Below are 115,343 nucleotides of genomic sequence, written 5' to 3'. Positions count from 1 at the left end.
ATTATTCATTAACGCAGGTGGCAAAATTTTTCTTACATATCATCAACTTCCTTTATTGAAAAATTCAGAAAAATGTTGTATAATTATTAGTAGACTTTGGTAAAACATATGACAGATTCAGGAATTAGTATAACTTTTGACCCAAAAACTTCACATAACCTTACTAAGTTAGCTGAAATCACCAAGGAATCCGTTCAAGAACTAGCAAAAAGGTTAGTCATCGAAGGAATCGAGTGCGAAGTAGAAGATATTGCGTTATATAAAACTATTAAGGAATGTGAGGATGTAGACTGGAATACAGTACTATCTGAAAGGGAGAGGACATAAACTGAAATACGATATTGTCTACTCAAAAAACTTTACTGAAAGAGATTTTCTAAATCTTCCAAAAACAATAAGATCAAGGATTACAAAAGCGATAAACGAGCGGCTTACAACTGATCCAATTAAATTTGGTAAACCATTACGTGGCAGGCTAAAAGGGTATAGAAGAATAAGGGTTAGTGATTATCGAATTATTTATACTGTAAATATTGCAAAACATAAGGTATTTGTTGCTACAGCAGGACATAGAGACACCATTTATGAGAAGGCTACTTGATAAACATTAAATATATTTTTATACAGCCCTCCTTCCTTCCTTTATTGAAAAATTAAAAAAAATGTTGTAAAATAGCTATAGTAGTAGACTTTGGTAAAACTGATGGTAAATTCAAAAGTTAGTGTAACTTTCAACCCAGAAACTTCGCAGCATCTTGTTGAACTAGCTAGAGCCACCAAGCAGTCTGTTCAAAAATTAACAGAAAAGCTAGTCAAGGAAGCAATCGAACTTGAAGCGGAAGATATTGCATTTTCCAAAATTATTAGGGAGTTAAATTCTGATGATGCAGAAGAAGTAGAGGATAGTGAAGACATCTGGAAATAAGCAATACACCATTAAATATCTAAAGCATGTTCTTAAAAGAAATTTGCCTTCCTTGCCGGAAGATGTAAAGCCAAGTATTAAAGATGCAATAAAAGAGTATCTTGAGACTGATCCTATTGGTAACGGTGTGTTGCTACGCAAGAGATTAAAGGAACATAGAAGAATAAAAGTTGCTGATGATTATCGTATTGTCTACCGTGTAAATACTGTAAAACGTATAGTAATTATTGTTTCAATAGGACACAGGGACAATATTTACAAGCAGGCAATATTGGACCTACTGAAACATTAAATATATTTTTATACACCACTCCTTTCTTTATTGAAAAATTAAAAAAAATGTTGTATAATTATTAGTGGACTTTGGTAAAACATATGGCAAATTCAGGCATTAACATAGCTCTTAGCGAAGAAACTTTAAAGCATCTTGCTGAATTATCTGAATTTACTAAACAGCCCGTTCAAGAATTAGCAGGAAAACTATTTAGAGAAGCAGTTGAGCTTGAAATGGAGGATTTTTTAGTATCTAAAATTTCTGATGAGCGTGATGTTGAAGGTGCAGAAACAGTTGATTTTGAAGATATTAAGTGGGATTAGAGCGTTACAAGGTTAAGTCTCTAAAGAGTGTTGTTGAAAAAGATTTACCAAACCTTCCAAAGATAATAAGGCTAAGAGTTCAAAAGGCTATAAAAGAACGTCTTACAGTTGACCCAATAAATTTTGGTGAACCACTACATCATAACTTAAAAGGATGTAGAAGGCTAAGAGTTGGTGACTATCGTGTAATTTACAGAGTAAATCAATTAGATCATATAGTAACTATCACAGAGATAGGACATAGAGATGATATTTATAAGAAATAAATATCAACATTAATATATATTATACACCCCTCCTTCCTTGTCCATTCTCTACTTTAGGTGGCTTTGCGCAGCTCAAAAAATGAAGTTTTTTTTGGTTCAGCAAAAACAACATTTTGAGTTTGAAAAGGCTAAATACTTGTCTTTTATATAACTTTCGTGTAATAGATATGTATGCATCCAATCATATATCTACTCAATACGTTACTTGATCTTTATAGCTTCATTCTAATATGTTGGGTTGTCCTAAACTGGCTGGTTAAACTTAATATGGTGAACATATATAATGAAACTGTCAGTAGCATAATGCACATCTTGAACCAATTGACATATCCACCACTAAAGATTATTAGAAGATATATACCACCGTTCAACGGATTAGATTTATCTATAATGATATTGCTAATAACAATTCACTTTGTAAAATATACAGTAGCTTACTACTTTAGGTAGATGTTAAAAAAATATCTAAAATCAGCAATATATCTATCCCTTTTAATATATATATATATATCAGTTTTTAGCTATAACTATAAAGATCCTTCCTTAAACACAGCTACAAATGAGGAAGTGACAAATTTAGGTGGAATAGTAAGTTCATATTTAGCTGATATATTGGTTCAATTTCTTGGATTAACTAGTGTTACAATAGCTACAACCATAGTTTACTTGTTGATCTTCAGGCCATCAAAAAGGCTGCTAAAAATTCTCTATTTAATATTAATCAATTTAGGGATATGTGCTATACTACCACAACTTTCGCTAGGCATCACTGCAAGGTACAGACACAGTGGAATAATAGGGAATGCACTAATTAATAACTGCCCGTTTTATATATTTGTGATAGTAACATCAATAGGTCTTGTAGGATCTGTTGGTTGGAAGAGAACAATTTACTCTCTATTCTTCTTATGTAAAAAAATAGCTTGCTTATTTGTAAATGTTCCATTCTTCAGATCACATAAAACTACTGAGTATTCAATTGCACCATTAGTAGTAGAAGAAAAACATAGAACTAAAATCACTACTAAACAACAACCAAAAGAAAGACAGAAAAAAGCTACCGAGGAGGTTTTAAGTGAGTTTAAGTTTCCAAGTATCCATTTACTTTCTAAAGCAGAAGAGTCTTTGCAGAGAAAACAGCTAAATGAAATGGAGAGCAATAAAAATTTATCTCTGCTGGAACAAGTCCTGAGTGATTTTGGCGTGCAAGGAAAAATTATCAGTGTATGCTATGGGCCGGTTGTGACTTTGTACAAACTTGAACCACAAGCTGGCACGAAATCTGCAAGAGTAATTGGCCTTGCAGATGACATTGCACGTTCGATGAGTGCACTCTCTGCACGTATTTCAATAATTCGTGGGCAAAATGCTATGGGAATAGAGTTGCCGAACAAGGAACGGGAAATTGTAATGCTGCGTGATTTGCTTGAATCCCCAGAATACCAAAATGCAAACTTAAATCTCCCAATTGCGCTTGGCAAAGAAATAAGTGGAAAACCAGTTATTGCAGATCTAACTAAAATGCCCCACTTGCTCGTTGCTGGAACCACAGGGTCTGGTAAATCAGTTGCGATTAACACTATGATTCTTTCACTCGTTTATCGATTAAGTCCTGATGAATGTAAGATGATAATGATCGACCCAAAAATGCTTGAGCTTTCAATATATGATGCAATACCGCATCTAATAACGCCAGTGGTAACAGAGCCAAAAAAGGCTGTAGTCGCTCTTAAGTGGATAGTGAAAGAAATGGAAAATCGCTATCGCATGATGTCCTATTTAAATGTGCGCAATGTAATAAACTATAACCAAAGAATCACAGAAGCGATGAATAGTGGAATAGAATTGGAGCGCGTTGTGCAGATTGGCTTTAACTCAACAACAGGCAAACCTCTGTTTGAAAAAATACCAATCAAGATGGAAACATTTCCGTATATTGTAGTGATCGTGGATGAAATGGCAGATTTGATGCTTGTTGCCGGCAAAGAAATAGAGTGCTCTATTCAACGCTTAGCTCAGATGGCTCGTGCTGCAGGAATACACATCATAATGGCAACACAACGCCCATCTGTGGATGTGATCACAGGTGTGATAAAGGCGAACTTTCCAACGAGAATCAGTTTTGCTGTTACTTCTAAGATAGATAGCCGTACAATACTTGGCGAACAAGGGGCTGAACAATTGCTCGGCATGGGTGACATGCTCTATATGGCCTCTGGTGGTAAGATCATTCGAGTTCACGGCCCATTTGTAAGTGATAATGAGGTGCAAGATATAGTTGATCATCTGAAAATGCAAGGTGAGCCAAACTACATGGAGGAAATCACTAAAGAAGATGAAAATTCTTCTACAGAGTCACACGATGAAACGGAGGATGAAGAAAATGACCTCTATAACCAAGCAGTGGCCATCATTCAAAGAGATCAAAAAGTTTCAACCAGTTACATTCAAAGGCAGCTTAGAATAGGCTATAACAGAGCAGCAAACATCGTTGAAAGAATGGAAAAGGAAGGTATTGTCAGCGCTCCAAATTACTCAGGGAAAAGAGAGATATTGGTTGAATAACAATCTTGTAATACCTTAATTTAAGTTTTCGCACTTTCAAAAAGCAAGTCAAACGAAATTATTAAAAGATCAATACATAATGACAATTGATTTAATAATAATTTAAACATTTGGAATGTAAAATTATAATATATTAATTAACTAGGGGGTTAAAAATGGGTATAACTAAATGGGTACTTGGCTTTGATGAGTCAGATATAACAGCATTGCAGGAAAGTCAACAAATTGATGCTGAGCAGTTTGAAAAAGTTTTTGGTGCATTAAAAGAATGGCAAGAAGCTCAAAAGATAGATGCTAAACAGTTTGAAGAGGTATTTAGTGCATTAAAAGAATGGCAAGAAGCTCAAAAGATAGATGTTGAGCAGTTTGAAAAAGTTTTTAGTGCATTAGAAGACAAGATTGGTACTAAGCAGTTTCAAGCTATGCAAGAGCACTTAAACGGCCTGCAAGAAAAAGTGGAAACACTTGCAGAGGCAGTAGCAGATCAACAAAAAATAATGGCAATTTGTATCATAGTCAGTGCTGTTGCCGCAATAGCAATAACTAGTTTTGTTGCATTCTGTATCTATCAGGGAGTTAAGCTTGATAAAGAGAAAAAAAACGACTTATCTAAAGATACGCCAGACGCAAAACTTAATAATGTAGATACTACCGATGGTACTGAAAAACTACAGAATAACTTAAAAGTTGCAAACATATAGCTGCATAACACTTTTCTTGAAAAGGTGTTACGCAACTTGTAACACCTTACTCTTCTCTTAGTCTGCGTAGGTTTTTTTGATAGCAAACATATCACTTTTTAGAAAAATATTTGTATTGTAAAGTTAGTAAAGATTCTGGTTTACTTAAAGTTTGTTAATTGCTATCTTTTAAAATACGATATTTACTATAGCACCATATGCTTAGGGTTTTTTCTAAAATTTTATTTATATTAATGTTTTTGGTTTCTAGCTTTTTTACTGTGCATAGTGCTGAAGCTAAATCTAAGCTCAGTAAGAGATACATACCTCCTGGTAACCCTGGTGGTGCAAACTTTCATACAGATGAGGATTTTGCTGAGTCATATAAACTGTATGAGAAGCGTAGGGAATTGCTCAAGAAAAAAAAATTACAAGATCGAGCTATAAATAAAGAAGATCTAATCAAAAAATTAAAAGAGAAAAAAATTGCTAGTCTTGATAATGAGCCAAATGACATGGAAGCTTGCATAGTCGACGATGAGGAGAGCACTATGATAAATCAGCATGGTATTAATATCGCACGTTTAAGGGGTGCTGTATTTATAGATCAAGAGTCAGTTTTCCAGTATGAAAATAAGCAGCATGAAAGTGAACAACAAGAAGAGAAGAAAGTTACTTCAACACGAGAAAAGAAAGTTTCTCCTATAAATGTCACTATAAAAGAAACTCCATCAAGAAGAACGTGCTCACATGATTCTATTGCTAATTTGGATAACGTAGATGCTTATAGTTTGAATGGTTCAAGTTCATTTGGCAGTGTAGCTGACACAGTAAAATAGTATCACAATATTGGCCATTAATAATATGCTAGATAAAGACCTGATATTGAATGATAATACATATGAATTATCGCAGATTTCCAGGCACAAAACTCATGTTGTAGAAGTTGGAAAAGTAAAGATAGGCGGAAATAATCCTGTAGTTGTACAATCTATGGCGCTTGGCGTGCATATAGATGCTGATAATATAAAAAGTAGCGCAAAACATTATGCAAAAGAGATAACAGAACTAGCGCGTACAGGTTCAGAATTGGTGCGAATTGCCTTGAACTCAGAGGAGGTAGCAAGAGCAATACCTTATATAGTAGAAGAGATAAATAAAGAAGGTTTTGACGGTAAAATATTGGTAGGCTGCGGTCAATATGAGCTAGATAAATTAGTTCAAGATTATCCAGACAACATCAAAATGCTGGGTAAAATTAGAATCAATCCAGGCAATATAGGCTTTGGCGACAAACGTGATGAGAAGTTTGAAAGGGTGATAGAGTATGCAATAATGCACGATCTTCCGGTTAGAATTGGGGTAAATTGGGGTAGTCTTGATAAATACCTTTTGCAAAAATTGATGGATGAAAACTCTTCGCTTAGTAATTCAAGGCCTTCTGATGTTATACTGCGCAAAGCACTTGTAATGTCTGCTCTTGATAGTGCAAAAAAAGCTGAAGAAATTGGTCTAAATTCAAACAAAATAATCATTTCATGTAAAGTTAGCAAAGTACAAGATTTAATTTTAGTTTATATGGCACTTGCAAAATCTTCCAATTATGCGCTGCATTTGGGTTTAACTGAGGCTGGTATGGGCAATAAAGGTGTGGTAAATACCGCAGCAGGGCTTACTTATTTATTGCAAAATGGCATTGGAGATACAATACGGGCTTCTTTGACTCAACGTCCTGGTGAATCGCGTACTAATGAAGTGGTGGTGTGTCAGGAAATATTGCAGTCTATAGGCTTGCGACACTTTAACCCTCAGGTTAATTCATGTCCTGGTTGTGGGCGCACGAGTAGCGATCGTTTTCGTATATTAACTGAAGAGGTGAATGGCTATATAAAAACTCATATGCCGATGTGGAAGAAAAAAAATCCAGGTGTAGAGCATATGAACATTGCTGTTATGGGATGCATAGTAAATGGTCCTGGAGAAAGCAAACACGCAAATTTGGGAATCAGCTTACCTGGATATGGAGAAAAACCTGTTTCAGCAGTCTACAAAAACGGCAAATATTTCAAAACTTTACAAGGTGATAATGTCTCTGAAGAATTTAAGGCAATTATTGATAATTATGTGAAGAAGCATTACACGTAACCTTTCACGGTTAATTAATAGATAAATCGCAAATAAAAAAGAAAATTAAACCTTGTTTTTCTTTTTTCGTTGGGAATGTTCAAAAAAGTGTGTCAAACCGAAAAAAAAGTAATAAATTGATATAAAAAAAATGGAGGTTTGACTGACCTTACCCAGAAAAAGTGGAGAGAAAGTTTGGAATGTTTTTCACAAAGAGAATGATGAATCAAAATGCTCAGGAATGCAATAGTTAATAGTGACGTTGTTTGTTATAAAAAATTTCTATATATTCAAATATAGCAGTTTTGATATGCTGTTTAGAGTGCCGAGAGGTGTCTATTGGTAACTCCCTTTTTAGAGAACTGAAGAAGCTTTCCACAACAGAATTGTCGTAACAACAACCTTTATAACTCATCTATGTTTTTTATGGATAAGAGATATTGATAACCTTGCGAAGTATATTGTGAACCTTGATCACTATGTAATAGTAGATTTTTGGCAGGTTTACGCTTGTTAACGGCCATTAATAAAGAGTCCATAACCAATTGTTTATTTATTGAACTGCTCATTAACTACCATGCGTGAATATAGATCGATTATTGTTGCCAAATATAGCCATCCTTCTTTGGTTTTTATATAAGTAATCCCATACTTTATTTGGTTGATCGACAATAAAGTTTTGGTCTAATATATTGGGAGCTACTGTCCGTTTGTTGTTTCTTAATTTTAAATTTTCTTCTCAATATAGCCTGAATACCATTTTTCTGCATAATACTTTGCACTGTTTTTAAGTTGCAACTTTTACCCAAAGCCTTTAATTCAGCATGAATTTTAGGAGCTCCATATCTACATTTAGAAGCTTGATATATTTTTTGAATATCTGCTAATAACTCTTTATTTGCTGATTCTCTACTGCTTATTTTCCTTGTAGTCCACTTATAGTAGCCACTAGCAGAAAACCCTACATAATTCCTGCACTTTATAGTGTTTACTATGCTCTTTTATGAAAAAATATTTTACTCTTTTTGACTGGCCAGGGCTTTTTTTTAAATGTCTCTTTCCCTTGTTACTCTTGCTTTGTAAATCAAACCTCTCTTTGTCGTAAGGAGCCATGTTACCTCTACCTGGAAATGCATCTGCTGCCGACTTTTTTTCGTTGTGTTTCTTTATCCATTTTCCTAATAAACCACCCTTTATTCCTAAATCCTTTGCTATTTTTGTAATTGTTTGACCTGCCTTTCTTTGTTCATTTGCCAGTTTAACAGCTTCCAATTTGAATTCTGCCGTATATTCTCTTGCCATTTCTAATCCTCCAAAATTTTATTTTACCCGAAAAAACTCCTTTCTTTCTCTCCACTTTTTCTGGGTAAGGTCACTTGGCAACAGTTGCTCTACTTTCTCCTTCATCCAATGCTTCCTTTGCTTTTTTCCTTAAGTCGTAACTATACGCTTCTGGCATACAAACCCCTCTACCATAAATCCATTCTTACCTTATTGGGATTATTATGAGAAGAGCTATAACTCTATGGGAGGGAAGCAAAATCTGGGATTCGGCCTTAATGGCATTAGCGTTGCATCAGCTTCACCCTCCCTGTGAGGTATTTTAGCTCTAATGCCTCACATCATAAAGATACAAGTGTCAAGCTACTTGGATGACAGGAGAAGGTAGTGGGATGACACCCTGACAACCGTCATCCCGCTGCTTGTTAGCGGGATCTAGAGATACCGCGAATGAATCGCGGCATGACGTAGGACTGCTTTCATTCCAGTGCTTGACACTGGAATCCAGCCTTTCTGCAATCTCATCGAAAACGTTGTAACCACTTTCTATGCTAGTTTGCTTGTGAGCAACCTGGATTCCAGTGTCAAGCACTGGAATGACACCGTTATAAAGGAACCAGTGTCAGCTACTTGAATGACACAGTCTTTGCTTAAACCCGTAATGTTCGTACATTTTGCTAAAAGTTCAAATATCAACATCATGCACATTAAGTGCATTGCTATTAATAAAATCACGGCGTGGTTCAACTATATCACCCATTAATATTGAAAATATGGAATCAGCTTCTTCACAATCTTTTATTTCAACCTTTAATAAAGTTCTAGCCTCAGGATTTAACGTAGTATCCCATAGCTGATCAGCATTCATTTCACCAAGACCTTTAAATCTCTGCAGAGTTAAACCTTTTTTACCATAGTCCATTATTATTTTTGCAAGCGTACTTGGAGAAGTGATTCTTATTTCAGTTTCTTGTGACTTTAAAAATGAATCACCATTAAATAAATTACTTATACCATCAAGCAAACTTAATATGTTTCGCATATCTTTGCCTTCAAGCATACTAAGTGCAAATATATATTTGTCTGCCAATCCTTGAAACAATTTAGAGATATGAATTTCTTTTTCTTCATCTTTTATTTCCACTTCCCAAGTGTATTCGCTGTACATTAACTTCAAATACTTTAATATCTCATCAGCCGATGATAGAGCATTCTTTTTACTTAAAATTAGCAATGACTCTAAGAGATTTTGTGGTATTTCTCTATCATAATTTTTGCTAATATTAGAAGTGCTAACGCATTTATTCAAAATAAGGCGCAAGTTGTTAAATTCTGTAGCTGTACCACTTAGTGTTAATCTTTTAACTGCTGAGTTTATTATATACTCTTCAAAAGTTTCGTCATCTTTAATATAAGTGTCTTTGGCATTCTTTGTAACTTTATAGAGGGGTGGCTGTGCTATGTATAAGTAACCTTTTTCAATAACTTCACGCATATGTCTAAAAAAGAAAGTTAGAATCAAAGTTCTTATATGTGAACCATCAACATCTGCATCTGTCATGATGATAATTTTATGATATCTAGCTTTTTCAATATCGAAGTGTTCACTCCCTATTCCAGCACCAATTGCAGTAATTAAAGAGCCTATTTCTGCAGATGAAAAAATACGATCTAAACTTACACGTTCTACGTTTAGAATTTTTCCTCTTAAGGCAAGCACTGCTTGTGTTTTACGATTACGCCCCTGCTTTGCAGTACCACCTGCTGAATTACCCTCTACTATAAATAATTCCGATAACTCAGGAGCTTTTTCCTGACAATCAGCAAGCTTTCCTGGCAGAGTTGCAATATCAATATTGTTTTTGCTTTTAACTAGCTCGCGCGCTTTTCTTGCAGCTTCTCTTCCTTTTGCTGACCTGATTGCTCTTTCTACTATGCTTGCTGCCAATTTGGGATCAGTTTCAAGGATTGTGCTCAATTTATCAGAAACTATACTTTCTACAACTGCACGTGCTTCAGAACTAACTAGTTTATCTTTTGTTTGTGAAGAAAACTTAGGATCAGGCATCTTAAGAGATAAAACACAAGTTAAACCTTCTCTAACGTCCTCTCCAGTTAAATTTACTTTTGCTTTCTTTAAAAACCCTTCATTAGTTGCATAGGTATTGATACATCTAGTTAGTGCAGATCTAAATCCTGCCAAATGCGTACCACCATCTCGTTGCCGTATATTATTAGTGAAACACAACATATTCTCATAGTAGGAATCATTCCATTCCATCGATATTTCCAAGCTGATGCCAAGATCTTCTGCATCTCCTTTCATACTGGCAATTTTAGTTACATGTGTCTTATTCTTATCTAAATACTGCACAAAATTTGCTGTACCAAAATTGTCTTTAGATTGATTGCTCTGATTGAAATGAGATTCTGTATATGGTTCATTGCGCAGATCACGTAAAGTAATGTCGATATTTGAATTTAAAAATGCTAATTCTCTTATACGACTTTCAAGCGTTGAGTAACTGAAATTAATGCCATTAAAAGTCTCTGTTGATGGCATGAACGTGACTTTAGTTCCTCTTTTGTTTGTATTTTCGTTGACTACCTTTAAAGGTTCAATAGACTCACCATCTTCAAAACGCATAAAGTGTTCTTTCTTATTGCGCCAAATAATTAATTCCAACCAGCTTGATAATGCATTCACAACTGAGATTCCAACACCATGTAATCCCCCAGAAACTTTATAGGTATTGCTGTCAAATTTACCACCAGCATGGAGTTGAGTCATTATTACCTCTGCTGCTGATATTCCTTCTTCTTCATGAATGTCAGTTGGAATGCCACGACCATTGTCGGTTACTGATACTGAACCATCTTTATTTATGCTAACTTCAATTTTATCACAATACCCAGCTAAAGATTCATCTATTGCGTTATCAACAACCTCATATACCATGTGGTGCAAGCCAGATCCATCGTCAGTGTCACCAATGTACATACCTGGACGTTTCCTTACAGCATCAAGACCCCTTAAGATTTTTATTGCATCGGCATTATAACTATTTTCCATGGTATTGCTTCGTTTATGAATGTTAATTAATATTACATTCATATATGCTGATTAGCAACATTTTTAAACTGATAACCCATATTAAAAGCACAACTTTACGAATGTTTATTTTTGAAGACAGCAAATAGTGTCATTCCAATGTGTCTTCCATAACTGTACGAACATTCATTTTTGAAGGTAAATTGCACAACAGATGATGTCATTCCAGTGCTTGACACTGGAATGGCTTTGTTGCATCGCTAGCTATGATGGATTAAAGATAAAAAAGATGGAGAATATCAGTAGCTTATTATTCTGGTATTTATAACAAGAACGGTCAGTGAATACCTAAATTTGAGTAAAAGAAATTTCACTACCACTCACTAATCCGGCTAAAATTCAAGAATTTCAATGCTTTAGCTATTTTCAATAGAATTAAATTTATTAATGTAAATAATAAATTACTATTCTTAAATTTGATCAGATTGATTGCAAAAAAACAAGATTTTCAATGGGTTACTTATAATCCTAACTATAGTTAGCCTTTCATAAGTAGCGATGCAACAAAGCCCACTGGAATCCAGAAATTTTGCTTATAACTGAGCTGATGAGCTAAAGGTAGTTGTCTTACGCTAAAACAAACGTTTTTAATTAAGTTGCATAGAAGCTGGATCCCAGTGTCTGGGCACTGGGATGACACCCCACTGGTGGGAATTGCTCCCAAACTACAACGTTCGTACAGTTGTGTGTGTCTTCCCATGGAGATTGCTCTCAAATCATAATGCTCATGCAGTTGCATGCTCGACTAATTAACAGAAAAATCTATAATTCAGTTTACGTATTTTCTTATCTCAGCCAAAATCTTATCAGATTGACTTTCGTCTGAATTTAAATCAGCTGCAAAGTGTGTAACATATTTTCCTCCAGGGCCAATAAGGTACATTATTGAAGAATGGTTGATTTCTTCTTCTCCACCAACTTTGCTAGCATATACTTTATACTTTGCAATTACTTCGTCTATTTTTTCTCTTTCACCAGTTAACATTTGTATTCTGTGGTCAAATTGCTGCTGAAATTCTTTAAGTCTTTCCGTGCTATCGCGCTCAGGATCGACTGTGATGAAGAATGTTTGTAGCTTGTTGTTAGTTTTCTCATCTAACTTTGCAAGTGTTTCTGAAATTATTCCAAGGTTCATAGGGCAAATTCTTTTGCATGAGGAAAACCCAAAGAAAATCATCATGTATTTATCTTTAAAATCACTACTGCGCAAGATCTGTCCGTCCTGATTAATTAAAGAAAAATCTCCGCCTATCTTAACTTCTGCGTTGTGAATCGCTGCTGGGGCAAATATGCCTTTTTTAGTGAAATAACAATAACCTAAAAAAACAACTGCTAATGCTGCTAGCACATTAGAAAATAATCTTATAAACCTTACCATTAGAATGCTCTCAGTAAAATTGAATTGTATCTTTATTGGTTAACCTATTCAATATATTTATTCCAAAGTGTATTGTTAATTTTGTCTAACAGTTTCTTATGTTCATCAATTTCTTCACTATTTGGTAAATGTTCTCTGGGAGTTAGATTACGTACTTTATGCTGAACGAATGTGGAGTTACTGTCCTGATTGCATTCATTATCAAACAGAAAGGTTTGTAACCCTCCTGTAAGTTCAACATATACCTTTGCAAGCAATTGAGCATCAACTAGTGCTCCGTGCAATTCTCTATTCTCTAGCGATATATCAAAACGCTTACATAATGCATTCAAAGAAGCAGGTGATCCTGCGAATTTTTTCCTCGCAAGAGGTAATGTATCTAGCACTCTGTCTGAGGAAATTAACCTAGCATTCAGCTTGCTTAACTCCATGTTAAAGAACTTAACATCGAATTCAGCGTTGTGAATTACCAAAATATCATTAGATATAAAGTCAAGAAATTCAAGTGCAACATCTGAAAATAATGGTTTATCTTCTAAAAATTCTTCACTAATACCGTGAATCTTAAACGAGTGATAAGGTATATCTCTTTCTGGGTTAAGGTACCGATGGAATACTTTACCTGTTGGAATGCGGTTAATTAATTCCACACACCCTATTTCAATAATTCGATGACCAGATTCAGTGTCAAGACCTGTCGTTTCAGTGTCAAGTACTATTTCGCGTAGCTTGCTTTCCATTTCAAATAAAACTCATCTTACTTATCATTTGTCTTATCGTTACTTGTCTTTTTATAGTGAATAGAAACAAGCAACCAGCTTGGGTCTGATGAATTAACATTTTTTTTGAATTGCCATACATCCTCAACTTTATTAATAGTGGATGTACTACCTGATATTATATCTCCTTCATTGTTCTTAACGAAGTTAATTTGCTCTGAAAGGAAATATACTGCAATAAACACTGCGTTTTTTACTAGCTTTATTTCTAAAATCTTTTGTGAAACGATAGAAACAATTATAGACTCGTGCACCTCTTTACGATGTTTAATCTTCTCTGCAAAATTATCATATAAGTCTTTATCGAGAAGTGGTTTTAACTGAGACAAATTTCCTTGATTGAAACATTTTATTATTAATTCAAAAGCTATGCTTGAACCTTCTATAAAGTGGGAAATAGAAAAATCTTTGTTTTTTTTTAATATTTGTTTATAAGTAACTTTTATTGAATTTTCATCATTGCTATCAATGTAACCCTCAATGTTTTCTACTACATCTTCTCTACTTCGGCTTACATCCAATACATTAGTTAGCTTTTTTAGGTTGAGGTTGGCTGACCTTCCTAAAGAATTATACAAACGTGAAAAAATGAACGCCGCTAATAAAGCATATATTACAAGCTCTATCATAGTAACTCAACTCCTTGGCATATAAAGTATCCGAACATTATTAATTATTAATGAAAATATGTTTTTCATATCAACTTATAATCAGGTTTGCTATTCGTTTGTAAATGAATATATTATATAAGAAAGTATTAAATATCTCAACTTAATTAAAGGAGACGTAAGAAATGCCACAACAAAAAATGAGAATTCACGGTCAATATGTTAAAGATCTATCATTTGAGAATCCGAATTCGCCATTCCTTTCTTCTAGTAAAGCTCCAGATATTAATGTAATGGTTAATATCAATTCAGCAAAATTAGAAGGGACGAAAAACAAAGAAGAAGTGAATGAAGAAAAATCTTTTCATGAAATTACTTTGCATATAGAAGTCAAAGCAACGGTAAAAGATGAAGGCATAAAAGATGGTGTAGCTTTCATTTGTGAGACGAAATATTGTGGCATTTTTTCAATAGAAAATTTAAAAGAGTTGAGTGAGGAAGAGGTAAGACAAGCTTTGTTTATTGGCGGACCTACTTTTCTTTTCCCTTTTGCAAGAGAAATAATTGCAAGAGTTACAAGTAGTGGTGGATTTCCCCCACTGATGCTAGATCCTATAGATTTTGAAACTATGTATGAGCAGCAAGGTCAACAACAAAAAAGTAACGGTAGTAATTCCAATTTTAACTAATATAGTGTGATAGGATGAACAATTCTTTAAATGCAAAAACGACTTTAAACATTGACGGGAAGTCATACAACTATTTTAGCCTAAGTAGTGCTAGTGAATTTTTAGGAATAGATGTGACTAAATTGCCTTGCTCACTTAAGGTTCTGCTTGAAAGTTTATTGCGCAATGAAGATGGAGTAAACGTAAAGCTAGATGACATAAGAGTACTAGCAGACTGCGTTAATAAACACACTAATCACGAAATTAGCTATAAACCAGCAAGGGTGTTGATGCAAGATTTTACAGGGGTTCCTGCTGTTGTTGATCTAGCTTCAATGCGGGACTATGTTAAGAAAAATGGAGGAAACCCAAGCAATATAAATCCGTCTGTACCGGTTGATCTTGTGATTGACCATTCTGTTCAAGTAGATAGTTATGGAAGTGTTTCCGCATTCAGTAAGAATGTTGAGTTAGAAGTAAAAAGAAATTTGGAGAGATATCAATTTTTAAAGTGGGGAGAATCGTCCTTCACAAATTTTAGAGTAGTGCCGCCTGGCACAGGGATTTGCCACCAAGTGAACCTTGAATATTTAGCGCAAGTTGTGTGTAATAATGATGGAGTCATATATCCTGATACTTTAGTTGGTACTGACAGCCATACTACAATGGTTAACGGGTTATCAGTTCTTGGTTGGGGTGTTGGAGGCATAGAAGCTGAGTCTGTGATGCTTGGTCAACCAATTAGTATGGTGATTCCAGAAGTAGTTGGATTTAAATTAATTGGCAGACTGCCGGAAGGAGTAACTGCGACTGATTTAGTGCTGACGGTTACCAATATCCTAAGAACAAAAGGCGTTGTTGGTAAGTTTGTAGAATTTTATGGTGATGGTTTAGATTATTTATCTTTGGCAGATAGAGCCACTATAGCAAACATGGCCCCAGAGTATGGTGCAACTTGTGGGTTTTTTCCAATTGATCAGAAAACACTCGATTATTTACATTTAACAGGGCGACCAGAAAAGCTGATTAAGTTAGTTGAGGCTTATGCGAAAGAGCAAGGATTGTGGCGTGGCAATAATGAGTTAGCATTTTTTGACGCACTAGAACTTGATTTATCGAGCGTGAAGCCAGTAATGGCTGGTCCTAAAAGACCACAAGATAAGGTTTTTCTTTCACAAGTGGCAGAGTCTTTTTCTAAATCATTTTCAGTTAATGAGTCAAAGGAAAGCGATAAACTCCAAGATGGAAGTGTAGTTATTGCAGCAATAACAAGCTGCACTAATACTTCAAATCCAAGTGTGATGATTGCTGCAGGTCTTGTAGCTCGTAATGCAATTAAACTTGGATTAAAATCAAAGCCTTGGGTTAAAACTTCTCTTGCTCCAGGGTCACAAGTTGTAACAGAATATTTAGAAAAGTCTGGATTGCAGGTAGATCTAAATGCTTTGGGTTTTAATCTAGTTGGATATGGTTGCACAACTTGCATTGGGAATTCTGGTCCACTTAATAAAGATATAGAAGATGGCATTAAAAACAAAAACTTAACCGTTGCTGCAGTTTTATCTGGCAATCGTAACTTTGAAGGAAGAATTCATCCGTTAGTCAAAGCTAATTACTTGGCATCTCCGCCACTTGTTGTTGCATATGCACTTGCTGGTACTGTGCAAATTGATCTGACAAAAGATTCAATATGCAAAGATAAGAATGGAAATGATGTCTATCTCAAAGATATATGGCCAACAAACAATGAAATCGAAGATTGTGTTAAAAGTGTGGTAACACGTGAGATGTTTATACAAAAGTATAAGGATGTTTTTTCTGGTGATGAACATTGGCGGAAGATAAAGTGTGAAAAAAGTGAAATCTATAATTGGGATGCAAACAGTACTTACATACAAAATCCGCCTTATTTTGATAACTTATCACCTAAAAATAATAAAATCGATATAAAGGGTGCACAAATATTAGCAATGTTTGGCGATAGCATAACTACTGATCATATTTCCCCTGCGGGAAATATTGCCTCGAGTAGTCCTGCCGGTCTATATTTAAAAGGGCTTGGAATTGAACCACGGGATTTCAATTCATACGGGTCTCGCCGTGGTAATCACAATGTAATGATGCGTGGGACTTTTGCTAACATTAGAATAAAAAATGAAATGGTTAGCACCGAAGGTGGATATACAAAATATATTCCTTCTCAAGAAACTATGCCAATTTTTGATGCGGCGATGCGCTACAAGGAAGCTCTCATCATTGTGGCAGGAAAGGAGTATGGCACAGGTTCAAGTAGGGATTGGGCAGCAAAGGGTACTTTATTGTTGGGGATTAAAGTTGTAATTGCAGAAAGCTTTGAGCGTATACATAGGTCCAACTTAGTTGGTATGGGTGTTCTTCCACTTATATTCCAAAATGGAATAACCAGAAAGATATTTGATGGTAGTAAGGTAATAAGCATAAAAGGTGAAATAGTGCCAGGTGGAAATCTAGAATGTATCATCAAAGGAAAGGATAATTCTGAACAATCAATTCAACTCAAATGCTGTGTACAAACCGCAACTGAGACTAAATACTTGATGTGTGGTGGAGTGTTGAGCTACATACTTGCACAATCTTTTTGATTTAGTGAAGTTATTGCATGGACTTCTTTTAGCCAGCCCTGATCCCTTTGTAAATAGCAATTTGCTCTGCGCAAAGTTATGATATAATTTCACCATACATATGGTGTCGGAGTATTTTTTGGAGATAATTATATATGATAAGCTCTATACAAGAACCTAATGAACTCAGAAAACGTTTACAAGGATTTTATCGTACTGATGAAAAGAGTTATATACGTTATCTTGTAGAAAAAGAAGAGCTTTCGGCTGATTCAAAAAATAGAATTTATAATATTGCAAAACAAGTTATTGAAAAAATCAAACACAATAAATTAAGTATTGTAGATTCCTTTATGCAGCAATACTCGCTTTCCAATGATGAAGGAATAGCATTGATGTGCCTTGCTGAATCACTACTTAGAATACCAGATGATTATACAATAGACGAAATAATCAAAGATAAAATTGCCAATCAGGAATGGAATAAATATTTAGGGCACTCTTCTTCGTTGTTTGTCAATGCTTCCACATGGAGCTTGATGATAGGTAGCAGTATATTGAGAGATAATGAAGGCGATTCGAAGTTCTATTACGCAATTTCTAAGTTACTTAAGAATTTAGGAGAACCGATCATTCGCAAAGCAGTAAAACAAGCAATGTCTATGCTTGGTAATCATTTTGTTGTTGGAGAAACCATAGAAGAAGCTTTAAGGTATGCAAAACTAGATGACAATAGTAAGTTTTTATACTCTTTTGATATGCTTGGCGAAACTGCTCACACAGCTGAAGATGCAGAAGAGTATTTTAATTCATACATGCACTCAATAAAAGCTATAGGTGAATCCACTGAAATAAATGATTGTTTTAAATCGCATGGAGTTTCAATCAAATTGTCTGCGTTACATCCACGTTATGAATTTGGTCAATTCGATAATATAGCTGAAGAGTTGAGAGCTAAACTGCTAGAGCTTTGTCATGAAGCAAAAAAATACAACATTTCATTATGCATAGATGCAGAAGAAACAGAAAGGCTTGAAATGTCCTTAATCTTGTTTGAACAATTACGGCTTGATGAATCACTTTCTGAGTGGGAAGGGCTTGGCTTGGCTGTGCAAGCATATCAAAAGCGCGCTTTATCTGTTCTTGACTTTGTTGAAGATGTTGCTATCCGATCAAAGCACAAAATTATGGTGAGGCTTGTAAAAGGTGCATATTGGGATTCAGAAATCAAGCGTACGCAAGAATTGGGATTAAATGATTACTCAGTATTTACAAGAAAAAGCTATACTGACGTATCTTACTTCGTGTGCGCACAGAAACTTTTGAGTAAACCAAACAGCTTTTACCCATGCTTTGGAACTCATAACGTCTATACTTTTGCTTCTATCATGGAACTTGCTGATAAAAACCACCCTGGATTTGAATTTCAACGCTTACATGGAATGGCAAAAGACTTATATGATTATGCAATGTCAGAGCTTGCAACAAATGTTAGCTGTCGTGTCTACGCACCCGTTGGGGAACATAGTGACTTGTTGCCTTATCTTATAAGACGCCTTCTTGAAAATGGAGCTAATAGTTCGTTTGTTAATCAAATAAGTGATCCTAACGTTAAAATCGATGAGTTAATTTCAGATCCACTGGAAAAAGCTATAAATTTTAATTATGAACCTCATCCAGGCATTCCATTACCACAAGATATTTTGGGACCAGAAAGAAAAAATTCCTTGGGGATGGATATTAGTGATTCTGTGATAGTCTCACAATTTGCAGATGATATAAAGGGTTTTAGTGAAAAAAAGTGGCAAATTGGACCAATAATTGATGGAAAAGCACTATTTGATAATGCTGAATTTATCGAAGTAGTGAATCCTGCACATTTGGAAAATGTAATTGGAGAAGTGTCAAGTGCAACAAGCGATCAAGCTTTAAACGCTCTTGAAATAGCACACAGTGCTTTTGCTAAGTGGCAGAATGTTTCAGCAGAAGAGCGCGCTAAATGCCTTGAAAAAGCTGCAGATTTGCTTGAGGAAAGGATGAAAGAGTTAATTTACATTCTGATTGTGGAAGCAGGAAAAATTTTATCCGATGCAATAGCAGAAGTAAGAGAGGCAATCGACTTTCTGCGTTATTATGCAATGATAGCAAAAAATGAACTGAGCGACTGGAAAAAATTGCCGGGCCCAACAGGTGAAGATAACTTCATCTTTTTTGAAGGCAGAGGAGTTTTCTTATGCATATCACCGTGGAATTTTCCGCTCGCTATCTTCATTGGGCAGGTCTCAGCTGCACTTGCAGCAGGTAATGCAGTGCTGGCAAAACCGGCAGAGCAAACGCCGATTATTGCCTACGAAGCTGTTAAGATACTACATGAAGCTGGGATACCAAAGAATGTGTTACACCTCATTCCTGGGGATGGTGGATATTTAGGCAAAATATTAGTTCCAGACAATAGAATTGCCGGAGTAGCTTTTACTGGCTCAACACAAACTGCTCAAATAATCAATAAAATGCTTGCAAATAGGGATGGTCCTATTGTGCCACTTATTGCTGAAACAGGAGGGCTCAATGCTATGATAGTTGATAGCTCTGCTCTTTTAGAGCAAGTGGCTATGGATGCTTTGCTTTCTGCGTTTCGTAGCAGTGGTCAACGCTGTTCTGCACTTAGAGTGCTGTTTATTCAAGAGGACATAGCAGAGAAGCAGATAAAAATGATATGCGGTGCAGCGCAAGAACTCAAGATTGGTGACCCAATACAACTTAGTACTGATATTGGTCCAATAATTGACAAAGCATCTATCGATATGCTAACTCAACATACGCAAAAAATGTCAGAGGACGAAGATTCAAATCTGTTATTTAAAGTACCCATGGATACAAATTCTCATAATGGTTATTTCTTTCCTCCATATATTTATGAGATACAAAAAATTTCGCAATTAAAGCAAGAAGTATTTGGTCCTATTTTACATATCATACGTTTTAACAAGTCACAATTAAATGAAGTTATAAGTGATATAAATAGTACTGGATATGGGCTTACGTTTTCTTTGCAGAGTCGTATACAAAGTCAAATTGACACTATAAGTAAAAAAATATCAGTTGGAAATGTCTACATCAACCGTAACCAGATAGGTGCAGCAGTTGGGATACAACCATTTGGTGGTAGAGGACTATCTGGCACTGGGCCAAAAGCTGGTGGTCCTCATTATTTACAGCGTTTTTCTACAGAAAAAGTTGTAAGTGTTAACACTACAGCATTTGGTGGTAACACTACACTTATGTGTTTGGATTAATTTGCGGGCCCTAATTTTTCTTACCCCTAAACTAGACGTTCGTGCAGTTATGTACACAGCGCTAAAACCCGAAAAGGACCAGCTCATGCACTGAAATAAATCGTATCCGTTCAGCCAATGGCGTCAACTTAAGAACTTTCATTAGCAAACTCTCCTAAAGACATGATGGCGTTTAGGCTTATCTACTTTATTGCGGCTGTCCCGGTCGGATTTTAACTTTAGCGCGTATACTTAAAAAGGGCTTGAAAGTTTTTTGGCGCAATAAGTACCTGATAGAGTTTCTGTCTCATTACACTAAATAAAACTGAAAAATTTAAACGATACTCAGTAATTTGATATGGGTTCCAAGGCCCTTGTGCATCACATATATGAAGCGATAATATATTGCACATGACCAAGTTTGCCCAAAATTCTTGTAATACAGCCTCTCCAGAAAAATTCTCTAACTCTGCTCCTACTTTGAGTCGTTTATAGCACTCCTCTATGTGCCACCTTAACACATAAGCTTTGCTCCAAAGTCTCGGTCAAAAACTCTGTTTCTCAGTTGGCTAATGTCAGCACTATAACTCTTACTTTCTGTCCTTTCATTTTATTTTTTAGCTTTTCATTTTCTAATATAAAATCAAAATCTAATTCGCCAGCGTTCCCATAGCTTACTATAATTTCTTTTTTGCAAGCGAAAAATAAAATCTACTTCCAAATTATAATGCTGCTGAATGAATTTTACTGAAGACGATCATAGATAAATAATAATTTCTCTTGATTTAATAAACGCATTTGAGTGATAACTTCGGGTAATTGCTCTGCCGCCAACGTTTGTTCACCTATATTCCAAGCTGCAAGACGAGCACTGCAAATCAGCGAAGTACACAAATCAACAAACAAATTGCCAATGGTGCCTGTTGTTCCATTTGGTTCAAACTCGGATACAATTTCCCCAGAGCTGGGTAATCTCATACCAGAACCATCTGCTGCAATAAGTCTATAGCCTCTCCAACTCAGGTTCATCCTGATAGGCTGTTTGGATGCTTAAATTCTTGAAAGCCTGTATGGCAAATCTTATATCTTGCTTTAGAAAAAGCTTGCTTTGAGGGTACATGTCAATGGCTCCATAAGTTCACATTCTATTCCCAAACTTTTTTTAACTAACTTTAAAATCATAGAAAATACTGTCGAAAAAGGAAGTTTTCTTGTTCGTGTAAAACTCAACACAATGGATTTTCTGAAAAGTTTTCGAGTATATTATATTTTTAATTTGTAGAATAAGGTTTTTTCCTTTTTGCATATTTCACCTAAAAAGGACACATTTTAGACTTCTTTGTTGAAATAAAACAGAAACAAAAGTGCTGTCCCTTGCACTCTTTGGATAATTTAATGATAAAAAATTTGGAGAGAAATTTTATACACAATCTCTGACATTTTTCCTTAAGTTGACGCCATTGTGTGAACGGTTACGGTTTCCCGTCTTCACCATGCTATATAGAAAAAAGTCTGGATTCCAATTTGCATGACAATATGGAGTATCTGCTTCTTTCATCCCAGTGGGATCTTTTATTCCATTTTATCAACAGTTTGTTTTGCAGTATCAAACAATTTTAATCCTATAATCCCGAATGTAACTAAAATAAAGCATATTACTTCGAATAAATTAACTGGTTCATCAAATAGGTAAACTTCAAGTATCGAAGCTCCTATAGCGCCCACTCCAGTCCAAATTGCATAGCATACTCCGATAGGTATAGAACGTGTAGCGAGCGAAAGTAAATATGTACTAAGAGCCATGGAGAGTATGCTAATTATTGATGGTACGAGATGAGTAAATCCATAACTATGCTTAAGTGTTATGACCCAGAACACTTCAATTAGTGACGATAAGAGTAAATATATCCAATTCATGCATAAATTTTTAGGTTTAAATAGAGAGCTTTAGCCCTATGCTTCCTATTACAATTAAAACGATACATAAAACTTGAGATAAATTAATATTCTCTGTGAAAGTGGTTGCACCAATTATAGTTATTCCAATTGTGCATATTCCAGAGGAAACTGCATAGCATACCCTAATAGGTAGAAAGCATGCTGCAAGAGATAAAAAGTAAATGCTAATGATCATAATTACCAATGTTGCAATCGAAGGCACAACTTTAGTAAAACTGTTACTAAACTTTAGCGTTACAGCCCACAGTATCTCTAGGATACTAGACAGCAACAAATACAACCAGCACATTTTCGTAACATTTCAATCTTGTATTGTAACAGAAATTGTTAGTTAAAACTACACTAAAGTGCAATAGATCTCTCTTTCGGAATTGCTTTAATATCAAACTTAAAACAACATCCTAAAAAACTTTTCTACGAAATTCAATTCCTGCACGTCATTTGCTGCATAAAGTGGTGTAGTTTGTTGCTCAATACCTGGTATTTCTACAAAAACTTTGCCCACTTCTTGACCTTTTTTAATGGGTGCAGGTATCATATCTTTATATTCAATACGCACCTTAATTTGGTCATGCAATTTGCGGTTGTAAGTTATGGTAACATCGTTTGCAACTGTAATAGGCACTTTTCTATCTTTTCCATAGAGAACATTTACTTCCTCAACTACGCTGTCTTTAACGAATATTTTCTTAGTGTTAAAATGATTTAAGGAGTATTGTATCAATCTTTTTGCTTCTTCTATTCGCTCTTTCTCAGTGTTTAAACCATTTACGACAGCAAAAATTCTCCTATCATTTCGTTTTGCAGATGCTACAATGCCGTAACCACCAGCATTTGTATAACCGGTTTTTAAGCCATCAACCCCAATATCGTGAAAAAGTAGAAGATTTTTATTCTTTTGTACAATTTCATTATATGTCAAATATTGTTCGGAAAATAAATCATAATATTCAGGAAAATCGGTGAAAATCCTTTTTGCCAGCATTACCAAGTCTTTTGCGTTCATAAAATGATCTTCATCTGGCCACCCGCTTGAGTTGACAAAATGACTGTCATTCAGATTCAAATTTTGTGCAACTTCATTCATTTCAGCCACAAAATTCTCTTCTGATCCTGCAATGCCCTCGGCTAGTGTTATGCAGGCATCATTGCCTGAGACTATTGTAATTCCTTCAAGTAATTCCCTCACCGTAACGGATTGACCTTCTTTCAAAAACATAGAAGAGCCTCTCCTTTCCCACGCTTTTCTACTTACTCGAAATTTATCCTCCATGTGTATTATTCCAGCTTTTAGATAATCGAAGGCTATATATAAAGTCATTAGCTTGCTCATTGAAGATGGGGCCATTTTTTCATCAGAATTATGGTCAAAAATGAATGAGTCTGAAGCTAAATCTAAGACTACTGCTTGCTTTGCTTTGGTTCTAAACTGGTATGAGTATGAAGAAAAAGGAAGTATAAAAACTAATAGCAAAATTACCAATCTGCTTAACATATCTATAATTTTAAATTTATAGTGTACTAATTAATAGTATAATTTTACAGGGGCATTTCAATAGATCTCTTGCATAAAAATTCCTTGACAAACCTCGCCAGCCCCCTTATCATGAAACTGAAGCTATTTATTTATCTTCTCTGTACAGATTAAATGACAAAAAAACTCAACGTATTTGGCGTCTCATGTTTAATTTTTTGCACTATGTGCACCTTATGTCTTTATCAAATTTCTAGCTATACAAGCTAAAATGCGCTTATAAAGCATTTAAAACATCAAAAAACGCCAACTTAAAAAATGGATAGTGAGTAATTAGCTACCCTAGGTTTTCTTTGCCTTTTTTTCTGTTTAGTAAATTTCTTAATGTTTATAATTTAGATTAGTTGCGGCTTAAAAGCAGATGAATCGCGGTTATTAAACGTTTAGAATAAAAAAACGCCATACTTGAAAGTATAATGTAAGTAACTAGCCAACCACGGGGCTTCTTTTGCCTTTTTTTTCGTTTGGTAAATTTCTTAAACATTTATGGCTAAACGACAATCGTCATCCCGCTACTTGTTAGCGGGATCTCTTGTTAGCGGCTGAGATACCGCGAATGAATCGCGGTATGACGGTTCGTGACGGTATGACGGTTCGCGGTGACATGACGATAACCTCGTCATCCCGCTACGTGTTAGCGGGATCTATGTTAAGGTATGGCGGTTAAATAAGGGATCTATGTTAAGAGATACCGCGAATGAATCGCGGTATGACGGTTCGCGGCGGGATTCCAGTGTCTGGGCACTGGGATGACAGGAAAAGGGGCTACTTGGATTACAGCAGATCACCTCTTCACAAAGATTTTATCAGTAATACGCATATCAATAATACTCCAATCGCTGAAAGTAAAATCAGTTGTATTGTGTAAGTGGTTTAAATAGTCCCATGCACTATAAGGGTTATCTTCAGGCAGTTTTACTGTGGAATCGTTATCAAGTATGATATTCCATCTTCTATTCCCTATATAAGCAAAAGAAGAAATGTGGTCACTTAATTGAGTTTTACTCTCTAACACATCTTTAACAAATTCTAGGTTTGATAATGAGTTTTGTCCTGTAATTACAACAAGATCATCTACTAGATAGTCATCTACGATCACTTTACCTTCAAAATCAATTACCGAGGTTTTGTTATTATCTTTCCAGAGAGCAAACGGTTTATGCTCATCTATATTAATGTGTAGAGTATTGGGCAAAATTCTGTGAACTCTTACGTGTTTTATCCATCTGCTTACGGATTGTATGTTACCGGCAAGTTTTGAAAGTGATATATACAGGATAGGTTGCGTTCTATCTGTCAAACTTAGAATATCCTTTTTGTTTGTAAATTTATTGCCGCTCACGACTACTTCGTCGATTGAAAATCCACTACTGAGTAATAAACTAGATAGGCAGTCATTGTACCAAGTAGAGTAGTAATTAAATCGATTTATTATTTTATCAAGTGAGCTGTAAAGTATTAGCGTAAGAAAAAGTGCTGTGATAACAACCAAGGCACACTTACGCAAAAAACTCCTTTGGCTTCTAGTAATACTGCTCAACATGACTTAAATCCCTAATATTTTTGTGCTGCAAACTATCTTCAATAATAATTTTAACTAATTCATTAAAATTGATTCCTTTTGCCAATTTTGCAATTTCTGGCACTAACGATAACTCAGTAAAGCCAGGATGTGTATTAATCTCAAGCATTTTTAAAGTGTTATTTTTGGGATTATAACGGAAATCTGAGCGGGAAATAGTTTTGCATCCTAAAAATTGATGTATTTTCAGTGCGTGTTCCAAGGTCATTTTATATATATTGTCAGGAATTTTAGCAGGAAATATATGTTCTGCAAATCCATCTGTATACTTTGCTTCATAATCATAGAATTTATTTTTTGGTCGTACTTCTATAGTGCCAATTGCTTCATCCAGCAATACAGCAGTATGTAACTCTATGCCCGGTATGTATTCTTCTACGATCATCTTTTCCATTATAGTAGAACTATTATTTTTCAGTTCTAAGTAATCCTCGTGCGAGAAAATTATGTACACTCCAATACTTGAACCTTCATTAATTGGTTTTAAGACGTACGGATAATCGATTTTAATATTATTTTTTAGTACATCTTCTCGGCTAATTACATAACCTTTTGGAGTGTCGATATTAAGGGATCGAAATATATGCTTTGACATCACTTTATTTATAGCAACGGCAGAAGCCATAACTCCTGAGTGTGTATATTTTATACCTAAGATTTCCAATAAACCTTGAATGCAGCCATCTTCACCATAAGGTCCATGCAGAGCGATAAAAGCAAGGCCCGGATTAATTTTTTTAAGCTTTTCAGCAATATTGCTGTCAACATCTATTTCTATTGCATTATATGAAAGGCTATCGAGCGCCTTCTTCACTGCTTTTCCGCTCATAAGCGATATTTCTCTCTCACAAGAAAATCCACCACTTAAAATTGCTATAGTTGGAATCATAAGCATTCTATGTTTTGCTATATAGCATACATAATGGTTACATTAAGCTTATTAAATACCTACTTTGGCTAACTATAAACTTTCTTCAAGCACTTTTTTTATCCACTTCAAATAGCGTGCTCTGCAACGGTAGTGGCGTGTTTGCTGCACCTTTATACTGTTCACAGATAAGCTTTTCTAAATCCTCAGCAGATTGTTCTTTTGCTTCTTCTTTTTTCACTACTCCACTAGTTACTAAATCAATTAAGGCTGTAGTGTGTATTATCATTCGATTATTTAGCTCAAATATCTTTTTTGTATCAAGTGAAGAGTTTCTAATTAAGGCAGATAGTGCATGCATATATTTGTCTATATCAGAAAGACTTTTGCTTATATCATAGTTGCTAACTAACATATATTCCTTCAAACGCTCAATTTCTTCTGGAGTAAACTTGTAAACTTCATCAAGTTTCCTTATTAAAGATATAGTAAGTATTCTACTTAGAACTCTCAATTCTCTAATAAATTGTACTCCTTCTCCTTCAGGATAAGACATTTCTTCTTTTTTATATTTCTTAAATAATTCTTGATCATAAGACTTTCTGAGATCTGACGTCATTGCCAATGCTAACTCTTTTGAACCTAGCTTAAAAACTTCGTTGAAGCTGCTTGCGTTGGCATCTTGTGCACTGCCTGCAGTAATTCCACAACTCCAAGAAATCTTTTCAAACAAGCTATGATACTCTTTTATCATCTCTTCCAGCAATATTTTAATATCATCTTCGGTTAACTCTACTGTTGATAATAGATCACATGCTTTTTCAAGATTACCGTTCGCTTAAAAAAGTAACCCTTCAATCTTTTTAATGGTTTCTCTTTTATTTATACTCATAACTTACCCCCAAGATTTAATGCTAACAGCTAGTTTTATAATCAAATATTTCAAAAGTCAATAAGCCTTTTTCCTTAATCCTTAAATTAATCGATACTAATTTATCAGCATAACAACTTAGATAACGCAACTATTTTCAGCAACCAAAAACAACAACCCTGAAATACAAAAAGTTTCTTTTCCTTCAGTAGCATTATTCTAAATTTTCATCAAAATAAGCTGTTTTATCCTTTTTTTCCTTATACTCTTCTGCAGTATAGAGGGGTTGCTTTTTAGCTGTGATATTTGGCCACTTTTGTGAGTATTCTACATTTATATCGTAAAATAACTTGAAAGTTTTTTGTTCGCTGCTCAGCAACTCTTCATCTAGTTCTAAAATATCTTTTATGGAATCATCAGTTACAATTGCATCTACTGGACACTCAGGTATGCACACTCCGCAATCAATACATTCATCTGGGTTAATCACGAGCATGTTTTTGCCTTCATAGAAGCAGTCAACGGGACATACTTCCACGCAGTCTGTATATTTACATTTTATGCATTTATCTGTAACAAAATGCGTCATAAAACACTGTATATTTGCATTATCTTGGGTACACTAAATTGATAAGAAATTCAAGCTTTTTATGAAGATAAATAAATTGAACAACAAAGAATTAGAAGTATGGTTAAGCCTGGCTAGAACCATAGGACCAATAAAGTTTTTTAGTATACTAAGAACACACGGATCGCTAGATGAGGTGCTAAAATATCTCAATAGGGTGGCTAATGATAAGGTGTATGGCATTCAAGATGCACGAGAAGAAATCAATAATGCAGAAAGAATTGGAGCTAAAATTATACCCGCATGTGACCCAGATTACCCTGATCTTTTAAGAAATATCCCTAGTTGTCCTCCTGTAATAACTGCGCTTGGTGATATATCATTATTAAGCCGTGAGATAATTGCAATAATCGGTGGGCGTAACTCTTCAATGAATGGAAGAAATTTTGCCAATAAGTTGGCACTTGATTTAAGCGAAGCTGGTTTTATTATCGTTTCTGGACTTGCAAGAGGAATTGATACTGCAGCAAACAGTGTAATATACAAAAATCATCCCACTATTGCTGTTACAGCAAGCGGAATTGATGTGGTGTATCCAAAAGAGAATTTTGATCTATACAAAAAAATCACTGGGAACGGTGGGTTAGTAATTACTGAGCTTCCATTTGCTACTAAACCAAAGCCTCAGTATTTTCCTCAAAGGAATCGAATTATCTCTGGCCTATCGCTAGGTGTTGCAGTGATTGAAGCATCGAAACGTTCTGGCTCTCTAATAACAGCAGATTTTGCTTTAAATCAAGGGAGAGAGGTGTTTGCAGTTTCTGGTTTCCCTTTAGATTCACGCTGTAGTGGTAGTAATTATTTAATTAAAAACGGTGCTAAGCTTATCGAATCCGCTGATGACATAATAGAGAGTATTAGGTTTAGTTTACCTCCGCAGCAAAAAAACCTATTTGATGTTGAGCACCATTTTGTTAACCAAAAACAAGAAAAATTACAACAGGCAAAATCTGTTATAGTTGATCATATTAACTCTGTACCTGTTGATATAGATGAACTTATATTAGCAAGCGGACTTTCTACCAACATAGCTCTAATGGCTCTTTTAGAACTAGAGTTGGAAAACAAAATAGAGCGTTCACCGGGGAATAAAATATCGTTAATTTTCTAGATTACTTTAGCTATACTAGATGCTCGTACAGACATATGCTTGACACTGAAATGATGCCATTTGTTATAGGATTCTTAGTTGCTGATTTTAGAATTGATAAGAGAAAACTTTTTTTCAACTTGTTGTATAATTTTATAAAAGTGATCGAAATCTAAGCTTGCACTGCCAATTAAAACTCCTGATAAATTTGAGATACTGAGCAAATTTTCTATATTTTCTGAACTGACTGAACCACCATATATAATGTGTTTTTTACTAGTACACAATTTTATTACCTCTATCACCTTAGCAATTGCATCATTATTTGGCACATGACCTGTGCCTATTGCCCATATTGGCTCATATGCTACGGTATATTCACCGTGTGTTGGCAAACGGTTTTTGCATTGATATTCTATTACTTCTTTTGTTTTTTCATTCTTATAATCTTCTGAATTTTCACCCACACAGATAATTGGGTGTAAGCCTGATTCTATTGCTATTTCCGACTTAAGTTTTATTTCACTATCTTTTTCATTAGCCCTTTCAGAATGCCCAAGTATTACGTAAGTACACCCTAGTTCTTTTAACATTTCTGCACTAATTTCACCTGTGTAAGAACCGAACTTTTTATGATGGCAATTCTGTGCTCCTATATTAATATTATTGTTCAACTCTATACTGCTTGGAAATGACGTAAAAGGAGGGCAAATCACTAGCTTAGAGGTAATTTCGTTGCTCTTGTTGTTAAGTTTGCCTATAAAGTCAACAAATGAAGAACGCATTCCATTCATTTTCCAATTTGCTACTATTAAAAAGGACATCAACTTTACTTATATGGGCGAGAGTGCCGGCTGTCGGACTTGAACTGACAACCTACTGATTACAAGTCAGTTGCTCTACCAATTGAGCTAAGCCGGCGTTAAACACATTAATAATATACAATTATCAATGAATTTTCGTCAACTAATTTTTAAAATACTGTATAATGAAAATAATATGAAAAAATTTTTACTGAAGCCAAAAAAGAGTCTAGGGCAAAATTTTATTTTATCGAGTGAGATAACAAAAAAAATCGTCGCTTTAGCTGGTAGTCTGGAAAATTTTAATGTCATTGAAATTGGTCCTGGATATGGTGCATTAACAAGAGAAATATTGGTGCATAATCCAAAGTCTCTACTTTCTATAGAAAAAGATAGAGATTTAGTAAAACACCATGACCAACTGCTAAATGAGCATCAAGGAAAGTATAGAATTATAGAAGCGGATGCACTGCATATTATAGAAGAAGAGCTGATAGAGCGCCCAGTTAAAGTTATTGCTAACTTGCCTTACAATATCTCGGTAGCGTTATTTTTAAAGTGGTTAGATAGTATAAAATTTTTTACGAGTTTGACATTAATGTTTCAAAAAGAGGTAGCAGATCGCATTACAGCAAGACCCAATTCTAAAGATTATGGTCCTCTATCAGTGCTAAGCCAGTTACTATGCGATATAAAAAAGGAATTTGATATTGAACCTAAAGAGTTTTTTCCAAGACCAAAAATACATTCTTCAGTAATTACAGTAAATCCTTTGCCTACCCCAAAGTTTGTAGTAAACTTGGAAACCTTAATAAAATCAATACGTGCTGTTTTTGCTCAAAGAAGAAAGATGCTGAGAAATAGCTTGCAAAATATAACGAACCACGCTGAAACTGTCCTTGAAAACGCTAAATTGAGTGGAAATGAACGTCCAGAAAACTTAACTATTGAGCAGTTCTGTTTGCTGGCAAATAATGTAGAATGCTTATTGTGCAATAAAATGTATTAGCAACTATATAGCTTTTCTATCTCCTAAAAACAGTTAGAGCTATACAATTAAAGGCTCCTAGCTAATTTTGCCTATTGCAATTTAATTAATTGGCGTATAAGCTTTAAATAAAGCCTATGAAAAAAATGGAAGCTTGTTATTCGTTTGACGATATACTTCTTTTGCCAGCCTATTCTAATATATTGCCTTGCGATGCAGATACAAAAACTTATCTAACAAATAGTATAGAACTAAATATCCCTCTCATATCCTCTGCAATGGATACTGTTACTGAATCGGGCTTTGCAATAGCTATTGCCCAACATGGAGGGATAGGTTGCATACATAAGAATTTATCAATAGATGAACAAGTTTTAGAAGTGAGAAGGGTGAAAAAATATGAAAGTTGGATCGTGTATAACCCAATTACGATTTCACCGGATAAAACAGTTGCGGAAGCAATTTCATTAATGAGAGAGCACAATTATTCTGGCATTCCTGTAGTCGATCAACGCAAGTTAGTTGGAATTTTAACTAACCGAGATGTGAGATTTATTGAAGACCAGAACATGAATGTAAAAGTTTCCGAAGTGATGACAAAAGATAAGTTAGTGACAGTGCGGGAGCAGGGAGTGAATAGTGCCTCAGCAATGAAATTGTTGCATGAAAATAGAATAGAAAAGCTTTTGGTCGTAGATGAAAATTCTTGTTGTATAGGTTTAATTACGGTTAAAGACATTGAAAAATACAATAGATACCCAAATTCATGTAAAGACAGTAAAGGGCGTCTCAGAGTTGCCGCTGCAATTGGCACTGGTAAAAAAGATGGTATAGACAGATGTGAAGCTTTGATCGGAGAAGAAGTTGATGTAGTTGTTGTGGATACTGCTCACGGTCATTCCGAAAACGTTATCAATACCATTAGGGAAATAAAAAAGATGTATCCTAATACGCAATTAATTGGCGGAAACATTGCAACAAAGGAGGCTGCTGAAGCGTTGATTGATGCGGGTGTTGATGCAGTGAAGGTTGGAATAGGACCAGGATCAATCTGTACAACCAGAATAGTTACAGGTGTTGGTGTGCCACAATTCTCTGCAATCAAGAATGTTGCAGAGGCGTGTAGAGCAAGAAACGTCAGACTAATTGCTGATGGTGGGGTAAAATACTCAGGAGATGTTGCAAAAGCTATTGCAGCTGGTGCTGACTCTGTGATGATTGGTTCGATTTTTGCTGGCACTGACGAAAGCCCAGGTGAGATTATTATGTATAAGGGCAGAGCATATAAAGGCTATCGAGGAATGGGATCTATTAGTGCAATGAAACGAGGTTCAGCTAGCCGTTATTTTCAAGATAAAGATTCAAAACTCAAATTAGTTCCACAAGGAGTGGAAGGAAGAGTTCCATTCAAAGGTCCAGCTTCAGGAGTAATCCATCAATTGATTGGCGGATTGCAAGCTGCAATGGGGTATACTGGTAATAGGAATATAGAAGAGATGAAAAAAAATTGTAAATTTGTTACTATTACTGCATCAGGATTAAGAGAGAGTCACGCTCATGATATAGTCATTACACAAGAAGCTCCAAATTATGCTTATCAAACGTCCAATTTGTCAACCGATTCGGAGTAGTCCAGAAAAAGTAGAGAGAAAGTTAAGACGTTTTTGGAGTAAAATAAAACGTTTTTTCAAAATATGACAAATAGAAGAGAATATACAGCAGAATTCAAATTAGAAGCTGTTAAGCTGGTTAAAGAAACAGGTCAAGCAAGTACAAAAATAGCAAAAGATCTAGGTATAGATGGTAGTATGTTAAGTAAGAAAATATGATGGAAAAATGTCTGTAGCATACGCATTTCCAGGCAAAGGCTCCTTATGACAAAGAAAGATTTGATCTAAAAAAAGAGCTAATAAGAGAAAGAGACATCTTAAAAAAAGCCCTGGGCAAAGAAAAAGAGTAAAGTATTCTTTTATATAGAAATTGCTATAAAACACAGGAACTATGTAGGGTTTTATACTGGTGGTATGGGTTGCTAAGGAAAAAAGCAGTAAAGAATTAGCAAAAGAAGGGCTTCTAGCAGATATTCAAAAAATACATCAAGCTTCTAAATGCAGATATGGAGCCCCTAAAATTCACGCTGAATTAAAAGCTTTAGGCAAAAATTAAAACAGTACAAAGTGTTATGCAAGAAAATGGCATTAAAGCCAAGTTTAGACGAAGGTTCAAAAATAAAAAACAGCAAATAAGCAACCGAGTTGTGGCTCCGAACACATTGGATCAAAATTTTACTACTGATCAGCCAAATAAAGTTTGGGATTACCTACATAAAAACTAAAGAAGGTTGTTGGCGGCAATAATTGACCTATATTCACGCATGGTGGTTAATGAGTAACATGATAATTAGTTATAGATTCTTTATTGATGGCCGTTGATAAACGCAAACCCGATAAAAATCTGCTGTTACATAGCGATCAAGGGTCACAGTATACCTCTCAAAATTACCAATTTCTATTGAATACAAAAAACATCATTTCCAGCATGAGCCATAAGGGCTGTTGTTACGATAACTCTGTTGCAGAAAAGTTCACTTAAAAGGGAGCTGCTTATTGATACTTCTCGCTCAACAAACCAGAACTGCCATATTTGAATACATAGAAATCTTTTATAACAAATAACGTAGACATTCTACTATTAACTATTGCATTCCTGCACAATTTATTCTCATGATAAAAACGTCTTAACTTTCTCTCTACTTTTTCTGGGTAAGGTCAAATAGAGAATTTTACAAAAATCTATTTTTAACTTACAATCAATTATTACAATTTTAAACCTACAACTTATGTATAACAGACTTATAGTCAAATCTTTTTCAGTATTATGCATCTGTTTATTTGCTTTATACATAACACTGCCAAATTTCTTTGATAATAAGCTTTTTATTTCGAAAAAAAGAATAAACTTAGGCCTTGACCTGAAAGGAGGGGCATCTTTGCTTTTAAACATAGACTTAGACTTCTATTTTAAGGAAAAGCTAAGCATGCTAGCTAACGAAATAAAAGAGACATTGCTAACAAAAAATATTGAATCTAACGTACAAAATAGCGTTATAACTTTAAATAGTATTGATGATTATAAAAAAGCATCTGTGTTGATTAATGCGATAAATCCAAATTTAGAGCTAAATAGAAAAGATTCTTCGATTCTCATTTCGTATAAACCACATTATAAAAATTCTTTGATCAGTGAAGTAGCTGCAGAATCAATAAACAATGTCCAGCGCCGTTTGGACAAACTTGGCACAAAGGAAGTCAGCGTTCAAAAACAAGGGCAGAATAAAATATTAGTGCAGGTGCCTGGAGTAGAAGATACCAAGCAGATAAAATCTCTGCTTGGCAAAACTGCTAAGCTAGCTTTTCATTTGGCAAACACTAACATAGCCAAGGTGCAGGATATAGACCATGAAACCACTGTCATGCTCAAGGATTCTTTAGGTAATTCTTATCCAATATTCCGCAAAACTGAAATAGGTGGTGATTCGCTGGTTAACGCATCAGTTAGATTCGGCAATTTAGGTAAACCGACAGTGCATTTTAAATTTGACAGTATAGCGAGTAAAAGATTCGCGAAAATCACTAAAGAAAATGTAGGAAAGCCTTTTGCAATTGTTCTGGATAACACAGTTTTAACAGTACCTACAATACGTGAGCCAATTTTAAATGGAGAGGGAGAAATTAGCGGTAATTTCACTGAAAAACAAGCAAGCGAACTTGCAATACTTTTAAAATCTGGAGCACTGCCAGCACCACTTAAAATAATTGAAGAAAAAAACATTGGCCCAAGTCTTGGAGAAGAATCAATAAAGGCAGGGGAAATGGCAGCAACAATCTCTATTATAGCCGTGGCTTTATTTATAATCATCACTTACGGCAAATTAGGTGTATTGGCCTCTGTTGCACTTTTTTCTAATGTAGTTCTTATATTATCAATTCTCACTCTGCTTGAAGCAACTCTAACTTTACCTGGAATTGCCGGTATTGCACTTACTGTTGGTATGGCGGTGGATGCAAATGTTTTAATATTTGAGCGAATTCGTGAGGAAATCAAATCTGGCAAGAGAGTGGAACGTGCTATTGAAGAAGGGTTTAAAAACGCTATAAAGACAATACTGGATTCAAATATCACTACATTAATTGCTGCAGGAATAATGTTCATTATTGGCAGTGGAGCAATAAGAGGCTTTTCTGTCACTCTATCAATAGGAATTTTATGTTCGATGTTTTCTGCAATCACAGTCACAAAACTCCTGATAGAGTTGTGTATGAACCCGAAGGAACTAGCGCTTTGAATTAAGGATTTAGATCTCAGTCAACCACCTTCATTCCCACAACGTTATATCCTGAATCAACGTGCAAAATTTCTCCAGTAGTGCCACTACTTAAGTCGCTTAATAAGTATAACGCTGCCTTGCCAACATCCTCTATTGTAACATTGCGTCTGAGCGGAGAGTTATTTCTATTCCATTCTGATATGGAGTGAAAATCGCTTATTCCAGAAGATGCTAAAGTTCTGATTGGACCAGCGGAAATTGCATTTACTCTGATATTTTGTGGCCCGAGATCACATGCTATATATTTTACACTTGCTTCAAGTGCCGCTTTACATAAACCCATAACGTTATAATTTGGCATAACTTTTTCAGCGCCATAATAAGATAAAGTCAGTAAACTACCACCATTTGACATCATTTTTTCAGCCCTTTGCGCTAAAGCAGTAAAAGAATAGCACGATATATGCATTGCATTGAGGAAGTTATCCAGTGAAGTATTGACATATTTACCATCTAACTCATTTTTATCGGAGAATGCTATTGCATGCACCAAAAAGTCAAGAGTACCCCATTTTTTCTCTATTATTTCGAAAGCGTTATCTATGATTTTTTCATTTGAAACGTCGCAGTGTAATATTAGCTCCACATTTAGTTCATCTGCTATTGGTGATAGTTTTTCTTTTATTATTTCATTCTGGTAGGTGATTGCAAGTTCTGCCCCGTGCTCTGAGAGAGTTTTTGCTATACCGTATGCTATTGATCTCTTATTTATTATTCCGGTTATTAATCCCTTTTTGCCTTGTAATAGACTTGTCGTCATAGAACTATCTGTTTTTTTATAATTTGGAATATTAACTAGGTAAAGTCAAGATATCACTATGTTTTAAAATATTTTTTGCAGTAACTTGAAGTCTATAAACAGTAATCTTGATTCTTCTACAACAAAGCCATTCCATATGACATTCTGCCTATGCCCAATTAAGCATATTAATAAGTAAGTAAATCTTAATATAATCTTATTATACTTATAAATACGCTGTATAGAATGAAAGTATGGATGATTTCATAACTGCAAGAAGAAAAGATGATGCTGTGGTATCTGTTTGTCAGGATAATAAGAAAAAAAACGTGTTAATTTTAGGGCTCAATCAAGTTGCAAGGGATTTGTTAAAATATGAAGAGAAGAATTTGCTTAATAAGCCATTAATTAATATCTTAAGCACAAGAGCAGCTGACAACGTGAAGAATTATTTAGAGTATACCGAAAATGGACACGATTTACTTGATATACTACCTAAAGTGATAGATTTTTCCTTAATTGATGCTAAGGGAGAAGATATCAGGACAAAAGTAAAAGTTTTCCGCACTGCACAATTTGCCAGTAATCAAATAAATTATGAGCTATTAATACGTGATATCAGTTTGTCCCATAAACTAGGAATCTTTAGAGATAAATATCTAATGGGTAAAAAATATAAAAACCATGACTTATTCGATATACCGGGCAATGAGTCCACTATTCTAGAGTTATACGTTATATTAAATTTTGCCTTTCAACATCAAATTAATGCAGCTATAGGAGTGATTGGCTTAAATAGTAGCTGTAGTGAGACAAATAATGCACTGAAAGTTACCATAGAACATTTTTATAAAAATTGCCGTAGTGATGATTTTCTAGGGTATATTGATGAGAATAAAGTGCTTTTTGTTTTGATTAACTGCGATGTAAAAAGTATATCTAAAATAATTAATCGTATACATTCTGCCATTAATAAGCAGTTATTAAAGCGAAAATTACCAAGTGTATCAATAATTTATGGGAATATAGCTCAAAAACAGGCAGCAAAATCTACCAGCGGTGCCTTCTGAAAAGTTGTTTTTTATTTATATTGAGTTTAAACTTAAATTTTTATAAAGATTTAAGTTTATTTATGAAGTTAAAGTACTACCTGGTAGCACTGCTTTCATCATTGTTTTTGCAGAATAGTGCTAGCTCTAAAACAATTTTGGATAAGGAAATATTTTATGCAGAACTAGACGGAAAAATAGATTTGAGATTCGGCTACGCCTTCAACAGAGATTCTTTCAATGCTAAGCCTAAGGATAAAACTTCAAGTTATTCATACTTGCGCTTTCTTTATTTACAGCAAGTTTATCCAAATACTCAAATGGGGGTTAATGTTAAGGCAGGGGTTTCTGGTATTGCAAACCTAAAAGCGTTAGACATAGAAAAGTTAGACATGGAGGAATGGTATTTTATCATAAAAAACCAGGAACTTGGATCAATTGAATATGGTAAAAGAAGTTTAGTTGGTCAGAGCATGTTAATTAACACTTCAAAAATTTATGCAGCTGCTGGAGGAGTAAATGGTCATTGGACAAACTATGCAAATTTGCGCGGTGATCATAAAAAAGATGGTGACCCTGGATATAATCAAGACAAGGTGTTCTGGGTCAAGCCCAATATTTATAGCGATTATAATGAACTCGAACTAGGGTTAAAACAATCATCAATTAACTACATCTCCCCTGAAATCTATAACTTTCAACTCGGATTCAGTTATGTTCCAGGAAAAAATAACTTACAGTACAGCAATTTAATTGCTGCTGGCCTTTCCTATAAAAACAGCTTGTCAAATGATATAGGTTTTACTACTGCTTTGACTGGTGAATTTGCAAGAGAAAATTTAACTGGTTGCTCAGATGGAACTTCTAAAAATTATGAATGTCGCAATCAATTACTGCACTGGAATTTTGGTTTGAAGCTAAAATTGTTCGATCTTGATTGCATTTTTTCGTATGGTAATGGTGGTGAATCTGGTGAGAGGCGTAATCCTGAAATAAATAATACGTATTATATGAATGCAGGTATCGCTTACCATTCTGATTCTTACAAATCAAGCTTAACATATTTTAGTAGTGGTAGGGATATTGCAGGCGAAGGTACAAACGAGTTAACATCATATGCTTTAAGCCTTGAAAATTCTCTTTTTTTAGGTACTTCATACTATTTCGATATTGTAAAATTTAGTACCAAAGAACCTAAAATAGAAAATAACAACTCTGGTTATGTGCTCTTGGCTGGACTGAAATTAAGTTTTTAATATTGCCTCCTTCCAACACTCTTTTCTGTCATCCAAGGTAACCGTTCACACTTAATTTTTCAATCTCACTCATGGAGAGGCCAGTAAACTGACCTTACCCAGAAAAAGTGGAGAGAAAGAAAAGAGTTTTTTTGGGTAAAATAAAATTTTGGAGGATTAGAAATGGTAAGAGAATATACAGCAGAATTCAAATTGGAAGCTGTTAAACTGGCAAATGAACAAAGAAAGGCAGGTCAAACAATTACAAAAACAGCAAAGGATTTAGGAATAAAGGGTGGTTTATTAGGAAAATGGATAAAGAAACACAACGAAAAAAAGTCGGCAGCAGATGCATTTCCAGGTAGAGGTAACATGGCTCCTTACGACAAAGAGAGGTTTGATTTACAAAGCAAGAGTAACAAGGGAAAGAGACATTTAAAAAAAAGCCCTGGCCAGTCAAAAAGAGTAAAATATTTTTTTATATAGTAACTGCTATAAAGTACAGGAATTATGTAGGATTTTCTGCTAGTGGCTACTATAAGTGGACCACAAGAAAAATAAGCAGTAGAGAATCAGCAAATAAAGAGCTACTCGCAGCTATTCAAAAAATATATCAAGTTTCTAAATGTAGATATGGAGCTCCTAAAATTCATGCTGAATTGAAGGCTTTGGGTAAAAGTTGCAATTTGAAAACGGTGCAAAGTATTATGCAGAAAAATGACATCAGGGCTATACTGAGAAGAAAGTTTAAAATTAAAAAACAACAAACAGATAATAGAGCTGTAGCTCCCAATATACTAGATCAAAACTTTATTGTTGATCAACCAAATAAAGTATGGGATTACTTACATCAAAACCAAGGAGGGATGGCTATATTTGGCAGCAATAATTCTCACGTATGGTAGTTAATGAGTAGTGCAATAAATAAACAATTGGTTATGAACTCTTTATTAATGGCCATTAATAGGCGTAAACCTGTTAAAAATCTACTGCTGCACAGTGACCAAGGTTCATAATATACTGCGCAAGGGTATCAATATCTCTTAGCTGTAAAGAATATAGATGAGTAATAAAGGCTGTTGTTACGACAATTCTGTTGCAGAAAGCTTCTTTAGCTCATTGAAAAGAGAAATACTTATTGATACTTCACAACACTCTGCTCAACAAACTAGAACTGCAATATTTGAATACATAGAAATTTTTTATAACAAACAACGTCACTATTAACTATTGCATTCCAGAACAATTTGATGCATCATTCTTTTTGTAAAAAACATTCCACACTTTCTCTCCACTTTTTCTGGGTAAGGTCAATTTTCATTGCACCCTATATTGTCCATTCCATTAGCTTTACTACGCTCGTTACCTCACGCAGCATAATGGTCTGTTCTAGGCTGTTGGCTAGACTTTGCCTAAGTTGGATTTTCACCAACTGTATTCTAAACGCTTACTTGGCGCACCCATAACAAAAATGCCTGAAAAACGTTAATAATTATATACTATTATTAATAATTATTCAACCATATTTTAAGCTTACAATTTTGAGCTTAACTGACGCTTATGGATAGGGGCAACTCTATCACCCTGTGTTATGTTTATTTTCTAATGGACGCTGATTTTTGTATCGTAATTTCTTGCTATAAATTGGTTATATAAGAGCTGGCTTCTAAAATTTTATAACCCTAATTTGAATTAACAGACAGTAGAATCGAAAGATTATTACAAGGAGAAATCTACACAGATCGACCCTTTTGTGAATCTGCGTTTCTGCTTTCTTCAACTTGTTTTGCAAAAGATGTTTCCGGTTTCTGAAGTGGCTTAGCAATTTCACGCACAACGGCAATAACTGCTGTTAAAAACGTTTTTAACAATGCACCTAAAGCTCCACCAACTGCTTCCCTGCCATATATATGAGCTTGCTTTTCGTTACCGTCAGCAGTTTCCCCTGCCCTCCTTCTTGGATCCATCCTATGAGCAATCACCGAAAACAACACTCCCCTGATTGAAGACTTCACTTTTTCCTTTGCTTCGTGGACATCCCCATCTTTTGCTGTTTCATGTCCATGACTTAAGTGTTTAGCGTTCATTAGCTCCTTTTGTTGCTGGGCAAACATGCTACTTAATACTTCTTCTATCACTTGCTTTCTTCTCTTCTCTCTAACTCTTTTCATAGATTCTGATTTATCGCGAGTGTGTTTGGTAGTTTCAAATTCTGCATCAATATCTTCGGACGCAGCCTGACTATATAAAGTCTCTATGAGCCTGTCTATGCTTCGCTTTATTTGCATAGTCCTTTCGTAACTATCCGAATTATCAATTCCTTCGTCGATCTGATTTAGAATATCCTCAAAAACTTTCAAATAGTCTTGAATATACTGTATTATGTATTGCTTATCTTCCTCTTTGTGTTGTTCTTCTTGATTTTGCTGATTTTCATTTTCTAAACTTCTCTCTCTTTTATCATCGTTATTTTCTTCAATATTATCACCGTCTTCCTCGAAAAGGTTTTCGTCATTCATGATTTTTTTTAATTTAGTTAAAATTCTCACCAGTTATTATTGTATATGAAAAAATTAAATTAACATTAATGAAAAGCGTTTACAACTTCAGCACTATTTAAAACTACAGTAAAGCTGTCAAAAGTAACAGGATCATAATACCTCTCATACAATTCAACTGAACACCTAAGCCTTATCTTTTCCTTAGCATTAAAACTAATTTCATAATCATTATTAGAGTTTAGCATAGCAGAATTACGTAATAATTCATCAGCTAATACAGAGTCTAAAATTCCATTAATTTTTATCGTAATGTGTCTGCTTCCAGCACAATCGAGCACTTTCCTCCAGCCAAAAGAAGAAATATCTTTCACCTATTCTCTGTTATTACGCAAAGTAAACCTTAGGTTTCTTATATTATTTAACACAATAAAATTATTGTCATGATCTTTAATTTTTAGCTGTAATTTGCTCATTATCACCTCCTTTTATTAAAATATCAAAATTAATTGTTGAATGTAAAATTTCATCGTGCTGATCCATAGCACAATTACTTTCTAAAATGGCCTCATTATTAAAACCTTCAATGCTCTTAAGTATCAAGTTAATATGCCTTATAATGGCAAACATACTGTCTATATGATAAGTATATATGTCGCATGAAAATCTTGCCTTTGTAGCAAAATTGGACAGCATATGCAGGTTATTATAATTCACTACACACAATCTCAGGTAAGGAATGGTGACCTGTTTAGGTAAGTAGTCATAAATGTTAGTAACATATTTCCTTAAATCAGAGTTTGCTTTTAGTGCTTCATAAATGCTACTGTACAACTCGTTTATAGCTTGAATTTTTTTCATAATTAACCCTCGAAAGATATATAGAAACTCGTCATCCCGCTGCTTGTTAGCGGGATCTATGTTAAGAGATACCGCGAATGAATCGCGGTATGACGATAAGGTTTATACCTCGTCATCCCGCTACTTGTTAGCGGGATCTATCCGTAACGGTATGACGTAGTAGCCCAGTTTGAATGACCAGAAAGAGCTACAAAACAACCTTTGGTTCGCGAAATGGAGAATATACCTTCTTCACTTCAGATAAATGGCTACTTACCTCCGATTCACGATTTTTGTAAAGAGCAGAAACATGCCGCATAATACCTAGTTTTATCTGCTCAGGAACATTGTCATAACCAGCTTCGTATACAACATCAACTCTTATTGCATTCAAACAATTGAAAAACTCAACATAGCCCCCTACATCACTAAAATAATACTTAAGTGTACTCTTCTCTTGATTTTTAGACATCATTGCAGTAGCCAATACTATCTTACTCACAGGGCCATAGCTTAAATAGATCCTACGAGGTACATAATCTTCATATGAAACTTGCCATGTTTGTTTCACCAGTGACTTTTCCATATGCCATTCAGCGTAATCAGTTGCCATAAAAATTAGATCTGAAATCAACTTATCATCCTGGTCGTTCTCAATGCGTAAAAAAGATTTAACCTCTTCTAAAGTAACTGGAAAAGATTCAGGCTTAGATTTACGTTGCACAGATATTCTTGGTGAAGTAGATCTTATTGACATAATAACCCTCCTTTTTGATATAGCTAGAATAAGTAAGGTTTACCTCGTGACAGCGTGGGGCAAATCTTACTTACTTTAGCTATGCAGCTTGCATGCAACATTAAGTTAAATTGGCGCAGCAACAACTCTGAGTGCTTTATCGTATGAATATATTAAGAAGAGAACGTATTAAAGCTGTTTCTCCTTTTTTGTTGATAAAATTTGAACTTATAGCATATTCAACTAGGCTGGATTTTAGTAGATTGACATTTTGAGAATGAATATTATTGAAGGTGGAGTTTAACTCTTTAGCAAGCAGACTGCGAAATTTTTGCACACTGTCATATGCGATATTTTCAAGTTCATGTGCAAATTTATCTTGAGCTATAGTTGTTATATCTTCAATTTCCTTATTAAACTCCTCTAGCTTTTTTTCGTTATTTTTAAAATTTTTCGTAAAAGTTTTCATATCAATTAAACTCAACTATTATTATGATTATAATGACAATGAAAAACTACCGAAGTAAAAAATTCACACTACTGTGTAACTTACAAATACTTTTTACTACATTCCAGCGTCACGCGCTGGAATCTATAGCAAGTGTACAAATTAAATTTTACAAACACCGTTGTGCTGAATCTTGAATATTCACTTCTTTCAATTCAGTGGTAGGTTTTGGTTCAGCGATGGGTTTTGATATTGTGTATGTAATGCCACCAGCTATCAGTGCAGATACCACAGAAGCTGCAACTATTAATAGAGCAGACAATCCGGAAGCAATACTAAGAGCAGCACCTACTGCTAACATAGCTGCAAGGCTCGCATAGGCAACTTTTGGGGAAAATTGTCTTTTTCCTACTTTTTCTAGTGACACTTCATTTGTTTTAGTTTTGCCCAGTTCACCATCAAGTGGTGTGTTTTCATTCTCCAGACTTCTTATTTTTTGTGTTAGTGATTCATTCTCTTTATTGAATTCTTTCAACTTAGTCTCATGTCCAACTATGCAACTTTTTGATTCTGCTAGTTCCTTTTGCGCTTTTTCTAACAACACTTTTGTTTTAGAATGCTTATTTTCGTTTTCTTCTAATTCGCTATTAAGCGTTGTGTTTTTACTTTCTAGATCTTGTATTTTTTGTTTTAGCAATTCATTCTTTTTCTGCTCATCCTTTAGCTGAGTACGTAATTCTTTTAACTTAGCTTTACGTTTTTCAACCTTTTCTGCTTTTTCTGGAGTTTCCGTTGCGTTGTGTGTTTTGGAATGAGAAAAGGTACTAGGTACAACCTCAGATGGCTGATCACACATACTGTTTAGTCTATCTATTAGGTCTTCATCCTTTATCAATGAGCGATCTGCTCCATGCTTTATCAAAAGCTTTGCTAATTTTTTATTGTCATTTGCAAGAGCATAATATAAGGGAGTATGCTCAACTTTATCTTGTGCATTAACATTTGCTCCACCTTCTACTAGATATTCTGCAATCTCTACACAACCATATGCAGCAGCATAATGTAAAGGGGTCAGTCCATCTTTATCCTGTACATCAACTTTTGCTCCACATTTTACCAAAAGTTCCACTGATTCTTTATTGTTATCTGCAATAGCCCAATGTAAATGGGTCACGCCATCTTTATCTTGTGCATTAATATCTTCTCCATTTTCTAATATAGATTGGCCTAAAGCTTCAGATTCATCTGCATCAAAATATATTCCACTATCGCCACTATTACTTTTATTTAAAAAGGTCTGTTCCCCATTATATGTAGTATACTGCTCTGGATGTTGACTGTGCAAGTCATTATGTTCTATGCGCTTCTGATTATTGGCAAGTCTTTGTTCTGCCTCTTGCAACTTTTGCGCCATAGCATCTCTTTCTCTTATAGCCTGTTCTTTTTCTAATGTATCATCTACTTTGTCTGTATTGTTTTCATTAACGATTGAGTTTGAAGAAGTCTGTTCATCCTCATCTTGTACATAGACTTTTTTGTTGTTTGGTGTAATTCTACTATTCTCTTCCTGATGTTTTGCACCCCATGCTTGTACTGCAGCAGTTACGTTATTTCCGTTCAAAGCTAAATTTCCTGGAGTTTTATTATTAGGCTGCAGTAAAGTGCCTTGTCTATAAGGTTGTCTTCTCGTAGCTCTTGTCTCAGCATAACGTTGTTCTCCTTCCTCTAACATTTTTATTATAGCCTTTTTACCTTCTACATCGCCGACAATATCCCTTGGAGTTCGGCCTTGACTATCTTTTAGTAAAGGATTTGCGTCATTATTCAATAAAAGCTGAACTATCTCTTGATGACCATGCAAAGCAGCAATGTGCAAAGCAGTTAGCTTAGACTTAGCTTCATCAAGTTCATATATTGGTTCATTAACTTTTGCTTCCTTTGCTAGTAGGAGTTTTACTATTGGTACACTGTTACATTCCACAGCAAGATGTACCAACATATAATTTACAATTTTGTCTGAATCTAATATACTGAACATCTTATCTATCTTCAAATTGTTATAAGTGCTATATACTATTGAGTCTGCATCTTTTAGCTTATTCCCTATTCTTTCAAGTAAATTATTCTCATTTAAACCTTCACTCTTGCTTACCTCATTTATTATTTCAAAAAACTTTTTCTTTTCCATTGCCGTAACCTTTCCTCTCAATTTATTTATTATTGCTGAACCATCTCACAAAAAAGTTAAGTTTGTCGAAATTCCATGTTTGATCTAAAAATTAGTCATAAACATTTTCTATGCAAGTAGCTGACACTGGTTCATTCTATAATGGTGTCACAGCAGTCCTACATCATGCCACCGCGAACCGTCATACCACGATTCATTCGCGGTATCTCATCCGCTAACTGTTCTCCCTCATCATACCGTCACGGTATCTCCAGATCCCGCTAACAAGTAGCGGGATGACGATTGTCAGGGTGTCATCCCAGCGCCCCTATGATGTCATCCGAGTAGCCGACACTGGTTCCTTTATGATGGCAGTGCCCCTATGGTGTCATTCCAGTGCTTGACACTGGAATCCAGCCTTTCCATAATCATCAAAACATTGTATTTTAACGTAAAACAGCTATTTTTATGCTCACCAACTTAATAAAATTCCTGGATCCCAGTGTCAAGCACTGGGATGACAAGATATAAACCTTATCGTCATGCCGTCGCGAACCGTCATACCGCCGCGGTATCTCCAGATCCCGCTGGGATGACGATTGTCGTTTAGCTATAAATATTTAAGAAATTTACCAAACGAAAAAAAAAGGCAAAAGAAGCCCTGGGGTTATTATCCGCTTTAAAATATTGGCGTTTTTTATGTTTTAAACGCTTGACAAGCAAGATTAAGCTGCTTTTAATTGCAACTAACCTATGCTGCAAATGTTTAAGAAATTTACTAAGCAGAAAAAAAGACAAAGGACCCCCGAGTTAGCTAGTCTTTTACTATCTCTGTCGAGTATTGGCATTTTTTGATGTCTTGTAACGCTTTATAAGCGCGTTCAGCTTATTTAGATAAAAATCTAGATGTAGATGAAGTTTTGTAAAGACATACAGTATCTATATACTGCAAAAAATTGAACATAAGACGCCGATACATTAAGTAATCCTTACCTTTTAATCTGCAGATTGGCGAAAGCAAATACAATAGCTTCAGTTTCATGATAAGGGGGCTGGCGAGGTTTGTCAAGCAAGTTTTTTGTTTCTGCGGACTACCTAGATTAATATTATATAGAAGGTTTGCTGCCAATAAAGCCTAAACTTACCAAATACATTTCTGTAGATTCAGATCTACTTGACTTTGGTTTAAAGTATTTTACTGTTTTAAACATTTTTTTTAGCTCGTTACAAAAATCTTTGTCAGATTCTCCTTGGAAAATTTTTACTACAAACGTGCCACCATGACTCAAGAAATGCTTTGCAAAATTGAGCGCTGCTTCGCATAAAAGCATAATTCTGATATGATCCAACGATTTTAAACCACAAGATTCGGGCGCCATGTCAGATAAAATTACATCAAATTTTTGATCCTTGAATTTTTCTCTTAAAATTTCAAACTCATTGATAATATCACATTGTATAAACTCTACTCCATTAATTGCGTTCATTGGTTTTATGTCAAGAGCAACCACATTTGCACCTTTCTGAGATGCAACTTGTGACCATCCACCAGGAGAAGCACCAAGATCAATAATTTTTTGCCCTTCTTGGAATAATTTAAATTTGTTATCCATTTCTACCAGCTTATATGCTGAGCGTGACCTATAACCATCCTTGCTAGTTTTTTGCACATACTGATCATTCAAATGACGATGTAGCCACCTTGTTGAAGATAGTTTTCTGCCTCTAGCCGTCTTTACTCTAGTTTTTATTGCTAATACCCTACTTATTATTGATTATATCTTTAAGCTCTTTTTCAACTACTTCTTTTACCAGTGCATGTAGATATTTATTCAGCCATTCTGAGAGCTGAGGTTTTAAAAGAGATGTAACTAATTCTTCAACAGTAAGGTTCGCTTTTTTTTGTTGTTTATGCTGTAATTCGTTTTGCATTTTTCCAAGCAACGCTTTGATCTCTTCCATATTCTCTTTTAAAATTAGATGATCGTTATTTTGCGCTTGTAAGCCGCTATTACTCGCTTTGTTATTACTCATTTGGATATTATCGTACAAATAAATATCTTTTTTTTCTTCTGAATTGTAGCTATGGCCATTAAATTGGTTATTGTTGCAAGCCATTTCCTCACTTTGGTCATCATTATCAATGTCCTCTTTTTCATTATTTTCTTTTTTGCCATCTTCTTCTATTTCTTCTGGATACTCTTCCTCAAGGTATAGCACATCATCATTTTCATCCTTTATTTCTGCTTTATCGTTACTCGCGTTTTTACCCGATATAGCTTTTTTTATATCTTCTAGGATATCTTTTACAGATTGATTACCTTGTTCATCATGCATAGTGCTAATACCATTAAATTTAGAGGTTTATACTATTTATCATAAAAAGCAAGTTGTAAACACTAATCACATAATTGCTTTTTGCTTCAACTAAGTCTGAACGTGCTTTAAATAATGCATCTTCAGTGTCCAAAAGGTCAGATGTACTCTTTAAATTTAAGTTTACTTCTTGCTCAACTCCTTCCAATGCTAGAGCTGCTGCTTTTTCCGCTTCTTGACTTGCTTTGATAATGGCCTTTGCTGTCAACACATTATTCCAAGCATTTACAACTGCTTGTTCTATATTTTTTACCGTTTCATAATAATCGTAGGTAGATTTTTTTGCATCCATTTTAGCTTTACTGACACCAAAAGCATTAACTCCTCTCTTAAAGATTGGAACATCAAGAGTAAAAACTACATGAACATTTTCTAATAGTTTGTCTACCTTCATACCATCCTCCCCAAAATTTTTGCTTGCACTTAGATTTAAAGAAGGAAGCCACTTGGAGCTTTCAGCAATCACTTCCATTCCGGCTGCTCTTTTTTGATAAACTGCTGCTTTTAGAGATAAATTATTGGTTTTTGCTAACTGTAAACATTCATTTAGCTCTGGAACAGAAGGTAGTTTATCATTAGCTTCAGAAAGGTCATCAGCATCTTCGCCAATCAAATGATAATAAGCAATATTTACCAACTTTAATTTACCTTCAGCATCAACTCTTTCGGATATAGAAGACGAAAATTTTGCTTTTGCTAACAAAACTTCAGCATTGGTTACCTCTCCAAGGGAAAAGCGTTTTTTCATAGCTGACAAATGTTCCAAAGAAACGCGTTCTTTATGTTCTCTGAGCTTTAATATTTCTGTCTTTTGTAAAACATTAACATATGCTTTCACAGCATTAAGTGCAAGCTCTTGTTTTAATTGCTGAAATCGCATCTTTTCTGCTTTGAGAAGATGGCTTGATCGACTGAATGTGGCAAAGGTACCACCGCCATCGATTAATTTCTGGCGCAATGTAAGTTTTTTTTCAGATGTATCAAGATTAAAGTTACTATCGAAATTGTATTGCAAATTAATGTCAGGTAAAAATCCAGCTAACCCAGAAGATTTATAGTGTTTTTCTGCGCTTTTATATTGGTAAAATTGAGACTTTATTTTTGAGCTATTTTTGATGGCTTTGCTTATCACTTCTCCCACATCGGTTGCATAGCAACTTATAGTATTAAAAATGATCGCAAGTGTGATAATCAATCGAAACATTCTAATTCCTATGCATATTGGTTGCGCAGCTCAATTACTAACATAAATTACTTTAATAATCAATAACTAATATTGTTGACACTATTGAGAAATTAAGTATATCATAGCTTACTATTGTTGGATCAAATAATGAAGACTTTTTTCTTAAAGGAGAAACAAATCAATAAAAAGTGGTTTGTCATAGATGCAGAAGGATTAGTGGTAGGGAGGCTTGCAGCATTTGTAGCGACACTATTACGTGGAAAGCATAAACCTGAGTATACACCTCATATGGATTGTGGCGATAATGTAATTATTATCAACGCAGAAAAGGTGCATTTCACCGGAAAGAAGCTTAAAGATAAAATTTACTATAAGCATACAGGTTATTCTGGTGGTTTGAAGAAAACTACTCCAGATAATATTTTAAATGGCAAATTTCCTGAGCGTGTAATAGAAATGGCAGTGAAAAGGATGCTTGATGATGGGCCTATGGCACGTAGACGCTTTGAAAATTTGTATGTTTATTCTGGTTCAGAGCATAAGCATCAAGGACAGCAACCTGAAAAGATAGATTTTGCCTCTTTGAATCGTAAAAATAAAAAGTAATGGAGTAAAAATGAAGAGTTCTACAATAAATAACAATGATTGGTCAGAAAAGACAATTAAATCAGCAGTTGATTCGCTTGGTCGTTTATATGCTACAGGCCGAAGAAAAGAATCTGTAGCAAGAGTATGGATAAAGCCGGGGAGTGGAAAATTTAGTGTTAACAAAAAAGGCGATCTAATTTCTTATTTTAAAAGAGAGTCAGTGTGCCAAATAGTAAAAATGCCATTTGTTGCAACTTCCACATTGGATAAATACGATGTATTTGCAACTGTAAAAGGTGGAGGGCTATCTGGTCAAGCAGGTGCTCTAGCTCATGGAATAAGCAGAGCTTTAAGTAGTGTAAGCCAAGATTTGCATTCTATACTACGTAATGGTGAGTTCTTAACTAGAGATTCACGTGTTGTTGAACGTAAGAAATATGGTCAACATAAAGCTCGGAAAAAGTGTCAATTTTCTAAGAGATAGTTATTTTATAGGGGTGTTTTTTTGTAAGTATTATACAAATATTTGCAAAAATGTATGATATCCTCTATTTTTGTGATGAATTTAGTTGACTATCGGTGTCAACATAATATGCTATTTATGTGATTTTTTCAATATTAAGGTAATTTATGAGTAAAGAAGATATAATAAAACAATTAAAGGAAGATTGTTCTAGTCAGAATATAGATATAACAAAATCTGATTTGAGCAAGATTCATGATGCGTTTATTAAAATAATAAAGAATGAGCTGCATGGGAAAGGTGAAATACGTTTGCATGGAATAGGAACATTTTCTACTGCTATCAGTCAGGAAAAACAATGTCGTAACCCCCAAAGTGGTCAGATCATGACTGTTCCTAAAAAGACAAGGGTAAAATTTAAAGCAAGCCAAACTCTTTTAAGTATTTTAAATGAGAAGGAAAAAGCAGCATTTAGTTAGACATTGTCATTTTCATTGTTTTTACTACGCTGTGTAAGCCGTAAAATACAGCTTCGCTAATTAAATAGTGGCCTATGTTAAGAGCTGAGATGTGAGGTATTCTTGTCATCTTCTTAGCGTGTTTATAAGTTATGCCATGTCCTGCGTGGCATTCTATTCCTAATTTATTGACGTACTCTGCAGCATTAGTAATTAACTGTAACTTTTTTTCTGATGGATTATCACAGTAATCCCCTGTGTGAATTTCTATTATGTCAGGTTTTGTCCCTAGCTTTTCAAGATATTTTAGTTGATCAATATTTGGATCGATAAACAGTGAGACTTTTATGCTAGAGCTATGCATTTCCTCTATTATACTAGAAAGTTTACTGTGCATATTCACGATATCCAGGCCACCTTCGGTTGTTAATTCTTCTCTTTTTTCTGGTACTATACTAATCGAATAGGGTTTTACCTTTTTTGCTATTTCAAGCATTTCTTCCGTGGCTGCAATTTCAAGATTTAGCTCAGTGCTAATGCTTTTTTTTAGGTTAAATACGTCTTCATCTCTAATATGCCTTCTATCTTCTCGTAAGTGTACAGTAATAAAGTCTGCTCCAGCGTCAATGGCTATTTCTGCTGCTTTCAATGGATCTGGATAAGAAGTTCCACGTGCGTTGCGGAGGGTTGCAACGTGATCGATATTAACACCTAGTTTCACAATCTACCTCAGAAATTATTTATAGATTATACATGTTATTAGGTTTTTTGCATAGTCATTGTTTGACCTTATCCAGAAAAAGTGGAGAGAAAGAAAAGAGTTTTTTTGGGTAAAATAAAATTTTGGAGGATTAGAAATGGCAAGAGAATATACGGCAGAGTTCAAATTGGAAGCTGTTAAGCTGGCAAATGAACAAAGAAAGGTAGGTCAAACAATTACAAAAACAGCAAAGGATTTAGGAATAAAGGGTGGTTTATTAGGAAAATGGATAAAGAAACACAACGAAAAAAAGTCGGCAGCAGATGCATTTCCAGGTAGAGGTAACATGGCTCCTTACGACAAAGAGAGGTTTGATTTACAAAGCAAGAGTAACAAGGGAAAGAGACATTTAAAAAAAAGCCCTGGCCAGTCAAAAAGAGTAAAATATTTTTTCATAAAAGAGCATAGTAAACACTATAAAGTGCAGGAATTATGTAGGGTTTTCTGCTAGTGGCTACTATAAGTGGACTACAAGGAAAATAAGCAGTAGAGAATCAGCAAATAAAGAGTTATTAGCAGATATTCAAAAAATATATCAAGCTTCTAAATGTAGATATGGAGCTCCTAAAATTCATGCTGAATTGAAGGCTTTGGGTAAAAGTTGCAACTTAAAAACAGTGCAAAGTATTATGCAGAAAAATGGTATTCAGGCTATATTGAGAAGAAAATTTAAAATTAAGAAACAACAAACGGACAGTAGCTCCCAATATATTAGACCAAAACTTTATTGTCGATCAACCAAATAAAGTATGGGATTACTTATATAAAAACCAAAGAAGGATGGCTATATTTGGCAACAATAATCGATCTATATTCACGCATGGTAGTTAATGAGCAGTTCAATAAATAAACAATTGGTTATGAACTCTTTATTAATGGCCATTAATAGGCGTAAACCTGTTAAAAATCTACTGCTGCACAGTGACCAAGGTTCACAATATACTGCGCAAGGGTATCAATATCTCTTAGCTGTAAAGAATATAGATGAGTAATAAAGGCTGTTGTTACGACAATTCTGTTGCAGAAAGCTTCTTTAGCTCATTGAAAAGAGAAATACTTATTGATACTTCACAACACTCTGCTCAACAAACTAGAACTGCAATATTTGAATACATAGAAATTTTTTATAACAAACAACGTCACTATTAACTATTGCATTCCAGAACAATTTGATGCATCATTCTTTTTGTAAAAAACATTCCACACTTTCTCTCCACTTTTTCTGGGTAAGGTCATTTTTGCCTTGACCAAGAAAAAATTCAGCTATTGCCTTACTTTCTCTTGCAACAACTTCTTCCTTAACAATTTTTCCTTTCTCATCAACGATACTTATAAAAGTTTCTTTTAGTGAGATCGCTATAATATTCCATGAGACTGCTCCTACTAATAAAAGTTTAAATTATTTTTGAAGAACTTATTCTACTGAATTCGTTACTTCGTGCTAAAATAATGGACTCCATCATTCAACAGCAATTACAGTATGTTTACCCTTTTTCTTGTTATTTTTCTAATCTATAGCTAGCGTTCAAAACCATATTCGAAAATACGTTTTCGGATTTTTTTTAATGCTGTTTATTTCATCCTCAACATCGTCTCTACCTTTATGAACTAAGTAGCAGCATTAAAAATTATAACGTACCCCTATCTCTAGAGTTGCATCTGGTATTTGTTTTGCTTTTATACCACTTAGTTGCCCACCCATGGTCATACCAACTGCACCAATTATCTGCGGAGTAATTTCATAATCAACACCTAACTTTAGTTTATAGGAAATAGAACTCAGTATTTTATCTACTACAGATGAACCAGCAGCTTCACCACCTGATTCTGGAGCACCTTGTGTTTCTTCTTCCTTTTCTTTTTCTTCTTGTGAACTATTGCCATCACCATCAACTGTATCACTAACACCAAAGCCAAAAGGTGTTATTTGGAGATATCCTCCTAAACCTCCGCTGACATATAGTTTAACGGGACCAATATCAAGGTCAGGATAGAAGCGGTAGTTTGCCAATAAGCTAGCTCCTATGCTCTTTAATGACTTAATATTACTGAGAACCTCAAGTTCAAATTTAGAGTTTTGGTCATAATGGTAACCAAGAACAACACCAGGTTTCATTTTAAAGCCACCACCCCAACCAGCACCAAAGTTTAAACCTGCATAGTACTTATCTTCTGACTTACTTCCACTATTACTAGCTGCACCTGCTAGAGATGAAGTAAGCAACACAGCCAAAACGCACAATCTCTTTATTTTCATATAACTCCTCATACAAAAAAATATATAATGCATAAGTATATATCCTTTATATTAAAAAAGATATAACTACATGTCAAAAAAAGTATAGCCATAAAATCAGATTATATAAAACGTACTACTCAGGTCTTTTATATAACTATATTTACTATCTTATTTGGTACAGCATATACAGTGCGAACTTTGCTTTGATCGATCTTACTGGACACAGAGTCTATCGCTATTTTCTTCAATTCTTCTTGAGGTAAGTTAATTGCCACCTTGATTGTTGTACGTAATTTTCCATTGATTTGCACTGCTATAGTTACCGTATCGTCAACTAATAATGATTCATCAGCTTTTGGCCAAGGTTGACCTCCTATTTCTTGCCATAGGCTTTCAGCTAGATGTGGTATGAATGGTTCGATTACTCTGATTAATATACATATACCTTCATCAATAAGAGATTTTCCAGTTTTTACGTCTATTTCAGCTATTAAATTCGTCATCTCACGAAATTTTGCCACTACACAGTTTAATCTGCAGTTTTCCAAGTCATCTGTAAGTCCGTGTAAGAGTTTATGAATTTTTTTTCTGTACTCTAGAAGTCCACCCGTAACATTTTCATTATCATAGTGTATATTTACAGGTCTTAGCTGCATGACCATACGCCACAATTTATTTACATAACGAGAACAACCTTCCACGCCATCATCGGACCATTCCATATCTTTCTCCGGAGGAGTGTCGGACAACACAAACAAGCGAGCAGTATCAGCACCATACTTTTCTATGATAAAGTTTGGGTCAACTGTATTCTTTTTCGATTTGCTCATTTTTTCAACTTTGCCCACTTGAACTTTTGCACCTCGCGCTATTAATTCTTTTGCTTCTGCGGGAAATAGCCACTTACCATTTTCGTCTTTATAAGTTGCATGGCAGACCATTCCTTGAGTGATTAAAGTAGAGAAAGGCTCTTTAATATCAAAATAGCCACATTTGGTTAAAGCACGGCAGAAAAATCTTGAATAAAGCAAATGCAGAATTGCATGTTCTATCCCACCTATATAATAATCAACAGGCATAAAACGATTACATGCATCTTTGTCTATTGATTTATCTTCACTACAGAATGCAGCAAAATACCAGGAAGATTCAAAAAAGGTGTCGAATGTATCAGTTTCACGCTCTGCTTGCTTTCCGCACTTTGGACAATCAACAAATTTCCAAGTTGGGTGCTTATCCAGCGGATTGCCACCACTTGTAAATTCTACATCTATTGGTAGAACTACAGGAAGGTCTTTTTCTGGCACTGGAACAGTTCCGCAATCTTTGCAATATATGATAGGTATAGGGCATCCCCAATAACGCTGCCTTGAAACTCCCCAATCGTGCAAACGATAGTTTATTGTTTTTTTGCCTATTTTTTTTTCTTCAAATTTTTTAACTATGGCTTCCTTTGCTTCACTAACCATTAACCCGTTTAAGAATTCGGAGTTAAACATTGTCCCGTCTCCAGTATACGCCTCCTTTGTCATCTGAGTAGCTTGACACTGGGATCCATTGTAAGAATTCTGGTCACGCGCTGGAATGACACCTAAGTGGGCTGAAGAAATAACGGGAATTATCGGCAAATTATATTTCTGTGCAAATTCAAAGTCACGCTGATCATGTGCAGGGCAACCAAAAATCGCGCCTTCCCCATATTCCATCAACACAAAATTCGCTATGTAAAGCGGCAATTCCTTATCAAGAAATGGATGTTTGACGTTTAATCCGGTGTAAACTCCTATTTTTTCATCGTTCTCTCTTTTTGATTTTATTTCCTGGATCCCAGTGTCAAGCACTGGGATGACAACAGAAGAACCATTCTTTAAATCCTGCACAATAGGATGCTCTGCTGCCACTGCACAAAAAGAAGCCCCAAACAAAGTATGAGGATAAGTTGTAAAAACTTTTAATTTCTTATTCAGGCCAACTACTTCAAACTCTATAGTTGCTCCTTCAGATTTTCCTATCCAACGCTCCTGCATTGTTTTGACTTTTTCTGGCCAATTTTTCAAACTTTGCAGGCACTTGAGTAAATCTTCAGCGAAATCAGTAATCTTTAAAAACCATTGGGACAACTTACGTTTTTCAACAACTGCACCTGATCGCCATCCTTTTCCATCAACCACCTGTTCATTTGCAAGCACTGTTTGGTCCACTGGATCCCAGTTAACCCATGACTCTTTTCGATAGGCAAGCCCATGCTTTAAAAAATCCAGGAAAAATTTTTGTTCGTGTTTATAATAGTCAGGTTCACATGTGGAGAGTTCACGCTCCCAATTATAAGAAAGACCTATAGATTTCAACTGTGTACGCATATTATCTATATTCTCTTTTGTCCATGTTTCGGGGCTAATATTGTTATCCCTTGCTGCATTCTCAGCTGGTAATCCAAACGCATCCCAGCCAATTGGATGCAAAACCTCAAATCCATTAGCTCTCTTGTAACGCGCTATCACATCCCCTATTGCATAGTTACGTAAGTGTCCCATATGAATTTTACCAGATGGATATGGAAACATTTCCAACACGTAACACTTTTCTTGTTTACCACTCTTGCTTACAGAAAAATCCCATTTATCTTGATAAAATTTTTCAACACTTTTAAAATCATATTTCATATAAATCCAAATTCAATTACAGTTCATATGCATCAAAGGATCAACCGCTTGGCCATTATGTCGTATTGTGAAACACATCTGTGGATCTTTATCTTGTGTGCTTGATTTACCTGCAGATCCAATTACTTGACCTTGCTTTACTTTATCGCCAATTTCAACATGTATGTTTTTTAAATAGGAGTACACAGTCATGTAATTATCTTTGTGTTCCACTATAATTAAATTCCCATACCATCTCAGCCCTTTGCCTACATATATCACTTTGCCTGGTGCAGAGGAAACTACGTTCGTTCCATTTTGAGCAGCAATTTTTATGCCATCCTTACACATTTCATCAGAAGAGGTAGCTGAACCTTTAACTGGCATTACAAATTTACAATTTACCCCCACATTTTGTGTATTATTGTTATCTTTGTATATCCTATTTATGATGGCTTTTCTACTTTCTTTTTGCACTGAAGGCTCCCTAATTAAATGGTACTCTCTTGTATATTCCAGATCTCTTTTTCCGTAAAATTCTTCGCCTTTAAGCAGCACAGGTGCAGGTTTTTGCAGGCCACAGCCTATTAATATTGCTAATAACATAAGAAATGAGGCTATATGCCACATTTTAAACTCTCACAAAACTCCAAAATTTTAGCGAGACGTAGTGTTTCACGCCTGCTTGTTACTTTCCTCGTTATTTATTTTACTAGTTAAATAGTCCCTCAAATCGGTGAGTTCTTGCAACAAATTCTTTGTGACTTTTATATCATTACCAAATTCTTTTTGCACTCCTTTTATTGTATATCCTTTATCATATAGCATGTATTTTACTTTCTTTATGGCCTCTATACACTTGCGATCATATAGCCTTCTTCCTTTACGCTTTGTAGGCTTAATTTGATGAAATTGACCTTCCCAAAATCTCAAAACATGCTGTTCCAAATGTAGCTCTTCAGCTACTTCCCCAATCGTATAAAATAATTTTTCCTTGTTCATTAATTATTGATTGATTTTTTTATAATTTTTGAAGGCCTAAAAGAAACTGAATTTCTTGCCTGAATCATCACTTTCTCCGATGTATTTGGTATATTTCCTGGTCTTTCCTTCTTTTTCTTAACCAAGAATGTTCCAAATGACGATATTTTTACTATTCCATCCTTTACCAAGCTTGTCTTTATTTCGTCCAATATATCATCTATTATCGAAACAGAGTCTTCCTTTGATAATCCTATTTCTTGGTTTATATCTCCAGCTATCGTTGCCTTAGTTACTGTTGTGTCTTTTGTTGTAACGTGATCCATTATTGATAAATATTACAATACGTAAATATAATATAGCAATCGACTCGAGATTCAGCTACTTTATTTTTTAGAGTATGTCTCTTTTGTTGCATAATTTAAAATACCGGCAACTATCAATATCGCAAATATTGCAAAAAGTTCCATTTTATGATCTGTAAAAAGTGCTAACATTGACACTATAACTCCACTGCCAATAAACATAAATCCATTGATAATGGATGATGATGTGCTGATGTATTTTCGTTTCACAATCTCGCTGCCGACAGTAAAATTAAGCATATGTCCTCCCGCAAAAAACCCGAACATTAACATACAAAAGTACACAACGTGGACTGTTAAATGGCTGTATAGTAAAATAATAATTGAGACGCCTTGCAATAAAGCAAAAGCAGAAATTACATGTTTCCTATTTTTAAATAAGTTTGAGATTCGATCTGCAATTGGAGCACCAACTGCAAGACCAAGCCATAGTATTGCAGTTGCTATACCTGACTCCATTGCATTGAGTTCTGAGTTGCCCAGTAACCTTGGAGCCCACAAGGTATTAAGTGCTAAAAATGTTCCAAAAGTAATAGCACCCACCACTGAAGTTATCCAGATATCTCTTAATTTTAGCACTGTTAATATAGAGCACATTACTGTCTTCATAGAGCTTTTTATTGTGCGCTTTTCTGAGCTGCTTTCTGGAAGTGTGTTTGGACAAAAAAGCGTAAGTACAAATATCAACACACCAAATAGTATTATGCATACAATCAGATTTTTCCAATATGCATCTTCGGCAAGCAAGTTAGAGAACAGTATTTGAATTACCAAAGCAGAAAGGCTTGAAATTGTCTGCAATAGTGAAAACATTAGTCCAAATTGGGCAGCGGAAAAACATATGCTACTTGTGTGAGCAGCACCAATAAAACCAAATGATGCTCCAGTTGCAACCAACACTTGAGACAAAATCAAATGGGAGAAATTGTCACTATTAATAAGGACAAAAAACCCCAAGATCATAGTTGATAACGAGAAAAAATAAATTTTTTTACTGGAAAAAACATTAAACGTTGCTCCACTAAAAAATTGTAAGATGGCGAAAGTCCAAGTATATGCTGAATTAGCCAGTGCAACTTGCGCGATTGTAAGTCCAAGTTCCTTTTCGAGATTTACACTTATAAAGGTATAAATTATCTGCATGTTGCTGAATATAACAACCAAGTTACTAATCAGCCAAATGAACCAAGCCTTAGCTCTGCTTTCCATAAGATTTATTTTTATAAGTAATCTATTAGAAATTTAACACTAAGTCTCTTTTTAAGCTATTGTTTCCTGACTACTGTTATAGCTAACCCAAAAAACGGTTTCCCTACGTCATACCGCGATTCATTCGCGGTATCTCAGCCGCTAACAAGTAGCGGGATGACGGTTGTCAGGGTGTCATGAAAGTAGCTGACACTGGAATCCAGAAAAAAAGAAATATGTATCAGCTACTTTCATTTGCTGCGCCTCGAAAATAAACGTTCATGTAGCTAAGCCATAAATCCAGTATAAAGACCTTTAATCATTGGCTTCGTAGTACTTCTCAACCAACTTATTAAGTAACCTTACACCAAAACCTACTGCTCCTCTTGGACAAATGTCAGTACCTTTCTCGTGCCAAGCAGTGCCTGCGATATCTAAATGTGCCCAGCAAGTTTCATTCACAAAACGCTGTAAAAACTGTGCAGCCATTATGCTATCTCCACCAGAGCCTGCAGGAGCGATGTTTTGAACATCAGCAATCGGTGAATCAATAATTTTGTCATAAGTTTCATTCATAGGAAAACGCCATAACTTCTCATTTACTTCATTTCCTGCATCAATCAGACGGTTTGCTAATTCATCATTATTTGAAAAAAGACCAGCATATTCGTTATTTCCAAGTGCAACCACTATAGCACCAGTTAAAGTTGCAAGATCAATCATAAATTTTGGTGAGAATCTATCTTGCGTATACCATAAAGCATCTGCAAGTATGAGCCTTCCTTCTGCATCGGTGTTCAACACTTCTATTGTTTGTCCAGACATTGAAGTTACTACATCACTTGGTCTTTGAGCATTACCACCCACTGCATTTTCTGCAAGTGCGACCACACCGATCGCATTTACTTTTGCTTTTCGTCCTGCTAAAGCATGCATCACCCCAACCACAGTAGCAGAGCCTGCCATGTCATATTTCATTGACTCCATACCACGTGAAGGTTTGAGTGATACTCCACCAGTGTCAAACGTTATACCTTTACCAACAAAAGCTATAGGCTTTTGTTCTTTAGAAGCTCCATTCCATTTTATCACTACTAATTTTGGTTCTTTACTACTTCCTTGTGCAACTCCAAGCAAGGCTACCATTTTTTTCTCTTCCATCTGCTTTTTATCAAGCACCTCGATTTCAAGGCCAAGCTTAGTAAGTTCTTTTTTTATACGATCAGCATAGGATTCTGGATATAGAATGTTAGGAGGCTCTGTTATAAAAGAGCGCGCAAGGAATATACTCTCACCTTCTTGCCTTAAGTGCTCAAATGATCTTTCAGCATTACTTAATTGTTCATCTTTTACTAATACGGTAATCTCCTCTACCTCTGTAATTTTCTCATCCTTTTTAGTTTTATACTTATCAAACTTAAAACTACGCAGAAACGCACCATATGCAACATTTGCTGCACTACCTTCGATTAAAACCGCTGCTTTTTTAATTTTTAATCTGCTTAGCTCACAATATATTTTACCACCAATATTTAATTCTTTATTTTCATTCCATTCATCCTTCTTACCCAGTCCAACAACTATAACATTTTTTTCTTCTGGCAAAGCAGTAGAGAAAAATTCACCAAAACTTCCATTGAAATCGCTAAATTGCTTTATATTATCTATGACCTGTTTTCCTTGCAAAACTCCGCCATCATTTACGGTTTCGTTGTCTTCAAATAAACCCATTACTATTGTTTTAAAATCGGGCGAAATTTTAGAAATTGTTATTTTCATTGCTGGTATCTCCGTTGCAAATAATTGTAAACTGTACATAAAACATAGCAAAAACATCAGTAAGATATTTTTCATATACATCCTAAGTACAATAACACTTAAGTTTACTATGGACTCCCTTACATGCAAGGTTTTTTATCTTTTATTAGAGAACTTATTATATCCGCCCAAGGTAATGTTAAACGTATAGGTTTTTATGACCTGATCACTGTAAGTAAATGGTGTTATGAGAAGGCTTGCAAGCCCATTACTAACAAAATCTTCAAGAACAGGATCAGCGCAATTATCGCAATTATGGTCAGCAAAAAACATTTGCGTTGTGAATTCTGGAAAATCCGGATGTTGAACTAGAAAGTTGATATGTGGAGCTCTATCACCAATTTTACCAGGTGCTATCGTAATAAAATTATAATAGCCAAGATTATTCACTACAAACCTTCCTGATCCAGCAAAATTCAGATCATCCTCTATATTCTTATCGTAATGGTTCACGCCGCGTGAATTCGCGTGCCATATAGAAACTACAGCATTTTGTATTGGTAAGCAGTTTATATCAGTAATTCTACCCACTATGTGTATTAATTCCCCTATTGCACTATTTGGAGAACCAGGTTTCCTTCTTAAATTGTTTGAAGAGCTAAAATTTTTTGGCCTTGCATCAAGGTCATATATTTCCGGAGTTTTAATGCAGTTGAGCAAAACAGGATCAGCTGCAAATAGCGGCAAACTGAATATCATTTGTACTAAAAGTGCTAACAAGATATTTTTCACATTCATTTCATTTATAATAGACTTCTTGCATAACCATATAACAAACTTTTATTGGAAATAGAAACGAAAAAACTTGCTTGACACCCTTCGCCAGCCCCCTTATCATGAAACTGAAGGTATTCAGTTATCTTCATCTGTGCAGATTAAACAGCAAGAAAACAACGTAGTTGGCGTCTTATTTTTAATTTTTTGCACTATGTGCACCTTATGTCTTCACAATATTTCTAGGTTTTTACCTACACAAGCTGAAACGCGCTATTTAAAACATTAAAAAACGCCAACTTAAAAAATGGATAGTGAATAACTAGCTACCCTAGGGTTTCTTTTACCTTTTTTTCTGTTTAGTAAATTGTATCCGTTCAGCGGAGTGGTAGAATAAGGTAGACAAAGCAAGATAATAAAGATAATCATAGAGCAAAAGTGAGGTAATGTGGTAAACCTTTGAGAACTTTGCAAAAATTTACAGCAAAAAATAGAAAAACTGAAAGCAGAGATAGAAAACTTAAAAGCAGAAAATAAAGCTTTAAAGATAGAGAACGCTGAATTAAAGGAAAGGCTCGGTTTAAATTCAAAAAACTCATCCCTGCCCAGCTCAAAAGAGCTATACAAAATAAAAAAGGACAAGCCAAAAAGCGAAAGGAATGTTGGCGATCAGGTTGGGCATAAAGGAAATTTTCATGCCACAATGGAAGCGGATAAAGTAGTAAAAATAGAGTTGCCTAATATTTGCGAATGCGGAGGAGAGCTTGTAATATGCGAAAAACCTTATGTTCACCAAAAAGTTGATCTTCCGGAAATTAGGCCTTATGTAGTAATTGGAACATGGTCGTTGTTGGAGATGCAGAAAAAGAAAAAGTAGCAAGTTACCAGAAGGTGTTACGCCAGATACATTTGGTCCAAGGGTTAAGTCTATAATTGCAGCACTCAGCGGATTTTACAAAAACTCAAAGCGTGAAGTGGCTAGTATCATAAATGACATTTTTAATTTGAACATAAGTGTTGGCAGCATATCAAATCTTACTATTACCCACAAATATAAATGTACTTATAAATAAAGTATTACAATATTAAAGTTTGCAAATATTGAGGGTATAAAAATGGCAAACGAGAGTAATGAATGGGCTAAAAATGAATTTGGAGATGCTGTACTTGGAGATAAAAGATTAACTGACCGATTAGTAAAGATTGCTGATAGTTTGATAAGTTTACCTGAAAGCTCAATTAATGAGGCATGCGGAAGTTGGTCAGAAGCAAAAGCAGCATAACGTTTTTTTTCAAAATGAGAACGTAAAAGAAGTCGATATTCTAGCTTCACACATTGATAAAACAGTTGAAAGAACAAAAGCTCATAAAAGAATTCTTGTGATTCAAGATACAACTTATATTTCATACTCAAGCCATAAGCGGATTGGGAACTATTGCTGGAAAAGGAGCAGTAATGCATACAGCCCTTGCTGTTAGTACGGAAGCTGGGAATACTGGATCAAAAGATTTACTCGAGGCAACTCATTTCTGAAGAAGAAAAAAGACTAAAGAGCCATCGTAACAACGTTCATATTGAGGATAAAGAAAGTATGAAATGGCTAGAAAGTTTAAAGAAAACAAATAATATTATAGATCTGGCCCAAACCGAAGCTATAACTGTATGTGACAGAGAAGCAGATATGCATGATTTTTTTGAACTTGCACATAATCTTAACTCAGCAATTTTAGTAAGAGCTCGCCACAACAGAAATGTAAATAAAAAATTCATGCATACCAGGAACAAGCAAAAATTATGGTCATTTATCCAAGGCCTCCCTTGCGCTGGAAAAGTAGAAGTTGAAATCCCTGCTAGAGATAACAAGCAAAAAAGGACAGCGTTTTTAGAAATTAGATTCGGAAAATTTATCACATGAAGGCCATATAAAATGTAAAGAAGGTCACATAAAATATAAACCGACAGAGTCTACAACTTCACGCAATTCATGTTGTTGAAAAAAACTCTCCTCCCGAAGCAAGTCCTCTAGAGTGGATGCTTTTTTCCGGTCAGTACTTTTGAAGAAGCTGTTGAAAAAGTTAGTTGGTATTGTTTGAGATGGAAAATAGAGATATTGCATAAGATTTTAAAATCTGGTCTCAAAGTTGAGGAATGTAGACTTGGAACAGCAGAAAGATTAATGAGGTATTTAACAGTCATGAGCATTATTGCTTGGAGAATTTTCTTTATTACATCAATTGCAAGAACTAACCCAACATTACTATGTACTGCCTTATTAGCTGAGGAAGAATGGAAAGTTTTATATGTTAAAATACACAGGAAACCATGTCCAAATATAGCCCCTACTATAAAAGAAGCCGTTTCGTGAACTTGGAGGTCATTTAGCAAGAAAAAGCGACCCAAAACCAGGATCAATTACTCTTTGGAAAGGGTGGAGACGTCTCTTTGATCTAGCAGAAGGATGGAGACTTGCTCATGAACCTCATATTTGTGGGTAATAGTAAGGTTTCTAAGGGAGGGAGTAGTAGTAATACTGCTTCCTTACCTGACCAGTTTGCTCGTGATAAAGGTTTTGAGAAACGAGCTCAACTATATGCTGCTAAGGCTTACTCAAGGCAAGCTGATAAATCTGGTAAGTACATTGATTTAAAGAAGGTTTTCTTTATTGCTATCTCTAATTGTAATTTATTTCCTGATAAGCTTGATTATATATCCAGCCACACTATAAGAGATGAGAAAACCTATGAGCATGACTTAAAAGATTTTCAATTTGTATTTATTGAACTACCTAAATTTCCTAAGAATAAGGAAGAACAGCTAGAAAGCATAGTGGATCGTTGGTTATTTTTCTTCAGTGCGACCCGGAAAGCCGTGGTTTTGTGATGGTTAAATTCCATCTTCCCTAGACATCGGGGATAATGTATGTCTCACATTTCAAAGGATGGCAACCTTTGGGATGCAAGCATGAGATAAAAGCAGGTAACACTAAACCTCATGGTGAATCCCTGCAAACAGAGTTAGATATGATTACGAGAGGAACCTATGTTTGAATTGTCGTCAAAGCATAGTATGCGAAAAGAGGTTGAACTACGCATAGACCAAAATGGTACGAAGCAAAAGGGGAACTAAAGATTGAAGACTTTAGTTATTGATGTTCCCAGCTTCCGGCAAATAGTAGGAATCTAAGTTTAACGTGAAACGAAGCTATGGAACGGAGTAACCACATAAAAGCTCTTATATTCATTAAATATAAGTAGGTAGCCAACCACAAGCCGCTATGTGGAAGGATTGTTTAAGAAGCTAATGCCCAAAGTAATATATGGGATATGCAGACGTAAACACTTTAATTTGGAAGGTAAAGTGGTGAATAGTAGTGAATATGTTATGGACCAGCAAAAAGCTAGGTATGAATGGAATGGAATTCCTTGGCGAAAGCTGAAGAAATCTTCATTTAAGCTACAAAAACGAATTTACCAAGCCTCTAAATGTAATGATATCAAAAAGATGCACAACCTTCAGAGATTATTACTCAAATCAACAAGTGCAAGAACGATCGCAGTTAGAAGGGTAACTCAGGACAACAGAGGGAAAAAAACTGCAGGTATTGATGGAAAAGCTAACCTTAGTCAAAAAGAAAGATTGCAATTGGCAAACTCCTTAGATATAAGAGAGAAAGCAAAGCCATCAAGACGTGTCTGGATCCCAAAACCTGGTAAGCCATCGGAATATCGCCCGCTTGGTATACCAACTATATCGTGTCGAGCAAAACAAACACTTGTAAAAATGGTGTTGGAACCAGAATGGGAGGCAAAACTTGAGCCAAACACTTATGGTTTTAGACCTGGTAGATCATGTCATGATGTAATTGAAGCCATATTTAATGTGCTAAAACAGAAAACAGCATATGTATTAGATGCTGATATTTCTGGATGCTTTGACAATATTAACCATAATAAACTGCTTGAAAACCACACCAGCGTTAAAGAAAATCATAAGAGGATGGTTAGAAGCGGGTGTTATGGAAGATGGAAAGCTTCAATCCACAAAACGTGGTACAATTCAAGGAGGCACCGTTGCTAGCTTGTGTTGCATTACATGGATTAGAGCAACATGTCAAAAAAGCATTAACAAACGAACTCTTTCAATGCATGAAAAGAAAATATGGTAGGATATCGCATAAAAACGCGCAAAAGTCTATTAGTGTAATTTTCTACTGTGATGATTTTGTCATCATACATGAAAACGAAGAGATTATTCTTAAAGCAAAAATTTTAGTTGAAGAATGGTTAGAAACCATTGGACTAAAATTAAAGCCCTCTAAAACAAGAATTTCTCATACATTAAGAACCATTGACGAAACAAAACCAGGATTTGATTTTCTTGGATTTTCAATAAGACAATATCCAACAAAAGAAAGTAAAAAAGGTTACACATTATTAATAAAACCAAGTCGTAATTCTATAAAGCAGCATACATTTGCTATTAAACATAAACTTAGAGAAATGCGTGGGGCGCCACAGGAAGTAATAATAAGGAATCTCAATCCAATAAACAGAGGATGGAGTCAATATTACTCTTCGGTAGTTTCATGTAAAATCTTTAGCTCATTGGATAATACTATACATAGAAAGCTCTGGAAGTGGGCAGTCTTTAGGCACCCAAACAAAGGGAAATGCTGGATAAAAAGAAAATACTTTAAAAAGTATAATAACGATAACTGGCGTTTTATGACAAGTAACAAGATACATCTTATTATACACAGCGATCATGTTATTAAACGACATATCAAAGTGCAAAAAACCAGATCTCCATATGATGGTGATTGGGTTTATTGGGGTAATCGTCTTAGAGAAATACCAGATAAGCCATTAAGAGTAATAAAACTATTGAAGTTACAACAAAGTAAATGCGGTAATTGTAGACTATGGTTTGAAAGTGATGATATAATAGAAATACATCATAAAGACCGGAATAGACGAAACAATATGATCAAAAATTTATCTTTGTTACATGGGCATTGTCACGATGAATTACACAGGAGGTGTGCATGACAAGCACCAAATTAGAGAGAAGCCGTATGAGGCGCAAAGTCTCACGTACGGTTTTGAAGTCGAGTGAGGAGGGGCGACCTTCTTCACTTAGACAACAGTATGCAGATGAAACTACAGATGAAGACCTAAGGAATATAGCAGAAAAATCACCAATAATAAAGTTAGCCTACGATGAATTAGACAGGTTTAGCTGGAATGAAAAAGATTTAGTAGCATATGAAGAAAGAATAATGGATCTGCGGAAAGAAGAAGCCATTCTTGAATACAAACTTGAGGAAGGTATAGAGAAAGGAAAAATCGAAGTTGCAAAAAATTTACTTAAAGCTGGTGTATCTGTTAATTTAATAGCTGAATCCACTGGCCTTTCTCAAGCTGAAATTGTACAGCTTAAGCAAGAAGTGGCCTAAGTATCACGTTTTTCAGGGCTTTTTTAGCTCGGCAGTGGTCTGAAAAGTCCATTTTTCACTTTATAAAATGTTTATATTTTACCACCTACTTTATTTGAATAAGTTCTTCTGCCACACTCTGAACGGATACTTGAATCAGGCTCAAGTTGACAAGTAGATGTTATCTTGTTATAATAAATATTTATTAATTTAATCTTAACTTAAGAGGGTATTTATGGTAGCAAGTGATAGTGTTTTAAAAAGGTATGCGTTAGCCTATATAAAGAAATTAGGTAATAATAATAATATTGAAGGGTTTCTACAGTATTGTAATAATACACCGAATTTAACTTGGAGCAAGGAGAATTTTAAAAATGTGTATGAAGAATTTACACATCCAAATTCAAGCAATAGGCACGATACAGGAAGCAGAAATGATCAATATAACGCAGGGAATAACGCACAACCTACAGGCTCTCAGATTACACATATACATGTACACAATAGAGGTTTAGACTTTTGGGATTATTTGCTATTACAATGCTGGATGGATTCTTTATTCGGTGGACGTGGTCACACTACGGTTAATAATATAACGAATATTAACAATGGTAATACCACTCATCAAGGGAGAAAAGAGAATAAAAAAGAATCAGAAGACAGTAGAAAGCTATTAGCTTTGGGTATAGTAGCTGCAGTTGTGTGTGTTGCTTTCCATGCTGGTATGTGTTTTTGGTATAACAGCAGCAGAAAAGTGGCTAGAAAAGAAGAAAAAATAGATTACCTGGATAGTAAATTTAAAACGTTCAGAAATATAGAATTTGCGGTTGGCGTTGTTTCTTTGGCAGCTTTGGTAGCTTGTGCTGTTTACCCAGTCTTACCAGTGTGGGGTTTAGCTATCCTTGGCGTTAATTCTCTCGTATGTTTTGCTGGTGGTTTAGCTTTTCATATGAAGCATGAGGAAGAATTAGAAAATATCGAGAAAGCTAAAGGAGCGGTAGATAGCTGTCTTAGACAAGGGCATGGTTATGGAGATTCTTCTCGTTATGATGCACCACCTCCTTACTTTTCTCAAGATCCTAATACTACTCCAACTGCTCCTCCTTGTAGTGAATTTGATAATTCTAATGCGAAACGGCAGTTTGAGAATTGTGAGGGGTTCACGTATGATAGAAATCAATAGTTTTATTTTTAGCCAAATTAATTGAATCAAGCTACAAAACCTGCTAAAGTTAACTTTGTGAAAGCACCCTTAGCTCAGTTGGATTAGAGCATTTGACTACGGATCAAAAGGTCGGGCGTTCAAGTCGCTCAGGGTGCACCACATTTTATAGGAAACAGAAGTCACACTTGAAATTAATATATGTAATACCTATCTTTAAAGGTTAAGCACTAAACTATTATATATGAGCAAAAAAGACTACTATGATCTGCTGGAAGTAGGCAGAAATGCCAGTATTGATGAGATAAAAAAAGCGTATAAAAAATTAGCATTAAAATATCATCCTGATAGAAATCCTGGCAATCAAGAAGCAGAGGAAAAATTTAAAGAAGTAACAGCTGCATATGAAGTTCTGTCTGACTCTGAGAAAAGGGCAGGCTATGACCGTTATGGCCACGAAGGTGCTTCTGGTGGATTTCAAGGCTTTAGCTCTGCAGGAGATTTTAGCGACATATTCAATGACTTCTTTGGTGGAGGATTCGGTGGTGGTGCAAGTAGATCGAGAGCAAAAAGAAGTACAACAGGAGTATCTGGAGCAGACCTACGTTATGATCTTGAAATTACCTTAGAAGATGCATTTAAAGGAATACAAGCGCCTATACATTATGTGACAAATGTAAAATGTGATACATGCCAAGGCACAGGTGGCGAAGGAGCAATTAAACCAGTTCAGTGCCACACATGCCAGGGAAGCGGTAGGATTAGAACTCAACAAGGCTTTTTTACCATCGAAAGAACATGTACTACATGCTATGGGGAAGGAGAAATAATACAAAACAAATGTAAGAAATGTGGTGGAAGTGGACGTAGAAGAGATGAAGTAAATATATCCGTTTCAATTCCAAAAGGCATAGAAGAAGGAGCTAAGGTAAGGATAAGTGGTAAAGGAGAAGCTGGAACAAAAGGTGGAAAAAGTGGAGATTTATACGTATACGTGAAAATAATTTTCCATAAAATCTTTGCTAGAAATAAAGCAGATTTACACTGTAAAGTGCCTATAAGAATGACACTAGCAGTGCTTGGTGGTGAAATCGATATTCAATCAATTGATGGAGCTAAAATAAAAGTAAAGGTCCCTGAAGGCACTCAAACTGGTACCAAACTACGTTGTAGGGGAAAGGGTATGCCATATATGAACTCACATGCTCGTGGTGATTTATACGTACAGGTAATAGTTGAGACTTTAAATCCAAAAAATTTAACTAAAAAGCAAATTGAACTATTAAAAGCGCTTGAAGAAGAGGAAAATGCAAGTGTACAACAGCAATCTGAAGGGTTTTTTAGTAAAGTAAAAAAAAAAATAAGAAATCTGCTAAATGACATTAAAGGGGTAACTGTTTACGGGTTTTCATTTAATCCTGCAATTCTTTGACCTTATTAATGGAAAACTTAACAATAGTGTTATTATTAGCCAACAGAAACTTCTTAGTTCCTTAAAACTATGTAAAAGCAATAAATTTCTTTATTTAAGGTCGAAGTTTTGCTATTCTCAGGTTTTAATAATTTAAATTTAATGAATATAAACAAAAATGAGTTTTTATTTCTTCCGCTTGGGGGAGTAGGAAGAATCGGGATGAATGTTAGCCTATATCATTACCAAGGTAAGTGGATTATGATCGACCTTGGTGTTGGTTTTGCAGATGAAACTATGCCAGGTGTTGAGCTGCTCATTGCTGATATAGATTTTATTGCTCAAAGAAAAAAAGATTTACTTGGAATAATAATTACACATGCACATGAGGACCACTGCGGTGCAGTGCCCTACTTGTGGGAAGAGTTGCAGTGCTCCATATATACAACAAAGTTTACGGTTAATTTTCTTAAAGAGAAACTAAAAGAATTTCGATTGGAAGGTATAGTGCCTGTGAAAGAGGTAGACATAAATGGCAGCATAAATTTGGGTCCTTTTACCGTCGAGTTTATAAATGTAACTCATTCAATTCCTGAGGCAAATTCAATATTAATTAGCACTGAAATGGGTAGTGCACTCCATACCGGAGACTGGAAATTTGATCCAAAACCTGTTGTTGGATTAACTTCTAATATGGAGCGTCTAAAAGAAATTGGCGATAAAGGTGACCTGCTTGCAGCAATTTGCGATTCAACCAATATATTAAGCAAGCATCACCCTGAGTCAGAAGGTGAAATTTATAATAATATTTATAACATAATAAAGCGGTCTAAAAAATTAGTTGCTGTTTCGCTATTCGCTTCAAATGTGGCACGAATTGAAACGATAAGCCAAGCTGCAAAAGCACTAAATAGAAAAGTAGTTTTACTTGGTAGATCTTTATGGAGAATAGTGAAAGTTGCGCAAGATAGTGGTTATTTAACTGATTCTCCTCAGTTTCTTGAAGCAAAGGAAGCAGTAAATTTTCCAAGGGAAGAACTGGTGCTACTTTGCACAGGTTGTCAAGGTGAGCCACTGGCAGCTACCGCAAGACTTGCTACTAAGAGTCATCAAGCATTTAAAATGCAGCAAGGTGATACCATGATCTTTTCGTCAAAAATCATTCCTGGAAATGAAACTCGTGCGCACAACATGCTCAATGCCTTTATTGAGATGGGGGTAGAAGTTATTACTGAAAAAACAGAGCATGTTCATGCTTCTGGGCATCCAACAAGAGAAGAGCTAAAGGAAATGTATTCTTTAATAAAACCGAAGATGTCTATTCCAGTTCACGGCGAATATATTCACACGCATGCACATGTAAAATTTGCTAAAGAGTGCGGTGTGGCAAAAGCAATAATGATTGCACCAGGTGATATTGTTAATTTGGAGAACGGAGGAAAGGTTGATTCAATTGATGTTGACTACTTTGGTATTGATGGTATGTTGCTACGTCATCCGGAGAGCAGTGTTATAAAAATGCGTAAAAGAATGAGAGATGCCGGAGTTATTGTGGTAACAGCAGTTGTAAACAAGAAAAATAAATTGCTTGCTAAACCAAAAGTATTTGTACCTGGTGTTTTTGAAGTGCTAGAAGATGCAGCTACCATACAGAAAATTGTCAAGAAAGTTGAGTCGTTGTTTAGTTTGCAGCCAACAAAAAAAATTAAAAATAAGATTGAAAGTTCAATATTGAGTATCTTAAAGGAATATTTACTAAAAAGGCCTATAATTGAGGTTCAGATAGAACAGGTATGAAATGAATGAAGCTATTCGTTCATCTGGTGTTATTTATTTCGTTATTTATTCCTTATTTTACAAAAGCTGCTTTATATGTTGATATAAAAAAAAGCAGTGTTGGTAACATTGGTCTTGTTGTATCTAAATGTACATGTAAAACAGCGTTGGAAAGCGAATTAAGCGAAAATATTGCAAAGGTAATAGGAACAAATTTATCTAATTGTGGCTTATTTAATGTAAAACGTGGCGCGGAAGCTGAATCTAAATCTTGGAAAAGCGATACTGTAGTCACAGTAAGTTTAAGCGAAATATCTGGTAGTGCATTAGAGCTATCATTTCGTTTATTTGACGCTTTTACAAAAAGAGAATTACTTACTCAGTCAGTTGTTTTTCCAGCAAAAGACTGGAGAAAAATTGGTCACCTCGTTTCGGATGTGATACATGATAGATTAATTGGTGAGAAAGGGCACTTCAACACAAAAATCACGTATATCGCTGAAGAAAAAGATAGCAACTACAAATCTGTGCGTAAAATTGCTGTGATGAATCAAGATGGAAGTAATATAAAATACTTAACAAATGGCGATAGATTTGTGTCAACACCGAGATTCTCACCAAATGGAAAGGGTATTGTTTATATCTCGTACGCAAATGGTAAAAGTTATATAATATTAAAAAATTTAAAAGATAACACTGAATCAATAATCAGCGCATTTGAAGGAGTTGTTTCTGCACCAAGATTTTCTCCCGATGGTAAATCTCTTTTAATTTCCCACTCATTGGGTGGTGAAACGAATATATTATCTTTGGATTTAAGTAGTAAACGAACAAAAAAAATTACTAAAGGTTCAGCTATAAGCACTTCTCCCTCTTTTTCTCCAGATCAAAAGTATATGGCTTTTAGTTCTGATATAAGTGGGAGTCAGCAACTGTACGTTATCGATTTTACTAACAAAAGTAAAAAACCTAAAAGAATTAGTTTTGGAAGTGGAAGATATGCTACGCCTGTTTGGTCGCCAAAAGGAGATCTGATAGCTTTTACAAAGATTCAGTCAGGAAAATTTTACATAGGAGTTATGAAGCCAGATGGCAAAGAAGAACGTCTGCTTTCAGAGGGGCATAAAATTGAATCCCCGGCATGGTTACCAAATGGTAGAGAAATCATTTTTACAAGAACAGAATCACCAAGCAACTCTAAACTATATTTAGTAGACTTAGTAAAGAAAAATCAAAAAATGGTTTCCACTCCCACAAATGCTTCTTTACCGGATTGGTCTTATTTTTGAAAGTAGATCTATTATAGATTTGATATGAGCCTTATTTTACTTTAATTGCTTATAACCTTTGGCACTACGAAATACCCATGCTCAGGTTTTGTATTGGACAATATCTCTTTTTTAATGTTTTGAGAATTTATAACATCATCGCGTACATGAATGTCCTTGTCTATGCTGCCATAACGCATAGGAGAAACACCTTCAGTATTAACTTGCAATAAAGTATCATGTATCCAATCCAGCATTGTCAGTTCTTTGGAGTAGTGATCAATCTCGTCATTTGATAACTTAATCCTTACAAGCTGTGCAATTTTAAGCATTTCTTCTTTGGTAATTGTTATTTTTCTCTTATTTGCAAATTCTATTAGTGAAGTAATAACGTCTTCTGTTGACTTAGCTGGCATCTTTACCTCCTTGGATAAAGTGAGTTAAAATATCTACGACCGAAACAACTTCTATTTTACCAGTTTTTTCAAATTTGTGAAGTATGGTATCCGTAATCACTAATTTATCTAAAGAAGAGGAAGAAATTTTCTCAACTGCACTTCCTGAAAGCACGCCATGTGTGATGCATGAAATTACGGACTTTGCTCCGTGGCCTTTTAAAGCAAGAGCTGCATTACACAATGTTCCACCAGAGTCAACTATATCATCAACAATGACACAATTTTTATTTGCAACTTCTCCTATTATGTTCATTACTTGAGATGTGCCTGCTTTCTCCCTATATTTATCTACTACAATAATCTTATCATTTAACCCTATCTTGTACTTTTCCTCTAAAGTCTTTGCAAAAGCACGTGCTCTGCCAATTGCTCCAACATCAGGTGCAACAATTGCCAAATTTTCTGTGTGTATAGAGTCAACAAATGCTTCAAAGCAGTTCAAATTAGTTATCGGTACATCAAAGAATCCTTCAATTTGACTTGAGTGCAAATCAATAACTGCAACGCTACTTGCACCTGCAGTTTGAATAAGATTTGCAACTAATTTGGCACTTAAAGCAGACTGCACATTATTGTTCTTGATAATTCTATCTTGCCTGCTATATCCATAATAAGGGATAATTACTACTATCCTTTTGGCTCCTAATCTATTTACTGCATCAATTATAAGCAGAAGCTCCATAAGATTATCATTCACAGGGGGAGAAAGAGATTGTATTATATATACTTCTTGATTATATAGATCATTTGCTACTTCTACATTTACCTCACCATCGGTAAACTTTGATATCCAAGCAGAGGATGGTTGAACATCTAGCCGGTTAACTACTGATTCCCCTAATTCCTTACTAGCATTACCTATTATTATCTTCATAACGCACTAGTTGAGTTTTTAAGATTATACAGAAATTGTGAAATAATTGAAATGTAAGTGTCTTTATCTAGCATTCTTGTCGGTGAATTAGATACCTCTTGTACAATGACCTGTCATTTTCACGCGTTGTTTCAATATATAGACCCAAATTGAAACAACTATACAAAATCCTGCTTATGTTTCAAGATAAATGACTTTAATGAAATATAATTTATCTAGTCATTTGTATCTGCTAACATACTACACTTCCCATTGTAGAGCCTCTGCAACTTACTGAAATTTATAATCGCTTTATAAAAAGCTTTATACTCTTTGCTTAATTGGAGGCGCTACCTCTGCACTTTCTGCTCTGTCTAGGGTACTACTTGGTTTTTCTGCAGTAATTTTTTGAATGCTACCATCTACCTTATTCTTGATATCTGCTCCATATGATCTTAATACTTCAATAGCCTTCTCGTTTCCACTATTCAGCGCAATATCCAAAGCATCCATTCCATCATTATTTTTGTGGTTGATAAAATTCTCTAACTCAAAGATTTTTATATATTGCTCAATGATGAATTCTACCACTTTTCCAGGGCAATTATTAGCGGCAGGAAAGAGTACTGCATTGTTATTATTGTCTTTCTTTGTTACATCTGCTTTGAGCTTGTCTATCAAATACTTGATAATTTCTATTCTGCTATCATCTTCTGCTTCAGTGCACTGCCTAGCAGCTAAAAACAGAGCTGTTCGCCCATTATTGTCCACATCTTCAATATCTTGTCCCTTATCAATTAAGGCTTGTATTATATTTTTGTTCCCATATAAAGCAGCAAAGTGAAGAGGAGTATACCCTTCGGTACTTTCTCTTTCATTAATCAATGCACCATGGCTAGCTAGTAATTCTATAAATTCTGGCGTATTTGCAAAAACTGCAAAGTGCATTGGTGTTAGATCATCTTTACCATGATTTTGAGTTTTTGCATTAACGTTTGCTCCATTTTTTATCAGCAATTTTGCTATTTCTAATTGTTTGCGTCCGATGGCAATATGCAGTGGCGTACGATTGCGTTCATAATGATCATTGACGTTTGTGCCACATTTTATTAGTAGTTCTGCAGCTTCAATATTACCTTCCTGAATTGCAACGTATAAGGAAGCATATCCATCTTTTGTTTCCTCTGTCATACGAAATTGCAAACATGTTAGTTCATATATTATTAAGGATTATTATTAAGTTTTTATTAATACAATATTAATGTAGCGGGATGACGATCTTATCGTCATCCCGCCGCGAACCGTCATACCACTGCGAACCGTCATACCGCCGCGGTATCTCTAGATCCCGCTAACAAGCAGCGGGATGACGGTTTTTCAAATTATCGTAAGTCAGTTTAGCTATAGCTACAAGTTTCATTCTTCCCTTACAAATAACTTTACTGCGTCCTTTTTTCGGATTCAGAATTAGCAAGAAACGTTCTTGTAAGGTGGTCTACTAAAATTTTGCTTTATAAAACAATGTCTGAACTATGCAATTAATACATTATCAACACAACTGATTCATAAAAGCAAATATTATAACCACGAAGAGAGAAAATGTTATGCTTAGTTTAATAAGAAAGACCTTGAGAAAAAAAATGACTCATCAGGTAAACGATTCGAAATTGAAAGAGAAAGATGAAAAAAGTATTTTAAAATTAGCATCAAAAATAGAAGGCAAAAAAAGTAGCATTGCTGAAGAACTAGAAAAAATATCTGAAAAGGAAAAACAAAGGATTCTTACTACGGAAGTAAGTAAACATCGGGGTAAAGAATCAACTATTATATCACTTGCTTATGCTATACTACGTAAAGATAGTATAGCTGTTGAGAAAATGTTAAGAGTAGCTAAAGAAAACGGTATTCTGAAAGACATTCTTGACGCAACAACAACTATAAAATATCCAGGTGGTCAGGAAGAAACTTGCACACCACTTACTTATGCCATATTATGTAAAAATAGCAAAACTATTGAAGAAACTTTAAAAGTCTCTAAAGAAAACGGTATTCTGAAAGATATTCTTAACGCAACAACAACTATAAAATATCCAGATGGTCGGAGAGCAACTGTTACACCACTTGCTTATGCTATACTATATGAAGATAGTATAGCTATTGAAGAAATTTTAAAAGTCTCTAAGGAGAACGGTATTCTGAAAGATATTCTTAACACAACAGCAACTATAAGATATCCAGATAACAAGGAAGTGACTTACGCGCCACTTGCTTATGCTATGTTCTGGAAGGATAGCAAAGCTATTAAAGAAATTCTAGTAGCAGCTGAAGAGAACAGTATTCTGAAAGATATTCTTAACACAACAACAACCATGAAATATCTAGACCGGGAAGTGACTTACACACCACTTGCTTATGTTATACTACGTAGAGATAGTATAGCTGTTGAGAAAGTGTTAAGAGTAGCTAAAGAAAACGGTATTCTGAGAGATATTCTTGACACAACAATAACTATAAAACATTTAGATAGCCGGGAAGTGACTTACACACCACTTGCTCATGCTATGTTCTGGGAGGATGGCAAAATTATTAAAGAAATTCTAGTAGCAGCTGAAGAGAACAGTATTCTGAAAGATATTCTTGACGCAACAACAACTATAAAATATCTAGATGGTCAAGAAGAAATTTACACACCGCTTACTTACGCCATATCATGTAAAAATAGCAAAACTATTGAAGAAATTTTAAAAGTCTCTAAAGAAAACGATATTCTGAAAGACATTCTTGACGCAACAACAACTATAAAATATCTAGATGGTCAGAAAGAAATTTACACACCGCTTACTTACGCTATATCATGTAAAAATAGCAAAACTATTGAAGAAATTTTAAAAATCTCTAAAGAAAACGGTATTCTGAAAGATATTCTTGATGCAACAACAACTATAAAATGTCCAGATGGTCATGAAGAAACTTGCGCACCGCTTACTTATGCTATACTACGTAAAGATAGTATAGCTGTTGAGAAAATGTTAAGAGTAGCTAAAGAAAACGATATTCTGAAAGACATTCTTGACGCAACAACAACTATAAAACATTCAGATAGCCGGGAAGTAACTTACACACTACTTGCTTATGCTATACTGCGTGAAAATAGTATAGCTATTGAGAAAATGTTAAGAGTAGCTAAAGAAAACGGTATTCTGAAAGACATTCTTAACACAACAATAACCATAAAACATAAAAATAATCAAAAAGTAACTGATAAGTTACTTGCCGCATTACATGATCGCAAAGTTATTCAAAAAATTTTAGACATAGCTAGAGAAAATGATATTCTGAAAGACATTCTTAATGCAACAATAACTATAAAATATCCAGATAGTGAAGAAAAAATCTACACACCACTTACTTATACAATATCATGTAAAAGCAACGAAGCTTTTAATACAACAAGAGCTATAAATCAAGATGGTCAGGAAAAAACTCACATCCCATTTCCTACCCTTGATAAAAGAGAAACTGAATTAAAATTAAAAGAAAAAAGACAAAGTAGAAGAGATGAGGGATTAAATTTTAACAATGGTAGTAGTGACAAAAATGTTGAAATAAAAGTTAATGGGGATATCTTGTTGCAGCATAGTAGTGGAATTGAAAATGAAATAAATCATACTGCTGTACGTAATGATGTAAGGGGGGTAAAGCCTCTAATAGAAAGTAGAGTAAATGTTAAAGTACAGAATATAAATGCAGTGATTGCAACTTCTGTGACATTTAAAATGATTGCAACTTCTGTGACACTTGAGTTGGTAGCTAGTAAAATAACATGTGTACTGTCAAAACCCACCACTAAATTGGAAGAAGTAGCTATAACATATTTTCAAGGTTTAGCACTATATTTGTGAAACTTAATTTATATGTGCTAAACAAGATGCTGATTAGTTTTATAGCTAACCCAAGAAAGGTTTCCCTACGTCATACCGCCGCGGTATCTCTAGATCCCGCGGCGGTATGACGATTGTCGTTTAGCCATAAATATTTAAGAAATTTACCAAATGAAAAAAAAGGCAAAAGAAGCCCTGGGGTTATTATCTGCTTTAAAATATTGGCGTTTTTTATGTTTTAAACGCTTGACAAGCAAGATTTAGCTGCTTTTAATTGCAACTAACCTATGCTGCAAATGTTTAAGAAATTTACCAAGCAGAAAAAAAGACAAAGAATCCCCGAATTAGCTAGTCTTTTACTATCTCTGTCGAGTATTGGCATTTTTTGATGTCTTGTAACGCTTTATAAGCGCGTTCAGCTTATTTAGATAAAAATCTAGATGTAGATGAAGTTTTGTAAAGACATACAGTATCTATATACTGCAAAAAATTGAACATAAGACGCCGATACATTAAGTAATCCTTACCTTTTAATCTGCAGATTGGCGAAAGCAAATACAATAGCTTCAGTTTCATGATAAGGGGGCTGGCGGAGTTTGTCAAGGAAGTTTTTCGTTTCTGTGAACCACCTGCTAACCGACAGCTAACATTAACTACCGATATCGTATCTGAAGAAGCCCCCTGGCCATTCTAAAAAATTTAATGCTGAGTACACCTTACTTTTGGCTTCCTCTATAGTGCTCCCTTCTGCTACTATATTTAGCACTCTTCCGCCATCGGAAACTAAGTTACCACTTTCATCGAATTTAGTACCAGCATGAAACACCAACACACCAGGAATGCTTTCAATCTTATCTAATCCTTTAATTACTTCTCCCTTTTGATAATCACCCGGATAGCCTTTACTTGCAACAACTACACAAACTGTAGATTTGTTGTTAAGTTCCACCATTTTGACATTTAACTTTCCTTCTGCAACTGACAACATCAATTTTAACAAATCGCAATTTGAATCAAATCTAGGTAATATAGATTGCGTTTCTGGATCACCGAATCTAACGTTATACTCGAGAAGTTTTGGGCTATCTTTGCAAATCATTAAACCAGCAAAGAGTACTCCTTTATAAGACGTACCCATGTTAACCAATGCTTGAGCTGTAGGGTATATTATTTTTTGGATAATTTTTTGCTCCATGTCCTTACTTATAATTGAAGGTGATGAGTACGACCCCATACCTCCAGTATTTTGGCTTTCATTACTTTCATCAACTCTCTTATAATCTTTTGCACACCCAAGAGTTACTACTTTCAACCCATCAATAAGAGCAAAAAAACTTACTTCTTCTCCAACTAAAAACTCTTCTATGATTATTTCTTCACCTGATTCACCAAATTTTTTCTCCACTAGCATTGAATTTATTGCTGAAAAAGCTTCGCTTTCTGTATTACATATAACCACCCCTTTTCCTGCTGCAATTCCATTTGCTTTCACTACAAGTGGAAACTTTATTTTATTGCTACGTACAAAATCTTTAGCTAACCCTTCATCAACAAAACACTCGTACTTGGCAGTTGGTATACCATATCGCTTACATAGTCCCTTGGTGAAAGACTTCGATCCCTCAAGTTTTGCAGTTGCTTGACTTGGAGCAAAAACATTTATTCCCTCTGCAACTAAATCATCAGCAAGCCCATCAATTATTGGTTGTTCTGGACCAATAACAACCAACTCTATATTTTCTCTCTTGCAAAATTGTGTAACATCCACTGAATTTTGAATATTTACATCCACAAGAGCCCCAAGATCTTTCATAGCTTGGCGACCAGGAGTTACATATAACTCAGTCAAGATAGGAGATTTTTTTAGAGCCCAAAGTAGAGCGTGCTCACGCCCACCAGAACCTATAACCAGAACCTTCATCTTTATTTCTCGCTTTTCTATATGTCAAAATTATTATTTGCTTATAACAGTATCATTACTCATGTATTTTTGCAACACGTTTGGTATTGCAATCGACCCGTCAGAATTTTGATAATTCTCCATTATGGCAATAATCGTTCTTCCTATAGCTAAAGCTGAGCCGTTTAAAGTGTGAATATATTTTTTCATCTTTTTATCAGTTTCTGAAGAGTATTTAGCGTTCATCCTTCTTGCTTGAAATGCACCACAATTTGAGCAGCTTGATATTTCTCTATATTTATTTTGCCCAGGTAACCATACCTCTATGTCATAAGTCCTTTGTGCAGCAAAACCCATATCGCCACTGCAAAGCAGCATTACTCTGTATGGCAATTCTAATTTTTTTAATATCTCTTCAGCAACACTCGTCATACGCTCAAGCTCATCATTTGATTGGTCTTCAGTTGTGATGCTTACCAACTCCACTTTACCAAATTGGTGTTGCCTTATCATGCCCCTGGTATCGCGACCTGCACTACCTGCTTCTTTACGAAAGCACTCCGAATATGCAGTAAAGCGAATAGGCAGTTCTTTTTCTTCCATTATTTTGTCAGCAACTAAATTTGTTAAAAACACTTCACTTGTGGGAATCAACCTCAATTCGTCGGTAGTTAAATACGAATCGTCAGAAAATTTCGGTAGCTGACCAACATTATACATAGCTTCGTTTTTCACCAAAGCCGGGTGGTACACCTCAGTATAGCCAAATTCATTAACATGCATTTCAAGCATACAATTTATTAGCGCTCGTCCAAGCTTAGCTAACTGTCCTTTTAATATCGTAAATCTTGATCCGGAAATTCTCGCCGCTTGTTCGAAGTCCATTAAACCTAATTTTTCTCCGAGTTCATAATGAGATTCTGGTACAAAATCAAACTGTCTTTTTCCTCCATATCTTCTCACCTCTAAATTAGAGTTCTCATCTGCGCCTATTGTCACATCTTGCGCAGGAATATTCGGCAAGTTAGATAAAACATTCACTAACTTATCCTTTTCTGCTTGTTCTTTTAAGCTGATTGCCTCTATCTCATTTGTGATGCTTTTTGACAACTCTATTTGCTCTTCACAGGGGCTCTTGCTCATTTTAAGCTTTTTTATTTCCTCTGTGATTTCATTGCGCTGCCTATTCAAATCCTGCAGTTTAGTGGTTAATGATCTTTTCTCGTGATCGATTTCTAATATCTCTTCCGCAGTAGATTCTCTAATTCCCCTGCTTTTCATTGCCTTTTCAAATCCTTCAGGGTTTTTGCGTATATATTCTATATCGTGCATATATTGTGCTATTACTAACATTGTTACTGTACTCCAAAAGCTCTTAATATTCAATATATTCTCATACTACTAAAATTATTATGGTTGATTTTTTTGTTAGAATTTGTTTAAATTTAATTAACTTAGCGTTCATAGGGTGTAGTATGTTGGGCATTACAAAAAATAATCAGAAAGAGAGCACTTACTTTGCTGGTGAGGAATTCGTTATCTACGCTACTTGTGTATGCCTAGCAGCCACATTCGCTGCTGGCTGTTTAGGGGCGGTAATAGGATCCCCTCTATTGACCTTTCCACTTGCTATGCTCATCTCTAACCCCGTAGTTTGGGTTTTAATGGGAACAATTCTTACAGTAGCATACAAAATGGTTGTTGAACCTTTATTTTACTTAGCGAAGGGTTATATTAATGGAAAAAGAGCAAGTCAAGGTGAGCAAAAAACTCCAGATGAGGGTAGTGGTATTTTTCCTGGACCAGATAATGAAGATGGGTCAACTGTTTCAGAGAACAGTAATCGCAGAAGTTCTATTGCTTCAAAAGATAGTGGTTTGGGTGGTAAAGAGTTTCATGAAAATTTGGACACTCTTGTGCATCAGACAAACAGAGGAAATTATGCTTACTGGTTATGTGATGATGACATTACACATATTGCAAGAGTTGTGTATGGGTACTCACAAAGTGAACATAGTAATAATAATGTCTATTTTCTTGCTCCTGGCTATTCTAATGGTTGGGACGAACTCACAAAAGAATTTCTTCAGAATTATAGAGGTGAATTAAAACAAAATTCTAAATTGATATTTACTTCGGTTCTTCATATTAACAACAATCATTGGGTAACTTTGGTTATTAAACCTGATGCAGGTGATAAAAAATTTAGAGCTTATTACTGTGACTCATTTGGTAATCAATTGCCAGATAATGTGCTAAATATTGTTAAAAGAGAACTGCAAAAAGAGGAATGGGTATTAGACATAAGAATTTCCCCAACTAAGCAGCAAAGTGACGGGTATAACTGTGGAATATTTGCGTTAGAAAATGCTCATAAAATTACACAAATGCTTAACGAAGACAAATCATTTGACGAAATTGACAAAAAGTTATCAGAATATAAATTTGATTTGAATGAGAAAAGAGAAGAATTTACAAGAGCGCTTATGGAAGATGAGAAATGTAAGGAAGATCTAAGAAATCGTAAGCGTCCGCCAAGGACGAAAACATCTCAGTCTTCTATTTCAAGGGAGAATGCAAGTTTGTGTTGCATTATGTAATCAATGAAAAATTACCATTGACCTTATGCCCCTCCAAATAGGAAATTTGACAATTGATTCTCCAGTTATTTTAGCTCCAATGTCTGGAGTGACTGATTATCCGTTTAGAAGTATTGTGAAGAAACTTGGTGCAAGTTTGTTAGTTTCAGAGATGATCGCAAGCAGAGCTATGATTATGCAAACTCGCCAGAGTTTGCAAAAAGCAAAAGTCGATGCATTAACTGCTGTGCAGCTTGCTGGGTGTGAGCCAGATGTTATGGCGGAGGCTGCAAAATTAAACGAGGACATGGGAGCAAAAATTATAGACATAAACTTTGGTTGCCCTGTTAAAAAAGTTGTAAACGGTTATGCAGGATCAGCGCTAATGCGTGATGAGAAAAAAGCCGCTGAGATAATTGAAGCTGTGGTCAAAGCAGTGAATATGCCAGTTACGGTGAAAATGCGCACTGGATGGAACGATGAAAATCGCAATGCCCCGAGACTTGCGAAAATTGCCGAAGACTTAGGAGCAAAAATGATCACTGTGCATGGAAGAACAAGAGCGCAGCTTTATAATGGTCAAGCAGATTGGAAATTCGTTAGAAATGTTAAAGAGCAAGTGAAAATTCCAGTTATAGTAAATGGCGATATTAAAAATTTAAATGATATTCAGAATGCTCTCAAAGAATCTGGAGCAGACGGAGTGATGATAGGTCGTGGTGCCTACGGTAAACCTTGGCTGATTAATCAAGCAATGAACTTTCTCAGTGGAAGTGAAACTTCTGAGCCAACAGCTTCAGAGAGATTAAGCATCATACTCGAGCATTACGACAATATTCTTGAGTACTATGGAAATGACACAGGAATAAAGATGGCCCGCAAACACATAGGTTGGTACAGTAGCGGGCTTCAAGGCTCATCTGAATTTCGTGTGAGAGTAAATAACATGACAGATAGCACAGAAGTGAAAGAAAATATTATTGGCTTTTTTGGTCAAGAGACACACTAGCTGTACTCAATTCGACTGATCGTATGCCACTACGCTCTCTTCCTCACCAGAGTGTAAATGACAACCATTATCCATCAACCATTCCTCGTCATAAGTTTCAATATCAAAATATTTTTCATATTTATCCACATTATCACAAAGTGAAAGTGCTCTGATCTTATTCATAATCAAACCTGTACCAGCAGGAATTAATCTTCCTACTATAACATTTTCTTTTAATCCACTTAAAGGATCACTCTTCCCGCAGAATGCTGCTTCTGTAAGTACTTTTGTTGTCTCTTGGAAAGAGGCAGCAGAAATAAAGGAGCTAGTTTCAAGACTTGCCCTAGTAATCCCCTGCAGAATAGGAAGATAATGAGTAGGCCGTTTGCCAGAGTTACTCATAGCATCATTTTCCCTATCAACTTCCAGCTTGTCAATGCTTTCGCCAACCAAGTACATAGTATCACCAGGATCAGTAATTTCCACTTTTTGTAGCATTTGTTTTAAGATCACCTCTAAATGCTTATTGTCTATACGAACACCCTGCAATCTATAAACTTGCTGTATTTCAGAAATCATATAGTGCGCTAAAGCTTCTAACCCAAGCACACGTAAAATATCATGGAGATCAGGGTCACCATCCATCAATAGATCACCTTTACGTACAAAATCACCTTCATTGACTATTACATGCTTACTTCTTGATACCAAATATTCAACTGGAGAAATTTGTTCATCTACAGGTTTAATTAATATACTGCGTTTTCCTCTACGGTCTTTTTCAGAAAACGCTACATAGCCATCTATCTCACTAACAATAGCATGCTCTTTAGGACGACGTGCTTCAAATAACTCTATAACCCTCGGTAAACCACCAGTAATATCACGAGTTTTAACTGACTCTCTTGGTGTTCTTGTAATAACATCACCTGCATGAACCTTCTGGCCATCTTGTACATTGAGCACTGCACCGATTGGTATAAAATAACATGCTTCAACGCCACTTGCGAGTGTCATTACTTTACCATTATCGTCAAGCAGCACAATACGAGGACGTAAATTAGCTCCACCAGAATGCAATTTCCAGTCTTTTACTACTTTGCTTGATATTCCTGTAGATTCATCCATCACTTCAGTGATCGAAATTCCATCTTTTAAGTCCTGATAAGACACTGTACCAGTCTTCTCCGTGATAATAGGCAATGTATAAGGATCCCATTCCGCAACTTTATCGCCAATTTTTACTGACCCACTCTCATCTACATAAAGCTTAGCGCCGTAAGGTACACTGTGCTTCAACTTCTCACTACCAAGGCTATCAATCAACATGACTTCACAGGAACGGCTTATCACAATTTTATTTCCGTTTCTATCTATAATTATATTACTATTGTTTAACTTTATTTTAGCATTAATAGAAGCTATAATATTCGAGGATTCAACGCCTCTAGTCATTACTCCACCTATATGAAAAGTACGCATCGTTAACTGAGTACCTGGCTCTCCAACAGATTGAGCAGCTATAACACCAACTGCTTCACCTATTGAAACAATTTTACCAGTTGCAAGGTCTCTTCCATAACATAAAGAACATACACCAGGACTTATTTCACAAGTTAAAGGCGATCTAATTTTTACAACATCAAGACCTGCAATGCTGATTTGCTTTACTTTATCCTCATCAATTAATTCCCCTGCTTTTACTAATAATTCTTTTGTCACTGGGTTATATATATCATTTGCAGCTGTTCTACCCAGCACAACACTCTCTAGAGATGCAACTATAGTACTTCCTTCAACTGTAGCTCTCACAACAAGACCATTTTTTGTTTTACAGTCATGCTTTGTAACTATGCAATTTTGAGATACATCAACTAAACGACGAGTTAAGTATCCAGAGTTTGCAGTTTTAAGTGCAGTGTCAGCTAAACCTTTACGCGCACCGTGAGTAGAATTAAAGTATTCAAATACGTTCAATCCTTCACGGAAATTAGAAATTATAGGTGTTTCTATAATCTCACCAGAAGGTTTGGTCATGAGCCCTCGCATTCCTGCTAGCTGTTTCATCTGTGAAGTAGAACCCCTTGCACCAGAGTTAACCATCATATACACTGAGTTGTACTTACTATTTCCATCATATATAGATATTGCTTTTAACATATCATTAGCTATCATATCCGTACACTTAGACCATTCATCTATAACCTTGTTATACCTCTCACTTCTAGTTATTAGCCCATCTTGATATTGCATAGAGAATTTCTTAATTTCACCCCTCGCGTGATCAACATGTGTAGCTTTAGTTTCAGGTATAACCATATCACAACGACCAAAAGAGACACCAGAAAATGTGGCATACTCAAAGCCAAGTACCATTAATTTATCAGAAAATGCCACTGTAGCACTTTGACCACAGTTACGATATACCAAATCAACTATACCAGTTATTTCCTTGACTGTTAATATCTGATTTATTAGATCGAAGCCTAGATTCTCATGCTTAGGAAAAATTTGCCATAATATTAAACGGCCAGGAGTTGTACAAACAGTTTTATAGTGAGTTTCACCGCTGCTATTAATATACTCCATCCTATACTTTATACTAGAATGAATATGTAAAGTACCATCACTCAAGGAATGCTCAACTTCACAAAAAGCACCAAAAGATGGTAAATTATCTTCCTTAGGTTCTTGTAAAGTCAGATAATATATACCAAGTACTATATCTTTACTAGGAACTATAATCGGTCTGCCATTAGAAGGACTTAAAACGTTATTAGTGGACATCATCAACACCCTAGCTTCAAGCTGAGCTTCCAATGAAATTGGCACATGCACTGCCATTTGATCACCATCAAAATCAGCATTAAACGCCGTACAGACAAGCGGATGAAGCTGTATTGCTTTGCCTTCAATAAGGATTGGCTCAAAAGCCTGAATACCAAGTCTATGTAGCGTAGGCGCTCTATTCAACAAAACAGGATGCTCTTTTATTACCTCTTCAAGCATATCCCAAACTTCTGGTTTTTCTGCTCTTATCAACTTACTAGCAAACTTAATAGTTGGAGCCATACCATACATCTTAAGCTTTGAGTAAACAAAAGGTTTGAATAGTTCAAGAGCCATTCTTTTTGGTAATCCACACTGATTTAGTTTCAAAGTTGGACCAACAACTATTACAGAACGTCCAGAGTAGTCTACCCTTTTTCCTAAGAGGTTCTGGCGAAAACGACCCTGTTTTCCTTTTAACATATCACTAATGGACTTTTTATATCCAACAGCACCAGCTTTATTTACCAAAGTATTACGACGACTATTATCAAAAAGAGAATCAACTGCTTCTTGTAACATCCTTTTTTCATTACGAATCATAATCTCAGGAGGATTTAAGCTCAACAATTTTCTCAACCTGTTATTTCTATTAATAATAGTCCTATAATGATGATTCAGATCAGAAACCGCAGGACGACCACTCTCAAGCGATACCAAAGGACGCAAATCAGGTGGTAAAATAGGTATAGTTGTAAGTATCATCCACTCAGGCCTATTTCCAGATTTAATGAAGTTTTCAACAATACGCAATCTCTTTATAATTTTCTTTCTTCTTATCTCAGAAGCAACAGATTCTAATTCTAGTCTTAAATCCTTCCTAATTTCATGTAAATCAAGGCGCGTTAGCAACTCTCTTATAGCTTCAACACCTTGCATAGCTACAAAACTATCGATCCCATAGCTATCTTTAGCTTCATTATAAGCTTTTTCACTAATAATCTCACCTTTTTCAAAAGGCGAAACAAGAGGATCTATTACGATATAATTATCGCTATATAAAATATTCTCAATATCTCTGAGAGACATATCCAATAATGCTCCAATTCTTGAAGGAAGCGATTTCAAAAACCATATATGAGCAACAGGAGATGCAAGCTCTATATGACCCATCCTTTCTCTTCTTACTTTAGAAGATGTAACTTCTACTCCGCATTTTTCGCATATGCGACCTCTGTGTCTTCTTTTTTTGTATTTTCCACATAAACATTCATCGTCATTGACAGGGCCAAAAACCTTAGGGCAAAATAATCCACCTTTCTCAACTTTGAACGTACGATAATTTGCAGTTGAAACATCTTCTATCTCACCACAAGATATACGCTTAATACTTTCAGGGCTAGCAATCGATATGCTAACCTCATTAAAAGGTTGTGCAATGTTAGTGTGAGATATATCTTCAATCACTACATCATTTTGCTTTAAATCTACATTTAAACATAAAGAACGTAGTTCTTTTATCATCACATTAAAGGATTCAGGAATTCCACATTCAAAATTACTGTCACCTTTTATTATCGATTCATAAATCTTAACTCTACCATTAATATCATCAGACTTCACAGTTAACATTTCCTGCAAAGTATAAGCAGCACCATAGGCTTGTAATGCCCAACATTCCATTTCACCAAAACGCTGACCACCAAAATGAGATTTTCCTCCAAGAGGTTGTTGAGTAACCAAACTATAAGGCCCTACTGAACGCGCATGAATTTTACCATCAACCAAGTGGTGCAACTTAAGCATGTACATGTAACCAACTGTAACCTTGCGGTCGAATTTTTCACCACTGCAACCGTCATATAATACAGCTTGTCCAGAGTTATCTAAACCAGCAAGTTCAAATAATTTTGCTATTTGTTCATCTTTTGGACCCTCAAATACAGGTGCAGCAACAGGAACGCCATCACGTAATTTGCGTGCAAATTCAATGAGATTATTATCACTAATATTACGAATATCATTACAGATAGATACGTTACTGCCATAGCTATAAACCTCAATCAGGAAGTTACGTAAATTGCTGTATGAACTTTTACAAGAGTTCAAATAGTTCTCTACTAACTCATTCAACTCATCATTTAGTGCATTCTTATTAGGTGTATTTAAAACAGAAGCCGTTATTTCATCATCATCAATATTTTCAATTTTTTTATTATCAAGGTATGCTACTGCAAATTGTGTAAAATTATCATCGTTAAGGGACCTAATTCCCTTGCAAAAAGCACTTTTGATCTTATTGATCTCATCGAGAATATTACTTACCTTTTCCCCTAATTTTCTACAAGCCCAACCTACATGCGTTTCCAGTATTTGCCCTACATTCATTCGTGAAGGAACACCAAGAGGGTTAAGAATAATATCAACAGGAGTACCATCTTCCAAATAAGGCATATCTTCCACTGGCACAACTCGAGAAATCACACCTTTATTTCCATGTCTACCAGCCATTTTATCCCCTGGTTGCAGACTATGTTTCACAGCAATGAAAACTTTTACTGACATCGACACACCTTGAGGCAGGTCATAACCTTCATGTAATTTTTCTACTTTTCGCTTAAACTGTGCTATTGCATGTGATACTTTTTCATCAAAATCTTTTTTTAAGCTCTTAACTTGCTCAGAAATGGATTGGTTTTTTAATCCTATACCCCACCATTGCTCACGTTCAATAGAGTCAAATTTTTCTCGATCTTGAGAACCAGAATTAATAAGAAGTTTCTTCAGTTCATCATAGAAATATTCACTAGTAACATTGATTATATAATCTCGCTCTTCCTCAAAGTCATTTATCTCTTTTTGTTTGATGAGTAATGCCCTTTCATTTTCTTCAACCCCCCTGCGTGTAAAGACTTGTACATCAATTACTGTCCCTTCAACATCTGGAGATGTATATAAAGAGGAATCCGCACAATCGAATGACTTTTCACCAAAAATTGTCATTAATAACTTCGTTTCAGGAGGCAATGAAAGAGAAGGTTTAGGTGTAACTTTACCTACCAGAATATAGCCTGGACCAACTCTTGTACCAATTTTCACTATACCACTATCATCCAAGTGATATAGATTTTCTTCATTAACACCAGGTATAGCACGAGTTATTTTTTCTGATCCTAAAGGGGTATCATGTACAACACAGTCAAATTCTTCTATATGAATAGAAGTAAAGAGATCTTTTTTAACAACTTCACTAGAAATAATAATAGAGTCTTCAAAATTATAACCTTGCCAAGACATAAAAGCGACTAGCAAATTTTTACCAAGCGCCAACTCACCACTGTTAATTGCAGGACCATCAGCTATTACATCACCCTTTTTAACATAATCACCTACGCACACTAGCGGTCTTTGATTAATACAAGTATTATGGTTAGAACGCTGAAATTTCCTTAGATGATAAATATCTACGTCCAAGTAGTTAACCCTTTCTTTATCAAAAGCACGTATAACTATAGAGTTACTATCAGAACTATCAACTATGCCATCGCGTTTTGCTAAAACTACAGCACCAGAGCCAGAAGCTACAAAAGACTCCATACCAGTAGCAACCAGAGGAGCGGTAGGCTTCAATAAAGGTACGGCCTGACGTTGCATATTTGAGCCCATTAATGCTCTATTAGCATCATCATTTTCTAAAAATGGAATCAAGGAAGCTGCAACTGATATTACCTGCTTAGGAGATACGTCAATGTAACTAACTTGGTCGCTACTTACCATGACGAAGCTACCAGCATATCTACAGTATAGCATGTCATCAACAAAGCAATTATTTTCATCAAGCTTTACGCTAGTGTCAGCTATATGATGTGAGCCTTCGTCTATAGCAGAAAGATACTCAATTTGATCAGTAACAACCCTATTGACTACTTTTCTATAAGGGCTTTCAATGAAACCATATTTATTAATACGCGCGTATATAGCTAAGCTGTTGATTAACCCTATATTTTGCCCTTCAGGAGTCTCAATAGGGCAAATTCTTCCATAATGAGTTGGATGAACATCACGCACCTCAAATCCTGCCCGTTCTCTTGTTAAACCGCCAGGACCTAACGCGGATAACCTTCTTTTATGTGTTATTTCAGATAACGGATTAGTCTGATCCATAAATTGAGATAATTGAGAAGAATTGAAGAAATCTCTTAAGACATTAGTTAACACTTTTGGATTAATAAAATCAGATGGAGAAACTTTATCTAAACTAGAAGTGGACATAGAATCAACTATTGCGCGTTCCAATTTCAACAACCCAGTTCTAAATTGATTTTCTATAAACTCTCCAACTGATCTTACTCTTCTGTTTCCTAAATGATCAATATCATCTACAGATCCTTGACCGTCACGTAACAATACTATTTTTTTCACAATTTCAATAATATCTTCATGCGTTAAAACAGTTAAATCCTCATCATAATTTAATCCAAGGTAAGAGTTAAGCTTCAACCTACCAATGTTAGACAAATCATAATATTCCGGACTGAAGAAAAGATTACGGAAAAACTCTTCTACTATCTCTAAAACAGGAACTTCACCAGGACGCAAAACTCTATATATTTCATATAGTGCATCCTGATAAGACATGTTTTCATCTAAGAAAAGCGTATTTAATATATAAGGTCCAACAAACAAATTATCTATGTTCAACACTGATATTTCATCTACAGATAATAACTCAAGCTTCTTTATGTCTTCCAGCTTTATAGATTCACCAGCAGATAAAATTTTCGTAGAGCTAGCACTATCCATTAAATCTTCTGCGAGGAATAAACCACATATAGAATTAAACGGAACCAGATACTCTTTCAATTCATTATCATATAGCTTTTTAGCTAGTCTTGAGGTAATACGAACGTTAGCTTTAAGCAGCACATTACCTTCAATATCCATTAAGTCGAAAGGCAGCCTCACTCCTTTAAATTTATCAGGAACAAAAGGCACTTTCCAACCATCTTTATGTTTTACATACTTTATTTTCTCATAAAATCTATCGAGTATATCATTATTTGATAGACCCAACGCCTTTAATAAAACTGAAATTGGCAATTTTCTTTTTCTATCAACACGAAAATACAAATGGTCTTTAACATCAAATTCAATATCAAGCCAAGAACCCCTATAAGGAATAATTCTAGCAGAATAGATCAATTTACCAGAATTGTAAGTTTTTCCCTTATCGCTATCAAAAAATACACCAGGAGACCTATGCATTTGTGAGACGATAACTTTTTCCACACCATTAATGATGAAAGTGCCCTTATCAGTCATCATAGGCAACCCACAAAAGTGGACTTTCTGCTCTTCTATAGATTTTACAACGGTTGCAAGTTTAGAATGATCTCCACTCTCTTTAATCGATTTATATTCATCAAGAGAAATACCATCCTGCATAACAACAAGACGTATAGAAGCAATAACCTGAGCAGAAAAAGTTACACCACGCTTTATACACTCAGATTCATCATACTTAGGATCATCTACCCTACAACTTATAAACTCAATAGTAGCCCTACGCAAAGGATCATTTATTGGAAAGATTGTATGAAAGATAACTTCAAGTCTTTCATTACCCTTATTCTTAGGAGTAAAAGAATCATATGATTCTTTTTGAACCTTAACCAAATCCAATAAAGAATCTTTTAAATCAATCGACCTAGAATAAGAAACTCTAGGAACAAAAGCACCAGAAGCGTACATATAAGAAGAATCAACCATTAAAATACCCCAAACTAATTAAAAGAGCTATATCAATATAAAATTAATACATTAAATATTATTCAAGCTCCACTTTAGTTGCTCCTGCTTCAATAAGTTTTTGCTTGATTTTTTCTGCTTCGTCTTTAGGAACATTAGCAGTCAAATCTTTAGGTAAAGATTCAACCAACTCTTTTGCTTCTTTTAAACCCAATGTAGAATTAACCTCTCTCACAGCTTTAATAACTCCTATTTTTTTACTCGCATCAATTTCTTTAATCACAACTTTATACTCAGCTTTTTCTTGAGCAGCAGGAGCAGCAGCATTATCACCAATAGGCGCCCCAGCACCAACAGCTCCACCAAGAAAAGAACCAGCAGGCAACCCTATTTTCTCTTCTAAAACTTTTACAAGTTCAGAAGCCTCTAATAGGTTTAAAGATAATATTTTATCAACCAAATCACTTGTTACATTACTCATAATTACCACCTTACTTAACAACAAATTTATTTTTTAGAACTATAATAATCCAAAACTCTCATAAGCCTCATAGAAGATGAATTAATAGACAACGCTAACCGAGCAGGAATATCATAAGATATTAAACGCATAATTTTAACACGCAATTCATCCAGAGAAGGCAACTTAGCCAGTTTATTAACATCTTCCACTGTTAACAATTCATTTAAATGAGCTGCGCAAATCACAGACATTTTTTCTTTGTTAGCATTAGTAAAATCAACTATTAATTTTGCAGCTTCTACTATGCCACTAGAGTATATAATAGCAACAGGACCGGAAAATTTGCCTGATAAATAAGAGAATTTACCAGTCCTTTCCAAAGCCAAGCGCGCTAGAGTGTTTTTAACTACTAATACCCCACCTGCTATAGACTTCAGACTATTCCTCAGAGTTAATGAATCATTAGCATTTATAGATTTAAAATTTACTAATATCAAGAAATCATTATTTACAAATACGTTTATTGTGCTCTGTATAAATTCATCCTTATCTTTACGCTTCACGGTATCACTCCCTTAAATTATATCTTCCACTTTGCCTATCTTATAAGCTTTACCCATAGTTGAATTTAAAAAAACACCCTTAAAGTAAATTCCTTTCGCAGAAATAGGTTTATTATCTTTAATTACTTTAAGAAAGGCTTTTAAATTTTCTAGCAAGTCATCAATATCAAATTTAATATTTCCTAATTTACCATGAATAACACCATTTTTATCTGTTCTAAATTTTACCTGACCAGACTTAATGGTTTTAATAGCTTCTGCAATGCTAGAAGTCACAGTACCAAATTTAGGGTTAGGCATCAGCCCTTTAGCACCCAATACTTTTGCAATAGGAGTGATTTTTGCCATAAAATCAGGAGTAGTAATGCACCAATCAACATCTAACTTTCTACCTTTTTTTATTTCTTCAACTAAATCCTCTCCTCCTGCAATATCAGCACCAGCTTTTTCAGCTTCTAATAAATGTTTATCTTGAGCGAAAACAGCTACTTTAATATTCTTCCCGATACCTTTAGGCAAAACTACTGTACCACGCACCTGCTCTTCAGATTTACGTGAATCTACGCCTAAATTGACCGCAATATCAACTGATTCATTAAATTTTGCTGAAGCAGACTCAACAATCTTCTTCAAACACTGCTTAGGATTATCATTATATGTATTCATTTACCTAACCTTCCACAACTTCTATACCCATAGATTTTGCAGTGCCTACAACCATTTTCACTGCTGAATCTTCATTATCCACTTTCATATCAACCATCTTGCACTTTGCTACTTTAATTATAGCAGACATAGGTAATTTAGCCACTAATTCTTTACCAGGATTACCAGAACTTTTACTTAATTTAGCCTCCTGCTTAAGTAAATAAGCCACAGGCGGACCGCTGACAGTAAAATCATGAGAGCGATCATCCTTTATGGAAATTCGCACTGTTACTAAATCGCCTACTTTATAATTAGCGTTAGCAGCACTAGTAACTTTATTAAAAGCTTCACAAAACTTAGGAACAGGTATACCACGTGGACCAAGTACTGAAGCAATTTTCGGTCCTGGAACTGCTTTCCCAGCTTCCATAAGTAAGTTAATCTTAGCAACTATAACACTCATAATTAATCCTCTATTTTCTCTACTTGAGCCAGATCAAGCTCTATTATTGTCGGCTTACCTAAAATCGATACTTCCACATTAATAATTTTTTTCTCATCGTTTACCATATTTACCTTACCAGTAAAATTTTGAAAAAGACCATCATTAATTTTCACTTTTTCACCTTTTTCATAACCATAACCTAACTTCTTTGTCTCTTGAGCATTATAAAGTGCATTACACATTGAGTGAATCTCATCATCCAAAATCACCTTTGGAATATTACCGTTTTTCAAAAATCCATAAACCTTAAGAGATTTTGGTATATTATTGATAAAATTCAATACTTCATCGCATAAATTCACGTATAAAAAGACATAACCAGGAAAGCATTTCCTTCGTGTAGCAATTTTCTTAGATTTCAACTCTACTTCACTTAGCTCTTCATATGGAATAAAAACTTCCTTAAAGTAATCATTAACACCCAATCTCATAGAATTTTCCAATATATGTTGGCGCACTTTCTCTTCACAATTGGAAGCAACTCTCAAGATATACCATTTATATCTATTAAATTCTTTACACTTTAAACTTATCTCATCATCTGAAATCATCTCAAAATCACCAGATTCACCACTGCAGAATCCAGGCGTTTGATTCAAAATATTTTTGCTTTCATCACACAGATGCATATATACATACACTTCACATAATTCTTTTATATCAGACTTTGAATTACATACCGTTTGATAAGGAATAAACACTTCCTTAAAATAAACAGCATTACTTACCAATTCGCGTATGTTTTGCTCATATCCATAATCAACTTTAATGATATACCATTTATATTCACATTCCATAAATAATTCCAAATAAAGCCTTAATTACGTAAAGAGACATAAAATCCACAAAACAGAAGAAAATCGAAAAGCATAATATAACAATCATTACAACAAATAGAGATGACAACACCTCCTGTTTCTTTACCCAAGCAATTCTTCGTATTTCTTGCTTTATATCACAGAAAAAACCACACAAACTTTTTAACATTTCCACCACAACATTAATGCAGGAGCGATAGGAATTGAACCTACAACCTCTGGTTTTGGAGACCAGCGCTCTACCAATTGAGCTACACTCCTATAACTCAAACTCTCACTCCAAAATTTCAGAAACAACACCAGAACCAACAGTTCTACCGCCTTCTCTTATCGCAAAACGCAATCCCTTATCCATTGCTATCGGTACTTGCAATTCTACTTCTACACTCACATTATCTCCTGGCATTACCATCTCCTTCCCATCTAGCAATTTTATGCTCCCAGTTACATCCGTTGTCCTTAAATAAAACTGTGGCTGGTAATTCGCAAAAAATGGTGTGTGCCTTCCTCCTTCCTCTTTCTTTAATATATAAACCTCCGCCTTAAACTTTCTATGCGGTGTTATCGTCCCCGGTTTCGCTAATACTTGCCCTCTCTCCACTTCTTCTCTTTTTGTTCCTCTTAACAATATTCCTACATTGAGTCCTGCACTTCCCTTATCCAGCAACTTCTTAAACATCTCAACACCTGTGCATATCGTCTTTTGCGTCGCTTTCAGACCTATTATCTCTATCTCTTCTCCCGTCTTTATCTCTCCCTTCTCTATTCTTCCTGTTACCACTGTTCCTCGCCCCGATATCGAAAATACATCTTCGATTGGCAATAAAAATGGTAAATCCACAGGCCTTGGTGGAACCGCTACATATTCATCTAACTTTTCCATCAATTTATCTATTGATTTCTTTCCATATTCGCTGCTGTCATCCTCCAGCGCCTTGAGCGCTGAACCAACCACCACAGGCACTTCATCCCCTGGAAATCCGTATTTACTCAGTAATTCCCTCACTTCCATTTCTACTAAATCTATCATATCAGCATCAGCAACATCAGCTTTATTTATATACACCACGATATATCCAACACCTACCTGCTTCGCCAGCAATATATGCTCTCTCGTTTGTGGCATTGGCCCATCAACCCCCGACACTACCAATATCGCCGCATCCATCTGTGCTGCACCTACTATCATGTTCTTTACATAGTCAGCGTGTCCAGGACAATCAACGTGTGCATAATGCCTTTTCTCTGTCTGATACTCAACATGCGCTGTTGCTATCGTTATCCCCCTCTTCCTTTCTTCTGGCGCTTTATCTATCTGATCGTACGCTACAAAATTTCCATAATGCTTCGTTATCGCCGCTGTTAACGTCGTCTTCCCATGATCCACATGTCCTATTGTTCCCACATTTACATGCGGCTTTCCAAATGCTTCCACTACTGCTGTCATAATTATTACCCTTAATTATACTCTAACTTTAACTCATCAACCACATATTGTGGCACTTGCTCATAACAAGAAAAATGCATACTATACTGCGCCCTTCCCTGAGACATAGAACGCAAAACGTTGATATAACCAAACATATTTGCAAGAGGTACCGAAGCAGTAATTATTTTACTATTATTACCTAAATCGAGCATATCAGCAACATTTCCTCTTCTACTATTTATATCACCCATAACATCACCCATATATTCTTCAGGAGTAATGATTTCAACTTTCATTATAGGCTCCAGCATTTTTGGACCAGCTTTATTTGCCATCTCTTTAAAAGCACCTTTAGCAGCAAGTTCAAAAGCTAAAGGACTAGAATCAACCTCATGAAAAGCACCATCAAGAAGGGTAGCCTTAAAATCAATCAACGGAAATCCCGAAATTATACCACCTTCTTTTATCAACTCCAAGCCATTTTCTACCCCAGGAATATACTCTTTTGGAATAGCACCACCTACAATTTTACTTTCAAATTGAAACCCAGAACCAGGCTCAAGAGGTTCAAATTTTATTTTAACCTTAGCAAACTGACCAGCTCCACCAGATTGTTTTTTATGAGTGTAATCAATTTCAACAGATTTAGTGATAGTTTCACGATATGCAACCTGAGGAGCACCGACGTTAGCCTCAACGTTAAATTCGCGCTTCATTCTATCAACAATAATCTCAAGATGGAGCTCACCCATGCCTTTCAATATAGTCTGGCCACTTTCCGCATTTACTGACATTCTCAAAGAAGGATCTTCTGCAACCAACCTATTTAGAGCAATACCTAATTTTTCCTGATCTGAAGTGGTTTTAGGTTCTACAGCAATTTCAATAACAGGCTCAGGAAATTCCATACGCTCCAATAATATAGGAAAATCAACAGAACATAAAGTATCTCCGGTGGTTGTTTTCTTTAGCCCAACTAAAGCAACTATATCTCCAGCCCTAGCCTCAGTTATATCTTCTCGGTTATTTGCATGCATAAGTAACATTCTGCCAATCCCTTCAGTTTCGTTTTTTAACGCATTTGAAACGGTAGATTTAGACTTTAATTTACCAGAATAAATACGGATAAACGTCAAGCTGCCTACAAATTTATCCGTCATCACTTTAAATGCAAGAGCAACAAATTTCTCTTTTTCTGAAGGTTTGACCTCAATTTTCTTTTCTGAATCTTTAGGATCAATTCCAACAATTACATCAACATCAATAGGAGAAGGTAAAAAGTCAACCACACCATCTAAAAGTGGTTGTACGCCTTTATTTTTAAAAGCTGATCCACATAACACAGGAACAAATTTTCCTTTAATGGTCCCATTTCTCACGCATTTTTTCAGTAAATCCACTGGCAGATCATTAGACTCAAAGTAAGTATTCATCGCTTCATCATCCATCTCAGCTGCAGCATCTAATAAAAGATTTCGATATTCTTGAGCCTTATCAAGCAAATCAGAAGGAATATCTTCATAAGAAAATTTAGCGCCCAACGTTTCTTCTTGCCATATAATGGCTTTCATAGAAATAAGGTCAATTATACCTTTGAAATCTTTCTCACTCCCTATTGGTAAATGAATAACTAAAGGTGCTGCACCAAGCTTCGTCTTTATCATATCAACACATCGATAAAAATTCGCCCCTATTCTATCCATCTTATTAACAAAGCAGATACGAGGAACGCTATATTTATCAGCTTGACGCCACACTGTCTCAGATTGAGGTTCAACTCCAGCAACTCCATCAAATACAGCAACTGCACCATCCAAAACCCTTAAAGATCTCTCAACTTCAATAGTGAAATCAACGTGACCAGGAGTGTCTATTATATTGACCCTATGATCATTCCAAAAACATGTTGTTGCAGCAGATGTGATTGTAATACCACGCTCTTTTTCCTGCTCCATCCAATCCATAGAAGCTGCACCATCGTGCACTTCACCAATTCTATTTTGCTTACCAGTATAAAATAAAATACGCTCTGTTGTGGTAGTCTTACCAGCATCTATGTGAGCCATTATCCCTATATTTCTGTATTTAGATATTCCAATTTCCATATCACAATTAATTAGCTAACATTAAAAACGAAGATGAGAAAATGCCTTATTAGCTTCAGCCATTTTATATTTTTCTTCGCACATCTTAAACGCACCACCGCGTTTATTATAAGCATCCAGTATTTCAGATTGCAAACAATCAACAGTGGTTTTTCCACTCTTTTTTCGAGCAGCAGAAGTTGCTTTAGCAATCCACCTTAACGCTAAAGAAACCGCTCTATCTTGTCGAACTTCAACAGGTACTTGATAAGTTGCACCACCAATGCGTCGAGAACGCACTTCTATAGAAGGAGTAACATTTCCTACTGCTGTCTCAAAAATTGATAACCCACCTTCGCCTATTTTCTTTTCAGCTAAAGACAAAGCGTCATAGATAATCTTTTCTGCAGTAGATTTTTTACCACATTTCATGATTGTATTAATGAAACGCATCAGCAAAACACTGCCGTAACGCGAATCAGGACTTATTTCTCTTTTTTTTGCTTTATTCCGACGAGCCATAAACTTTAACCAGATTTCTTTACACCATATTTTGAACGAGCTTTCTTTCGATTTTGCACACCACGCAGATCAAGGGCACCTCTTATTATGTGATAACGCACACCTGGCAAATCTTTAACCCGCCCACCACGTATCAAAACAACAGAGTGTTCTTGTAAATTATGACCTTCACCAGGTATATAAGCCGTCACTTCACCATACCCACTAATTTTTACTCTGGCTACTTTACGGAGTGCTGAGTTAGGCTTTCTAGGAGTTGTAGTATACACCTTAGTGCAAACACCTCTCCTTTGAGGGTTGCTTTCTCCCAAAGCTGGTACCTTTTTCTTATGGGTCAATCCTAATCTACCCTTACGTATTAATTGATTTATCGTAGGCATATGTTATAAACTCAAGCTCATTAAAATAACTAAGTTTTTAGTTATAAAATAATAAACCTCAATAGTCAATATAAAAATAAACATTACTACTCTAATAATTAAGCTCAACTGCCTTGAAAGCCATCAGTAGACTTCTTGCACTACCTCCCAAGCCACAACTGTCATTCAGTAGAAACGAAAAAACTTACTTGACACCCTTCGCCAGCCCCATTATCATGGTACTGGAGGTATTCATTTATCTTCAATCTGTGCAGATTAAATGACAACAGTATTACGTAATTGGCGTCTTATTTTTAATTTTTTGCACTATGCACACTTTACTTCTTCACAACATTTCTGGGTTTTTACCTATATAAGCTGAAACGCGCTTATAAAGCGTTTAAGACAGTATAGTACGCCAATTTGCAGGATTAGAGAGTGACAACTAGCTAATACGGGATATCTTTTGCCTTTTTTTTGCTTGGTAAATTTCTTAATATTTATGGCAACATGAACTGGGCAGGAAGGTGTCATTCCAGTGCTTGACACTGGAATCCAGTTTTCCATATAATCTCATCGAAAATGTTGTAACCACTTTCTGTGCTAGTTTGCTTGCTTACAAGCAAACTTTTCTGGATCTCAGTGTCTGGGCACTGGGATGACAGGGGAGGGAGGCTACTTGGATGACACCATTCTTTTTCCTGGATCCAAGTAGTCAGGGCACTGGGATGACAGGAGAAGGTACTAGGATGACACCCTGACCTCGTCGTCCCGCTACGTGTTAGCGGAATCTAGAGATACCGTGACGGTATGACGTAAAGCTCGCATTAGCTATACTTTTATGCTCACCAACTTAGCTGGATCCAAGTAGTCAAGCTACTTGGATCTGCAAATTGCAATGTTCGTACAGCTGCGTGCTTGACACTGGGATTTAGTGCAGCTACCCTAAACTGGAAGCTCATCTTGCTATTTTTGGCTGAAAGAAACATATTTTTAGAATAATGAAAACAATCAGCACTTTAATTCAAGAAGGATCGGAGTTATTATCGTCACATAAAGTTGAATCACCACATTTAGATTGTGAAATCATCATGCAGCACGTACTTGGAGTGGAAAGATCATTTATAATTGTGAACCATGCTGATCAAGTGCCGATGGAGAAAGAACTTTTATTTTGGAAATTAACAAAAAAAAGAGCGGAAAGATATCCAATATCGCAAATAATAGGTAATCGTGAATTCTGGAGTAAAAATTTTATAGTTAACCAGCATGTTTTAGATCCAAGGCCAGATAGTGAAACAATAATCCTAGCAGTGTTAAAATATTACCCAAACAAAAAACAGAAACTAAAAATTGCAGATTTTGGTACAGGCACAGGTTGTTTATTGATATCCGTACTTAGTGAGTATGAATATGCTGTTGGCGTCGGTTTTGAAAAAAGCTTGGAAGCATATAAAGTTGCCTATCAGAACACAAAAAAACATGATCTTCTCAGCAGAGCCAAAATATTTCCAAGTTCGTGGACAGAGTGCAGAGGTTCATTCGATCTTATAATCAGTAATCCTCCATATATTAAAAGAAGCAAATTGAAAGACTTGCAAGCTGAAGTGCAAAAGGAACCAAGAATTGCCCTTGATGGTGGTATTGATGGTTTGAGCTGTTACTTGAGCATTTTTCCAATATTGAGAAAGTGCCTTAAAAAAAATGGGTTTGCGATATTGGAGATAGGTGAAGATCAAAGCAATATTGACAAAATAATCCCCTCATACGAATTAGCTTTTCAGGAATATGTATATGACTTAGCGGGAATGAAGAGATGCATTGTTGTGAAAAGAACATAGCTAATGTTTTTTTGCCTTCATCCCATATTATCCTATATCATCCCAGTACCCTCTACCTAGTCATCCAAGTAGCGTGACTACTTGAATCTATATTTAACTAGATCCTATGGTCAAGCCATAGGACGACAGGAACGGTTTTATGCATTTTTTAAAGGGCAACATGTTTAAGCTTTGCTGGCAAAATGGAAAGTAAGACCAGCCTCTATACCGTGTGTGTGAAATAGTCGATTACCTATATTTATTTCCTCAGTTACTTTGCTACCTGAGCTAGGATTAAGCTTCTTTTTTTTATCATTATTAGGGTCGTCTACCACTTGTCCTAACCTTTTTGCTGTAAGCTTAATATCGCTACCAATAGCACCAAAACCTCTATATCCGATATGCATATTTACATCTTCGTTTATGCGATAGTCAAAGCCAGCTTTTAATTGACCTGCGGGTCTTATTGACGGTTTTTCAAACATCGTCATTCTTGTTGCACCGATCCCAATACCAACGTAAGGAGAAAAAGAGAAACGGTCACTTTTCCAATGATGATAAACATTTGCCATTACAGATATGTTCTCAATTTGGTCATGACTAACTGCAGCACTATAGAGATAAGTTTCTTTATCAGGATCCTCACCAGTCTCCTTTAGGTATGAAACAGTTATTTGGCTACTTGTTAAACCAATATTATCCACTTTTACAGAAGAATACATCCCTTCCAATTCAGCCCTATAGCTGTTGTTACCCAATTCCCCTGTGTAACCAAATGCCACATTTGCAGCAAAAGGTGGATTATAATCTCCTTTATACTCACTTAGTGACTGACCTTCTGTGTTCTGAGCACCCCTGTCATTTATAGACAAATTTTTGATACCTGTAGTGCTTGTTTTTAGTACGCTTGTGTTATTTAAATATTGACCGTAATACCCACTACCAAAGTAAAACCCTTCTGTTTCACTTGCAAAAGATTGTTGTGACAACAATAAAGCAAATGCTGTAACCGCTAATGTTTTTTTACTAATCATTACTACTCCCCTAGTTAAAATAGCTAATCTAATACTAATTAATTAAAAATGGCTTAATATGAAAAACCTAATTATTTGCATAACTTGCACTTTTCTGAGCTAAAAATAGGCAAAGTTAACCTTACTTCTCGTCATTTTTTAATTTATCCTCATCTTCAAATTCATCCTCCTCTTCTTCGTCATCAAACCCATCATCGCTCCTATCCTCATCTTCCTCGTCATCATCTTCAAACTTATCGTCGATATCTTCATCATCAATATCTTCGTCTGCAAATTCATCTGATTCATCATATACTGCATCTTCGGTTTTAGTTTCAGCAGGATAATCAACTGAATTAGGTCCCTCAAGAACATTATTCCCCTCGTTATTAACCTTATCTTTGCTCGCAGCGGCAGAAAGAACTTTGTTTGGGTCATATGGTTCTTGTGTAGGCACACGAGTTTGTTTGAGCAGCCTTCTTGTGAAGATGGTATCACTGTAGTACAAAATTTTCTTTGATTTAATTGGGTAAGTCGACTCTATTAAAATTATCTGATCGTCACGTGGCAACATAATAACTTCTTGAGGCAATAGCAATGCTCTCTGTATTTCAGAGATATGTAATGACCTTGAAGCAGGATTTAAATCTAAAAATTTAGGCTTATTCAACGATTCTTGTTGTACAGTTTTGTTTCCTATAAGTTGCGATATTAAATTAGCTGTTTCAATATTATTGGCTGCAAAAGTTATTCTGTAAGTCGAGTTTGACAAAAAGGAGTTCATCCCTGCTTCTTCGTATATTCCTTTGAGCTGCTCAGTATCTTGAACAATTAAGAATAACCTAACTCGATAACCACGAAAATATGCAATACCTGTTTGAAATTGCTCCATTTTTCCAAGTGTAGGAAACTCATCCATTAAAAACAATACGCCATAAGGCTCGTCATCCGATGGCAATTTTCTACATAAAAACTCAGTTGCCTGTTGGTAAAAAACCTGCATTAAAGGCCTGAGCCTAGTCAAGTTGTCAGGAGTTAAACCAACATAAACTGTAATTTTCTTCTTTTTAAAATCTAGAATATTAAAATCACTTGACGCAGTTGCAGTATCAATCAATGGGTTTACCCACAATTCAAGTGATGAGTTCATGGTTGATACAACACCTGACCTTTCTTTATCAGCTTTTTGTAAAAAAGCTGCAATATTCATATATGCTACAGGGTGTAGTATTTTACCCATTGTATCAAGAGCAACAGCAAGATTATAAACCACGTCATCACTACGCATCGTACGCACAACTTCACCAAAAGATTTAACTTTCTCTGGTGCAGCAAGTAAGTATAATACCACTCCAACAAATAAGCTTCTTGCTTCATTCTGCCAAAAGTCTTGTTCAGGCATGATTAGGTTAGCTATTTTCTGCACATCGTCAACCATCTGCCCAGGTTTTTCACTAATCCATTGTAATGGATTGTAACAGTGACTTATTCCATCTGGCTGCGCTGGATTCCATACGTATACTTTTTGTCCTTGTCGTTCTCGCCAACCACTTGTTATTTCATAGTTTTCTAATTTTATGTCGTGTACAATTACCGAGTCAGTCCAAAATAATAAATTAGGAATTACAAAGCCAACACCCTTACCAGAACCTGTAGGTGCAAATAACAATGCATGCTGAAACCTATCAGAAATGAAGTATCCTCTTTTATCTTTACCAAGCAATAATCCCTTTTTGCTTCTTAATCCTGCTTTTCGTATGTCTTTCTCTGATGCCCACTGCGAATCTCCATGAAGTGATTCCTTCTTTTTAAATGGTCGCCACTCAATTATCCTTTCTCTTAAATTCCATAAGATAATCATTAAAACAATGATAGGCAGTGCAGAAGATATAATTAATGTGATTTTGAGCTCAAGGCTATATAACTCTGGATGATGCCAACAATATTGTATATGATCAAAAATCGTTGGCCAAAGAGCTTGAGGGAAAGGCGTCAAACTAGGATTAATTGCCTTAAAATCCACAGCATCCGGACCATCAGCAAACAGAACAAACAATATACCAGATAGATAGAAGCAAAACTCAAGTACGCTAAAAGCTACTACACCTCCTATGAGAATATTACGTAGGTGATTTCTATTACTCATAAACTACTCTTCCTTAACTTATGTATAAATTTAAGCATTTTCGCTCGCAGATCTAGTAAATAATATCTCAGAAATGCTTCTTTTGCCCCCACCGGTTCTTTTTAGCTGAATAACAATATCAATCACATTTCTAATGTATGGTATAATTTGGTCTGGAGGAATGCCAAGGTTTGCTTGCATAACCATCAGTTTTATTTGCTCAAGGGCCATTGTTGGACTATCCGCATGAAGGGTTGATATTGATCCAGGGTGACCAGTATTTATCGCCCTAAGAAAACTAAAAGCTTCCGCTCCACGGAGCTCACCAACTATTATTCTGTCTGGCCTTAAACGTAAGCACGCTTCTATCAAATCTTGAGTGGTTACTTTTGCTCTGCCCTGCCCTCCTTTAGAGGCAATTAGATGGACTTTATTGGGATGATCGTTCAAAACGATTTCCCTTGCATCCTCAACAGTAATAATTCTTTCCTCATCTGGAATAGCACGCAAAGTAGCATTAGTAAAAGTAGTCTTACCAGTGGAAGTTCCACCACTAATTATAATATTTTTCTTACTTATTACAGCGTATTCTAAAAACTCTTTTATTTTTTTTTGCCTTAACAATAAATCCAAATGACGGTCAACTGGATTATCAGTTGCTTCTGTAACAGTTTCAGAAAAAGCCCCCATTTTTTCGTAATCATCGAGTGCTAACTGCATGCTAGAAGGCTTACGAATCGACATGACTACTTTATCAGGTTCACATGCTGGCGGAAATACTATCTGTATACGATAACCATTTGGTAATGTTGCCGAAAGTAACGGCGCTTCTTCGCTAAGTTTTTGTTCTGTAGCTTGAGCAATCAGTCTGCCAAGAGATTTCAAATGGTTAAGATCGAATACTTCTAATTTTTCACACCTTATTTCACCGCGATTTTCAATCCATACTTCCTTTGGCTTATTTATTGATATTTCATTTACGCCTTCTTCTTGAAATATGCCTTGTAATGGCTCCAAATATGTATCAAGTGCAGCATAGTTCATTTCATTGATTTAATATTGCCTGTGGAGGAAATACTATATCTTGGTTAACAAATACTTTCAATGCAGTGCCTTGATCAACATAAATAGCTGGTTTTTTATCTGTATATCTGCCCACTACATCCCGCATATCTTTAGAAAAATCCTCGATTGATTTCCCGATTGCTTCATCATAAACAGACTTGCTTTTTCTTTGAATTTGTTCTAACAGTTGATTTACAATTTCCAGGCTTATATTTACCTCGTCTTCTTCAATTCCTAGTGCTTTTGCTATTTCCTCTTTCATTATTTTTAGTAAATCTTGTCTGCTTTTGGCACTCCGAATTCTTCCGATAGCCCCAAGGCCTAATTTCCATTTGTCACTAGATATCTTCTTTTCTGGGTCAATAATGAGTTGGAGAGAAGAAAAATCTATTTCGGTTGCAGTGATAGACTTTACTGCATCTCTGACAGTTAGCGTATCAACAAGATTAGAAGCCTTTTGCCCTATAACAGCAGAACCAATCGAAACACCAGCAAGTGTCACCGAAGAGAATAACGCACTTACTATTTTGTTATCAACTATTCCTGCTATTCCTGCTCTACCAAGCTCGTCAGTACTAAGTGATGAGATTGCAATATCTATTCCATGTGGCAGAATCACTCTATTCCAGTTTATATTTACACGAGATTTAGCAACATTCGAGTCAAATGAATAACTGCCTATCAATCTTGAGCCTTTAGGTATTAAAACTGTATCACCAGTTTCTGCATAAACATCTCTACTCACCATAGCACGCAGCATTCCTTGCAGATCAGAGTTTATTGCAGTTTCAAGAACAGCATCAATAATTTTACCTTGAGTAATCATTAAACCAAGCTTTCCTACTCTGGTAGCTTTGCTCGATTGTGCTGAAGTGTCGGATAAAATAGCATCAGCAGCCTTGTTCTCTCCACTACCACCTGAAATTGTCAACATCTGTGCACTACGTCTGTCTCTAGGATAACCGCCACCCCCTATTGTAGGAAACGAGGTAGGTAAATTGCCCATAACATTACTAGAAGGAAAATTTTGCTTTGGCAAAATAGGTATATTTGACACAGGAGTTTCTTTTGGTTTCTCTTCTTCTTTTTTCATCACTTCTTCTTTTCTAATTTGTTTTATTTCTGGTATGATTAGTGGTGTAGGAAGAGGAGGTAAGGGTGGTAAGGGATCAGTTATTATTCTTTCAGGAACCATTACATTATCTGGAACTTGTTCCAACTTTCCTTTCAATTCTTGAACGTTTTGCTTTGTTTCCTCTTTTTTAATAACTTCTGAACCCTCTTTAGGAGAAGGACTAAAATAGAGATAATACACTCCACCAGCCAGAAGCACTAAAATAATGACCATCAATGCCCTATGACCTTGATTAGAGCCAACTGTTACTACCTTATTCTCTATTTCTGATTCATCTTCTGAATTGTTACGCCTTTCTTTATTCATATTGCATGTACCACAGCTAAAGTGACCTATTTATAATTTCAACTTCACCATCTTCATAACGCATAAATAGCTTTTTATGTACTCCTTTTATTATAACATAATCATCAAATAACAGCCTTTTACAAGGTTTATCCTCCCCTTCTACAAAAACCTGAGGTATTTTATTATTATTTCTAAATTTTAAATAGGTTAAATAACCATCATCAAATAACTCGATCGGAACTATATCCGCATTACCACCTTCATCAATATATGTATAATTGTACTTCGTATCATTTTCTTGTATTATTTTTTCTAGCTTGTCTGTAGTATATTGCATTTGAGTAGGTAAAGAAACCTCATCTAAATCAACATCAAATTCACCTTCTTCTTGAGGATAAAAAAAACGTACTACGTAAGATATATCCTTTTCAGCAGAATAATCGTGATCTACTTTCTTAGCATCAGTATCCGGGTATTTATCGTAGTTTGGCCTTGAGATTAAATCAAAAATGTAATTTCTTTTTTTAGTTGTCGTAATAATCATGTTAGTGCGACTACTAACTTCAAATGGCATGATAAGCAATTTATTGTCATAAGGATTAATTTTCCAACTTGATGCATCACCAACAGCGATATTTTTAACTTTTTCTCCTTCCGCAAATTCAATATAAGAATAGTAACCCTGACTAAAAACCACCGTAAATACTTCATTAGGGCTATACACAAAAGTCTTTATTCTACTATCTATAGAAATAGGCTCATTATAATTAATGGATGCGTTTAAATTGCCACTTACAAGTAAAGCTAAAACTAATAATATCCTATACATATTCATCATCTACTCTATATGAAATAACTTGAAATCCTAATGGGTTAATATATCTTTGCTGATCATCCATTTCAAGCGATGCATATCTATATGACATAATAACTATCTTATTTTTTCTCGTAGAACTTCCATCTTTCCGTGTAAATTCCACAAAAAATCTCACCTGAAGAGCATCGTTACCCAACTTTTGAATTGAGCGAATTTTAAATTCACTTTTGGTATCTGAATATAAATTAAAAAGATCATCCATATTCTGCGATCCTACATAATTTCTAAATTCATTATACACATCAGGTGAGGAAAACAACCTCACCTTTGTATAATAGTTATAATTATAATGATATGGATCAAAAACCTCCCTTGCTTTTATATACTCTGAAATAAAATAATCGTTTAGCGCTTCATCTGCAGAATACTGTTTTACTGTGACAGGATCAACCAATTGCACTATTCCTGATTTCTTGTCAATTTCTATAACAAATGGCTCAATAGTTCTACTTGTGCTAATTTTAAATATGACTAATATGCTGATAGAGATCGTTGCTAATAATATTAATGCAAATAAAAGTAGAATATTCCTTTGAGCAATAACTGTGCTGTAGCGGTTTGAATTCCAATTTATATCCTTATCTAAGGATTCAGTATTTTTTTCTCGCTTAAAAAATCTTAGCATTTTAGTATTCCTAAAAATCTTAACTTATGTTAATAAACATAGCAAATTAACAAAGTAGTTACAGCAAAAAAGCTAAAAAACTCTTAATCTATGGCCTAATTTACCAAACTTTGTCTCCATATATGAATCGTTATATTTATTACGTTCCACAATAAGTGGTAGACACTTTGTAACTCCTATACCATTACTTTCCAATTCTGACAATTTCCTATCATTGTTTGTAAGTAATTGGATTTTGTTAATGTTCAATTTCTTAAGCATTTTAGCTGCAACAGCAAAACTCCTTTCATCATCTTCAAAACCCAATATTCTATTTGCATCAACAGTATCAAGATTATGTCCTCTTTGCATACTGTACGCTCTTAACTTATTAGTTAAACCAATGCCTCTTCCATCTTGCATCAAATACAATATAATACCACTTCCAGAGTCAGCTATCATTTGAATTGCTTGATGTAACTGACTTCTGCAATCGCATGACAAGCTATCTAACAAGTCACCCGTATAGCACGAAGAATGAATTCTCACTAATGGTTCGTCATCTTTATCTGGATTGCCAATGATAATTGCATGATGTTCTCTTCCACCACTTTCGGTTCTATAAGATATGATATTTACTTCTTGAGTCTGTTTTAAAAATAATGATGTTTTGCACACTTCATATACATCCTGATTTTCTTGAAAATTATTTATGAATGACGTGTCCAGTGCAATAACGTCATTTTTCTCGCACCAATTTCGCATTTCATGGTTATTCTCAAAAGTCATATCAGCCACTAACGCGTATGGCAATAATTCTGAGAACTTAAGCAAGGCAATAGCACATTCATCTATTGTCTTTGAGCATTGCAACTCTTTTATGCAATCTTCCTTTGAACAGTTTATTAAATAGAGCAGTTCATCAAAATTATTCACCAACAGACGTTTGCTGTTATGTTCTTTATTCTGAGATATGTATTTTACCTTACTTGAAGTTAAAGTAACATATACATTACTTGATGTAAGCTTGTATTGATTAAATAAATCTCTTTCTAAAGCCTCAGCAGCAGCAAACAATAGGTAATTACTTTCATCATATATTACAATTGGCCGACCGCGCCTGATTTCGCTGATAGCTCTTTCTACCTTATTGCTACTCTGATTTCCTATAAACATTTTTACCCATATTAAACAGCGATAAAAACTGGTGCGGCCGAGAAGACTTGAACTTCCAAGGCCTTATGAGCCACAGCGACCTCAACGCTGCGTGTCTACCAATTCCACCACGGCCGCACTATATTCTAGTTTTTATATAATTATTTTAAATTACTTAATCATTTTAGAATTTTTCATCTAGAGTGTCAATCTGATACTAGAATAATTTAGAAATTGTTTGTATAATTTGATTATGAATTTTGTGATTATAAATTTTAATCATTTAAGATAACCTTACTACTAATTTTTAACTTAGGTTTTTATACAAATGAATATAGCTAATATCTTTATTTTTTTAGCTCTCTCTCTTATAACTAGCTTTCATTTTGTCCATGCACAAATATTATACACATGGTCTCAAGTTATCCCAGAAAATAAACTAAGCATACGCGCAATTACGGACAATGACATGTGTCCCATTGTTTATGTTGATGGCGAGGAAACAGAAATGCTGAATCGCAGCTCAATTAACAATGGTGGTCATAACGAAACAGTTTGTGAACTGACAGTACAAACAAGTGCCAAAACCATTAGTATTGAGGATCTACGGGTTCCTATATTACCAAAAAAGGTTAATAAAATTGCTTTCATTGGTGACACGGGCTGTAGAATAAATATGTTATTTCAGCAGGAATGTAATTCGGTAGATAGCTGGCCTTTAAAAAAAAATTTAGATTCAATCGCCCTTCATAAACCAGATTTAATTATCCATGTTGGTGATTATCATTATAGACAAACAAAATGTAGAAATACAAAAAAGTGTGGCGATATTTATGGATATAATAAAGAAGTTTGGTACGCTGATTGGTTTGAGCCTGCAAAGGATATTTTATCACAATCCCCTTTCCTTTTTGTTCGTGGAAACCATGAGAGTTGTGATAGAGCTTATGAAGGATGGTTCAGGTATCTAGATTCATACCCCTTTTCGTCTGAAAAATGTGGAAACTTCGTTTCTAGTTGGTCCTTAGATGCTGGACCGATGAAATTTTTTATCTTCGACTCTTCATCCGGTGAGGATATTTTTACAACCCAAAGCACAATTGATGCTTTTGAGAGGCAATTTGATAAATTGATACAAAATAGTTCTGACAAGCCCATGTGGTTTTTAACTCATAAACCGCTTTGGAGATCTCCAAAAAAAGAATTTTTGACATTAAAAAGCCATGGTAATCTTACACAAATCGAAGCTTTTGGAGATAAATTTCCAAGCAATGTTACTACCATAGTTTCTGGCCACATTCATATAGCCCAGATTTTATTAATGGATAATGTTCCAGACCAAATTATAGTTGGAAACAGTGGTGCATCATTACACGCTCAAGATCAAGAATCTGTTTATCAAAATGTAGAATTTGACTATTCAAATGGTAAAAACTACTTAGCACACGAGGTTAGAAACTTTTTTGGCTTTGGCTTTGCAATACTAAATTTAGATGATCACGAATTTACCTTCTATAATCAACACAATAAGGAAATGTATTCTGCGAAGCTAACAGAAGATTTTAAACTTAAACGGATTAAAACTATAGTCGATTCATTTTAGGATTTGTTATTAGCTATTTTAAAAACGCTACTTAAACATTTTTTTTAATCGATTGATTTCATCAGCAAATTTTGAGTCGGTCTTTATAAAATTTTCTACTTGTTTTACTGCATGTATAACAGTAGCATGGTCTCTGCCACCAAAGTTTCTCCCAATATCTGGTAGGCTTTTTTGCGTAAATTTTTTGGCAAAATACATAGCTATTTGTCTTGGCCTTGCAAGACTGCGAAGCCTTCTATTGGATTGCATATCTGCAACCTTTATATTGAAAAATTCAGCTACTTTCTTTTGTATTTCTTCTATTGTGACTGACCTATGATTTGACCTAAGAAGATCGATTAGGGTTTCACTAGCTGATTCTACCGTCATACTTCTTCCAATTAATGAGGTATGGGTAACCTTATTTAATGCTCCTTCTAATTCTCTTATATTAGATTTTATGTTCCTTGCTAAAAACTCTAGGACATCTTTCGGAACATACATATTCATCTGCTCCACTTTTGCCTGCAATATACCAAGCCTTAATTCAAAAGTTGTTTCATTAATATCTGCCACCAACCCCCAACCGAGTCGTGATTTTATTCTTTCTTCCACTCCATCAAGATCACTAGGAGACCTATCAGCTGATATAACCAATTGTTTATTTTGGTCTATCAATGCATTGAAAGTGTGAAAAAATTCTTCTTGTGTACTATCTTTACCACTGATAAATTGCACATCATCTACCATCAATACATCTACTGATCTAAATTGCTCTTTAAATAACATAATATCTTTGCTTCGCAGCGCTGTAATATATTGGTACATGAATTTCTCTGCTGATAAATACACCACTTTTCTTTTTGCTGATGGGGAATTGACTATGTGCCAAGCTATAGCATGCATTAGATGTGTTTTACCAAGTCCCACTCCACCATATAGAAACAAAGGATTGCTGCCTAATATTGGATCTATAGATTCTGCCACACGCTTTGCCGCCGTAAATGCTAATTCATTTGGCTTTCCCACTACAAAATTATCAAAGGTGAACCTTGGATCCAGCGGCGAACCAAGATTATGATTACTTTCCTCTCTGTTTTTTAGTATAACATTAAAATTTGAATTCCTCTCCTCAATTACTTGAATATCAATAGAACGTATACTTTTATCTTCGCTTTGCCATAATGATAATATTTTTTTCATGTAATGAACTGTAATCCACTCTTTTATAAACCTTGTTGACACGGATAAAAGAACTTCCCCATTTCTGCTACTGACAAATTTTAGTGAACTCAGCCAGCTATTATATGTTGCTTCTCCATAAAGATTATAAAGACAATTTTGGATTTTTTCCCAAGTAACATTGTGATCCGTTACTGTAATAATCTGATCAAAAAACATAGTAGAAACCTTAGGGCTAGTTAAGTTCATATACCACACCAAGAAAAAAGCAATAATTAGAAAAATATAAGATAATCAATAGCTTACTGCAAAATGAAAAGCTAATACTACTTAATACATACTAAAAATTATGGTGATTTTTTGATGGGTTGTAAAGGGTATAAAAACATTAAAATTGATCATTTTTATTTCAAAAAAATGAAAAATTTGTAAATGTCGCTTGTATCGAGGATTAGAAGCATGCTATTAAAAACAGTAATACATTATGTATAAATAAGATGTTAAATTTACTGGCAAATAAGTAAAGTATTCATATAAATATAGCTAACCTAATATAGATTTACTGAAGCAAATTTATGATTATATTAAGTAATTTGAGTTGTTATGCTGTATTCGGTATTGAACTAGAGTTTTACATTGAAGGAATAGAAAAAGAATACTTATTTCTGAATAGCATCAAAAATAAAATAGCATCTCTTGAATTTTCTTGCGAGAAGGAGAATTCTACACATCAGTATGAGATAAAAAGTGGTTGTTATACGAACTCCTACAATTTAATTAAGCATTTTGAGTTAGCAAAACAATCACTTACTGAAACAGCACAAAAACTAGGTGGGAATGTTTCTTTTAAAGCAAAGCCTTATTTGGATAGAGCAGGCAGTGCATTAAATGTGCATGTTAATCTCGTGAATTCAAATAACGGTAACTTATTTTATATCAATGAGCAAAAGTACAGTGACTATCTGATTCATAGTATTGGTGGATTATGTGCAATGATGAAAAAACATATGTTGTTTTTTGCTCCAAATGATGATTCATATTTAAGATTTCAGTATCCGGATATTCACACTCCAACTACGATTAGTTGGGGAGTAAATAACAGAACTGCTGCGATAAGAATTCCCTATTTTGGCAACGATTCCAAAAGATGCCGCCTAGAGCACCGTGTTCCTGGAACAGATTGTAACCTTGAAAAAGTACTCACAGCAATAATTGAAGGTATAGTTTTTGGTATAGAGAACAAAATTGCTCCGCCAAATAGAGTGTATGGCATTGCATCTGATCCTCAATATAAGATGGAGAGTTTGATATAGCAACTACCTGTTAAACCCTAACCCATTAAACTCCTTTGAGGTAATTGGCCATTCTAGCACTTTCCTCACATCATTATTTACATTCCCATACTGTAATAGCAAGTCTGCAGCAGATAGTTTCTGCGTACTTTTAGATGATCCAAGCCCTATATTGGTAAGGTTGCTCGGTGGCTGCTCAGGAAGTGGATTACCAGATACATCCATGTGTTCAGGGAGAGATTTCATCTGATTCTTTATAGAGCTAGAGTTATTTTGTGCAGGATTTCTATCATCTGACATGTCAAGAATAATTTTCTCAGGTACTACCATAGTTTTTGTATAATCAGCAGAATGACTGCCTTCAGTGTTCTTAAATTCATCAAGAATTGGTTCGCCAAACGCATTTATAGGGCCACCAAGTGATCCTTTCTCCATGCGCTCTTCTGCTCTTTTCCTTATTATTTCTTCTGCTAGCTCAGTTTCAGTTCTTTTTGGTTCTTTTACGGTACCTTTTTCTTCACCTTCATCTCCTGAAACACCAGTAATTTCAGCAGGCTGTTCTTTTTTAGTTCTTATTTTATGAATCAGCGAAAGTAATAAGTAAGTAACTGCAGCAGCAGAAACGATAATGGCTATCTTTGCGGCAATGTGGATTGCTGTTAAAAATATTAAAGCTGATAAAGCTCCAGCTAATCCAGACACAATAACTTTATTTTTGCCTTTTGTTATATTTAGAATTGCCACCATAATAACCTCTCAAATACTGCTCTAGAATTATTATACAGAAATTTTCTTATACTTGCAATTTTGCAAAAATTTTAATTATTTGCGTAAAGTTTTAAAGCTACACAAGGATTAATTAATATGCAATGTATCTCGACTATAATATTGTACAAACGCACATATTCAGCTAACATTCAACATGCAGAGCTTACTCATAGAGCGAAACAGGGCGGTGGTATTATTACTTATAGTAATTTTTATCTTCGGTTCATACGTTTATGTAAAAATGCCAAGGGAAAGCAATCCTGGTATACAGATTCCTATAATCAGCGTGTTTGTTGGACTTCCTGGGATTTCTGCTCAAGATAGTGAAAAGCTATTAGTGCTTCCTATAGAAAATGAACTAAGATCCATCGAAGGTGTAAGAGAATTGAGAGCTTTTGCAACTAATGATGGTGCTCACATGATACTCGAATTTGGAACAGAGTATGATAATAAAGAAGTGCTCGATAATGTCCGTTCAAAGCTTTCAAACATAAAATCGAAGTTACCTGTTGAAGCGGAATCTCCGATAATCAATGAAATAAACTTGAGCTTATTTCCGATACTCAATGTCGGCTTAATTGGTAATTTGCCAGAAAGAGCCTTAACTGAAATAGCACGCAAGCTAAAGAAAGAAATAGAATCTCTGCCAAATGTTCTCAAAGTTGAAGTGGCAGGTATGCGTAAAGAAACAGTGGAAGTGATAGTTGAGCCCACAGTTCTAACAAAATATAACATTCAATCAAACGAAATATTCCAAGCTATATCAAGCAATAACAGACTAGTGGGAGCTGGTTCACTGGAAAATGATACCGGTAAATATTCGATTAAAATATCAGGGTTATTAAAAGATATAGAAGATATTATGAATATTCCTATTAGATCTCAAGGCGATGCAGTTTTGAGAATCAAAGATATAGCAAAAGTATACCCTAGGTTTGAGGATCACCAAGGATTTGCTCGCATTAATGGATTACCTAGTGTCGTGCTAGGAATTTCAAAACGTAACGGAAAAAACATAATAGACACAGTAAATCAAGTAAAATACTTAATGGATAAGGCAAAAGATCAATTACCTGAAAATTTAAAAGTGGTGTACTTAACCGACCAGTCAAAAAACGTCCGCGATGTGCTTGATGACTTGGAAAACGGCATAATATTTGCTGTGTTGTTAATATTGATCATAATGATGCTTTCTATGGGAACAAGGATTGCTATTCTTGTGGCACTCTCGATACCCGGTTCCTTTCTCATTGGGATAATAGCTCTTTACTTTATGGGTATAACCTTAAATATCGTTGTGCTCTTCAGTTTAATTATGGCTGTTGGCATGCTGGTTGATGATGCAATTGTGATCAGCGAATATGCCGATAGAAAGATGATCTGCGGAATGGACAAAGTAGAAGCTTTTTACACTTCAGTTCGTGATATGTTTTATCCGGTTCTAACATCAACGTTAACTAAATTAGCAGTGTTTTTTCCTCTATTATTCTGGCCTGATACTGTTGGTAAATTCATGCAGTACATACCAATTACAATAATCCTAACTTTGACTGGATCGCTCATTATGGCTTTGGTTTTTATACCAACACTTGGTGCAATATTTGGTAAGCCTTCGATAACTTCAAAAAAGAAATAAAAAAAATGAGTGCTATAGAAAGTGGTGAAATAAAAAATGCTGGGCCTATAATAAGAGCTTACGTACGCATGCTAGAGAAGGTTTTGGATCATCCTAAAAAATTCGTATGTGCTACTGTATT

At 35.2% G+C, this 115,343-nt stretch carries 93 protein-coding genes, 4 tRNA genes and 11 pseudogenes (1 of these 108 only partly in view); 44 read left to right on the top strand and 64 right to left on the bottom strand.

What is annotated here, in order from left to right:
* Positions 1-108 precede the first annotated feature (108 nt).
* The 11 genes from ACQH3L_RS01975 to ispG all read left to right on the top strand — a co-directional run bounded on the left by ACQH3L_RS01975 (position 109) and on the right by ispG (position 7,178).
* Positions 109-327: a hypothetical protein gene (locus ACQH3L_RS01975; protein WP_006279413.1), complete on the top strand. Its 219-nt coding sequence runs from the start codon at positions 109-111 to the stop codon at positions 325-327.
* Complete coding sequence (locus ACQH3L_RS01970; RefSeq protein ID WP_310732675.1) at positions 296-601, top strand: type II toxin-antitoxin system RelE family toxin; 306 nt, start codon at positions 296-298, stop codon at positions 599-601. The genes ACQH3L_RS01975 and ACQH3L_RS01970 overlap by 32 nt, the downstream gene beginning before the upstream one ends.
* Positions 602-703: 102 nt before the next feature.
* Positions 704-925 (top strand): hypothetical protein, encoded by a 222-nt coding sequence (locus ACQH3L_RS01965; protein WP_095742622.1) that lies wholly within the window; start codon positions 704-706, stop codon positions 923-925.
* Positions 906-1,217, top strand: a complete 312-nt coding sequence (locus ACQH3L_RS01960; RefSeq protein ID WP_010962380.1) for a type II toxin-antitoxin system RelE family toxin — start codon at positions 906-908, stop codon at positions 1,215-1,217. The genes ACQH3L_RS01965 and ACQH3L_RS01960 overlap by 20 nt, the downstream gene beginning before the upstream one ends.
* 83 nt (positions 1,218-1,300) lie before the next feature.
* Positions 1,301-1,522: a hypothetical protein gene (locus ACQH3L_RS01955; RefSeq protein ID WP_006279415.1), complete on the top strand. Its 222-nt coding sequence runs from the start codon at positions 1,301-1,303 to the stop codon at positions 1,520-1,522.
* The gene (locus tag ACQH3L_RS01950) at positions 1,513-1,788 is read left to right on the top strand and encodes a type II toxin-antitoxin system RelE family toxin (protein WP_007550684.1); all 276 of its coding nucleotides are present in this window, start codon (positions 1,513-1,515) and stop codon (positions 1,786-1,788) included. Before ACQH3L_RS01955 ends, ACQH3L_RS01950 begins: the two co-directional genes overlap by 10 nt.
* 171 nt (positions 1,789-1,959) lie before the next feature.
* A complete protein-coding gene (locus tag ACQH3L_RS01945) occupies positions 1,960-2,238 on the top strand; it encodes a YggT family protein (protein WP_006279515.1) in 279 nt (92 codons plus the stop codon).
* Positions 2,239-4,353: an FtsK/SpoIIIE family DNA translocase gene (locus ACQH3L_RS01940; protein ID WP_010962378.1), complete on the top strand. Its 2,115-nt coding sequence runs from the start codon at positions 2,239-2,241 to the stop codon at positions 4,351-4,353.
* A 155-nt stretch (positions 4,354-4,508) separates the two neighbouring features.
* Complete coding sequence (locus tag ACQH3L_RS01935; protein WP_095742623.1) at positions 4,509-5,054, top strand: hypothetical protein; 546 nt, start codon at positions 4,509-4,511, stop codon at positions 5,052-5,054.
* A gap of 197 nt (positions 5,055-5,251) precedes the next feature.
* Positions 5,252-5,872 carry a TRP75-related protein gene (locus ACQH3L_RS01930; protein WP_070356736.1) on the top strand — a complete coding sequence of 207 codons (621 nt, stop codon included), beginning with the start codon at positions 5,252-5,254 and terminating at the stop codon, positions 5,870-5,872.
* A 25-nt stretch (positions 5,873-5,897) separates the two neighbouring features.
* The gene (gene ispG, locus ACQH3L_RS01925; protein ID WP_070356735.1) at positions 5,898-7,178 is read left to right on the top strand and encodes a flavodoxin-dependent (E)-4-hydroxy-3-methylbut-2-enyl-diphosphate synthase; all 1,281 of its coding nucleotides are present in this window, start codon (positions 5,898-5,900) and stop codon (positions 7,176-7,178) included.
* 186 nt (positions 7,179-7,364) lie between these two features.
* On the opposite strand, the pseudogene ACQH3L_RS01920 reads toward ispG, so the two are convergent.
* From ACQH3L_RS01920 to ACQH3L_RS01890, 7 genes and pseudogenes are all read right to left on the bottom strand, one after another.
* Positions 7,365-8,459 (bottom strand): annotated as a pseudogene (locus ACQH3L_RS01920) (IS3 family transposase).
* A 337-nt stretch (positions 8,460-8,796) separates the two neighbouring features.
* Positions 8,797-9,030, bottom strand: coding sequence for a hypothetical protein (locus ACQH3L_RS01915; RefSeq protein ID WP_425384922.1), 234 nt, complete (start codon positions 9,028-9,030; stop codon positions 8,797-8,799).
* A gap of 93 nt (positions 9,031-9,123) precedes the next feature.
* Complete coding sequence (gyrB, locus tag ACQH3L_RS01910) at positions 9,124-11,511, bottom strand: DNA topoisomerase (ATP-hydrolyzing) subunit B (RefSeq protein ID WP_425384921.1); 2,388 nt, start codon at positions 11,509-11,511, stop codon at positions 9,124-9,126.
* A 517-nt stretch (positions 11,512-12,028) separates the two neighbouring features.
* Entirely contained in the window at positions 12,029-12,289 is a 261-nt protein-coding gene (locus ACQH3L_RS01905) for a hypothetical protein (RefSeq protein ID WP_010962369.1), read from the bottom strand.
* Positions 12,290-12,319: 30 nt separating this feature from the next.
* Positions 12,320-12,928 (bottom strand): SCO family protein, encoded by a 609-nt coding sequence (locus tag ACQH3L_RS01900; RefSeq protein ID WP_425384920.1) that lies wholly within the window; start codon positions 12,926-12,928, stop codon positions 12,320-12,322.
* Positions 12,929-12,972: 44 nt separating this feature from the next.
* Positions 12,973-13,668, bottom strand: coding sequence for a DNA polymerase III subunit epsilon (gene dnaQ / locus ACQH3L_RS01895; protein ID WP_425384919.1), 696 nt, complete (start codon positions 13,666-13,668; stop codon positions 12,973-12,975).
* Between the two features lie 17 nt (positions 13,669-13,685).
* A complete protein-coding gene (locus tag ACQH3L_RS01890) occupies positions 13,686-14,336 on the bottom strand; it encodes a Tim44/TimA family putative adaptor protein (RefSeq protein ID WP_010962367.1) in 651 nt (216 codons plus the stop codon).
* Between the two features lie 164 nt (positions 14,337-14,500).
* On the opposite strand from ACQH3L_RS01890, the gene secB reads away from it, so the two are divergent.
* The 3 genes from secB (at position 14,501) to putA (ending at position 20,879) form a co-directional block, all read left to right on the top strand.
* Positions 14,501-15,004 (top strand): protein-export chaperone SecB, encoded by a 504-nt coding sequence (gene secB, locus ACQH3L_RS01885; protein ID WP_006279761.1) that lies wholly within the window; start codon positions 14,501-14,503, stop codon positions 15,002-15,004.
* Between the two features lie 14 nt (positions 15,005-15,018).
* Entirely contained in the window at positions 15,019-17,604 is a 2,586-nt protein-coding gene (acnA, locus tag ACQH3L_RS01880) for an aconitate hydratase AcnA (RefSeq protein WP_038199466.1), read from the top strand.
* Positions 17,605-17,738: 134 nt separating this feature from the next.
* The gene (gene putA / locus ACQH3L_RS01875; RefSeq protein WP_425384918.1) at positions 17,739-20,879 is read left to right on the top strand and encodes a bifunctional proline dehydrogenase/L-glutamate gamma-semialdehyde dehydrogenase PutA; all 3,141 of its coding nucleotides are present in this window, start codon (positions 17,739-17,741) and stop codon (positions 20,877-20,879) included.
* 141 nt (positions 20,880-21,020) lie between these two features.
* Here the strand turns inward: putA and ACQH3L_RS01870 are convergent.
* The 8 genes and pseudogenes from ACQH3L_RS01870 to ACQH3L_RS01835 form a co-directional block, all read right to left on the bottom strand.
* Positions 21,021-22,164: pseudogene (locus ACQH3L_RS01870) on the bottom strand (transposase).
* Between the two features lie 266 nt (positions 22,165-22,430).
* Positions 22,431-22,775: a DMT family transporter gene (locus tag ACQH3L_RS01865; protein WP_425384917.1), complete on the bottom strand. Its 345-nt coding sequence runs from the start codon at positions 22,773-22,775 to the stop codon at positions 22,431-22,433.
* 16 nt (positions 22,776-22,791) lie between these two features.
* Positions 22,792-23,091 carry a DMT family transporter gene (locus tag ACQH3L_RS01860; RefSeq protein WP_244662759.1) on the bottom strand — a complete coding sequence of 100 codons (300 nt, stop codon included), beginning with the start codon at positions 23,089-23,091 and terminating at the stop codon, positions 22,792-22,794.
* A 114-nt stretch (positions 23,092-23,205) separates the two neighbouring features.
* Positions 23,206-24,312, bottom strand: coding sequence for a D-alanyl-D-alanine carboxypeptidase family protein (locus ACQH3L_RS01855; protein ID WP_010082605.1), 1,107 nt, complete (start codon positions 24,310-24,312; stop codon positions 23,206-23,208).
* Positions 24,313-25,135: 823 nt separating this feature from the next.
* Positions 25,136-25,894, bottom strand: coding sequence for a cell division protein FtsQ/DivIB (locus ACQH3L_RS01850; protein WP_425384916.1), 759 nt, complete (start codon positions 25,892-25,894; stop codon positions 25,136-25,138).
* A complete protein-coding gene (locus ACQH3L_RS01845; RefSeq protein ID WP_010082603.1) occupies positions 25,875-26,828 on the bottom strand; it encodes a D-alanine--D-alanine ligase in 954 nt (317 codons plus the stop codon). Before ACQH3L_RS01845 ends, ACQH3L_RS01850 begins: the two co-directional genes overlap by 20 nt.
* A gap of 79 nt (positions 26,829-26,907) precedes the next feature.
* Positions 26,908-27,555: a hypothetical protein gene (locus tag ACQH3L_RS01840; protein WP_010962361.1), complete on the bottom strand. Its 648-nt coding sequence runs from the start codon at positions 27,553-27,555 to the stop codon at positions 26,908-26,910.
* Positions 27,556-27,886: 331 nt separating this feature from the next.
* Complete coding sequence (locus tag ACQH3L_RS01835) at positions 27,887-28,261, bottom strand: ferredoxin family protein (RefSeq protein ID WP_010082601.1); 375 nt, start codon at positions 28,259-28,261, stop codon at positions 27,887-27,889.
* 61 nt (positions 28,262-28,322) lie between these two features.
* Here ACQH3L_RS01835 and dprA point away from each other — a divergent pair, with 61 nt between their 5' ends.
* The gene (dprA, locus tag ACQH3L_RS01830) at positions 28,323-29,411 is read left to right on the top strand and encodes a DNA-processing protein DprA (protein WP_038199450.1); all 1,089 of its coding nucleotides are present in this window, start codon (positions 28,323-28,325) and stop codon (positions 29,409-29,411) included.
* A gap of 74 nt (positions 29,412-29,485) precedes the next feature.
* Here dprA and ACQH3L_RS01825 read toward each other — a convergent pair whose 3' ends face one another.
* Together ACQH3L_RS01825 and ACQH3L_RS01820 are read right to left on the bottom strand one after the other, a co-directional pair.
* Positions 29,486-30,214 (bottom strand): triosephosphate isomerase, encoded by a 729-nt coding sequence (locus ACQH3L_RS01825; RefSeq protein ID WP_015588848.1) that lies wholly within the window; start codon positions 30,212-30,214, stop codon positions 29,486-29,488.
* Positions 30,215-30,238: 24 nt separating this feature from the next.
* A tRNA-Thr gene (locus ACQH3L_RS01820) sits at positions 30,239-30,311 on the bottom strand.
* Between the two features lie 78 nt (positions 30,312-30,389).
* On the opposite strand from ACQH3L_RS01820, the gene rsmA reads away from it, so the two are divergent.
* The 3 genes and pseudogenes from rsmA to ACQH3L_RS01805 all read left to right on the top strand — a co-directional run bounded on the left by rsmA (position 30,390) and on the right by ACQH3L_RS01805 (position 33,856).
* Positions 30,390-31,202: a 16S rRNA (adenine(1518)-N(6)/adenine(1519)-N(6))-dimethyltransferase RsmA gene (gene rsmA / locus ACQH3L_RS01815; protein ID WP_425384915.1), complete on the top strand. Its 813-nt coding sequence runs from the start codon at positions 30,390-30,392 to the stop codon at positions 31,200-31,202.
* A gap of 116 nt (positions 31,203-31,318) precedes the next feature.
* Complete coding sequence (gene guaB / locus ACQH3L_RS01810; protein WP_065095043.1) at positions 31,319-32,812, top strand: IMP dehydrogenase; 1,494 nt, start codon at positions 31,319-31,321, stop codon at positions 32,810-32,812.
* 63 nt (positions 32,813-32,875) lie between these two features.
* Positions 32,876-33,856, top strand: a pseudogene (locus tag ACQH3L_RS01805) (IS3 family transposase).
* A 46-nt stretch (positions 33,857-33,902) separates the two neighbouring features.
* Here ACQH3L_RS01805 and ACQH3L_RS01800 read toward each other — a convergent pair.
* Positions 33,903-34,184, bottom strand: coding sequence for a hypothetical protein (locus tag ACQH3L_RS01800; protein WP_039964338.1), 282 nt, complete (start codon positions 34,182-34,184; stop codon positions 33,903-33,905).
* Between ACQH3L_RS01800 and secD the strand changes: the two genes are divergently transcribed.
* Positions 34,084-35,526, top strand: a complete 1,443-nt coding sequence (gene secD / locus ACQH3L_RS01795; RefSeq protein WP_425385003.1) for a protein translocase subunit SecD — start codon at positions 34,084-34,086, stop codon at positions 35,524-35,526. The genes ACQH3L_RS01800 and secD overlap by 101 nt on opposite strands.
* Before the next feature lie 16 nt (positions 35,527-35,542).
* Here secD and ACQH3L_RS01790 read toward each other — a convergent pair whose 3' ends face one another.
* A complete protein-coding gene (locus ACQH3L_RS01790) occupies positions 35,543-36,328 on the bottom strand; it encodes an enoyl-ACP reductase FabI (protein WP_006280349.1) in 786 nt (261 codons plus the stop codon).
* 233 nt (positions 36,329-36,561) lie between these two features.
* Here ACQH3L_RS01790 and ACQH3L_RS01785 point away from each other — a divergent pair, with 233 nt between their 5' ends.
* From ACQH3L_RS01785 to ACQH3L_RS01775, 3 genes and pseudogenes are all read left to right on the top strand, one after another.
* Positions 36,562-37,377, top strand: coding sequence for a hypothetical protein (locus tag ACQH3L_RS01785; protein ID WP_425384914.1), 816 nt, complete (start codon positions 36,562-36,564; stop codon positions 37,375-37,377).
* A 62-nt stretch (positions 37,378-37,439) separates the two neighbouring features.
* On the top strand, positions 37,440-38,612 hold the full coding sequence (locus ACQH3L_RS01780) for a porin (RefSeq protein ID WP_070356730.1): 1,173 nt from the start codon (positions 37,440-37,442) through the stop codon (positions 38,610-38,612).
* Between the two features lie 162 nt (positions 38,613-38,774).
* A pseudogene (locus tag ACQH3L_RS01775) lies at positions 38,775-39,861 on the top strand (IS3 family transposase).
* Between the two features lie 463 nt (positions 39,862-40,324).
* Here ACQH3L_RS01775 and ACQH3L_RS01770 read toward each other — a convergent pair.
* The 9 genes and pseudogenes from ACQH3L_RS01770 to ACQH3L_RS01730 form a co-directional block, all read right to left on the bottom strand.
* A complete protein-coding gene (locus ACQH3L_RS01770; protein WP_070356729.1) occupies positions 40,325-41,110 on the bottom strand; it encodes a hypothetical protein in 786 nt (261 codons plus the stop codon).
* A gap of 65 nt (positions 41,111-41,175) precedes the next feature.
* Positions 41,176-41,565, bottom strand: a pseudogene (locus ACQH3L_RS01765) (phage tail tube protein).
* A complete protein-coding gene (locus ACQH3L_RS01760; RefSeq protein WP_010962350.1) occupies positions 41,540-41,950 on the bottom strand; it encodes a hypothetical protein in 411 nt (136 codons plus the stop codon). Before ACQH3L_RS01760 ends, ACQH3L_RS01765 begins: the two are co-directional and overlap by 26 nt.
* Positions 41,951-42,137: 187 nt before the next feature.
* Positions 42,138-42,686 (bottom strand): head-tail connector protein, encoded by a 549-nt coding sequence (locus tag ACQH3L_RS01755; RefSeq protein WP_095742630.1) that lies wholly within the window; start codon positions 42,684-42,686, stop codon positions 42,138-42,140.
* A 136-nt stretch (positions 42,687-42,822) separates the two neighbouring features.
* Positions 42,823-43,134, bottom strand: coding sequence for an ECH_0659 family protein (locus ACQH3L_RS01750; RefSeq protein ID WP_015588824.1), 312 nt, complete (start codon positions 43,132-43,134; stop codon positions 42,823-42,825).
* A gap of 148 nt (positions 43,135-43,282) precedes the next feature.
* Positions 43,283-45,301 (bottom strand): ankyrin repeat domain-containing protein, encoded by a 2,019-nt coding sequence (locus ACQH3L_RS01745; RefSeq protein ID WP_425384913.1) that lies wholly within the window; start codon positions 45,299-45,301, stop codon positions 43,283-43,285.
* Between the two features lie 1,085 nt (positions 45,302-46,386).
* Positions 46,387-46,965: an RlmE family RNA methyltransferase gene (locus ACQH3L_RS01740; protein ID WP_010962344.1), complete on the bottom strand. Its 579-nt coding sequence runs from the start codon at positions 46,963-46,965 to the stop codon at positions 46,387-46,389.
* 76 nt (positions 46,966-47,041) lie between these two features.
* Positions 47,042-47,617 (bottom strand): PopZ family protein, encoded by a 576-nt coding sequence (locus tag ACQH3L_RS01735; RefSeq protein WP_010082598.1) that lies wholly within the window; start codon positions 47,615-47,617, stop codon positions 47,042-47,044.
* Positions 47,618-47,636: 19 nt separating this feature from the next.
* Positions 47,637-48,860, bottom strand: a complete 1,224-nt coding sequence (locus ACQH3L_RS01730; RefSeq protein ID WP_010082597.1) for a TolC family protein — start codon at positions 48,858-48,860, stop codon at positions 47,637-47,639.
* Between the two features lie 129 nt (positions 48,861-48,989).
* Here ACQH3L_RS01730 and rplM point away from each other — a divergent pair, with 129 nt between their 5' ends.
* From rplM to ACQH3L_RS01715, 3 genes are all read left to right on the top strand, one after another.
* Positions 48,990-49,448 (top strand): 50S ribosomal protein L13, encoded by a 459-nt coding sequence (gene rplM, locus ACQH3L_RS01725; protein WP_010082596.1) that lies wholly within the window; start codon positions 48,990-48,992, stop codon positions 49,446-49,448.
* A 10-nt stretch (positions 49,449-49,458) separates the two neighbouring features.
* On the top strand, positions 49,459-49,914 hold the full coding sequence (gene rpsI / locus ACQH3L_RS01720) for a 30S ribosomal protein S9 (protein WP_006279875.1): 456 nt from the start codon (positions 49,459-49,461) through the stop codon (positions 49,912-49,914).
* Between the two features lie 146 nt (positions 49,915-50,060).
* A complete protein-coding gene (locus ACQH3L_RS01715; RefSeq protein ID WP_425384912.1) occupies positions 50,061-50,372 on the top strand; it encodes an HU family DNA-binding protein in 312 nt (103 codons plus the stop codon).
* Here ACQH3L_RS01715 and ACQH3L_RS01710 read toward each other — a convergent pair.
* Entirely contained in the window at positions 50,365-51,072 is a 708-nt protein-coding gene (locus ACQH3L_RS01710) for a pyridoxine 5'-phosphate synthase (RefSeq protein WP_006279877.1), read from the bottom strand. The genes ACQH3L_RS01715 and ACQH3L_RS01710 overlap by 8 nt on opposite strands.
* A gap of 136 nt (positions 51,073-51,208) precedes the next feature.
* Between ACQH3L_RS01710 and ACQH3L_RS01705 the strand changes: the two are divergent.
* Positions 51,209-52,303: pseudogene (locus ACQH3L_RS01705) on the top strand (IS3 family transposase).
* A 429-nt stretch (positions 52,304-52,732) separates the two neighbouring features.
* Here the strand turns inward: ACQH3L_RS01705 and ACQH3L_RS01700 are convergent.
* From ACQH3L_RS01700 to ACQH3L_RS01665, 8 genes are all read right to left on the bottom strand, one after another.
* Positions 52,733-53,368 carry a hypothetical protein gene (locus ACQH3L_RS01700; RefSeq protein WP_425384911.1) on the bottom strand — a complete coding sequence of 212 codons (636 nt, stop codon included), beginning with the start codon at positions 53,366-53,368 and terminating at the stop codon, positions 52,733-52,735.
* A 128-nt stretch (positions 53,369-53,496) separates the two neighbouring features.
* On the bottom strand, positions 53,497-56,013 hold the full coding sequence (gene leuS / locus ACQH3L_RS01695; RefSeq protein WP_010962340.1) for a leucine--tRNA ligase: 2,517 nt from the start codon (positions 56,011-56,013) through the stop codon (positions 53,497-53,499).
* Between the two features lie 12 nt (positions 56,014-56,025).
* A complete protein-coding gene (locus ACQH3L_RS01690) occupies positions 56,026-56,622 on the bottom strand; it encodes a murein hydrolase activator EnvC family protein (protein WP_006279879.1) in 597 nt (198 codons plus the stop codon).
* 45 nt (positions 56,623-56,667) lie between these two features.
* On the bottom strand, positions 56,668-56,994 hold the full coding sequence (locus tag ACQH3L_RS01685; protein ID WP_006279880.1) for a MerR family transcriptional regulator: 327 nt from the start codon (positions 56,992-56,994) through the stop codon (positions 56,668-56,670).
* Positions 56,994-57,299: an integration host factor subunit alpha gene (locus ACQH3L_RS01680; RefSeq protein ID WP_006279881.1), complete on the bottom strand. Its 306-nt coding sequence runs from the start codon at positions 57,297-57,299 to the stop codon at positions 56,994-56,996. The genes ACQH3L_RS01685 and ACQH3L_RS01680 overlap by 1 nt, the downstream gene beginning before the upstream one ends.
* A 60-nt stretch (positions 57,300-57,359) precedes the next feature.
* Positions 57,360-58,547: an MFS transporter gene (locus tag ACQH3L_RS01675; protein WP_425384910.1), complete on the bottom strand. Its 1,188-nt coding sequence runs from the start codon at positions 58,545-58,547 to the stop codon at positions 57,360-57,362.
* 294 nt (positions 58,548-58,841) lie between these two features.
* Positions 58,842-60,344: a leucyl aminopeptidase gene (locus ACQH3L_RS01670; protein ID WP_425384909.1), complete on the bottom strand. Its 1,503-nt coding sequence runs from the start codon at positions 60,342-60,344 to the stop codon at positions 58,842-58,844.
* Positions 60,345-60,440: 96 nt separating this feature from the next.
* Positions 60,441-61,082 (bottom strand): protocatechuate 3,4-dioxygenase, encoded by a 642-nt coding sequence (locus tag ACQH3L_RS01665; protein ID WP_010962336.1) that lies wholly within the window; start codon positions 61,080-61,082, stop codon positions 60,441-60,443.
* 466 nt (positions 61,083-61,548) lie between these two features.
* Between ACQH3L_RS01665 and ACQH3L_RS01660 the strand changes: the two are divergent.
* From ACQH3L_RS01660 to ACQH3L_RS01610, 11 genes and pseudogenes are all read left to right on the top strand, one after another.
* A pseudogene (locus tag ACQH3L_RS01660) lies at positions 61,549-62,119 on the top strand (DUF6444 domain-containing protein); the annotation flags it as partial.
* Between the two features lie 54 nt (positions 62,120-62,173).
* Positions 62,174-63,554 (top strand): annotated as a pseudogene (locus ACQH3L_RS01655) (IS4 family transposase).
* Between the two features lie 52 nt (positions 63,555-63,606).
* A pseudogene (locus tag ACQH3L_RS01650) lies at positions 63,607-63,909 on the top strand (PD-(D/E)XK nuclease family transposase); the annotation flags it as partial.
* Positions 63,910-64,359: 450 nt separating this feature from the next.
* On the top strand, positions 64,360-65,136 hold the full coding sequence (locus tag ACQH3L_RS01645; RefSeq protein ID WP_425384908.1) for a reverse transcriptase N-terminal domain-containing protein: 777 nt from the start codon (positions 64,360-64,362) through the stop codon (positions 65,134-65,136).
* The gene (locus ACQH3L_RS01640; protein ID WP_425384907.1) at positions 65,082-66,107 is read left to right on the top strand and encodes a group II intron maturase-specific domain-containing protein; all 1,026 of its coding nucleotides are present in this window, start codon (positions 65,082-65,084) and stop codon (positions 66,105-66,107) included. The genes ACQH3L_RS01645 and ACQH3L_RS01640 overlap by 55 nt, the downstream gene beginning before the upstream one ends.
* Before the next feature lie 95 nt (positions 66,108-66,202).
* Positions 66,203-66,514, top strand: a pseudogene (locus ACQH3L_RS01635) (Rpn family recombination-promoting nuclease/putative transposase); the annotation flags it as partial.
* A 214-nt stretch (positions 66,515-66,728) separates the two neighbouring features.
* Positions 66,729-67,676, top strand: coding sequence for a hypothetical protein (locus ACQH3L_RS01630; protein ID WP_070356716.1), 948 nt, complete (start codon positions 66,729-66,731; stop codon positions 67,674-67,676).
* A 63-nt stretch (positions 67,677-67,739) separates the two neighbouring features.
* A tRNA-Arg gene (locus ACQH3L_RS01625) sits at positions 67,740-67,817 on the top strand.
* A gap of 82 nt (positions 67,818-67,899) precedes the next feature.
* Positions 67,900-69,087, top strand: coding sequence for a molecular chaperone DnaJ (gene dnaJ / locus ACQH3L_RS01620; protein WP_425384906.1), 1,188 nt, complete (start codon positions 67,900-67,902; stop codon positions 69,085-69,087).
* A gap of 141 nt (positions 69,088-69,228) precedes the next feature.
* Positions 69,229-70,863 carry a ribonuclease J gene (locus ACQH3L_RS01615; RefSeq protein WP_425384905.1) on the top strand — a complete coding sequence of 545 codons (1,635 nt, stop codon included), beginning with the start codon at positions 69,229-69,231 and terminating at the stop codon, positions 70,861-70,863.
* 5 nt (positions 70,864-70,868) lie between these two features.
* Positions 70,869-72,131 carry a Tol-Pal system protein TolB gene (locus tag ACQH3L_RS01610; RefSeq protein WP_006279726.1) on the top strand — a complete coding sequence of 421 codons (1,263 nt, stop codon included), beginning with the start codon at positions 70,869-70,871 and terminating at the stop codon, positions 72,129-72,131.
* A 41-nt stretch (positions 72,132-72,172) separates the two neighbouring features.
* Here ACQH3L_RS01610 and gatC read toward each other — a convergent pair whose 3' ends face one another.
* The 3 genes from gatC to ACQH3L_RS01595 form a co-directional block, all read right to left on the bottom strand.
* The gene (gene gatC, locus ACQH3L_RS01605) at positions 72,173-72,526 is read right to left on the bottom strand and encodes an Asp-tRNA(Asn)/Glu-tRNA(Gln) amidotransferase subunit GatC (RefSeq protein WP_010962323.1); all 354 of its coding nucleotides are present in this window, start codon (positions 72,524-72,526) and stop codon (positions 72,173-72,175) included.
* Positions 72,516-73,442, bottom strand: a complete 927-nt coding sequence (locus ACQH3L_RS01600) for a ribose-phosphate diphosphokinase (RefSeq protein WP_010962322.1) — start codon at positions 73,440-73,442, stop codon at positions 72,516-72,518. Before ACQH3L_RS01600 ends, gatC begins: the two co-directional genes overlap by 11 nt.
* A 303-nt stretch (positions 73,443-73,745) precedes the next feature.
* A complete protein-coding gene (locus ACQH3L_RS01595) occupies positions 73,746-74,612 on the bottom strand; it encodes an ankyrin repeat domain-containing protein (RefSeq protein WP_006280296.1) in 867 nt (288 codons plus the stop codon).
* Positions 74,613-75,025: 413 nt separating this feature from the next.
* Here ACQH3L_RS01595 and ACQH3L_RS01590 point away from each other — a divergent pair, with 413 nt between their 5' ends.
* Positions 75,026-77,323, top strand: coding sequence for a WD_0033/WD_0034 family tandem repeat-containing protein (locus tag ACQH3L_RS01590; protein ID WP_425384904.1), 2,298 nt, complete (start codon positions 75,026-75,028; stop codon positions 77,321-77,323).
* A 628-nt stretch (positions 77,324-77,951) separates the two neighbouring features.
* Here ACQH3L_RS01590 and purD read toward each other — a convergent pair.
* Positions 77,952-79,223, bottom strand: coding sequence for a phosphoribosylamine--glycine ligase (purD, locus tag ACQH3L_RS01585; protein ID WP_138264878.1), 1,272 nt, complete (start codon positions 79,221-79,223; stop codon positions 77,952-77,954).
* Positions 79,224-79,256: 33 nt separating this feature from the next.
* Complete coding sequence (gene serS, locus ACQH3L_RS01580) at positions 79,257-80,534, bottom strand: serine--tRNA ligase (protein ID WP_425385002.1); 1,278 nt, start codon at positions 80,532-80,534, stop codon at positions 79,257-79,259.
* Positions 80,535-80,677: 143 nt separating this feature from the next.
* Here serS and ACQH3L_RS01575 point away from each other — a divergent pair, with 143 nt between their 5' ends.
* Together ACQH3L_RS01575 and dusB are read left to right on the top strand one after the other, a co-directional pair.
* Positions 80,678-81,802, top strand: a complete 1,125-nt coding sequence (locus ACQH3L_RS01575; protein WP_425384903.1) for a Ulp1 family isopeptidase — start codon at positions 80,678-80,680, stop codon at positions 81,800-81,802.
* Positions 81,803-81,827: 25 nt separating this feature from the next.
* Positions 81,828-82,790, top strand: a complete 963-nt coding sequence (gene dusB, locus ACQH3L_RS01570) for a tRNA dihydrouridine synthase DusB (protein WP_010962313.1) — start codon at positions 81,828-81,830, stop codon at positions 82,788-82,790.
* Between the two features lie 6 nt (positions 82,791-82,796).
* On the opposite strand, the gene ACQH3L_RS01565 is transcribed toward dusB, so the two are convergent.
* The 12 genes from ACQH3L_RS01565 to rpsL all read right to left on the bottom strand — a co-directional run bounded on the left by ACQH3L_RS01565 (position 82,797) and on the right by rpsL (position 98,701).
* Entirely contained in the window at positions 82,797-91,310 is an 8,514-nt protein-coding gene (locus tag ACQH3L_RS01565) for a DNA-directed RNA polymerase subunit beta/beta' (RefSeq protein ID WP_425384902.1), read from the bottom strand.
* Positions 91,311-91,368: 58 nt separating this feature from the next.
* Positions 91,369-91,770, bottom strand: coding sequence for a 50S ribosomal protein L7/L12 (rplL, locus tag ACQH3L_RS01560; RefSeq protein WP_007551887.1), 402 nt, complete (start codon positions 91,768-91,770; stop codon positions 91,369-91,371).
* Between the two features lie 26 nt (positions 91,771-91,796).
* Positions 91,797-92,315 carry a 50S ribosomal protein L10 gene (gene rplJ / locus ACQH3L_RS01555; RefSeq protein ID WP_006279539.1) on the bottom strand — a complete coding sequence of 173 codons (519 nt, stop codon included), beginning with the start codon at positions 92,313-92,315 and terminating at the stop codon, positions 91,797-91,799.
* Between the two features lie 12 nt (positions 92,316-92,327).
* A complete protein-coding gene (rplA, locus tag ACQH3L_RS01550; RefSeq protein ID WP_425384901.1) occupies positions 92,328-92,981 on the bottom strand; it encodes a 50S ribosomal protein L1 in 654 nt (217 codons plus the stop codon).
* 4 nt (positions 92,982-92,985) lie between these two features.
* Positions 92,986-93,426: a 50S ribosomal protein L11 gene (locus ACQH3L_RS01545; RefSeq protein WP_006279541.1), complete on the bottom strand. Its 441-nt coding sequence runs from the start codon at positions 93,424-93,426 to the stop codon at positions 92,986-92,988.
* 2 nt (positions 93,427-93,428) lie between these two features.
* A complete protein-coding gene (gene nusG / locus ACQH3L_RS01540; RefSeq protein ID WP_070356705.1) occupies positions 93,429-94,265 on the bottom strand; it encodes a transcription termination/antitermination protein NusG in 837 nt (278 codons plus the stop codon).
* Positions 94,255-94,455: a preprotein translocase subunit SecE gene (gene secE / locus ACQH3L_RS01535; protein ID WP_022626186.1), complete on the bottom strand. Its 201-nt coding sequence runs from the start codon at positions 94,453-94,455 to the stop codon at positions 94,255-94,257. The genes nusG and secE overlap by 11 nt, the downstream gene beginning before the upstream one ends.
* Positions 94,456-94,474: 19 nt before the next feature.
* Positions 94,475-94,547: transfer RNA gene (locus ACQH3L_RS01530), tRNA-Trp, on the bottom strand.
* A 13-nt stretch (positions 94,548-94,560) separates the two neighbouring features.
* Positions 94,561-95,733 carry an elongation factor Tu gene (gene tuf / locus ACQH3L_RS01525; RefSeq protein WP_010962309.1) on the bottom strand — a complete coding sequence of 391 codons (1,173 nt, stop codon included), beginning with the start codon at positions 95,731-95,733 and terminating at the stop codon, positions 94,561-94,563.
* Positions 95,734-95,744: 11 nt separating this feature from the next.
* Complete coding sequence (gene fusA / locus ACQH3L_RS01520; protein WP_010962308.1) at positions 95,745-97,820, bottom strand: elongation factor G; 2,076 nt, start codon at positions 97,818-97,820, stop codon at positions 95,745-95,747.
* A gap of 21 nt (positions 97,821-97,841) precedes the next feature.
* A complete protein-coding gene (gene rpsG / locus ACQH3L_RS01515) occupies positions 97,842-98,321 on the bottom strand; it encodes a 30S ribosomal protein S7 (RefSeq protein ID WP_007549313.1) in 480 nt (159 codons plus the stop codon).
* 5 nt (positions 98,322-98,326) lie between these two features.
* Positions 98,327-98,701 (bottom strand): 30S ribosomal protein S12, encoded by a 375-nt coding sequence (gene rpsL, locus ACQH3L_RS01510; protein WP_006279787.1) that lies wholly within the window; start codon positions 98,699-98,701, stop codon positions 98,327-98,329.
* Positions 98,702-99,681: 980 nt separating this feature from the next.
* Between rpsL and prmC the strand changes: the two genes are divergently transcribed.
* A complete protein-coding gene (prmC, locus tag ACQH3L_RS01505; protein WP_010962305.1) occupies positions 99,682-100,521 on the top strand; it encodes a peptide chain release factor N(5)-glutamine methyltransferase in 840 nt (279 codons plus the stop codon).
* A 164-nt stretch (positions 100,522-100,685) separates the two neighbouring features.
* Here the strand turns inward: prmC and ACQH3L_RS01500 are convergent, their stop codons facing one another.
* The 8 genes from ACQH3L_RS01500 to ACQH3L_RS01465 all read right to left on the bottom strand — a co-directional run bounded on the left by ACQH3L_RS01500 (position 100,686) and on the right by ACQH3L_RS01465 (position 108,900).
* Positions 100,686-101,534 carry a P44/Msp2 family outer membrane protein gene (locus ACQH3L_RS01500; protein WP_425384900.1) on the bottom strand — a complete coding sequence of 283 codons (849 nt, stop codon included), beginning with the start codon at positions 101,532-101,534 and terminating at the stop codon, positions 100,686-100,688.
* A gap of 121 nt (positions 101,535-101,655) precedes the next feature.
* Positions 101,656-103,659 carry a type IV secretory system conjugative DNA transfer family protein gene (locus ACQH3L_RS01495; RefSeq protein WP_425384899.1) on the bottom strand — a complete coding sequence of 668 codons (2,004 nt, stop codon included), beginning with the start codon at positions 103,657-103,659 and terminating at the stop codon, positions 101,656-101,658.
* Positions 103,660-103,689: 30 nt separating this feature from the next.
* On the bottom strand, positions 103,690-104,682 hold the full coding sequence (gene virB11 / locus ACQH3L_RS01490; protein ID WP_010962302.1) for a P-type DNA transfer ATPase VirB11: 993 nt from the start codon (positions 104,680-104,682) through the stop codon (positions 103,690-103,692).
* A 1-nt stretch (position 104,683) separates the two neighbouring features.
* Complete coding sequence (locus tag ACQH3L_RS01485) at positions 104,684-106,144, bottom strand: TrbI/VirB10 family protein (RefSeq protein ID WP_425384898.1); 1,461 nt, start codon at positions 106,142-106,144, stop codon at positions 104,684-104,686.
* Between the two features lie 16 nt (positions 106,145-106,160).
* Positions 106,161-106,961: a P-type conjugative transfer protein VirB9 gene (gene virB9, locus ACQH3L_RS01480; protein WP_425384897.1), complete on the bottom strand. Its 801-nt coding sequence runs from the start codon at positions 106,959-106,961 to the stop codon at positions 106,161-106,163.
* A complete protein-coding gene (locus ACQH3L_RS01475; RefSeq protein WP_425384896.1) occupies positions 106,948-107,628 on the bottom strand; it encodes a virB8 family protein in 681 nt (226 codons plus the stop codon). The genes virB9 and ACQH3L_RS01475 overlap by 14 nt, the downstream gene beginning before the upstream one ends.
* A 72-nt stretch (positions 107,629-107,700) precedes the next feature.
* Positions 107,701-108,783 (bottom strand): GTP cyclohydrolase II, encoded by a 1,083-nt coding sequence (locus tag ACQH3L_RS01470; protein WP_425384895.1) that lies wholly within the window; start codon positions 108,781-108,783, stop codon positions 107,701-107,703.
* A 29-nt stretch (positions 108,784-108,812) separates the two neighbouring features.
* Positions 108,813-108,900: transfer RNA gene (locus ACQH3L_RS01465), tRNA-Leu, on the bottom strand.
* Positions 108,901-109,090: 190 nt separating this feature from the next.
* Between ACQH3L_RS01465 and ACQH3L_RS01460 the strand changes: the two genes are divergently transcribed.
* Entirely contained in the window at positions 109,091-110,365 is a 1,275-nt protein-coding gene (locus ACQH3L_RS01460; RefSeq protein ID WP_425384894.1) for a metallophosphoesterase family protein, read from the top strand.
* Between the two features lie 27 nt (positions 110,366-110,392).
* Here ACQH3L_RS01460 and dnaA read toward each other — a convergent pair whose 3' ends face one another.
* Complete coding sequence (gene dnaA, locus ACQH3L_RS01455; protein ID WP_010962298.1) at positions 110,393-111,775, bottom strand: chromosomal replication initiator protein DnaA; 1,383 nt, start codon at positions 111,773-111,775, stop codon at positions 110,393-110,395.
* Positions 111,776-112,101: 326 nt separating this feature from the next.
* On the opposite strand from dnaA, the gene ACQH3L_RS01450 reads away from it, so the two are divergent.
* Positions 112,102-112,839 (top strand): glutamine synthetase, encoded by a 738-nt coding sequence (locus ACQH3L_RS01450; protein ID WP_010963182.1) that lies wholly within the window; start codon positions 112,102-112,104, stop codon positions 112,837-112,839.
* Between the two features lie 3 nt (positions 112,840-112,842).
* Here ACQH3L_RS01450 and ACQH3L_RS01445 read toward each other — a convergent pair whose 3' ends face one another.
* Entirely contained in the window at positions 112,843-113,565 is a 723-nt protein-coding gene (locus tag ACQH3L_RS01445) for a hypothetical protein (RefSeq protein ID WP_138264854.1), read from the bottom strand.
* A 175-nt stretch (positions 113,566-113,740) separates the two neighbouring features.
* Between ACQH3L_RS01445 and ACQH3L_RS01440 the strand changes: the two are divergent.
* Positions 113,741-115,343 (top strand): annotated as a pseudogene (locus ACQH3L_RS01440) (efflux RND transporter permease subunit); it runs 1,471 nt beyond the window's last position.

This window comes from Wolbachia endosymbiont (group A) of Sturmia bella, from assembly GCF_964030905.1.
GTDB lineage: Bacteria > Pseudomonadota > Alphaproteobacteria > Rickettsiales > Anaplasmataceae > Wolbachia > Wolbachia pipientis.
This window is presented reverse-complemented; position numbering and strand designations above follow the sequence as displayed.

What these genes read in the sequence shown, in the direction of transcription:
- ACQH3L_RS01975 (WP_006279413.1), top strand. Translation starts at nt 109, where the DNA reads ATGACAGATTCAGGAATTAGTATAACTTTTGACCCAAAAACTTCACAT.
- ACQH3L_RS01965 (WP_095742622.1), top strand. Translation starts at nt 704, where the DNA reads ATGGTAAATTCAAAAGTTAGTGTAACTTTCAACCCAGAAACTTCGCAG.
- ACQH3L_RS01955 (WP_006279415.1), top strand. Translation starts at nt 1,301, where the DNA reads ATGGCAAATTCAGGCATTAACATAGCTCTTAGCGAAGAAACTTTAAAG.
- ACQH3L_RS01945 (WP_006279515.1), top strand. Translation starts at nt 1,960, where the DNA reads ATGCATCCAATCATATATCTACTCAATACGTTACTTGATCTTTATAGC.
- ACQH3L_RS01940 (WP_010962378.1), top strand. Translation starts at nt 2,239, where the DNA reads ATGTTAAAAAAATATCTAAAATCAGCAATATATCTATCCCTTTTAATA.
- ACQH3L_RS01935 (WP_095742623.1), top strand. Translation starts at nt 4,509, where the DNA reads ATGGGTATAACTAAATGGGTACTTGGCTTTGATGAGTCAGATATAACA.
- ACQH3L_RS01930 (WP_070356736.1), top strand. Translation starts at nt 5,252, where the DNA reads ATGCTTAGGGTTTTTTCTAAAATTTTATTTATATTAATGTTTTTGGTT.
- ispG (WP_070356735.1), top strand. Translation starts at nt 5,898, where the DNA reads ATGCTAGATAAAGACCTGATATTGAATGATAATACATATGAATTATCG.
- gyrB (WP_425384921.1), bottom strand. Translation starts at nt 11,511, where the DNA reads ATGGAAAATAGTTATAATGCCGATGCAATAAAAATCTTAAGGGGTCTT.
- ACQH3L_RS01905 (WP_010962369.1), bottom strand. Translation starts at nt 12,289, where the DNA reads ATGCAACTGCATGAGCATTATGATTTGAGAGCAATCTCCATGGGAAGA.
- ACQH3L_RS01900 (WP_425384920.1), bottom strand. Translation starts at nt 12,928, where the DNA reads ATGGTAAGGTTTATAAGATTATTTTCTAATGTGCTAGCAGCATTAGCA.
- dnaQ (WP_425384919.1), bottom strand. Translation starts at nt 13,668, where the DNA reads ATGGAAAGCAAGCTACGCGAAATAGTACTTGACACTGAAACGACAGGT.
- ACQH3L_RS01890 (WP_010962367.1), bottom strand. Translation starts at nt 14,336, where the DNA reads ATGATAGAGCTTGTAATATATGCTTTATTAGCGGCGTTCATTTTTTCA.
- secB (WP_006279761.1), top strand. Translation starts at nt 14,501, where the DNA reads ATGCCACAACAAAAAATGAGAATTCACGGTCAATATGTTAAAGATCTA.
- acnA (WP_038199466.1), top strand. Translation starts at nt 15,019, where the DNA reads ATGAACAATTCTTTAAATGCAAAAACGACTTTAAACATTGACGGGAAG.
- putA (WP_425384918.1), top strand. Translation starts at nt 17,739, where the DNA reads ATGATAAGCTCTATACAAGAACCTAATGAACTCAGAAAACGTTTACAA.
- ACQH3L_RS01865 (WP_425384917.1), bottom strand. Translation starts at nt 22,775, where the DNA reads ATGAATTGGATATATTTACTCTTATCGTCACTAATTGAAGTGTTCTGG.
- ACQH3L_RS01855 (WP_010082605.1), bottom strand. Translation starts at nt 24,312, where the DNA reads ATGTTAAGCAGATTGGTAATTTTGCTATTAGTTTTTATACTTCCTTTT.
- ACQH3L_RS01850 (WP_425384916.1), bottom strand. Translation starts at nt 25,894, where the DNA reads ATGTTGAGCAGTATTACTAGAAGCCAAAGGAGTTTTTTGCGTAAGTGT.
- ACQH3L_RS01845 (WP_010082603.1), bottom strand. Translation starts at nt 26,828, where the DNA reads ATGCTTATGATTCCAACTATAGCAATTTTAAGTGGTGGATTTTCTTGT.
- ACQH3L_RS01840 (WP_010962361.1), bottom strand. Translation starts at nt 27,555, where the DNA reads ATGATAAAAGAGTATCATAGCTTGTTTGAAAAGATTTCTTGGAGTTGT.
- ACQH3L_RS01835 (WP_010082601.1), bottom strand. Translation starts at nt 28,261, where the DNA reads ATGACGCATTTTGTTACAGATAAATGCATAAAATGTAAATATACAGAC.
- dprA (WP_038199450.1), top strand. Translation starts at nt 28,323, where the DNA reads ATGAAGATAAATAAATTGAACAACAAAGAATTAGAAGTATGGTTAAGC.
- ACQH3L_RS01825 (WP_015588848.1), bottom strand. Translation starts at nt 30,214, where the DNA reads ATGTCCTTTTTAATAGTAGCAAATTGGAAAATGAATGGAATGCGTTCT.
- rsmA (WP_425384915.1), top strand. Translation starts at nt 30,390, where the DNA reads ATGAAAAAATTTTTACTGAAGCCAAAAAAGAGTCTAGGGCAAAATTTT.
- guaB (WP_065095043.1), top strand. Translation starts at nt 31,319, where the DNA reads ATGAAAAAAATGGAAGCTTGTTATTCGTTTGACGATATACTTCTTTTG.
- ACQH3L_RS01800 (WP_039964338.1), bottom strand. Translation starts at nt 34,184, where the DNA reads ATGTTTAAAAGCAAAGATGCCCCTCCTTTCAGGTCAAGGCCTAAGTTT.
- ACQH3L_RS01790 (WP_006280349.1), bottom strand. Translation starts at nt 36,328, where the DNA reads ATGACGACAAGTCTATTACAAGGCAAAAAGGGATTAATAACCGGAATA.
- ACQH3L_RS01785 (WP_425384914.1), top strand. Translation starts at nt 36,562, where the DNA reads ATGGATGATTTCATAACTGCAAGAAGAAAAGATGATGCTGTGGTATCT.
- ACQH3L_RS01780 (WP_070356730.1), top strand. Translation starts at nt 37,440, where the DNA reads ATGAAGTTAAAGTACTACCTGGTAGCACTGCTTTCATCATTGTTTTTG.
- ACQH3L_RS01770 (WP_070356729.1), bottom strand. Translation starts at nt 41,110, where the DNA reads ATGAATGACGAAAACCTTTTCGAGGAAGACGGTGATAATATTGAAGAA.
- ACQH3L_RS01760 (WP_010962350.1), bottom strand. Translation starts at nt 41,950, where the DNA reads ATGAAAAAAATTCAAGCTATAAACGAGTTGTACAGTAGCATTTATGAA.
- ACQH3L_RS01755 (WP_095742630.1), bottom strand. Translation starts at nt 42,686, where the DNA reads ATGTCAATAAGATCTACTTCACCAAGAATATCTGTGCAACGTAAATCT.
- ACQH3L_RS01750 (WP_015588824.1), bottom strand. Translation starts at nt 43,134, where the DNA reads ATGAAAACTTTTACGAAAAATTTTAAAAATAACGAAAAAAAGCTAGAG.
- ACQH3L_RS01745 (WP_425384913.1), bottom strand. Translation starts at nt 45,301, where the DNA reads ATGGAAAAGAAAAAGTTTTTTGAAATAATAAATGAGGTAAGCAAGAGT.
- ACQH3L_RS01735 (WP_010082598.1), bottom strand. Translation starts at nt 47,617, where the DNA reads ATGCATGATGAACAAGGTAATCAATCTGTAAAAGATATCCTAGAAGAT.
- ACQH3L_RS01730 (WP_010082597.1), bottom strand. Translation starts at nt 48,860, where the DNA reads ATGTTTCGATTGATTATCACACTTGCGATCATTTTTAATACTATAAGT.
- rplM (WP_010082596.1), top strand. Translation starts at nt 48,990, where the DNA reads ATGAAGACTTTTTTCTTAAAGGAGAAACAAATCAATAAAAAGTGGTTT.
- rpsI (WP_006279875.1), top strand. Translation starts at nt 49,459, where the DNA reads ATGAAGAGTTCTACAATAAATAACAATGATTGGTCAGAAAAGACAATT.
- ACQH3L_RS01715 (WP_425384912.1), top strand. Translation starts at nt 50,061, where the DNA reads ATGAGTAAAGAAGATATAATAAAACAATTAAAGGAAGATTGTTCTAGT.
- ACQH3L_RS01700 (WP_425384911.1), bottom strand. Translation starts at nt 53,368, where the DNA reads ATGAAAATAAAGAGATTGTGCGTTTTGGCTGTGTTGCTTACTTCATCT.
- leuS (WP_010962340.1), bottom strand. Translation starts at nt 56,013, where the DNA reads ATGAAATATGATTTTAAAAGTGTTGAAAAATTTTATCAAGATAAATGG.
- ACQH3L_RS01690 (WP_006279879.1), bottom strand. Translation starts at nt 56,622, where the DNA reads ATGTGGCATATAGCCTCATTTCTTATGTTATTAGCAATATTAATAGGC.
- ACQH3L_RS01685 (WP_006279880.1), bottom strand. Translation starts at nt 56,994, where the DNA reads ATGAACAAGGAAAAATTATTTTATACGATTGGGGAAGTAGCTGAAGAG.
- ACQH3L_RS01680 (WP_006279881.1), bottom strand. Translation starts at nt 57,299, where the DNA reads ATGGATCACGTTACAACAAAAGACACAACAGTAACTAAGGCAACGATA.
- ACQH3L_RS01675 (WP_425384910.1), bottom strand. Translation starts at nt 58,547, where the DNA reads ATGGAAAGCAGAGCTAAGGCTTGGTTCATTTGGCTGATTAGTAACTTG.
- ACQH3L_RS01670 (WP_425384909.1), bottom strand. Translation starts at nt 60,344, where the DNA reads ATGTACAGTTTACAATTATTTGCAACGGAGATACCAGCAATGAAAATA.
- ACQH3L_RS01665 (WP_010962336.1), bottom strand. Translation starts at nt 61,082, where the DNA reads ATGAATGTGAAAAATATCTTGTTAGCACTTTTAGTACAAATGATATTC.
- ACQH3L_RS01645 (WP_425384908.1), top strand. Translation starts at nt 64,360, where the DNA reads ATGCCCAAAGTAATATATGGGATATGCAGACGTAAACACTTTAATTTG.
- ACQH3L_RS01640 (WP_425384907.1), top strand. Translation starts at nt 65,082, where the DNA reads ATGGAAAGCTTCAATCCACAAAACGTGGTACAATTCAAGGAGGCACCG.
- ACQH3L_RS01630 (WP_070356716.1), top strand. Translation starts at nt 66,729, where the DNA reads ATGGTAGCAAGTGATAGTGTTTTAAAAAGGTATGCGTTAGCCTATATA.
- dnaJ (WP_425384906.1), top strand. Translation starts at nt 67,900, where the DNA reads ATGAGCAAAAAAGACTACTATGATCTGCTGGAAGTAGGCAGAAATGCC.
- ACQH3L_RS01615 (WP_425384905.1), top strand. Translation starts at nt 69,229, where the DNA reads ATGAATATAAACAAAAATGAGTTTTTATTTCTTCCGCTTGGGGGAGTA.
- ACQH3L_RS01610 (WP_006279726.1), top strand. Translation starts at nt 70,869, where the DNA reads ATGAAGCTATTCGTTCATCTGGTGTTATTTATTTCGTTATTTATTCCT.
- gatC (WP_010962323.1), bottom strand. Translation starts at nt 72,526, where the DNA reads ATGCCAGCTAAGTCAACAGAAGACGTTATTACTTCACTAATAGAATTT.
- ACQH3L_RS01600 (WP_010962322.1), bottom strand. Translation starts at nt 73,442, where the DNA reads ATGAAGATAATAATAGGTAATGCTAGTAAGGAATTAGGGGAATCAGTA.
- ACQH3L_RS01595 (WP_006280296.1), bottom strand. Translation starts at nt 74,612, where the DNA reads ATGACAGAGGAAACAAAAGATGGATATGCTTCCTTATACGTTGCAATT.
- ACQH3L_RS01590 (WP_425384904.1), top strand. Translation starts at nt 75,026, where the DNA reads ATGCTTAGTTTAATAAGAAAGACCTTGAGAAAAAAAATGACTCATCAG.
- purD (WP_138264878.1), bottom strand. Translation starts at nt 79,223, where the DNA reads ATGAAGGTTCTGGTTATAGGTTCTGGTGGGCGTGAGCACGCTCTACTT.
- serS (WP_425385002.1), bottom strand. Translation starts at nt 80,534, where the DNA reads ATGCACGATATAGAATATATACGCAAAAACCCTGAAGGATTTGAAAAG.
- ACQH3L_RS01575 (WP_425384903.1), top strand. Translation starts at nt 80,678, where the DNA reads ATGTTGGGCATTACAAAAAATAATCAGAAAGAGAGCACTTACTTTGCT.
- dusB (WP_010962313.1), top strand. Translation starts at nt 81,828, where the DNA reads ATGCCCCTCCAAATAGGAAATTTGACAATTGATTCTCCAGTTATTTTA.
- ACQH3L_RS01565 (WP_425384902.1), bottom strand. Translation starts at nt 91,310, where the DNA reads ATGGTTGATTCTTCTTATATGTACGCTTCTGGTGCTTTTGTTCCTAGA.
- rplL (WP_007551887.1), bottom strand. Translation starts at nt 91,770, where the DNA reads ATGAGTAATGTAACAAGTGATTTGGTTGATAAAATATTATCTTTAAAC.
- rplA (WP_425384901.1), bottom strand. Translation starts at nt 92,981, where the DNA reads ATGAATACATATAATGATAATCCTAAGCAGTGTTTGAAGAAGATTGTT.
- ACQH3L_RS01545 (WP_006279541.1), bottom strand. Translation starts at nt 93,426, where the DNA reads ATGAGTGTTATAGTTGCTAAGATTAACTTACTTATGGAAGCTGGGAAA.
- nusG (WP_070356705.1), bottom strand. Translation starts at nt 94,265, where the DNA reads ATGGAATGTGAATATAAATGGTATATCATTAAAGTTGATTATGGATAT.
- secE (WP_022626186.1), bottom strand. Translation starts at nt 94,455, where the DNA reads ATGTTAAAAAGTTTGTGTGGTTTTTTCTGTGATATAAAGCAAGAAATA.
- tuf (WP_010962309.1), bottom strand. Translation starts at nt 95,733, where the DNA reads ATGACAGCAGTAGTGGAAGCATTTGGAAAGCCGCATGTAAATGTGGGA.
- fusA (WP_010962308.1), bottom strand. Translation starts at nt 97,820, where the DNA reads ATGGAAATTGGAATATCTAAATACAGAAATATAGGGATAATGGCTCAC.
- rpsG (WP_007549313.1), bottom strand. Translation starts at nt 98,321, where the DNA reads ATGGCTCGTCGGAATAAAGCAAAAAAAAGAGAAATAAGTCCTGATTCG.
- rpsL (WP_006279787.1), bottom strand. Translation starts at nt 98,701, where the DNA reads ATGCCTACGATAAATCAATTAATACGTAAGGGTAGATTAGGATTGACC.
- prmC (WP_010962305.1), top strand. Translation starts at nt 99,682, where the DNA reads ATGAAAACAATCAGCACTTTAATTCAAGAAGGATCGGAGTTATTATCG.
- ACQH3L_RS01500 (WP_425384900.1), bottom strand. Translation starts at nt 101,534, where the DNA reads ATGATTAGTAAAAAAACATTAGCGGTTACAGCATTTGCTTTATTGTTG.
- ACQH3L_RS01495 (WP_425384899.1), bottom strand. Translation starts at nt 103,659, where the DNA reads ATGAGTAATAGAAATCACCTACGTAATATTCTCATAGGAGGTGTAGTA.
- virB11 (WP_010962302.1), bottom strand. Translation starts at nt 104,682, where the DNA reads ATGAACTATGCTGCACTTGATACATATTTGGAGCCATTACAAGGCATA.
- ACQH3L_RS01485 (WP_425384898.1), bottom strand. Translation starts at nt 106,144, where the DNA reads ATGAATAAAGAAAGGCGTAACAATTCAGAAGATGAATCAGAAATAGAG.
- virB9 (WP_425384897.1), bottom strand. Translation starts at nt 106,961, where the DNA reads ATGAATATGTATAGGATATTATTAGTTTTAGCTTTACTTGTAAGTGGC.
- ACQH3L_RS01475 (WP_425384896.1), bottom strand. Translation starts at nt 107,628, where the DNA reads ATGCTAAGATTTTTTAAGCGAGAAAAAAATACTGAATCCTTAGATAAG.
- ACQH3L_RS01470 (WP_425384895.1), bottom strand. Translation starts at nt 108,783, where the DNA reads ATGTTTATAGGAAATCAGAGTAGCAATAAGGTAGAAAGAGCTATCAGC.
- ACQH3L_RS01460 (WP_425384894.1), top strand. Translation starts at nt 109,091, where the DNA reads ATGAATATAGCTAATATCTTTATTTTTTTAGCTCTCTCTCTTATAACT.
- dnaA (WP_010962298.1), bottom strand. Translation starts at nt 111,775, where the DNA reads ATGAACTTAACTAGCCCTAAGGTTTCTACTATGTTTTTTGATCAGATT.
- ACQH3L_RS01450 (WP_010963182.1), top strand. Translation starts at nt 112,102, where the DNA reads ATGATTATATTAAGTAATTTGAGTTGTTATGCTGTATTCGGTATTGAA.
- ACQH3L_RS01445 (WP_138264854.1), bottom strand. Translation starts at nt 113,565, where the DNA reads ATGGTGGCAATTCTAAATATAACAAAAGGCAAAAATAAAGTTATTGTG.